Source organism: Paenibacillus sp. FSL L8-0333, assembly GCF_037965665.1.
GTDB classification, from domain to species: domain Bacteria; phylum Bacillota; class Bacilli; order Paenibacillales; family Paenibacillaceae; genus Paenibacillus_AQ; species Paenibacillus_AQ odorifer.
In genome coordinates, this window is record NZ_CP150186.1 from 634388 (window position 1) to 749730 (window position 115343).

A 115343-nucleotide genomic window follows, 5' to 3' on the forward strand; every position below is an offset into this window, starting at 1 on the left:
TACACTTCGCTGGGACTAGCTGGCAAACCTGCTCTTATTATTCCGGCCTTTTTCTGTGCAGGCGGCAACGCGTATTTTGTCTTTTTGCTCCGGCAATTTTTTATGACGATTCCGCTAGAACTCAGTGAAGCTGCCAAGATTGACGGCGCGGGTTACTTCCGTATCTACTCCCGCATCATGCTGCCGCTTATACGTCCCGCAATGATTGTTGTGGCGTTGTTCAGCTTTATTAACTGTTGGAATGAATTTTTCTATACCATGATTTATTTGAAGACTGAAGCAGATTATACGCTGCCTATGGGCTTGTATATTGTGAACGGGATGCGCATTCCGAACTATGAACAGGTCATGGCACTGGCGCTCGTCGTTACAGCTCCTTGTCTAGTATTTTTCTTGATCGGCAACAAATATTTTGTTGAGGGCATTACATTAACGGGAATCAAGGGATAAAAAGGAGGAATTCATCCAAATGACAAGTCATAAATGGCCCAGAAGAGCTTCTGTGGCGGCATTATGTGCGGCTGTTGTATTAAATGCAGGGATTGTTCCCGTATCGGCTAACTACACGACTGATTTCTATCATGAAGGCGTAGGCACCGATTACGGGCAGGCGAAGTGGAAGGATAATTCTATTGTTAAGGAAGGCGTTAATTTCAGCGATGTCACCGTCGGAGAAATGATGCAGGCGATTGAAGCTTTTGATTTTGAGGCTTTTGCAAAAGATAATTCCGATTTGCCTTGGCTTGATGCCTTGCTTGTTAACGAAGGTGTCATTCCGGATGATGTCAACGATGAAGTTAGCGCCAATACTTTGTTCAGCCGGGGAAGCGCTTTGTACATGAAGACTCAGGATAATACCAAGCTGGGTTTTGTGGGAACGGTGCATTACGCGGATACTTTGAACAAGGACACGATGTATAACATCACCCTTTCTACAGGAGACTTGGCGGAACAGAAAAATGTGCGGAAGAACTACCCGAGTCATGAGAATCAGACCTACACAAGCGGAGGCCTGGAGATTAACCAGCGGAAATTTATTTCCAGCTATAACAGTGCTGTAACGCTGCTTCAGTTGAAGAATCCTACGGCCAGTGATATAACGTTGACGATGAAGGTTAAATCACCTTTCGTCTCAGCGGCTGAGGGTGATGAGCTGGTGGGTTACAGAGTGGCTGCTCCGCTAATGATAGGCAAAGCCGGGCAAAAGGTAGTTGAAGCGATGTCCTACGTGGATGTTCATCTGAGCGGAAACGGCATGAGTCCTTCCGGAAATGAACTGTTTAGAGAGATTACAGTGCCCGCCGGTGGCTCCGTTGACCAAAAGGTAGTCATGGGTTGGCTCGCGGATGAAATACCGGGCTCAAAGCTGCATTATGAGAGCTTTAAGGCTGCTGACAGCAATGACACAGCCTTCTCTGCACAGGTGCGGGAGTACAACGAGTGGTGGGCAGAGAACATTCCATATATCGATGTTCCCGATGAGAATGTGAAGAAGGTACTTTATTATCGTTGGTGGTGTAACCGCTTTAATTTGCTGGATGCCAACATTCCGGGCAATGACTGGCAGTTCCCAATGAACATGGAGGGCGTTCTCGGCTACAACAACGGGATTACGGTCAGTGTACCTTGGGCGATGCAGGATCTGAAATGGCTGCGTGATCCTTCCTACTTGTATGGAACCTGGCTGGCTCAAGGGGAATATTCCGAGAATAAGAATTATAAAAATAATCCCGGACGTCCTAACATCTGGACCTGGGATATGATGCAGAACACGTCGCAAGTAGGCTGGGACGCTTACAAGATTTACGGTGGTGGTCAGGAAATATTGAAGAAGTTTGCTGATTTTTCTGCGACTGATGTTACCGGCACACTTGAACATTTTAAAGGCACTAATCCAAATCTTGTTTATTATAACCATGGTCCGATTACAGGTAATGACGGAGATACCGTATCCATGCACTGGAATGGCAGTGGTAACTATGCCCGCCTGGATGGTTCTTCTACTACCTACGCCAATGCAGTGGCAACAGCGAAGATGTACGAGCAGCTTGGAGATACTGCGGGTGCAGCTAAAATGAACACTGTGGCGCAGAATATTAAGAATTCAATTCTGAATGAGATGTGGTACGACAAGGCTGACTTTGATGGTGACGGTGTGGCAGATACGAATGGTACCGGCAGCTTTTTGCATAAAAAAGTTGTGGGCGGTACCGATGTATTCAACCCTTGGCGGGATAATAACATGTTTGTCTTTAACTTTGGTGTAGTACCAACTGAAGGTGAAGAAGGATATGAGGCGAAATATTTATCTCAGTTGTCTGATTACGCAGATCCGAATTATTATCCGATCTTTCCTTTCTTTACAGCGGATCAGAACAGCATTATGAAGCGGGTAGAAGATTTCAAGAATGGCAAGACGGATGCCTTCGGTACAGACCAGTTCGCATGGTGTAACTTCGGCAACTATATTAATACCGTTCGTGCCTCTCTGCGCTATTATCCTATAGATAACATCAATAGTGACGTTTACAAAACACTGTTTGATTGGGGCGCTTGGTTGCATACAGTGGAACCGGGCAATACGGACCACCTGGACTCTAATGAATTTTTCTGGCTGGAGGATTACTTCTTCGGCACACCATGGACAAAAGACAATCCTCCTAACCCTAGCGGAGATATGGTACGGGCATGGATTCACCACGATACGCTTGGCATGATGAATTACACTGTAGTTGAAGATATGGCGGGTATTCAGCCACGGACAGATGACAAGATCGAGCTATGGCCGATTAATGTCGATTACGACTATTTTGCTGTAGATAACGTGCGTTATCATGATGTTAACTTATCTATCGTATGGCAGGATCCTGCTAAATACAGTGACAATCCTCATTATCAAGGTATTCCAGCAGGTTATTCGCTCTTCATTAATGACGAACTCGTAATGACAACTAACGAAATGTCCCATCTGATTTATGATACAGCTACTGGCAAGGTGGAAAAACCTTCAGGGGATGTAACTGGGGCCGTTGGCGACAACTCGAAGACACAGGTGTTATATGAAAAAGGCAGTGCTACGACGCTTGCTGCGGCAGATCAAACATCCTTAGCCAGCAATGAGAAGACTGTCGATATGTTTAATAAAGCAGGCGTTGATATTGTTAATAACGGTACGAATCTGGCTGTTGCTTCAGGCACTACTGTTGAATCGACTTATATCAAGAGCGGTTCGAATATCCGCAACCTGGCGGACAATTCGACAATCGCATCAATTAATCATACGTCAAACACAGCTTTATTCGGTAGTTCGCCGAATTCTGTCGATACGGTTACGTTCAAATTTGATGGAGTCCAGGCTGTGGACAATGTAAAAGTCTATTTCTATAATGACCGGCTTCTGAATGGTTATGGTACACCACAGACATTTGGTGTTGAATATCAGGATGCTGATGGAAGCTGGAAACCAGTGGAGGGACAATTCCGCTATCCGGAATATATTGCTTCCAACTATAACAATGTGGAGTTCCAAAAGGTTAACACTGCAGCGATTCGCATTCATGTGACGCATCCGCTGGAACTTGCGACCGCCATCAAGGAGATTCAGATCTACAACAATAATCTGGAGGTTAAGGCGGCTGCCAATCAGGCACCAAAGGTTTATCTAGAAACACCATTGAAGGTTGAGCAAAATGTTCCTCTGACGATTATGCCGCAGATCGTTGATGATGGGTTGCCAAGTGGCAAGCTGACTTATACCTGGGAGAAGATTTCAGGTGAAGGAGAAGTAGAGGAGACAGGGCTTGATAAAGCCATGCTGCAAGCTACCTTTAAGACGACTGGTGAATACGAATACCGCCTGACTGTCAGCGATGGAGAACTGGAAACTGTCGTGAAGGTTCCAGTCACCGTATTTGTAGCTACTGCGGAACTGACAGAGATGATCGCGAAGTTTGCGGATCGGGATTCCGGCAGACTTGTCCGGAACAAGGATGATTTTACTGCGGCAACATGGCAAGAGCTGCAAGCTGCGCTGACTGCTGCCAAGGCATTGCTGGCTCAGGGAGAATATACGCTGGAAGAGATCAAGGTGGCAACGGATCAAATGCGGATGGCGGTGGATAACCTTAGATACAGAAATGCTGCCCTTTTGGCTGCCCCTAGTGCCTCATACACTTCGGCATGGGAGTCTGTGTATGGCATTAATGATGGTTATATCCCTTATACTTCAGCAAGTATTTACAATAGCGAAGCAGAAACTCAGTATGGGAACTGGAGCGGTCCCGGTGAAAGCCACTGGCTGCAACTGACCTGGAAAAAGCCCGTGACTTTGTCAGGCAGCTCCGTGTACTTCTATGATGATGAAGGCGGTGTGCAGGTACCGGGAGATTACAACTTCGAATATTGGGATAAGGATGCTGGAAAATATGTACCGGTAACGGGCTTGAGCGAGAAAGGCAAAGCAAGAAATGCATTTAACGAGGTAACCTTTGACGAGGTGAAGACGGATAAACTCCGTTTGATTCTTAATAAGCAGTCCACCAGTATTTGGACAGGCGTTAAGGAATGGCGGGCTATTTCGTCTAAGCCAGAAGGAGAAGTTCCTGCTCCCGGCGACCATGGTGCGATTGTGAGCATTGAACAGATTGCGGTGAGTACGACAGTTAACGTCGTGCCTACGCTTCCAGCTAAGGTTACAGTAACTTACGCCGATAAAACGACAGGCTTGGCAAGTGTGGTATGGGAGGGAATTCCCCTTAACAAACTCACCATTGCTACAGACTTCACTATATTTGGTAAAGTGGTGGGCACCGATATTGCTGCCAGCTGCCGCATCAGTGTGAGGTACGATAAATCTAAACTTAAAGCAGCCATTGATACAGCGGAAGATCCTTCGGTAAATGAAGAGAATTATACCGGAACGCCTGAGCAATGGGAGGCATTACGCATTGCACTAGAGGCTGCTAAAGCCACTTATGCAAATGACGGTGCTACCGATGGTGATATTAATGTGGCATATTCCAGTTTGAAAAATGCCTTTGAAGCCTTACAGCCTGTCGAAGCTCATGATGCAACGATCAGCGGAATCACAATTCCGGGCGGATCTATTGATCAGGTAGCCAAAGAAATTATTTTACCGGATACGACTACGCTTGATGAGCTGAAGGAAGGACTTACTGTTCCGGTAGGGGTTACCTTCGCTGTGTACGAACCTGATAGCATTACTCTTGCGGGAGAAATCCAAACGGGTTACAAGGTCATTGTGACAGCACTGGATAAAACAACGACCAGAACGTATACCTTAACATTGGTTTCTGTAAATCCGCCTCTCATAACGGCACCCTTGGAGGAGAAGCTTAGAGCAATAGAGACTCTGGATAAGAGCCTTTATGTAGAGGAGAGCTGGAATACTCTTGAGAAAGAGGTAGCACGTGCAGTGATGTTGCTGGAGAGTGGAACTGCCACTCAGGCAGACATAGATGAGGCATTAAGTCAGCTTAATGCGGCGGTTGCGGGCCTGAAGTTGCTTTCAGAAGCTACGCCAACACCTACGCCAACATCAACACCTGTACCGACAGCGACACCAACGCCAACGTCAACACCAAAACCAACAGAGGCACCGGGTACTTATGTGCCGGTAGCTACGGCCAAACCGTCTCCTAGCGCGTCTGCGATAGCCCCTGCTGTAAGCAGTGGTAAAATCGTGGTCCAGACGGTCATCGGAGCAGATGGAAAAGCATTGGCTGAACTCACTGCCGCAGATGTTGAAAAGGCAGCAAAGGATGCAAAGGATGGTATTCTGTCCATTGTCGTGAATCCTGCCGGAAACGCGAAACAAATTGTAATTGAGCTGCCACTGCAGTCAATGGCAGCAGCGGGGAATGTTAAATCCCTCAAGATTGATACAGGAACTGCAAGCATAATGCTGCCGGAAAGTTTCCTGAAGACTTACAAAGATGCTAAGAACGGCAAACTTAAGCTTATTGTGGGCACTGGAGATGTATCCGGATTGCCACTGTCGGTAAGCAGTCAGTTGAATGCTGGTACAATTAAAGACATCAGTCTTAGCGTAGACGGTGTGGTTATTCCGAGTGATGTTCTGAAGACATCGGGGGTCAAGCTGGCACTTCCTTATACGCTGAAGTCTGGTGAGAAAGCTCATAAAGTAGTGGTTTATTACTTGAACAGTAATCAGCAACTAGAGATCGTTAAGAACGGAAGATTTAATACAGGAACACAGATGCTTGAGTTAACTTTGCCGCAGCTTGGCAGTTATGTAGTGGTTCACTCGAATGTTTCATTCAAAGATATCGCTACAGCTAATTGGGCGTTAAACAGCATTGAAGCACTCGCAGCACGAGGTGCAATCGAAGGGATGGATGCTGAACACTTTAATCCAAATGGAAATGTAACCCGTGCAGAATTCATCAAAATATTGATGAACGCTTTTGATTTACTAGATGAGACGGCTGTAAGCACATTTACAGACGTTAAGGATGGGGCATGGTATGCCAGTCCGATTGCGAGCGCTCAAAAGCTCGGCATTGTTAAAGGCAAAGCGGATGGCAACTTTGGTGCAAGCGAGGAGATTACTCGTCAGGAAATGGCAGTCATGATTTATCGTTTGGCTCAGACGATTAATATCCCATTGACTGACGGAACAAAGGCTACTGGTGAAGCATTCTCTGATGTGAACCAGTTGTCTGCGGATGCAGCCAAAGCTGTAGAAGCGATGCGTATTAGTGGAATTATTAACGGTATGACATCCAACCAATTTGGGCCAAACGGTAAGGCTACAAGAGCGCAAGCAGCGACAGTGATCTTCCGCCTGTTTGAGCAGCTTCAATAATCGTGCAGCAATAAAAAACACAGGTGTCCTAGTCATGCCAATGACTGGTGGGGTACCTGTGTTTTTTTGCTGCTGACCGTATGTCCCGAACGCCAGCTTTATTAGTTCAAAGCTGCTAGCTCAAAGGTGCCAGCCCCAAACGCCTAACTCAAAGTTGCTGGCTCAGAGATGCCAGTGCCAAACGCCTAGAACAAGCTGGCAACCCCTAAGGCCTAACTCAAAGTTGCTAGCATAGAGATGCCAGCCTCAAACGTCTAGATCGAAGTTGCTATCTCAGAGCTGACAACTCAAAAACACCTAATCACATGCTCGTATCCCCCATGCTCTTAAAACAAACTTTGCTTCATGGTATGTCATTTGAACGCAAGAGATCGCTAACGGACCCAGTAGCCGCTAAACACAGCATTTATCGACTTTTGGCGTGCTATCGGACTCCATAGTAGCATTGGCATGAAAACCGCCCAATATGAGCCTCTTTTGATAAAATAGCTGCACTGGAGTCCGAAAATGTGCCAAAAAGGAGATAAATGAGCAAATAACGCCTCCTGAGTCCGTAAGTGCCTGAGGATGCAAGTGGTGTTATCGCGGCTAAGTCCGTAAGTGTCTGAGGATGTGTTCGGTGTTATTGTGCTAGGTCCGTAAGCTCCCCGGGGAGAGGGGGTTTTGGCGCTAACGGACCCAGTAGCCCCTAAACGTTGCATTTATCGACTTTTGGCGTACTATCGGACCCCATAGTCACTATTGGCATGAAAAACGCCCGGTTTGAGCCACTTTTGATGAGATAGCTGCACTGGAGTCCGAAACTGTTCGCAAAAGGCAATAATTGAGCAAATAACGCCTCCTGAGTCCTTAAGTGCCTGTGGATGTATTCGGTGTTATCGTCCTAGATCCGTAAGCGCCTGATGATGTGTTGGGTGTTATTGTGCGAGGTCCGTAAACCCCAAGGGATGAGTGTGATTCGGCGGTAACGGACCCAGTAGCCCCTAAACGTTGCATTTATGGACTTTTGGCGTGCTATCGGTCCTCAGAGTCGCTATTGGCATGAAAACCGCCCAATATGAGCCACTTTTGATGAAATAGCTGCACTGGAGTCCAAAACTATGCCAAAAAGGCGATAAATGAGCAAATAACGCCTCCTGAGTCCTTAAACGCCTGAGGATGTATTTGGTGTTATCGTGCCTGAGTCCATAAGCGTCTGAGGATGTATGCGGTGTTACGTGCCTGAGCCGAAAGCGTCTGAGGATATATGCGGTGTTATCGTGCCTGAGTCCATAAGCGTCTGAGGATGTACTCGGTGTTACGTGCCTGAGCCGAAGCGTCTGAGGATGTTATGCGGTGAGTCACTATTGGCATGACCCCAAGGGCTGATTGGGTTACTTACCTGCCGAACCCGGCGTATGGAGTAGTCTCGTTTCTTTCTTGTTGATCCCTTTTCAGTATAATTTTGGCGGATAGGATTTGGAGAGACGGGGGATAATTTCTAGGAAACCTAATTCTGACAGGAGTGACTACTGTGGAGGAACGGCCAGCAGGTGGAAACAGCAATACGTCTCAAAAAAACACAAAATCTGAGCAGACTCTGAGTACGTCACTGGATGAAATGATGACTTTGTTTCGAAACATATTCAAGGACGATGAAACGCTTAGAATCAGAGTGTTTAGCAACATGTTTACTGATAGTCTTCGCTTTGGGTTAGTCTATGTTGACGGAATGGTTGACAAGCATTTGATCCAGGAAGGGATTATTAAGCCTGTTATGGCTTTTGATTTTACCAAAAAGAATTGTGACAATAAAGCCGAGCTGATGGAGAACATCCGGACGCAGGTCATTAGCATTAGTGATGTGGTCGCCTCTGAAGATTTTGATGAAATGATTTATTCGATTATAGCTGGCAAGACCTTACTGCTGATAGACGGCTTTGCGGGTGTTCTGAACATTGGGGCGCAGGGTTGGGAGACGAAAGCTCTTGCGGAACCGGTGACCGAAAAAAGTGTCAAAGGTCCAAGGGAAGGATTTACGGAATCACTGTTAGTGAATCTCACCCTTATTCGTCGCAGGGTGCAAGACTCCGAGTTAAAGTTTGTTTTTATTTCACTGGGAACACGTTCCAAAACACCGATATGTATCTGTTATATGGAGAGCTTGGCATCACCGGCTATTCTCAAAGAATTACAGAATCGAATTGAACAGATTGACATAGATCTTATTCTGGACACGGCATCTCTGGCGGAATTAATTAGAGACGAACCCTATTCGCCCTTTGAGATGACAGGAAGTACAGAGCGCCCGGATGCCGTAGTCAGTAACATGATGGAGGGCAGAGTTGCCGTGCTTATAGAAGGCAGCCCGTTTGCAATGACCGTTCCCTATCTATTTGTAGAGAATTTTCAAGCCAGCTCGGATTATTACATTAACTTTTATTTTGGTTCGTTCAATCGCATGTTAAGAGTTTTTGGAGCTTTTTTGTCGATCAGTATTCCTGCTCTTTATGTAGCTTTAGTTACCTATAGCCAGGAAATGATCCCCACCATGTTGTTGCTCAGTATTTCTACAGCAAGAGTAGCAGTCCCTTTTCCTACAATAGTAGAAGCGCTATTCATGTTAACTATTTTTGAAATATTAAGAGAGGCGGGCGAGCGGATACCTACCTATATAGGGCAGGCTATCAGTATCGTAGGCGCTCTCGTGTTAGGACAAGCGGCAGTGGAGGCCAGAATAGTGAGTGCTCCAATGATTATTGTAGTCGGTTTAACAGGGATCATGACGCTACTTAATCCTAGGTTGACCGGTCCTTTAATTATCGTAAGAACATTGCTGCTGGGTGCGAGCTTTTTCCTGGGGATATACGGATATTTTCTTGGAATGCTTGGTTTAGTAGTACATTTGATGAGTTTGCGCAGCTTTGGGGTTCCATACATGCTTGAAGTAGGCTCTATCCGTCCTCAGGACATTAAAGATACAGCGATCAGGGCACCGTGGTGGCATATGTATCTGCGTCCGGCGTTGATTGGGGCACGAAATATGAGGAGAAAAGGTTCCAATAAAGTAAGGAGAAGACCATGAGCAAGCTGAAAAGGATACTTCTGATTGTTATATCCATGATGCTTCTGATTTGCAATACAGGCTGCTGGAACTACTTTGAAATTGACGATATGTCGATTGTTGCTGGGGTCGCAATTGATAAGGGGAAAAAAGACGGTCAGTTATTGGTAACGACAGAAATTGTAGATACGAAGGAAGGGTTGAAATCAAGTCAGGCTGGCTTCAAAATGATTACGCTCGCGGGCGAGACCATGTTTGATATTGTGCGGGGGATGATCTCGATTACTGGAAAAAAGTTATTTTGGAGCCATTCTAAGGCGATTATCCTCAGTGAGGAGATTGCAAGGGAGGGAGTCACCAAAGTAATTGATTGGTACAACAGGGATACGGAAACCCGATCGGATGTGTATATCTTTGTCGCTAAAGACAAACCGGCTCAAGAAATCATAAGCCTAAGCAGTTCAACTGAGAGTATTATGTCTTACGCACTTGCACAGCAGATGAGAACTGAAAAGAATGTCAGCACAGCGCCTGTTGTGGAAATCTGGGATTTCATTGACAAGCTTGAGGCTTCTGGAGAATATGCTATCGCTCCGTTAATTTATGTCCATGAACAAAATAAGATGAAGAATGCACGAGTTAGCGGAACAGCTATATTCAAAATGGATAAAATGATCGGTATGATCAGTGGCGAAGAAACGAAATACATGCTGTTTGCCAACAATCAAATCCAGGGAGGTGTGTTAATCGTAAAGGATGAAAGTGGAGAGCCTAACTTTTCGCTCGAAATTTTATCCAATCGCACAAAAATAAAACCTGTATGGGTAAATGGTAAGCTCCAAATAAAACTTAATACACTGACACATGCCGGATTGGACGAGGTCAAATCTTCGGGCGAATTCAATAGTCTGGACAGCAAGAAAACGATAGAAAGGTGGGCTGAAAAAGAACTAGAAGAGCAGATTTTCTCAGTTATTCATAAGGTTCAGAAGGATTACCATGCAGATATTTTTGGGTTTGGAGAGCTCCTTCATGAGAAAATGCCGCGGACCTGGGAGAAAATCGAGAAAAACTGGGTGAAAGAATTTTCCAACGTCGAAGTAGTAGTGAATTCCAAGGTGATTATTGAGAACAGTGCACAAACGACAAGGTCTATCAAGATTCATCAAAAATAGGTGATAATATTGGTTGTGGTGGTCATGTTTATCTATGTAGTAATTGTTTTAATTGATCCTTATGGTCTGTGGAAGCAGGGGATGAAGCGGGATTTTTATGTTTCTTCTGCATTATGTCTAATTTCATTCTGTATTGCCTTTGCATTGGCAATGAGATGGTCGATTCCTAGTCCGTCACCATTCCTTGTGTATTGGATCAAGAAGCTATTCTAGGTATTAGCCTAAAGGGAGAATAGAGTATGAATAAAGAGATCATATCAACAGGGCATGCTATTAGTATTGCTGTCTTATTTATTATGGGGACTTCAATATTTATGGGCGTACCGGGACAATCCGGTAACAGTAACTGGATCGCCGTATTGTTAGCTATGGTGCTGGTTGCCCCACTTTTGCTGATATATGCCAGACTCCACGTCCTATTACCGGGTAAGGATCTATTTGATATGTTGATTACCGTGTTTGGCGGAATCCTGGGTCGAATCATCTCCACTCTCTATATATGGTATTCCTTTCATTTGGGGGCACTAATTATTAGAAACTTTGGAGAATTCAGTCGCACAATTACCTTAACGGATACCCCTATGTTAGCACCTATGATATGTCTGGGACTATTGTGTGTTTGGGTGGTTAAGGCGGGGATTGAAGTGATGGGGAGAAGCGCTAAGCTCCTGTTGCTGTTTGCTGTATTTGTTAATTTAGTACTGATAACACTCGCCTTTTCCAGACTGGAATATCATCATTTACTTCCTCTGTTGGACAAAGGCTGGCAGCCTTTATTAAGCGACACTCTGGGTACTTTTTCTTTTCCATTTGCGGAGATTGTAATATTTCTGGGAGCATTCAGTAATTTATCGGACAAGAGCTCAATACGGAAGATATTATTTGGTAGTCTAGTAATTTCAGGGGTGATTATCATTATGGCTACTTTGCGTAACCTGTTGATGCTGGGTCCTGAAGTTCTATCCAGTTTATATTTTCCCGCTTATGTGTCTGCTGGCCGTATTAATGTAGGTGATTTTCTGACCCGAATTGAAGGTTCATCGGCAGTTGCTTTTGTAATCACTACTTTTATCAAGACAAGTTTATGTCTGTATGTAGCGAGTAGTGGGATAGCAAAAGTACTCAAGCTCAAGAGTTACCGCTCTGTTGTGCTTCAGATGGGACTACTCATGATCTATTTTGCGGATTTTGTGTACAAGGATATTATGGAAATGTACTATTTTTCTTACCATATTTATAAAATATACGCCTTTCCTTTTCAGGTGATTATTCCACTGATGTTATGGATTTGCGCTGAAATTGTTGTGAGCCGGCGTAAAAATAAACAGCTAGCGCCGCAGTCGCAGCAATAGCTCTAATAGGAGGATACAGGTGTCTCGTAAGCCTTAAAGTGGCTGGTTGCCCGTGTCTTTTTTTATTTCGTTTTATTTGATCACATTTACGCTTTTAAAGCCGCGGGAAATGTGCAAATAGCGTCCTCTGAGTCCGTAAGTTTCAGGAGAAGGCGATGATGCTATAATGATAGATACATAGATAGAGTTTACTTTTTTATTGAGAACAGGGGAGCTGATCTATCATTGAATACATATATTCTTATATATGATAGCTTTGTGCAGTTTGAGGTTACATTGGCAGCTTATTTTATGAAAACAAAGGGCGAGGTCTATACCTTAAGCTTGGAAGATAAGGCGTTAATCTCCTGTGAGGGTTTTTCTGTGAATCCATCAGTATTGGTTGAAAATGTGGACGTTAGCACCATAGATTTATTGATTATCCCTGGTGGGGAAACAGATAATTTAATAGGGCAGGAGGCTCTATTAGATTTAATCAGAAGCCTAAATCGAGCAGGAAAAGTCATCGCGGGCATTTGCGGTGGGGTATCCATTCTTAAGGCTGCCGGAGTACTGGATGGTAAGGTTTATGTGGACAATGAATCTGGGGTATCTAACGTCTTTGTCGATGGAACAATCATTACCGCTAAACCGAATGGATATGTAGACTTTGCGCTTGAAATTGGGCGAATAATGAGTATCTATAAAGATGAGGCAGATTTGCAAGAAACGATAGATTTCTTTAAACATTTTAAATCCGTCTAAGGAGTAGAAGAGGGGAAACATGTATGAACGTTAGCAATATCATTATGTCCTCTTATTGGGGTAGAGAGGTTAAACATAAATATATCACCCAAGGGTCCAAAGCGCTGGCTGTTATTTTTCCGGGTAAAAATTATTCAGCTGATCGCTCTCTGCTAGATTATGCGGCTAAAGCTGCCCGGGAGCATAATTGTGATGTTCTGCTTTTAGAATATGGTTACCAGAGTGCAAGGGTGGATTTCAAACGTGAAGAAATGAGTATTATCATTGAGGAATGTAAAGCTGTGATCGCTTCTCTTCCGGATTATAAGAGATTTCTTTTTATAAGTAAAAGCATGGGCGCTGTTATTGCAGGTAGAATAGCTGAAGAGCTAGAAATACAGAAGAAGACGTCTCATCTATATATCACCCCGTTGCCTGAGGCGGTGCCGCTGATTCAGCGGAGTCGTGGTACTGTAATCTATGGCGGCAGTGACCCCTTATTTGGTCAAGAACATTCCGGTGAAATTAGTGGGCTGAATCATTTGAAGGTGTATAGAATCGATGATGCTAATCATTCGCTGGAGGTAGGCAGTGTCAATGAGTCACTAGCTATACTGTTGGTCATCATTAATTTCTATCATGAGTTTTTCCGTGATGCTTTAAATACATAACTTTAGGAGATGATGATTGTGATTTTGGAAGCTGCGATGCTGCAAGTAAAGCCTGGTTTGACTACTGAATTTGAGCAAAGCTTCAAGGAGGCGTCAAGTTTAATCTCCTCGATAGAGGGTTATATGGGCCATGAATTACAACATTGCTTGGAGGATGATCATAAGTATCTGTTGCTGGTGAAGTGGAGAACGCTTGAAGACCACACTGTTGGTTTTAGAGAATCCAGCCAATATCAGGAATGGAAAGCACTCCTTCACCATTACTACGACCCATTTCCGGTAGTTGAGCATTTTACCCGCATTAATCTGGACTAAATGGAGGATACCGAATGAAGGCGAAGCTTGTTGGGGAAGGCAGAACAGCGGAGATCTGGCAACATGACGATCAGAGGATTCTTAAATTGTACCGGGAGGATATAGCAGAGCAACACGTCAGCCGGGAATATAAAATCAGCCGGTTTGTACATGCGCGGGGTGTTCGGACCCCTCAGCCTTTTGAGCTTATTACTGAACAGAATCGACAAGGTATCGTTTTTCAACAAATTCAGGGTCCCTCTTTACTAAAGGTGATGGGTGAGAAGCCTTGGAAAGTTACCCAATATGCCAGGCTGATGGCGGGGCTTCATTGTGATTTGCATAAGCTTGAAACTACAGAGGAAATCGGCCAGCAAAAGGATATGCTGAAAAGTCAGATCATGGTTGCCCCTATGCTGAGCGAAGAGGAAAAATCCGTCATTTTGAAGTATCTGGAGAAGCTGCCGGAAGGCACTCGTTTATGTCATGGGGATTTTCATCCCGACAATGTGCTTATGGATGAACAGCTCTGGGTGATCGACTGGATGACGGGTGTAGTGGGAGAACCTGCTGGAGATGCTGCGCGTTCCGTAGTGATGTTCAGTTTGGGAGCTATGCCTCCGGGAGCTTCTGCCTTCTCCAAATTAATGTTAGGTTTTATAAGAAAAAGATTAACTAAGGGATACATTCAAGAGTATCTCAGATTATCAGGACACACTTATGAGGACGTAGACCGCTGGATTTTGCCGATCGCGGCCGCGCGTCTGGTGGAGGGGCTTTCGCCTCCAGAGAAGGAGCTGCTGGTAAAAGAAGTTCGTAAACGTCTACACACCTTAGCCGCAGAGGTAAGCTGATCATGGCACAAAACGGAGGCGTATTCTATGACTACCTATATAGCGCTGCTGCGTGGAATTAACGTCGGCGGGAACAAAATTATTAAAATGCTGGACCTGAAGGCGATGTTTCAAGCTCTTGGATTTGCAAATGTACGAACGTATATTCAGAGCGGAAATGTCGTATTTGAGAGTGATGAAGGTTCGGTGAGCCTGCTTAGCGGAGTCATTGAACGTCAGATTCATGAGGTTTTTGGATTCGAGGTCTCTGTTATTATCCGTACCTTAGCAGAAATGGAGAACGTGATCGCTAACGATCCCTTTCAGCTGTCCGAGCCAGAGGAATTCAAAAGATGGTATGTTACTTTTTTACCAGCCGAGCCTTCAGCGGAAGCATTGGATAAACTGCGCACTTATGAGAATGGACCGGATAAAGTACGTTTTGTCGGCAGAGAGATGTATATATTATATGAGGTCAGTGTGAGCCAATCGCCACTTTTTAAAGTCCCTTTTGACAAAATACTCGGGATGCCCATTACCGCACGCAACTGGAACACGGTGAATAAGCTTGTTGCCATAGGCAAGATGGAATAACATAGTTTGGATTGAAAAGAGTACCGAAAGGCTCCACATTGTGGGGTCTTTTTTGCGTTCTGGCAGCCTCATTTATTCAGCAAACATTCAGCTTACACTCATTGAGAGTTAAGGTATGGATGAAATAATACACCTACGGAAAGCTTGGGCCGGAGTTACAGAACTGCCGGCATATAGAATGATCAAGGGATAGGAGTGAAATGGAGATGAGTTTTGCTAGAAAAATAAGCTCGGATCTTATACTGTGGCTCATTTTAATACTCGCTGCTTTTTTGTACGGTTATGGAGTTTGGAATGACCACTATGTGAATACATACTACACCACTGCCGTGGGAAGTATGCTGCAAAACTTTCATAATTTCTTCTTCGCTTCACTCGACTCTGCAGGTTCAGTCACGGTGGATAAACCACCGGTCACCTTTTGGATTCAGACTCTTAGCGCACTCATTTTCGGGCTGCATGGCTGGAGTGTAATTTTACCTCAGGCGCTTGGGGGCGTGGGCTCCGTGTTGCTCGTATACCTTCTGGTTAAACCTACCTTTGGTAAAGCAGCAGCACGTTTAGCAGCGCTGGCCATGGCAACAACTCCAGTAGCGGCGGCTGTTAGCCGGACGAATAACATTGATGCTTTGTTAGTATTCACGTTACTGTTGGCGGTTTGGTTTTTATTTAAAGGAACGAAGAGTAATAAGCTGGGCAGTCTCCTTGCCGCATTCGCTTTAATCGGTGTTGGGTTTAATGAGAAGATGCTGCAGGCTTATATGGTTTTGCCGGCTTTTTATCTCTTTTATGTCTTGGCTGCGAAAGTGAACTGGAAGCGAAAAGCTGGAGTATTAGCGGCCTCGACAGCTATATTACTCGTGGTCTCGTTATCCTGGGCAGTGATAGTGGATTCGATTCCCGCTAGTAAACGACCTTATATCGGCAGCAGCGGTACTAACTCCGTGCTCAATCTTGCCTTTGGTTATAATGGTGTCGCGCGATTGACGGGTGATCGGGGGACAGGTGGTGGCGGAGGTGGAATGCCTTCAATGAATGGTGGTGAGATGCCGAACATGAATGGCGAGATGCCAGCTATGAACGGTGAAAGACCCGCTATGAACGGGGCAGATGCTGAAAATGGTACGGATAGCGGACGTGGAGCATTTTCGGGTCGGCAAGGCATAAATTCAACCTCAGACGGTCAAAATGGCGCCGATGATGGAGGTTCACCAGGGCAACCACCCGGCGGTGGAACAGATAATCAAAACCGGCAATTTGGTGGTGAAGGTGGGGGCCAAGGACAACGCGGCGGCATGAATGGCGGCGGAGGTGGAATGTTCAATACTGGAACCGCAGGTCCACTGCGCCTGTTCCAATCAGAGCTGTCAGGTCAGGCAAGCTGGATGTTGCCTTTTGTATTGTTTGGTTGTATTGGATTATTCGCTAATCTGCGGAGAAGGAACTTTACGCAAGGGCATAAAGAAGCTCTATTCTGGTTAGCATGGCTGGTCCCGGTGATGGGATTCTTCAGTATTGCGGGATTCTTCCATCAATATTATCTGGTGATGATGGCTCCGCCGATAGCCGCGCTGGTCGGTGCAGGCTGGTCAAAGCTCTGGAGTCTGTATCGCGAGCACTCTGGTTGGCTGTCATGGCTATTGCCAGTTGCGACGCTGGTTACAGCAGTTTTTCAATGGTACATTATTCATCCTTATGACGATACGATTGGCAGGGGCTGGTCGATTGGCATTCTGGCTGCCGGTATAGTTGTTTCTTTGGTGCTGGTCGTTCTTAAAGGCAAGCAGAAGCCATTTGTTTTCTCGGCAAGTATTGTCGCTGTACTAGTATTGTTAATTGGCCCGCTCTACTGGGCAGCTACCCCAATTACTTATGGCCTGAATAGCCAAACCCCTGAAGCAGGACCAGGGAGCAGTGAGGGCAGAGGAGGAATGGGCGGCAATTCTAGCAACTTTGGGCGTAATAGCGCCACAAGTGCGAATGAGAGTCTGCTGTCCTATCTGGAGGAAAATAATACTGGGGAGCCTTATCTGTTTGCCGTATTGGATTATGGCACAGCAGCTCCTTATATCGTCGATAAGGGGGCATCGGTTGTTATTCTGAACGGTTTTTCCAATTCGGACACAGTATATACCACAGATACCCTAAAGGCGTTAGTAGAGAGTGGCAAGGTGAAATACTTCCTGCTGAGCAGCGGCGGTATGGGTGGTGGACGTGGAGGGAATTCTACGCTATCTACCTGGATTACCGACAATGGCACAGAGGTTCCAGCAGCGGATTGGGCAGGAAACGACGCTGGCAACAGCGGAACGTTATACAAAGTTACAGTTAACTAGTTCAGTGTTTTAGGATACGAAGCGTGCTAATACATTTGCAGGCACGCTTCAGCATTCAAATTAAAGGAGGAGCTGCTCATGAGTATCAACGTGCGCTATTCCATTATTATACCGATGTTTAATGAAGAGGCAGTCATTCAGGAAACGTATCGTCGTATTAAAAAAGTGATGGCAATGACGGAGGAAGTATATGAGCTGATCTTCGTGAATGACGGCAGCACAGACAACTGTGCCCAGATGATCGAGGAATATAGCTATTGGGATGAGAGTGTGAAGCTGATCGATTTGTCACGTAACTTTGGACATCAGATCGCTATTACTGCCGGAATGGACTATGCCCTTGGGGATGCAGTTGTCATTATTGATGCTGATTTGCAAGACCCGCCTGAATTGATCTTGGACATGATTGCAGAATGGAAGAAGGGGTATGAAGTTGTATATGCTAAACGGGTGAAGCGAAACGGTGAATCCTTATTCAAAAAGTGGACGGCCAGCCTGTTTTATAGAATTCTGCGTTATTCAACCGATATTTCTATCCCTGTGGATACAGGTGATTTTCGGCTCATAGATCGTAGGGTTTGCGAAGAGCTCAAACGTCTACCGGAGAAAAACCGTTTCGTACGCGGACTGGTCAGCTGGGTTGGTTTCCGTCAGAAGGCGATTGAATATGAACGGGATGAACGTCTGGCGGGGGAAACAAAATATCCACTAAAACGTATGATCAAGCTCTCTTTGGACGGAATCACCTCCTTTTCTTATAAGCCGCTGAAGCTGGCAGGATATTTGGGCGCACTGCTGTCGGCTTCTGGTTTTCTGTACCTTATGTATGTATTGTACCTGGTAATTTTTACAGACTCAGTCGTTAAGGGCTGGGCTTCGATGATTGGAATTACGCTGACCTTTAATGGCTTCGTACTCATTATGCTAGGAATACTAGGTGAGTATATCGGCCGGATTTATGATGAAACTAAGGGACGTCCGCTTTATATTGTCCAAGAGTTCTATGAAGGTAAGGGGCAGCAAAAGAATGTTCGTGAGCACCCTGTGACCCATCTCCGTAAATAAACTGCAAGGGAGGGATTCCTGATGAAGATTAGAAAAGCTGTCATTCCCGCCGCGGGCTTAGGCACTCGTTTCCTGCCTGCAACTAAGGCTCAGCCAAAAGAAATGCTGCCCATTGTGGATAAACCAGCGATTCAATATATCGTAGAGGAAGCCGTTCGGTCTGGTATTGAAAGTATTATCATCGTGACCGGCCGTAATAAGAAGTCGATTGAAGATCATTTTGATAAATCGGTGGAGCTGGAGCAGACGCTTTTGGAAAAAGGGAAAGAGGATCTACTTCGTGAAGTCCAGCTAATCAGTGAGCTAGCGAGCATCCATTACATTAGGCAAAAAGAGCCGCTGGGACTGGGCCATGCCATCCTTTGTGCGGAACAATTTATCGGTGATGAACCTTTTGCTGTTCTGCTTGGTGACGATATCATGGTCTCGGAGGACCCGGCGCTGCTGCAGATGATGAGATTGTATGAGCAAGAGGAGCAGACCATCGTCGGTGTGCAGCAGGTGCCACGGCAGGAGGTTAACAAATATGGGATTATCTCCTCCAGCGGCTCACTAAATGGAGTTCATGAAGTAAAAGGATTGGTAGAGAAGCCCTCGCCTGAAACAGCTCCTTCAGAGTACGCCATTATGGGGCGATACATTTTGGAGCCTACGATATTCTCAGTACTGGCTAACCTCGAACGTGGGGCGGGCGGTGAATATCAACTGACGGATGCTTTGCACGAGGTATGCCGGCAAGAAGGATTGCTGGCGCTGGATTTAATCGGCAAACGTTATGATATTGGTGATAAATTTGGTTACATTAAAGCCACGCTGGAGGTAGGTTTGATGCGGGAGGATTTGCGCCCATTATTGGTTCCGTATTTGCAGGAGCTGGCTGCTAGTCTTAAGGGAAGAGAAAAAGAAGTGGACTCCTTGCATCGGAGTATACACAGTTGAGGGAGAGGAACTGTTTCAAACGATCATAACATCGGCTTCGGCGGTGGCATGAGGTTTTGAAGCAGTTTTTTTGCGTGTGGTGTTCAAAGGGCAGGTGAGGGACGAGCAAATAGGTGTACTTTATACAATTAAAAGTATGGGGGGACAGCTGCAAATCGATTTAGTTGCACTTGATACATCTATATCTTCACATCTTAGCTATAATGCTCATTTAGCCTGTTTTTAGTTGCATAAAATACACTTAAAACAGCCGTGTGGGTGTTATTGTTTGAAATAGCTGCATCAAGTGCAGTTATTTTTAAATCTCGTAACTTGGTTCTCCTTGGTGACGAAAAAATCCGGAAGACCGATTCCTAAGAATCATCCTCCGGATTATGATTTGAGTACTGAAGATTAAGCTTTCAACACATCATGATCAACGTAACGCGCGCCATTTAACTCGCTAATTACATTAATAGCTACCTTCGCACCATCGCCTGCGGTAATAATGGCATGTACACTTACTCCAGCAACAGTACCAGCAGCCCAAATACCTGCGATATTCGTTTTGCCTTCAGCATCAACGGCTACTACAGTTTTGATTCTTGGCTCTGTACCATCCTTAGTCTCTACGCCAGCTTTGGCAGCTAGATCTGTAAGGGCGCCTGTGGCAAGAATAACATGTTTTGCTTCATAGATAATTCCATCTTCAGTTTCAATGACAAAACCATTGCCGCTGGAGGTGAGGTTGATAGCCTGCTCGGAAACCAGCTCAGCGCCAAATTTAACGGCTTGCTTATGCCCGGTTTCGACCAGCTCAGGACCACCTACTTCGGAAATTCCATAAAAGTTCTCAAACCAACCTCTGCGGGTCATGCCCTTATCGTTGTCGATTAGCAGCGTTTTTTTGCCCGCCTTGGCGGCGAACAGGGCTGCGCTTGCACCGGCAGGACCGGCGCCAATTACGGCGATTTCGTACATGTATTTACCTCCTAAAAGTTTTGTGGAGCGATGCTCCTTAGAATGGACTACATAGCAAAACTGGCAACGAAAGCATACGCTTGGTTTTGTGGAGCAAAACTCGCTTCGAAAGCATACGCTTAAGTTTTGTGGAGCGATGCTCCAGTTCCTCTTAATTATAACGGTTGTTACTCTTCCTTGGCTAATCCTTCCTCGCAAGGCAGGCTAACCGTAAACGTTGTCCCCTCGCCGACGGTGCTATTTACACTAATCTTGCCGTGATGCGCCTCGACAATAGATTTTGTAATGGAGAGACCCAAACCTGATCCGCCGTATTTACGTGTGCGAGAGGAGTCACTGCGGTAGAATCGATCAAAGATATGTGGGAGATGCTCTCCGGGAATTCCGTAGCCATTATCCCGCACGCTTAATAGAGCTTGATTTCCTTCCGCTTGTAAAGAAAGATGAATGCTCCCTGTCGCGGCATCGGTATGCTGAACTGCATTGTGGAACAGATTCAGAATCACCTGCTTGAGCTTATAGGGATCATATTTACCACGGATGCCATAGGAGATATCAAAAGTAACTTTACGTTGATCTGCGAGCAAAAGCAGATGCGGCTTCATTTCGTGAATTACCTCGCTGAGAATCAGGTCAGTCATCTGCAGCTGTGGAGCTCCATCCATTCGAGCGAGCAGTAGCAGATCCTCGACCAGCTTATTGATCCGTTTCGATTCACCATGCATGCTTCGCAACGAGTTATATAACTGTTCTTTATTATCGGCGGCGCCCCGCAGCAAGACCTCAAGAAAACCGTGTATTGAGGTAAGCGGAGTTCTAAGCTCATGAGAAGCATCGGCAGCGAACCTGCGCATCTGCTCCTTGGCCTCCCGTTCATTATGAAAGGATATTTCGAGACGTTCGAGCATACCATTGAATGAATGAGCAAGCTTGTCGATCTCGGCCTGTCCTTGGTCAACTGGAAACCGAATGTCCAAATTACCGGCATTAATGATCTCAGCCGATTCTCCCATATTAGAAAGAGGAACTAACGTCTTTCGCAGGGCCGGCAAGTATAGGAATAATCCAGTCAATAAAGCAATCACTGACAAACCTGCGTAGATCAGCAGCTGCTGCATAATCACATCCGTTAATGGCCCCGTGCTCACACTCATTTGCAGCAGCAATCTAGTATTTCCAGGCCTATAAAGATTCATGAATATGGCTAGATGTTCAGTGCCGTCTTCAGCTTGGATGAGCTTGTAATTTCCTGTTGCCCTATCTGTGGTGTGAATCAGCAGCGCATCGTATTGCTCATTGGTCAGCCTGGGTGCTGCTATATCTGAGAGGGTTAATTGCTGTAAATCCCTGAAGGTGCCATCCGAGCTGTACATGGCGAGAGTTGTATGGGCATCAAGCAGAAGCGGGCGCCGGTTCTCGCCAGTTCGCAGCCCACTTGGCATTTTATTCATGTCTTCTCTTTCCAACGGGAAATTGCTGTTAAACTCATTGTTTGTGTCATTTATACCTGTGGTGTCCTCGTCATAGGAATTAAAAAAGTTAAAAAACATCTCACGGGGGACAGAACGTATTTGCGCTTCCATAGACTCCGCTCTATTGCTGTATATAAAATCTCGCATAAGGATATATTGTAAAACTCCAATTAGCAGCAGCAATCCTGATAGAATGAGCAACGATGTGGCAAGCAGCTGTTTACGCAGGGAACGTGGTGCAGGTAGTCTGCGAAGCCATCTGAAGATGGGAGTGCTCATAGATCCACCCGGTAGCCTGCGCCCCGCAGGGTACGGATAATACGGTGCTCCTTATCTCCGAGCTTCTCACGAAGCGAACGGATATAGACCTCAACGATATTTTCCTCACCGCCAAAATCATAGCCCCACACTTTATCAAGAATCATAGGCTTGCTGAGTACAAGGCCGTGATTGATAACGAGATACTGCAATAACTCGTATTCCGTAGGGGAGAGCTCAAGTACTTCTTCCCTGAAGCGAATTTCCTTTCGCCGGCTGTCAATTCGGAAAGGACCGCAGCGGACCTCACCTAGCAGCCCCGGAAACTGATTCCGCAGCCGCGCTTGGATCCGCGCTAGTAATTCATCAAAGCTGAAGGGCTTGACCATATAGTCGTCAGCACCAATAGATAGTCCTTTTACGCGATCATCCACTTCGTCTTTTGCAGTAAGCATGATGACAGCTACCTCTGTCTCTTCTGAGCGCAGATAGTGACATACCTCGAATCCATCCATACCCGGCATCATAACATCCAGGATAGCTACATGGGGCTTGAATTCAGCTGCAATCGAAATGGCGCTTAGCCCGTCCGACGCGGTTCGTACTTCAAAACCTTCGTTAAGGAGACCCAGCTCCAGGAACTGTAATATATGAGGCTCATCATCTACGAGCAGAAGTCGAACTCCTTGTACTGCTTTCATCATAGGTTCCTCCAAATCGGTGATAGATAGCTTCATTATGCCATATCCGGTTGAATGTTTGCTGAAGACCGGAGGATACTTTTTCTAGAATAAATGAGCGAATTTCTTTCACATGGCTTTAAATTGGTTAATCTAGTTATAAGGAATATTAACGTGTTTAATGACAAACAGGGTTAAAAATTCCGGATTTTCGGAATTGCGATAAAGGGTTTTGACGAAGAATATAGAACACTTTACAATAAGGATAATCTCCTGATTCAGGCTCTTGATTTTGGAGAATGCTCTCCCTATTTTAGGTTAGATCATCCGAACGTGTAAAATTTCCTTCCTCGTTTTTTCAACTTTGTCATCTTCCTATCAAGGCTCATTTCTTTCTGGTGTATTTCTTTTCTAATTCACTTCTTTCTGGAATTCTGTTCATTCATCCTAGGTTTGCTGAACTTTATATTACCCATAAGTCAAGGGAGGCTTTTCCATGAAGAAAAAAGAAATGGTAGCCATGCTATTGGCTGGAGGCCAAGGCAAAAGATTGAAAGGTTTAACCAAATCGCTTGCCAAGCCCGCTGTCTATTTTGGGGGCACTTATCGGATTATCGACTTTCCTTTAAGTAACTGCTCCAATTCGGGTATTGATACTGTCGGTGTATTGACACAGTATGAGCCACTTATACTACATTCTTACATCGGAGTAGGCAGTGATTGGGATTTGAACCGTAAGAATGGTGGAGTATTCGTATTGCCACCGCATGAACGTGAGAATGGAAGCAGCTGGTATCGGGGAACAGCCGATGCGATTTATCGAAATCTTAAATTTGTAGATCAGTTCGACCCCGAGCATGTCCTTATTCTATCCGGTGATCACATTTATAAAATGGATTATCATGCTATGCTGCAATACCACAAGGAGAGAAACGCAGATTGCACGATTTCTGTGATTGACGTTCCGCTGGAGGAAGCAAGTCGATTTGGAATCTTAAATACGGAGGACGATCTGAAAATTTACGAATTTGAGGAAAAGCCTGCACAGCCAAAAAGCACGCTAGCTTCTATGGGTGTGTACATCTTTAAATGGGAAATTCTCCGCAAGCATTTACTGGAGGACGGAGAGAATATAGGATCATCTCACGATTTTGGTAAAGATATCATTCCTTTGATGCTGGAAGACGGGAACTCTTTATTTGCGTACCCTTTTGAAGGGTATTGGAGAGACGTCGGTACGGTAGCCAGCCTGTGGGAAGCGAATATGGATTTACTGAGCGATAATCCACCGCTTAATCTAAATGATCCCAGCTGGCGCATATTTACACGCAATCCGAATCAACCTGCCCAATATGTCGCACCTGGGGCGAAAGTGTCAGGATGCATTATTAATGAAGGCTGCATTGTGCATGGTGAAGTGAAGCACTCGGTTCTTTTTTATGGCGTAGAAGTAGGTGAAGGCAGTGTGATTACGGACTCCGTAATTATGCCTAAGGTTAAGATTGGTAAGAACGTACGCATTCATAAAGCGATTATTAGTGAGAATACGGTAATCGACGATTATATGGAAATAGGCATCGAGCGGGAGAACGAGAACGAAATTCTGCTGATCGACAATAAAAGCAAGAAACGTAAATCAGCTGTGGCCAAAACCATATAATCAAGCTAAAACGCCTTCGGCGTCCTTCTAGGGACGGTAAGCGTTTATGCGAGATTTATAAGGATAAAGTATATAGTGAAACTTATACTTTCTTATAAATTATAAGAGGACGGTGGATTCCGATGAAGCAACTCATGGGTGTAATTAATCTGGATCATGAACTCGATAAACTAAATGAACTCACTTATTTCCGCTGTGGTGCAGCCGTACCTTTTGCCAGTCGTTATCGGTTGATAGATTTTGTGCTTTCCAATATGATGCGTGCGGATCTGGAGAGCGTGGGCCTGTTTGTTCGCCGTAAATACCGTTCTTTAATGGACCATTTGGGTGACGGGAAATCTTGGGATATGAATCGCAAGCATGGGGGACTATTTATTTTGCCTCCGGACTGGAATGATCCCACCGATACTTCTCTTGGCGACCTTCAGCATTATCATAATAATCTGGATCTTTTTAAACGGGGATCTGCTAAATATATTGTGTTTTCCGGCAGCCAGCATATTAATACTATCGATCTCCAGGACTTGTACAGCTATCATTTGGAGAAGGGTGCCGACGTTACAGTAGTATACAAAAAAATAGAGCAATTGCAGCCAGAACATGAGTTATGCCAGCGTATTGAAGTGGACGAAGAGAATAATGTGACCAATATCCATCATGAGAAGGATCATCCCAATTTATATCTCGATATCTTCATTATGGAGAAAAAACTGTTCCTGGAGCAGGTGGAACATTGCATTGCACATGGTGAGAGTTATTTTTTCCGTGATGTGATTCAGAAAAACCGCCATAAATTCAAAATCGCTGCTTATGAATATCATGGCTATCATGCCGTAATTAATTCATTGGAAAGCTATTATAAGAATAGTCTGGAGCTGCTTCAGCAGGAGAATTACTTTAGTCTGTTCAAAGAAAGTCCCGTGCAGACGAAGATTAAATATGAGGCTCCTACCCGATATTTAGAAAGCGCAAATGTCAGCAATTCACTGGTGGCTAACGGCTGCATTATAGCTGGAACGGTGGAGAACAGCGTGATCTTTCGTGGGGTTCAGGTACGTAAAGGAGCGAAGATCATCAACTCTGTTATTATGCAGAAGTGCATTATAGAGGAAGATGCTGTTATTGAGAATGTGATCATGGATAAGGACGTACATTTAAGTAAGAATCGAATTCTCGTCGGGGATAGTAAACGTCCATTTGTGATCGCCAAGAGCAGCAAAATATAAACCAACTGGATTAGATGAAACGAAACAGTATAACCTATCTGATCTACAGGCATAGTCTAATGCATCCCTAAAAAAAGCTTTTGTCAGGAGGAACCTGCTGTTGTTTAACGATAAAGAAACTTTCAAACAGGTGTTTCGCGAGACGCTCATCAGTAAATTGGGCAAACCTTTGGAGGAAGCCTCGAATGCTGATGTCTATAAAATATTAGGCAACATGATTCGCGAGAATGCCGGGAAAAATTGGGCGGATACCAATCAAAAGTACAAGACGGATAAGGATAAGCAGGTATACTATTTTTCTATGGAGTTTCTGATCGGAAGACTTCTGGGGAACAATCTGCTGAATATGGGCGTGCTGGAGGTCGTGCGTGAGGGATTGGCCGATCTTGGTTTCTCGCTGCAGGATATTGAGGAGGTAGAAGCCGACGCTGGGCTTGGCAATGGAGGACTTGGACGTCTAGCTGCTTGTTTCTTGGATTCACTGGCCTCCCTGCAATATGCGGGGCATGGTTGCGGTATACGTTATAAATACGGCTTGTTCGAGCAGAAAATCGTTGACGGGTATCAGGTGGAACTGCCCGATTACTGGCTGCAAAATGATAATGTATGGGAAGTGCGTCGTGAAGACAAGCAGGTAGAAGTAAGGTTCTGGGGCGTGATTGAGACTCGCGAGGAGAACGGGCGGCTTATCTTTGAGCATAGTCAATATGAGGCCGTTCGTGCAGTTCCGTATGATGTGCCTATCATTGGTGCAGATCGGCGGCATGTGAATACACTGCGCAACTGGAGTGCGGAGTCCATCACTCAGCCAGCGAGAACATTTGGCTCTTTTGCGGGTTCAGACTATCATAAATTCCTGGAATATAAGCGTTCCGTAGAATCCATCTCGGAGTTTCTGTATCCGGATGATTCACAATACGAAGGCAAGCTGTTGCGGTTGAAGCAGCAATACTTCCTCTGCAGTGCTGGCCTGCAAAGTATTCTGCGAACCTTTGGAAAGCTTGGACTCCCTATACAATCGCTGCCCGACAAGGTTGCACTTCATATCAATGATACACATCCGACGCTTGTAATCCCTGAATTGCTGCGGATTCTGATGGATGTACATGGATTAGGATGGGATGAGGCGTGGAGTATTACAACTCGTATGGTGTCCTATACTAATCATACGATCTTGAGCGAAGCGCTGGAGAAATGGCCTATTCAAATGGTCAGGGACTTGCTTCCACGTATTTTTCTTATTATTGAAGAGATCAATGCCCGCTTCTGCGGCGAGCTGATGAGCCGTTATCCCGGTGATCAGGACCGGATTTCACAGATGGCGATTATTCATGACGATCAGGTTCGCATGGCCCATCTGGCGATTGTGGCGAGCCATAGTGTCAATGGGGTAGCGGCGCTGCATACAGAAATATTGATGAAACGCGAAATGCGGCTCTTTAATGAAATGTACCCGCACCGCTTCAATAATAAGACGAATGGGATTACTCACCGGCGTTGGCTGATGCATGCCAATCCGGATCTGGCTAACCTAATCAATCAATCGATAGGAACCCGCTGGATGAGCCATCCGCAAGAGATGATTGGCTTGATTAAATATTGTGAGGATGCTTCCTTCCAAGAACAAGTGGCCAGCATTAAACGGCGGAATAAGCTCAAGTTGGCTGAATACATCTACAGCAAGCATTCGGTACATGTAGACCCCGACTCTATTTTTGATGTTCAGGTGAAGCGCCTGCATGCTTATAAGCGGCAGCTGCTTAATATTTTGCATATTCTGCATATGTACAACCAAATCAAAGATAATCCTTCGATGGATATGGTACCGCGCACGTTTATATTCGGAGCAAAGGCGGCACCAAGCTATCATTTGGCGAAACGAATTATCAAGCTGATCAATACTGTGGCAGAGGCTGTCAACAAAGATCCGGATGTTAGAGGCAAGATTCGTATCTTTTTCCTTGAGAATTATTCAGTATCTTTGGCCGAGAAAATCATTCCTGCTGCGGATATTAGTGAACAGATCTCTACTGCGAGTAAAGAGGCCTCCGGCACGGGGAATATGAAGTTTATGATGAACGGTGCATTGACCGTAGGTACGATGGACGGCGCTAACGTGGAAATGCATGAGATGGTAGGGGACAACAATATGTTCCTGTTCGGTCTTCGTGCTGAGCAGGTAATGGATTATTATCAGCATGGCGGCTATCACGCACGTGATATCTACAATGGGGATAGTCGTGTGAAGGAAGTATTGGATCAGTTGGTTAATCCGGGACCTATATGCTGTCATGGTGCGGAGTTTGAGACCATTTTCCATTCTCTTTTGGATAATAACGATGAATTCTTTGTGCTTAAGGATTTCGCAAGTTATGTCGAGACTCATGTCGAGATTGACCGGGCATACCGCAACCGTCAGGAATGGCTGAAGAAGTCTATTATAAATATTGGTCATTCCGGTAAATTCTCTAGCGATAATACGATTAGCCGCTACGCCGCGGAGATTTGGAATATCAGTCCGGTACGGCTATAGGCTCAACAAGATTAGGCTGTCTTATAAGTAGGAGATTCCTACAAATGAGACAGCCTATTTCTTATGCTTTATAAGGCAGAGCTGCTTTAGATAACTTCCGATACCAGGGCAGCGAACCGCTCCAGGAACCGGCGTTCCTCATCATCAAAACGATCTTTCAGCGGACTGTCGATATCGAGTACGCCAAGCAAACGATCATCCTTGATCAGCGGGACAACAATTTCGCTGTTTGAAGCTGCGTCACAGGCGATATGTCCGGGGAATGCATGGACATCTCCAACTACTAGCGTGCGTCGTTCCGCAGCAGCCGTTCCGCAGACTCCACGAGACAACGGGATGCGGATGCAGGCAGGAAGACCTTGGAAAGGTCCGAGCACAAGCTCCTTGCCATCAAATAAATAAAAACCGGCCCAATTCGTATCCGGCATAGCGTGTTTAAGCAGTGCCGAAGCATTGGCCAGGTTGGCCGTAGCACTTGGTTCGTCCTTTACTAATGCTTCTAGTTGGATTAGAACCGCTTCAAACTGCTCGTTGCGTGTTCCATCGTAAGGCATAGCTTGAAACATGAAGCATCACCTTCCTGTACTTTAAATTCAAATATGAACTCATAACTGTAATTATCAACATAGTACAGCTAGACATGATACGTCAAGCGACAATACCAATCTGTAACAATATGGAATGTTCCTTGAAGTCCATGAAATGCGCAACAGCCACAATAATGTTTCCGAGGATCGGTCAGAGGGTAATGCTAGTATAAATACCGAAGGCTATATAGCCGGAAGAGGTGGAATATGCGCGCTGATGTACAGAACTTGTTCATAGGAATTCATATGCTTTATTGTGCACGGGATAAAGATGTGACGATCTCAGAGATGCTGCTCGGACTTGAAGATCTGGGGTATCGTGTAGGAGAACGCGAAGTGAAACAGGAATTGGAAAAGCTGACACTGGACAACTTTCTGACTGCCCATACCGAAGGGTACAGTATTACGGGGACTGGAATTGAAGAGTTCAAGGATATTCGAGCCAAACTTCAGGTGTTATGCAGTGAAGTTATTCATGAAGCGGAATGAAATCATTGTAGTTAAGTTTAATAAAAAGCGTCTGTATTAAGGGAGTGTATGCCCCCTGATGCAGACGTCTTTTTATGTTAACGCGTAGAATTTGTTCTTTTCAATGTTAAAGAATTTAGAACTTTTATCTTAAGGATATACTCTTGAATGATGTATAATTGATAAGTTGAAGGGGGGCAGAGACTTGTATATCTGCAATGGAGTGATACCCACACTGGTCGGCAGTAGATTGAAGCTGTGCGCTATGACTACTGAGCATGCTTCAGCATTATATCAGATCTGGTCTCATCCAGAGGTCACCCGCTGGCTGGGGGCTCCAGCATTATCCTCTATAGAAGAGACTAAGCAACTGATTGCTTTTTTATCACAGATGGCTCAGGAAGAGGAGAGTTTGCGCTGGAGTATTGTAGGACCCGAAGGTGAAGTTATAGGGAGCTGCGGTTATAACTATTGGCAGTTGCAGGGAGCTTACCGCGGGGAAATTGGCTGCGATCTGGCGCCTGCCTTTTGGGGACTTGGATATATGAAAGAAGCGCTTGGTTTAGTGCTCGACTTCGGCTTTAATAGGATGGGGCTGAATCGGATAGAAGCGCTGTGTCATCCTGATAATAATCGTGCGGAGAGGCTGGTTCAAACGCTCGGCTTTCAGAAGGAAGGTATACTGCGTCAATATCGCCAGACACCTTCCGGCTTTCAGGATGTGACCCTACATGCGCTTCTACGTGGGGAATGGGAATGATTTTATTACATAAAGAGAGGGTTTGGAACATTGAAGTCAACAGGGGATTTAGAACGTAAATTAATACTGATAGGGGTGCTGCTAGCTACCTTTCTAGCTGCGATTGAAGGAACGGTAACAGGACCAGCGGGTCCAGCTATCGTAGGTGAATTTCAGGGAATGCAGTGGCTTAGCTGGATATTCACTTCTTATTTGCTGGCAATGGCTATTACTACTCCTATATTCGGCAAAATCAGTGATCTCTTTGGACGCAAGCCGGTGTTCATGTGGGGAGCAGCTGTTTTTTTATTAGGCTCGTTATTATGCGGTATTTCGCAAAGTATGGAGCAGCTGATCCTATTCCGGGCAATACAGGGGATTGGCGCGGGTGCGCTCATTCCAATGACCTTTACCATCATCGGGGATATTTACAGTATCGAGGAGAGAGCGAAGACACAAGGATTACTTAGCTCTGTATGGGGGATTTCCTCTTTGGTAGGTCCTCTTCTTGGGGGATATGTAGTAGATTACCTAAGCTGGCGCTGGGTATTTGTTTTTAATCTGCCATTCGGTTTATTAGCAATGGTATTTATTGCCCGCTATCTGAAGGAAGAGAAGGTACGTCGGAAAGCACAAATTGATGTGGCAGGGGTGCTGCTGTTCGCTGCTGGTATGGGCGCATTGCTCTTCGGTCTCTCCACAGGTGGACAGAATCTGGAGTGGACATCCCCACTGCTAATCGCAACTCTAAGTGTGGCTGTTATCCTGCTAGTCTTATTTTTCTTTGTGGAGCGTCGTGCTCCTGAACCTATGTTGCCGCTGGGTCTATTCTCGAACCGCAACATAGCGGTGTCTACTGGCGCTAACCTGCTGGTAAGCACATTAATTATTGGGCTTTCTACGTATGTGCCATTATGGGTGCAGGGTGTATCCGGAAAAAGCGCCGCCATCTCAGGTTTGCTACTGGCGCCGATGTCGGTAGGCTGGATGTTTGGTTCGATCGCCGGAGGGCGGATGATTCTAAAAGCGGGTTCGCGTCGAACCGCAATGCTTGGATTGATTATGATCGCTGCCGGGGCTATTGGCCTGGCTTTCTTAACAGGGGAGTCTTCACAGCTGCTGCTTTTATGCTTGATGCTGGTCTGTGGAGTTGGCTTTGGGTATTCTTCTACAGTCTTTACGATTATTGCGCAGTCCTCTGTTGCGTATGAGCAACGGGGAGCATCTACAGCGCTTAATGCGTTCACGCGTTCTTTAGGACAGACTGTTGGGGTGGCTATTTTTGGTTCCTGGCTGAACTTGAATATTGATAAGCTGTTAAGAAAACAACCGGATTCGAACATCTCAGGGGATGATATTAATAAGCTGCTTGGATCGCATGCAGGAACTAACCTGTCTGGGGAAGTATCAAATAGTCTGCGTGATGCCCTTGAAGGTGGTCTTCATTCATTATTTATCGTAATGGCAGTTTTCGCTGTTTTGTCGCTGATAATATCCTGGGGTTTGCGCAAGGGTGTGCCTTCAGTAGAGGATGCTACATCGTCCTTGAAAAAGGCATAACTTATTAGGTAGATAGCGTGTTAAAGTGGTTGAACCATACGAATTGACTCTTGGAGTGGCGTACGGAGTGACACATAGAATGACGCATGGAGAGACACATGGACTAACGGACGGAGTAGCACATGGAATCACGCACGGAATAACGGACGGTGGCACGCCAGATTGATGTAACCTCTAGAGTAGAGAGTCGATGGAAGCAGTGGATAGACGCGTTTAGTTGTATTTCGTACAACTATAATCCTGCTGGTAACTTTTTCAATGGATATAGCTGTATTTAGTACACCTATTTTCTTGATTTACTCGCCTAGGGGTGGTTTGTCTGGTTTTTAATTGTACAGAATACACTTAAAGTTAGAATGAGCGGATTTGCATACGAAATAGCTGTATAGAATGCAGTTATTCCCTAAGTTACTGCTCAGGTTCATCAAGATCCGGCGCTGAAAATATAGCGAGTTACATCAAAAGTGAATTTTACCGAGAGCGATAGTAACGGTCAGCTGAAAGGGACGCCCAATCGGAAGCGTGCTCGCCAAGTCCAATCGGAAGCATGCTTGCAAGTCCTGCCGAATAAGGATGACTATGATCCGAGGGTTGCCAAAAGCGGACCTCAAAGTCCGTCTTCGGCATCGACTTACCGATCATCTGCTCAAGTAAGCCGGCGCAGAACAAAAAAACCAATAGGCGATTCTCAAATAAATCGGAGAATCGCCTATTGGTTTTCTTTTTACCATTAACAGAAATCAAGAATAGCTTGTCTGTAACACATAAATAAGCGACTCTTACTTACGGGGAAGAGGGGACAGCTTCTCAGCTTGTAGACCCATCTTTTTGAGTAGAACAATCATTTGTTCCTTCTCATCATCATTCAGACCGCTGAAAGCAAGATGCAGGCGTTCTGAATATTTCGGATACATCTCATTCATGAGACGTTCACCTTCCGTAGTCAGCTCCGCAAAAATCACGCGGCGGTCGCTCGGACAAGGCTTACGCTGCAAATAGCCGCGTTCCTCAAGCTTATCGATTACGTAAGTAACGTTGCCGCTTTGCAGCAGCAGCTTGGCGCCAATTTGTTGAATGGGTTGTGGTCCCTTATAGTACAACACTTCCATAACGGCAAAGGCAGTCGGATTAAAACCTTCAATTTTGCTGCCGGTAACAGCATGTTCATTAATGCTCTTAAAAGACTTGGCAAATACCCGGTACAAATGTAGTGTTAATTGCGTATCACGTTCGTAAGATTGTATCATGCTTCTCCACCCTCTATCGTTAATCATGTGTGAACTCATCGCACAGTTTGCAATCAATAGTCATTAGTGCACGGGTTACCTGTGCAACGAACCTTGAGATAACCTTAGAATACGTGAAAGAGCGAATGAAGAACATGTGATTTGTCACAATGAGCACACTTTTAATTATTAAAAATCAAACAATTTTTTAAATACGGTAAAAACGAAGGTTTTTTTGATTTCAGTCTTTGAAAGGATAAGAATTTCAGCCTTAGGTTCAAGCGCTATTTACGCCTCCAGACGGATGATTGATGTTCTCCAATATTTTACTATTACTTCATCGAGAAATAGTAACGGGGAGTGAAGTAAGATGGAGGAACAGCTGGCTCATGATTCAAAAGAAGGAAAGCTGACGGCGAATAAGCCCTTTATGCTGCTTATTGCCGCACAGCTTGTATCGAATGTGGGAGACTGGTTGCATATACTAGCGCTACTGACAATGGTAGGTTTTAAATGGAATGCTACACCGTGGGAAATTACGGCTATATCTTTATGTATGGCTGTGCCGTTGCTCTTGGGAGGGCCGTTTGCAGGTTATTTAAGTGATCGTTTTAACCGCAAGGCGCTGATGATTGGTTCCGATCTAGCTCGTGCCGGAATCGTTGTTTGTTTGGTATTTGCAGGTTCTCTCTGGCAGGTATATGTCCTGTTGGTAGCTAAAGGGATCATGGATGTACTCTTTTCACCAGCCAAAAGCGGAAAGCTCAAGGAGCTTGTCCCTGCGGCCCAGATGGATAAAGCCATGGCGCTTAGCTCATCTATTGAACAAATAACTAAAATTGTAGGTCCTGCTCTCGGTGGACTGCTGGTTGCCGCATTTGGTATTGCTGCTTGTTATGTGATTGACTCGGCTACCTTCATTTTATCGGCGGTCATCTTAATAGGACTGCCGCGTACGGCTTCACTGAAGAAAGATGCAGCAGAGGATAGCACAGGGGAGAATGGTGCTCGGAAGTCTTTTCGCCAAGAAATGTCGGCGGGTCTGCAGGTGATCGTGGGAATGCCTGTAGTGCTTTGCGGGATTGCTATGCTGGTGCTAGTGCTGCTAATGCTGCAAATTGGTGATTCGCAGATTGTAACGTTATTCCGGGAAATTCCGGGTGTGAACGGAGATCTGCTGGGTTGGTGTGTGGCAGCCAGTGGTCTTGGCACCTTACTGTCAGCCCTGCTTGTAAGCCGTATAGGCAGTGGTAAACATACGCTCGTCTTCATGGGATTGGGAGCTGTAATTATGGGGGTTGTTTTCTCAAGTGCAGGAATTGTAACTGCCCACGGTCAGGCTGGACTCTGGATGAACATCGCTTTGTTTGGTTCTTTTATGTTTGCTGGTGTGGGAGCAGGCCTTGCGTTTATTCCCTTCAATTCTATGCTGCAACAGCGGACCCCTGCGGAATACACGGGCCGTGTATTTGGAACTATAGGCAGTCTAACAAGTGCGGCTGTTATCTTAGGACCTGTAGCCGGTGGGGCTTTAGTTACAGCGTCAGGACCTGTCCCGGCGTTCATTCTCTCTGGTACGCTTACAGCCCTGCTTGGAGTGTTGCTGTTAATGCTGCGTGGTAAAATCGAGCGGAGAGATGAAGCGGCAATTAAACGTGAGGAAGGAATTTCAGCAACAAATAACCTAGAGCTTCTCGGACAGACCTCTCTTTAATGGGAGGTTTCTTTTTAAATATAAGAGTAGTTCTCGTAGCTGTGAAAAAATCAGTATGCTTCCTTGGAGAAAGTATATATAGTACGATTAGAGAAGCTATCTTTCTGGATTGGAATTTCGATAATAATATTTATAAGAAATATTTAGGAGTTGGCGAATATGGAGAATGTAGAAATAACAGGGGATACCGAGAGCGACGAAGAGATTGTACTCGATGTTGAGATCGATGAAGCAGGCTATGAAGCAGGTGCCCCATGCATATTCGATATTTCATTTCAGGTGCGGCGTGGACAGCTGCTCGGACTGATCGGACCAAATGGTGCGGGAAAAAGTACTACAATCAAAACATTGCTCGGTTTGCTTAAGAATACCAAAGCTAAGGTCTCCTTTAATGGAGTTAATAAGTCCTATGCTTATGTACCGGAGCAGCCAGTGTTTTATGAGGATCTGACCTTATGGGAGCACTTAGATTTGGCTGCTGCTGCTTATGGACTAAAATATGAGCAGTTTCAAGAAACGGCGGAGAGATTACTGAAGCAGTTCGGTATGAATCATGTCCGTGATGATCTTCCAGCTGGCTTCTCTAAGGGTATGAAACAGAAAATGATGCTGATGCTGGGCTTTTTGGTACAGCCGGATGTTTATATTGTGGACGAGCCTTTTATCGGCTTGGATCCTCGGGCCACTAAAGATTTCCTGCGACTGCTGGAAGCGGAGCGGCAGCGCGGAGCTGGTGTATTAATGTCTACGCATGTATTGGATACTGCTGAGAAAATTTGCGATGATTTTGTGTTGATCTCGGGTGGCAGGGTTGCCGCTGCAGGAACGCTTGAAGATATACGTGATTATGCTGGGCTGCCGGAGGCGTCGTTGTTTGATTGCTTCGACGAACTGACATGAGTAAGCAGAAGCAGCGAGGGTTTGCTTTTCCTACCTCCAAAAAGCTATTCTGGCGGCGATTATTTTCTCATTGGCGTGAGCAATCTGCTATTATTCGTACGGCAGCCGATTGGACTGTGCTGTTATATATACTGATTCCCGGAGGATTTCTGGGAGGACGGTTATATTACGGGTTCTGGAATGAGGCACTGCCAGCTTGGAGTGCAGATTTGCCGTTTATGTTGATTCCTTCATTATTAGTGCTCCTGCTCTGTAGAGGTGGACTGGTGCTATTATTGCAGGAAGGGGATCTATTATTTCTAAGACAACGGCAGCGATGGATAAATACGATCATGTTTCGCGGGTTGCTGTACAGCCTGATCGTAACATCGTTGAAGTTCTGTGTAGCTTTTGTGCTGTTATTACCTTTCCTGGTTCGGGGATATGGAATGCTGTCATCCGAGGTATGGGCGCTGTTCGCTCTGACTCTGGCATGTAGCTGGTGCGTTAAATTACTTGGGCATATTGTAAAAGTACAAAAGCAAGGATGGCGGCGCTGGCTGTGGCTGATTCTGGCCATCTCCGTTCCCTGTGGAATTTATTTCCGTGCAGCTGCGTTTTGGAACAACCGTCCAGTTTTTATGCTGCTGATTGCAGCACTCTTTGCAGTCGTAGCGGTAATCGCTCTTCAGCGGCGTATAGTGATGCGTGGGACATTCATGAACGATGTGCGTGAAGATTATAAGCAGCGGATGAAAATAGCGGCCCTATTGCTCCGCGGTGTACTGGATAAGCCGCGTCCGACCCGCCATAAGCCGTGGATTTTCCGGAAATCACAGCCTTTGCTAAAATCAAAAACTGCCGAGAGCCGTTTCTCTGCGGCAGCGATTAAGGCACTTGTACGGAATCCGGCCCATTTAAAGCTCTACTTATCGTTTACTGCTGTGTCCCTTCTAGCGATATTTATCATTCCATCAGGGTTCAAATGGCTGGGCTTTATAGTTTTAGTTTCCCTCATGACCAATTGGCTGTTGTCGTTCTGGTCGTTATTCGTGGGAGATGATTACATCGGAATTCTGCCGTTTACGAAAGAACAAAAAGCCGAAGCGGGGCTGCGTGCGGTCCCTATCTTACTGTTTCCTTTTTCAATCATTTGTTCTGCGCTGATCTGTATCTCCTTATATGGATGGTTTGGGATTATCCTGTTCATCCCGCTAGGTTATATCGTTGCACTGTTTAGCTCTAGAATATTTGGAACATTTCGCTTAGCGAAATAAAGATATAAATAGAACGGAAGAGTGCCCCATAAGCCGTAAAAAGGCTGCTGGGGCACTCTTCTTTTTTTGTCTTGATTCGATCTATTGCACGCACGTACGTATGAGGTACCTAGCTAGCCTATCGGACACAGCTGCCCCTAAACATACTATTTTTCCACTTTTGGGATGCTAACGGACTCCATAGTTGCTATTGCCATGAAAAACACCATATATGAGCCTCATTATAAGGAATAGCGTCGTTGGAGTCCGAAACCCTGCCAATAAGGTGAAAAATACGCAAATAACGTCATCTGGGTCCGAAGCCGCAGTAGCTGATTAGGCAGACGCTCCACATAGCTAACGAACCCAAAACAGAGGAGCGATTCTCTAATTAATGAGAGAATCGCGCGGTCCGCCATTTTCAAAGCAGTAAGCTGCTTGGAGGATATTCACGTTGCACTAGAGATTATCCCAGTCGAATGTCAGCGGCGTGTTTGCCTGCTGTATATCCTGTTGAGAAGGCCGCTGTTATATTGTAGCCTCCTGTATAGCCATGGATATCGAGTACCTCGCCGCAGAAGAATAACCCCGGCATAAGCTTCGATTCCATTCTTTTGGGATCGATCTCCTTCAGATTTACCCCACCGCCGGTAACAAAGGCCTCGGATAGGGAACGGGTGCCATGCACATAAACTGGCATGCGTTTCAAAATCCCAGCCAATAGAAGCAATCCATTCTTGGAGACGTGATGACCGGTTGTATCCCCATCTAATTCAGCTTTAGTCAGCAAGAGGGGGATGAGACGTTCTGGCAACAGTCCTTTCAGCGAATTGCGGATCGCTTTCTTTGGTTCCTGATCCAGCTTATCCTGCAACATAGATTCTACTTCCTGTGCGTTCAGATCAGGGAAGAGATCGATGGACATCTCCACCGTATCTGTGCCGGATTTACGTTGGACTTGTCTCAGAAATTGGCTGCACCGCAGTGCAATGGGTCCTGATAATCCAAAATGGGTGAATATCATATCCCCTCGATGAGAGATGACTTTCTTTCCTTTAGGATTCCACACAGTAAGGACCACATCACGTAACGACAGACCTTGCAGCTCGCCGGACTTAATCCATTCTTCCCGTGAAAGAATCGGCACCTCTGTCGGGAACAGCTCGGTGATCGTGTGCCCTGCGGCTTCTGCCCAAGGGTAACCATCTCCCGTGGAGCCGGTCTGTGGTACGGACTTGCCTCCGGTAGCGATGATAACAGCAGTGCAGGCGATCGTCTTGCCCGAGCTCAGTTGGACTCCCTTAACAGCCCCTTCGTTATAGATTATTCTTGAGACGGGACTGTCGGTCATAATCTGTACGCCTAGACTCCGTACTTTGCTAATTAAGGCAGAGACGACACTAGAGGCCTTATCGGAAACGGGAAACATCCGCCCGTTATCTTCTTCTTTTAATGCAATGCCTAAACCTTCAAAAAAGGCGATGATATCCTGATTATTAAAATGGTCGAAGGCACTATACAAAAAACGCCCGTTTCCTGGAATATGGGCGATTAGCTCGTCTCTTTCCTTGACGTTGGTAACATTGCAGCGTCCGCCACCAGATATTCCGAGCTTTCGGCCTAGCTTTGCTCCCTTGTCGATTAGCAGAACGGATGCCCCGTGTTCTGCAGCGGCCACGCTTGCCATTAGACCCGAAGGGCCGCCCCCAATGACGATCACATCGTAATTGCTCATGAAATTTAACTCCTTTACATGTTAAGACACGGAAGCCTATTCCGCGGGTATTCCTAACGGAATCATACCATTCTGATTCACATGTAACCAGTCTTGTCCAATCATTAGGTGATTATCGTTGTCAGGAGAGTAATCCTGTGCTTTAATCTAAGCATGTAGGGTAATTTGTCCATTTTGGGGTGTGATTGTAATTATTGGTGCGGTTAAGGATATCTTATTGCAAATATCGGCAGCATGCTCCTTTCTTTTTCTTTTTCAATGGTGGGTGGACCGTAGATTTGTGACACGGAAAAAGGGGAAGCTTCCAAATGATCAGACCTTTTTGATTTTGGCGTGTACGTTTAGTCTTATCCTGTGCTCTCTTCTTTCGACAACTTTGTTTGGTGTAGCCTATTTAAATTTAGGATTAATCCCTGCGTATATTGGTATTTTATATGGAACTACCCGTTCGGGCATTTTGCTGTCCATTTTTTTGCTTATCTGCAATGTAATCATCGCGGAGCCTACAGGAATCAGTAATGTGATATTGAATTCAGGGATTTTATTATATCCGCTACTGTTTGGACTGGCCAAACCTTTTAAGAAAGGTACAGTAGTTGAGAAGATCGGTATGTTATGGATGATTCTTTGTCCAAGCATGCTATTTATTGCGTTAGTCCCTATTATAGGCGGGAAAAATATATATGAATCTAATTCCGTGCAAGCATTTCTGATTACGGTATATCTGTTTTTCACCATCGCTTTAGGTGGTATTTTTGTATATTATGTTGAGATGGTTAGAAGTAGATTGCAGGATAAAGTACAGATGGAGAATATCAGTGAAAGTTTCCAGTGGGAGTCCGAGAAGCTGCAGCAGATTACCAATGTAGTCCCTCTGAGTATTATGTCTCTGGATGAACACGGAGTTGTAACTGACCTTAACGATTGCATGTTAGGAATGATGCGGGCTCATTATCCCAATTTGCGAAAAGAGGATATTATTGACGAACCGGTAAAAAAGTTTTTTCACAGCTCAGTGGATACACAGGCATATATGCGGGTAAGTGATAATATCCGCTCTAAACGGCGTTCCAGTGAAAAAATGATTCATGAGTCGCGCATCTATCAGATTTATTCAGCGCCGTTAATGCATAAGAGCTCAGGGGTAACAAGTGGTGCTGTAATTATTGTGCAGGATATGACCAATGAGGAAAAACTACGTGTAGAGCTCGATCATGTGGAACGTTTGAGCTTGGTCGGGCAGATGGCTGCTGGAATTACCCATGAGATTCGTAATCCTATGGCGGTAGTTCGGGGTTTTTTGCAGCTGATGAGAGAAAAGAGTGCTCAAGAATTGGATTCTTATTATCAGATTGTGATGGAAGAGCTGGACCGCGCTAATAGTATTATTAATGATTTTTTATCCTTGGCACAGAGCCGGGTTTCTGATAAAGAGAAGGTGCTGCTGCACCATATTATAGAAGAAGTTAGTCCATTGCTGTGGGCTGATGCTAATCTTCGCGGTCAAAGTGTTGAACTGAAGCTGAGCCCATCACTGCATGAATTAGAGCTGAATGTCCGGGAAATCAAGCAGCTCATACTCAATTTAGGACGCAACGGCATGGAGGCTATGGGACCTAAGGGGGTGCTGACGCTGGAAACACGCAGTACTCATGATAAAGTGGAGTTGATTGTCACCGATAGCGGCGTTGGTATGTCAGAAAGTCAACGTGAGAAGCTGTTTCTTCCCTTTTTTACGACGAAAATCCAGGGAACAGGTCTAGGCTTATCCTTGTGCCTAAGTATTGTGGAGCGGCATAACGGTAAAATAAATGTAGAGTCTGTAGAAGGAGAGGGGACGGTATTTACGATCTCCTTCCCATTGGATAAGGAGGAACCCAGCGGGGTTCGCTCTTAGATTGAATCACCCTCTACAGCATCTCTTGCTTTCACAGAGTATGAATGTATAATAAAGTTAGTAAGTACTGCTGTAATATTATCTGACAAACAGTTGAAAAGTGAAGGAGAGTGCAGAGAAATGTCCATGTCTTTTAATCAATATATGAGAGATTCAATTCAGCCTATGCGTGATGACCTGACAAGTATCGGGTTTCAGGAGCTTATGACTCCAGAAGAGGTGGAAGCTACTCTTCCAACCGCAAAAGGAACATCGCTTGTAGTCGTAAATTCGGTCTGTGGTTGTGCTGCTGGACAATGTCGTCCAGGTGTAGCTCAGGCTTTGCAAAATGAAATCACTCCGGATCACTTGTTCACAGTGTTTGCAGGTCAAGAGAAAGAAGCTACTGCTAAAGCACGTGAATATTTTGCTCCTTATCCGCCATCCTCACCTTCCATCGCACTGATGAAGGATGGAGAACTCGTTCACTTTATTGAACGTCATGGCGTAGAAGATCGTTCGGCTGCTGAAATTGCTGCTGAATTGAAAGAGGTCTTCAATCGTTTGTGCCAGTAAAAACAGTTATTCCATATAATCTCGCATCAGCCGGCAAATCGGCTGCATGCGGGATTTTTCAAAATATAAGAGCAATAATGGGATAGAATATGCTTAGAAGCATGAGCTTCGTTTGGGTGGATATTTTGATGGATATGGAACCATTTCTGATGGAACGAGGTGTGTTTGGTGAGTTTACAGAAGGAAATTATTGCGGATCTTGGCGTGAAGCCAACGATTGATGTAGAGGTTGAGGCACGCAAACGGGTTGATTTCTTAAAGTCGTACGTGCTGAACGCAGGGGCTAAAGGATTATTGATCGCCATTAGTGGTGGAGTGGACAGTGCGGTAGCCGCGGGTCTTTGTAAACAGGCTACGGACGAGCTGTCGGCAGAAAAAGGCACAGAGTATATGACGCTTGGAGTATTCCAGCCTTATGGGGTTCAGGAAGATATCGAGCACAGCTATGATGTTGCCAAAGCTTTTAATCTGACTCATACTGTGGAGACCAACATTGAGGAAGCTGTAAATGAAATTGCCCTTGAAGTTGAGCATGGTCTGAAATCAATAGGCCAACACCGCCATATGACGCATCAAGGCAAAGGAAATGTTAAAGCCAGAACACGTATGGTTATGCAATATGCACTCGCTTTTGAGAACAATCTGATTGTAGTAGGAACGGATCATGCTTCTGAAGCAATTACCGGCTTCTACACGAAGTGGGGCGATGGCGCTGTAGATATTACACCACTATCCACACTTAATAAACGTCAGGTACGTCAGCTGGCTGCACATATTGGTGTGCCTGCGGATATTGTCACAAAAGCACCTACGGCGGGCTTATGGCCGGGTCAGACGGATGAAACCGAGCTGGGCATTACTTATGACGATAACAGCGACTATCTGGAAGGTAAACAGGTTAATCCTGAGGTAGCTGAGAAGCTTGAGAATTATTACCGGAGAACGGCACATAAGCGTAATGTTATTCCGGGGATTTAGAATAGGTTGAACTAGAAATCGCCACGGGTCTGCGTAGCAGCAGAGCTCGTGGCGGTTTTTGTGAGTTGGATAGCTGGATAGACAAAGAAGAATAATTATTCTGTAAGCGTAAGTGTCTGATCGATAAAATTAGTTGTCGCAGCAATCGCGAGCTCTAATTGCGGAGTCGTGCCAGCAAAAGGATGCACAGTGTTGAACGTATGATTACCCTCAGGAACCTGCACCCAGCTAATATCTGGCCGAAGTTTGATGAGATGCTCAGACCCTTGGCGGAGATGTACTCCATCTTGACTGCCTTGAATAAGAACAACTGGGAAGGACGCTTTCTGTATGCGTTCAAGGATGTTATAGCGTTCTTTGTTGTTCTCCATATCTTCTAAAATTACAGCATCCAGCGGCATTTGTTGGCCAGTACGTCCATTAAGGACATAGGTTCTTCCTGTTTCCTTCATCTGCTGCTTTTGTTCTTCCGTCAGCAAATCGAGTTTCGTAACCCCGTTCCAGGAGATTACTCCGCTGATCTCATTGGGATGATCAAGCGTGTAGACCAAACAAATTCCCCCTCCGAGACTGTGGCCGAGAAGGAATAAGGGCAGGCTGCCGAATTTCGGGTGTTGGCTAAGATAGGACAACAGGATTTCCATGTCCTTTAAGCTGCGGCGATAGGTGTTGCGGGCGAACTTCTCAAGCTCAGTGAAATGCAGCAGATCTTCCCCGATGCCAGCATGAGAGAAGTTAAAAGTAATTACTTCATGCTCTTGGCTGAGAGTTGTGGCTATGTAAGGAAACATTCCCCAATCTTTAAAACCTTTGTAGCCATGGGCTATAACTATAACGCTTTTGGCTTTGCCTTGGGCTGGGAAGTGTGAGCAGCGGAGAACAGCTCCGTCTCCGGCAGGTATTTCAAAATTACGATGATTCATAGGGTAATCCCCTCTCCATATATAAAAATGAAGTAAATCAGCTAGTCTATCGTGAAGTCGCTGGATAGTCTTATTAGACTTAAAGTGCATTTTCTTTTAAGATAGCAGAAAGAATCTTGCAGGACTATTACTTTTAATAATACTTCATATGATTGATCATACCATTATTGAAGCAAAATGGGATACACGTCCATAAGGAGCGTGAAGTGTTGATTTACGGAATCGGACATGATGTGTTAGAAATTGAACGAATCTCAGAGGTAATAAATAGAGGACTGGGTAAGAAATTTAACCAGCGGGTCTTAACAGAGCAAGAATATCAACTTGCTGAAGAGCGAAGCGGGAGGTTGGCTGAGTTCGTAGCCGGGCGTTTTGCTGCCAAGGAAGCAGTTGTGAAGGCTTTAGGCTGTGGCATCGGCAATGTAGTTGGGTTTCAGGATATTGAGATATTGCCTGATGTTAAAGGAAAACCAGAGGTAACTTTATCGTGTGAAGCCTGGAGCAGACTAAATCTTCCAGATAGACAGAAGTACACCATTCATCTTACGATAACACATGGCCGTGATTTGGCTTCGGCTTTTGCCGTCGTGGAAGGGCTAGGTTCATAAATTGAACCATGATTATAGAAAGGCAAGGAGCGTTATAATGACACAACAAGATCTACAAGTTCAAGACGAACAGGAGCTGCGGGAGGCTAAGCAATATTTCAGCTATCATTTGCTGGAGTGGTATCAAGGGCAGAAACGGGATTTGCCTTGGCGTCGGCACCGCAATCCTTATTATATTTGGATTTCTGAAATAATGCTGCAGCAGACAAGGGTGGATACGGTAATCCCGTATTTCAATCGGTTTATCGAAAGGTTTCCTACCGTGGAGTCGCTCGCCGATGCACCAGAAGAGGACGTGCTTAAGTGCTGGGAAGGCTTAGGTTATTATTCTCGTGCCCGCAATATACAGCATGCGGCCAAACAGGTCAAAGAGCTGTATGGCGGGCAGGTGCCGAATGATCGCGAGGCTGTGTTCAGTTTAAAGGGAGTGGGACCTTATACGGCAGGGGCTATCCTTAGCATTGCGTTCAATCGGCCGGAGCCAGCGGTCGACGGCAATGTGATGCGGGTGTTGTCCCGATACTTCCTGATAGAGGATGATATCGCCAAGGGACCCACCCGCGTAAAAATGGAGCACCTGGCAGCTGAACTGATCCCGGAGGGGGAAGCGGCATCCTTTAATCAGGCCCTGATGGAGCTCGGGGCGCTCGTATGCACTCCTAAGTCACCGCGCTGTTTAACCTGCCCGGTGATGGAGCATTGCGCCGCGCGCCTGGCGGGCTGCGAGACCTCGCTGCCCGTCAAGACCAAGGCCAAGCCGCCGCGCCCTGAGGAGCGGCTGGCGGCCTTAATCGAGGGCCGCGGTGCCCACGCGGGCCAAGTGCTCATCCGGCAGCGGCCACAAAGCGGGCTGTTAGCCCGCATGTGGGAGCTGCCGCACTGGCCGGCGCCGCCTGTGGAAGGCGGCGCCAAAGGCGCGCGGCTGCCGGAAGCAGCGGCGCTGGACCGGCTGCGCCGGTCACTGCGGGAGGCCGGGATCTCTGCCCGGCCTGAAAAGCACTGGATGGCTGCTGAGCATATCTTCAGCCATATCGTGTGGACGCTGCAGGTGTACCGCTGCAGCGTAGAGGACGCCCTTCCGCTGCCGATAGCGGCAGAAGGACGGGTGGTGTACAACGCGGAAGCGGACTTGTTCTCAGGGATCGACAGCAGCATGCCTATCGAGAGATTTGAGGACGGGAACGCTAGTCCAGAGGACGGCGGAGCAGTGCGCTGGATCAGCCGCGAAGACATGGCTAACTATGCGTTCCCTAACGTTTTTCTGAAGCTACTGAACCTTTATTTTGATGAGCAGGAAGAGCGGGCGAAGCTAGAGAAGTAGGGGATTCGCCATGTTCTGTTGCTAAACTACTAAATGTACAAAACCTGAGTTTGATGTATGCACCTAAGCATGGTCGTATGCACCTAAGCATGGTTGTATGCACCTAAACATGGTCGTATGCACCTAAGCATGGTCGTATGCACCTAAGTATGGTTGTATGCTCTTAAGTATGGTTGTATGCACCTAAGTATGGTCGTATGCACCTAAGTAGGGTCGTATGCACCTAAGTAGGGTCGTATGCACCTAAGCATGGTCGTATGCACCTAAGTATGGTTGTATGCACCTAAGTATGGTTGTATGCTCTTAAGTATGGTTGTATGCACCTAAGTAGGGTTGTATGCACCTAAGTAGGGGCGTATGCACCAAAGTATGGTCGTATGCACCAAAGTACGGTCGTATGCTTCAGTCTCTTCGTAGCAAATATTTGTTTATTTGGCTTAGACTAGTTCAGTCTTGTTCCAACTAAATTCTTCTGGTGTTCCTATGGCTACGAGAGTGAGTGAAATTTAATTAGGGAATTCTTCCCTAAAAAAAGGTCGATTTGGCTTGTAATTGATCACTTTAGGGAAAACCTCCCTAATAATTGGGCGAATATCGGTTTTTTGCCCATAAAGGATGATTTTTAGGGAGTATTTCCCTAATTACATGTGTTTATGGAGCCTATCGCAGAATTTTAGGGAGTTATTCCCTAATCTATTGCTCAGCGACTCCAAAAGCAGATTTTCATAAGCCGAGTATAGATTTATTGCGATTTATTCCGATCTATTCCGATCCAGTGTATCCATTTAAGCGACGCAAGCGGCGTGAAATGCGGTGTCTGGGAGGATCTCAATCAATCTCTGTCTTTATCTTTATCTTTATCTTTATCTTTATCTTTATATCTCTCTCTATCCAACCTAAACAAAGAAGGTATCCCATAGCCAATTCGGCTCTGAGATACCTTCTTTTTTAGTTCCATAGCTTAAGCCAAATGTAATTTCTTATTTTGCGCTTTCGTAACGTTTGCCAACTTCTTCCCAGTTTACTACGTTCCAGAACGCTTTGATGTAATCAGGGCGTTTGTTTTGGTAGTTCAGGTAGTAAGCGTGCTCCCATACATCAAGTCCGAGGATTGGAGTAGCGCCTTCGCTGATTGGGTTGTCTTGGTTAGGTGTGCTTGTTACTGCCAGTTTGCCATCTTTAACAACTAGCCAAGCCCAGCCGCTGCCGAAACGAGTAGTTGCTGCTGCTGCGAAATCTTCTTTGAATTTTTCGAATCCGCCCAGTTCCTTATCGATAGCTTCAGCCAATGCACCAGTTGGTGCGCCGCCGCCGTTTGGTCCGATAACTTCCCAGAACAGGGTGTGGTTAGCGTGTCCGCCACCATTGTTGCGAACAGCAGTACGGATAGCTTCAGGTACAGCGTTCAGATCTGTAAGAAGCTCTTCAATGCTTTTGCTTTGCAATTCAGGTGCTTTTTCCAAAGCTGCATTCAGATTAGTTACATATGTGTTATGGTGTCTGTCATGGTGAATTTCCATCGTCAATGCGTCGATGTGTGGTTCGAGTGCGTTGTTCGGATAAGGAAGTGCCGGTAATTGAAATGCCATGGAAAAATCCCTCCTGAGTTATATTAGAATTTTGTTATAGATAAAGAATTCTGGCGAACTAACGTCAAAATCCTTTATTGTAAATATGTACTATAGGGTATTCGCCCGATAGGATACCTTAATTAAACCGTATCTAGACCAATAATGCAACACTAAACAAACATAAATGTTTATAAAGTATAATTGGAGAGGGAAAGGGTTTTACAATTGTATTTGGAATGTTAAAATAAATAGTCCCCAATCCTATAGACATATATCCTTATAAATACCCATTTAATGAAGAAATGAACCCCATCTAAAATGTAAACGCTTGATATTAAGCGCTTTCAAAAGAAAAATGATGATATCACGAGAAAAGTGTGCTTTAATAGATTTAAAAGCAGGTATTCCTCGGTATTTGATGCTTTTTTTTATTTTCTCTATGTTAAGGGAACCCCTTCATTTTGTTAAATTCATAAGCCATAGACAAGGGAGATTTTAAAGAATGCACGTTCGTTCCTTTCAATTAAGCGACGTTAGCCCTGTGACTGATTTGCTGCAAACCGCATTATCGGAAGAGTGTTTCGAGAACACTATCGAGCCTTTCTCCAGGCAGCTTTCATGGGATTCAGATCTCATTGTAGTTGCGGAAGATGAAGAAGAAATTGTTGGAGCACTGATTGGTACGATTGAGAAAAACCACGGTTGTTATTTCCGGATTGCTGTACATCCTGATTATCGCCGCAGAGGAGTCGGCAGAAGTCTGGTATCGGCTATGGAATCCAGGTTTCAAGCTCGTAAAGTCAGTGGTATCTATGTAGCCGTCGATGAGCATAATTCTTTTGCTTTGCCATTGTATGAAGCTATGGGATATAGCGAGAATCAAATCTTCAAATCTGTCCGGAAGCTGAGCATTGTTGGGTAATTTTGATCACTCAGCTGCGAAAGCGGAAACATTTTCTAGAAAAAAGAACTATAGCTGACGATATAGTCTGTTTCATTCATACTCGAGCGTATTTCCCAGAAGTCCATTGCTAATGGCTGGGAGATATGCTTTTTTATTGTTATAATATCTGCAAGTATAATCTTCAATTATTGAGAACAAGAGGTGACATATTGAATCAGGAGCCCCAAGTAGATTACACGAGAAATAGGAAACAAAGACATAGATCCTCCAGATCCAAGACTACCCTGGGCGGTCGTTTGGTCTCGGAAATGAAGGATTGGCTGCTTACAGCTGTGATTGTTTTTGCTGTGATGTCTGTTCTTAATGTTTTTGTGTTCAATATATCAACAGTTAAAGGTCAGTCTATGCAGCCAACACTCTGGGAAGGAGAAAGGCTCTTCATTAATAAAATTTCATTGCTGTTCGTAAATCCAAAACATGGTGATGTTGTCATTCTTCATGATCCAAGTACCGGTCCTAGTCATAAGGAGTATTTAGTGAAGCGAGTGATTGGCATACCTGGAGATATCATAGAGGTACGGAATCATCAGTTATACGTAAATGGAAAAATAGTGAATGAGCCCTATATCGATACTGAGATTGAAGATCCGGATTTTGCAGCGTTAACCGTAGAAGGTGGCAATTATTTTGTAATGGGCGATAACCGTCATGCATCAGCCAGCAAGGACAGCCGTTACTTCGGCTCTATTTCACAGGATATGATTGTCGGCAGGGCTGATTATATATGGTGGCCTCTGTCAAAACTGAATAGATTATAAGAAAGTCAGCGAAGATATGAAAGGAGAAGGCGGAAATGACCAATACATTTCAGTCATCGTATGCTCCCCCGCCTTCCAAGTGGGCACAGCTTAAAGCAGAGATTCAGGAGGCTGCGACATCACTCGGTATTGATGATATCGGGTTTACAACAGCAGAACCTTTTTTATATTTAAAAAATATACTGCAAGACCATCGGGACAAAGGATATGAATCTGGCTTCGAGGAACCCGATCTGGATAAAAGGACAGTTCCAGCATTGTCTTCTGGAGACAAGCCGTTATCTATTATTTCGATTGCAGTAGCTTATCCATCTAAAATGGAGAAACCTCCTAAATCTGAGCCGGGTGCACGTAGGGGCATCCTCGCCCGGGCATCTTGGGGCAGGGATTATCACCATGTGCTGAGGGAAGCCTTAAGTAAGCTAGAGGAATTTATTCACGAGCGTGTACCGGAGGCTGTGCTGGAAAGCATGGTGGACACCGGTGTTCTAGTAGATAGAGCGGTAGCGGAAAGAGCGGGAATAGGCTTTAGCGGCAAAAATTGTTCTATCATCTCGCCCAAATGGGGATCATGGATTTATCTTGGGGAAATGGTTACGAACATTCCTTTTGCTCCGGATGAACCTGTTGAAGAAGGCTGCGGGGAGTGTACCAAGTGTATTGATGCTTGTCCGACCGGAGCGCTGGTGGGTCCGGGGCAGCTTAACGCACAGGCTTGTATTTCTTTTTTGACGCAGACTAAAGGGTTCCTTAGCGAGGAGTATATGACCAAGATCGGCAACCGTCTATACGGCTGTGATACTTGCCAGATTGTATGTCCCAAGAATAGAGGTAAGAACTGGAATCATCGCCCTCAGATGCAACCTGATCCTGAAATCGTGAAGCCGCTGCTGCTGCCGATTCTGGATCTTAGCAATCGTGAGTTCAAAGAGAGATTCGGCAATAGCTCAGCAGCCTGGAGAGGCAAAAAGCCGATGCAGCGAAATGCGATCATTGCCCTAGGCAATTTCAAGGAAGCCGGGGCTGTGCCAAAGCTATCAGAAATTGTTCTGAAAGAGCCGCGGCCAGAGATGCGGGGCACTGCTGCTTGGGCGCTTGGACGTATTGGCGGTGATGAGGCTCTAGCGGCTGTAGAAGCGGGTTTAGAGCGCGAGGAGGATGACACGGTGAGGGAAATGCTAAGCCGGGCGCAGGATGTGCTCCTTACCGGGAAGAAGGCACGGGAGGACAGTGATATTAATGGAGGAAAAAGTTCATAGACAGGTTGCATATTGCCAATTGCTGTCCAGTTCCTGAAATGCTATGATAGATTCGCGTGCCATATGGCGATGCAGACAATAGAGTGTAGAGGTGGGCTTTAGATGAGTATCGCATTACCTATTATTACATTGGTCGTAGGTCTCATCGGTGGTTTTTTCATCGGTGTATATTATCTGCGCAAACAAATGACAAACATGCAGAATGATCCTGAAATGCTGCAAAAGGTTGCAAAGCAAATGGGTTATAACCTGAACGGGAAGCAAATGCAGCGTGCCCAGCAAATGATGAAGACTCAGGGACAGCCAGGTGCGCGCCCAGGAGCAGCTAAAGGGAATAAACGTAGAAGTAAGTAACCGGGTCCGGATAACATGTATACGGGTGCGGAAGGGGGAGACATCATGGGGAACATCAAGGAATATGTGAACGGTAAAGTTGCAGAGAACCGTGAGCAAATCGAGTATCACGTTGAGAAAATATTAGAATTAATCGGTGAAGATACCGGCCGCGAGGGACTGCTGGAAACACCGGCACGTGTTACGCGGATGTACGAGGAGATATTCGGCGGTTATTCGATAGATCCCCGCGAGGCGCTCGGCGTTACTTTTGATGAGTCTCATGAAGAGCTAGTGATCGTTAAGGATATCGTCTATTACAGCCAATGTGAACACCACATGGCTCCTTTCTTTGGTAAAGTGCATATAGGATACATTCCGAGCGGACGTATTGCTGGCCTCAGCAAATTAGCTCGGCTTGTTGAAGCAGTAAGCCGGCGTCTACAGGTTCAAGAGCGCATTACGGCGCAAATTGCTGATATTATGACGGAGGTGTTAGTACCCCACGGTGTTATGGTTGTTGTGGAGGGAGAGCATCTGTGTATGTGTGCACGCGGAGTGAAGAAGCCAGGCAGCAAAACGGTAACTATGGCTACTAGAGGGGTCTTCCGTGAGGATGCCGCCGCTCGTGCGGAGTTTCTAAGCTTGATTAAGGAATAAATATCGGGGTGCATACCTCGAAATTGAAAGGACCCATCGTTCACGTAATGTGAATGATGGGTCCTTTTTGGTCAGGGTGTGGGAATAAGAGTGATGTTCACTGTGAATTGAAATAATATCAAAAGGGCTTCCAGGCCAGTTTACTGGCAGCAGCATAACGTTCTGAGACGTAAGGCCAGTTAACGACCTTCCACCAATCCTCAATATAATCGGCCCGATTATTCTGATGTTTAAGGTAATAAGCATGCTCCCATACATCCAGAGCCAGTAACGGAACCACGTCCCATTGTGACAGGTTCTGATGTTTCTCCGCAGTCAAAATCTCCAGTCTATGACTGCGTGGACTCCAGACGAGAATAGCCCAGCCGCCACCTTCAACCTTATTCGCAGCTTCTGTGAACTGTTTCTTGAAGTTGTCATAGCTGCCGAAGCTTTGTTCAATGGCTTCCAGTAAGGCTCCAGTTGGACGCCCGCCACCTTGAGGTGACATTACGTTCCAGAAGATTGTATGGAGATAGTGGCCAGCCCCATTAAAGGCTAGCTCCCGTTCCCAATGCTTAACAAGATCGAAATCTCCTTTCTTGCGAGCCTCGGCTAGCTTGTTCTCCGCTTTGTTTAGTCCATCTACATAACTTTGATGGTGTTTATCATGATGAATCCGCATGGTTTTCTCATCGATGTATGGTTCCAGCGCATTATAAGCATAAGGCAATGGAGGCAGTGTATGCCCGCCAATTGGCACAGCACTCATTTCACGAATATCAAGGATAGTATCTGTAGAAGGAATAAGTCCCTCATTCCGCGTGACATTGTCCTCTTCTGTTCTTACGACATTGTCGGCTGCTGTATAATCTCTCATAATTTGCGTGAGCTGTCCGGGCGAGCTCAAAGTGTGTAGTACGGCAAGGAAATACTCTGATTCACGAATAATATGCAGGATCACAGTGGTAGCAAGGGGGACGGCTTTGACGGCTGCGCTACTTTCCATGATGGCAAAAAGCTGCCGAACAAATTCTTGGGATTGGGTACAGGAGATGTGCAGCAGCTTTTCCGTTTCCGCAGTGAGTTCAGCCTGACTTGGTGGAGAAGCAGAGAGGGCAGAATTCAATAACTGTTGAGCGGCCATCTCTGTGGCACCGAAGACCACCGCCCATTCATCCAGCAGTTTAACATAGGGTTCCTCCAGGTTAGGTACGATTGCTTTGATAACCTCGGTATGCTCTTTCTCTTGTGTTTTCCAGAATACGATTTCTTCTAAAATACGTACTGGCAGCATCGGCCCGTATACATATAACATTCCAAGAAAACCTCCCGTGATATGTCTTCATCAGTCCATTATATGTGTGCTCATGATAGCTTATGAAGAGCATAAGAACGCGATAATAATATCGTTGACAACCGTTTGATATGGTGAAATAATACAGGAAAATAAAGGCAATGATACCGAAAGGTACAACCTCGCGAAAAGGAGGGTGTACCTTTTTTTGTCGTGTGGACCGATTAATGAAATCCTTTGGGGTAGTAGAAAAACTTTGAGAAATGAGATGAGGGTATGAACAAGCTTGAGAAGAAACAATTTTATAATCAGCTGTTAAAATTAGCGGTACCGATATCCCTCCAAAGTCTAGTCATGGCGGTGCTGTATTTAGTAGATCAATTGATGGTAGGGCAGCTTGGGGGTGTAGCCGAAAGAGCATCACACCATTACTGGGATTAAGTCTTGGAATTGGCCTGATATTGTCGGGTTCATTTACGATAGTTGTTTTTTTCAACCCTCGGCTATGCCTGTCTATTTTTACAACGGATAGAGAAGTGTTGGAGAAGGGGTACATTTTTCTAAAAATCGTTGCCCTCAGTTATATTCCAACGATGTTGACGATGCTCTATTCGGCGGTTCTACGAAGTTCAGGACATGTAAAGTATCCAATGGGTGTGAGCATAGCTGCTGTAGGACTGAATATTATTTTAAACTATGCGCTTATTTTTGGGCATTGGGGGTTTCCAGAGCTTGGACTTGCAGGTGCGGCATATGCAACGTTAATCTCACGTATAGTCGAAAGTACCTTGATCATCGGAGCTGTGTATCGCGGGAAACTGCCGGGTGCCGGAGGAATTAAGGAGCTGAGTTCGTTTTCGAAAGCGCTGTGTATACCTTTTTTAAGAACGATAGCGCCTATTGTTTTAACGGAATTGGTTTGGGTTTTAGGTGAAGCTTGTTATTCCGTAATATATAGCCGTATGGGCACAGCAGAGATGACCGCTATGACAGTGACCTTTCCGCTGCAGGGGTTGACGATTGGACTTCTGGCTGGGCTTTCTGGTGCAGCTGGGATTATGGTCGGACATAAGCTGGGAGAGAATAATAATGCAGGTGCTTTTCAGTATGCTCGTTTTTTTGTTCGAATAGGAGTAGGGATTTCATTGCTGCTTGGTGTTCTTATTGCTGTTCTAGCCCCGCTCTACGTCTCAGCCTTTAACTTAACAGTGGAAGAACGCCGAATGGCCACTTCTGTTATCTGCTTTTTTGCTCTTTTTTTATGGATAAAGGTGGGCAATATGATGATTGCGGGAGGGATTCTGCAGAGTGGTGGCGATAGTAAGTTCGTCTTTATTATGGAAGCCTCCACAACTTGGTTGCTTGGGGTGCCTCTAGGGCTACTGTTATCATGGGGATGGAAACAGCCTCTTCCCTGGGTATACTTCTTTCTGTCCCTGGAAGAGGCTGTTCGATTGGTTATAGGTTACGTGCGTTTTCGCCGTGGTAAATGGTTGAAGCAACTGACCCATCAGGGGACAGAGGCGGATTGTAGTGCTTAACTAGTTACTTGCCATCGCCGGCTGATTGCCATTGTAGGTTTTGGCTAGTTGAACATTTCCTAAGAAAGCAGAGACTCGCCGCAAATACTCACGCGGGTGCTCACGGAATAGCAATTCATGATGGCTGCCCTCTACGACCCAGGAATCTGAGAACGGATTGCTTTGGTTCGCGGCCAGCTTTTCTGCAATAGGATAAGGAGCTTTATCATCTTCGGTTCCATGCATGAGTAGAATAGGGAAAGGATAATCTTCGGATTTGACCTTCGCATAAGGAATTTGATTCAGCCCCGTACCGTTCAGAACTGGGAACAGCATTTCCATAATCGCCAGGGAAGGCTGGCGGGGCAGATCAATATTTTGCTTAATATTATGATACAGCGTATCTGGCTCTAACAAAAAGGTGCTGTCCAGAATCATCGCGTCAATGTCCTCTGATACTAATCCTGTTTGCAGTGCTGTGCCTGCTCCCATGGAGAAGCCCCATACAACTAACTCCTCAGCTCCACGTTCCTTAGCAAAATCAATAGCGCCTAGAAGCTGCTGGGATTCTTTTTTACCCCCGGTTGCAATATCCTTGTTGCCTTGGGCAGCAAAGCCGTAATCAAACATCACGACATTGAAATTCAGACTGTGTGCATAGTGAGCGAGATCGTACATAGGTACCCAAGATTCTTCACGGTTGGCGCCATAGCCATGGCTGAACACGATCGTTTTGGTAGCCCCTTCGGAGGGAATATACCAGCCGCTCATCATTCGACTGCCGTCTTTAGCTGGAAACGTCACATCCTCGTATGCGAGACCTTTGGCCTGCATGGGATTGGAATACAGAGGTGCGACCGTTGGATTAGATAATACCCAGGCGATATAGCCATGAAGTGAGACAAAGCAGAAGGCTAAAAAGAAAAAAATAGATAATAGCAGTGCAACGATAATATGCTTCACACGAATCATCCGCAGCGATAGCCGGGACGAACTGCCTTGTTTAGGTAGTTTAGGTCGACGGGAGACGGTTGTGCCGGTTTGGCGAGTTGCCAGATCCATATGGTCCCCTCCTAAGAATGATGTGAGTACTAGTGCCTAGAAGAATTTGTAAAAATGATTCTAAAGCATCAGTAGATAATTTAATATGTTAATCGTATGAAAAAGCCCTTACAAAGTCAATGAATTAGACGCTTTTGTAATGTAACTGTAAAGTGCAGCCCAACCTTTTCCGGCACATTTTTGGCACAACTACGGAGGAGTGAATATACTGGACTTTCCATAGAGTTTTGCACTAAGATAGAGTTAGTTATAATGTAACCGAGTTTCATTTGATGAAACACGAGGGGGAGATTGTCATGGAGGACCGAAAGCTTACAGTGCGTGCGGTAGAACGTGCGCTTGATATATTGCTTTGTTTTACGCAGGACAGAGATTTAGGGTTGACGGAGATCGCTTCAAAGATTGATTTACATAAAAGTACCGTCCATCGGCTGCTGGCAACCTTGGAGGAAAAGGGCTTCCTCATTCGTAATCCGGCCACTGAGAAATACAGCCTGGGTATACGAATTTGGGAATTGTCTACGCATTTGCCTGCTTTTGATGAGTCGGCCGCGGTATTATTGCCGTCAATGGAACGGCTGCGGGATCGGCTAGGGGAGACCGTTAGTTTATACTTACGCGACGGCATAGAACGTGTGCGGATTCAGGCGGTTCAGAGTCAGCAGGCCATACGGCGAGTGGCGCAGATCGGTGCGAGATTGCCTTTATCTGTGGGCGCATCAAGTAAAGTGCTGGCAGCCTATGCTCCTCCAGAGGTGCTGAAAGAATTGCTGGAGAGTTCGGGGTGGCCGGACTACGTTGAGAAGGATGTCTATCAAGAGCAGCTTAATGACATTATCCGGCTCGGATATGCCACCAGTTTCGAGGAACGCGAGCCCGGCGCGGCCGCGGTGGCGGTGCCTGTTACGGGGCGCAGTGGAAATGTGATCGCGGCGTTATCACTGTCAGGTCCAGTAAGTCGCCTATCAAGGGATACGTTAGTGGAATATGCCGCGGTACTGAAGGAAGCGGCTAGTGAAATGGGCATGATGATTCCTTAATTCGCTGGCTGAGACATATAAGAAACTAAGCAGCGATCTCTCCGTTACTGGAGGATCGCTGTTTTGATGTTTGGGGGAGGGACTTAGCCGATTGTGGGTAAAGTGGCAGGAAACGATGGGTAACTGAGGGGGAATTGATGGCCTGATGAGTGACTGATGAGTAACTGACGAGTAACTGATGAGTAACTGATGGATAAATTGATGGCTGACTGATGGGTAACTGACGGTCTGACGGGTAACTGATGGGATGATAGATGCGTAACTGACGGCTAATCAACAGCTAACTGATGACTAACTAACGGCTAACGGCTCCCCACCTTGCGTTTGTATGGTGAGCTTCAGTGAATATACGTACCTTTGGGAGCCTCAGTAACTCGTAATGCTGAGGCACGAGCGTTTGAACCCAGGGCCTAGATAGGCAGAGGGACGGAGGGGCGGGAGGGTAGAGAAACCACCACGAACCCACGAACCCACGAGCCAATGAACCCACGAGCCAATGAACCTACGAGCCAACGAGCCAACGAGCCAACGAACTCACGAGCCAACGAACTCACGAACCCACGAACCTACGAGCCAACGAACCCACGAACCCACGAACCCACGAGCCAATGAACCCACGAACTCACGAGCCAACGAACTTACGAGCCAATGAACCCACGAACTCACGAGCCAACGAACTCACGAACCCACGAGCCAATGAACTCACGAACCCACGAGTCAATGAACCCACGAACCAATGAACTCATGAACTCACGAACTCACGAACCCATGAACCCACGAACCCACGAGCCAACGAACCCACGAGCCAATGAACTCACGAACCCACGAGTCAATGAACCCACGAACCAATGAACTCATGAACTCATGAACTCACGAACTCACGAGTCAACGAACCCACGAGCCAATGAACCAACGAACTCACGAACCCACGAACCCACGAACCCACGAACCCACGAACCCACGTATCTCATAACTCGTACACAAGTAATCTCGGGTTGTTATTTAGATCTTCCCTGAGGCTTCCGGACTCAGAAGACGCTATTTGCCCATTTAAAGCCTTTTGGGCATAGTTTCGGACCCCAGTGCAGCTATTCGACCCAAACGGGAACCTTTAGCGCGTTTTTCATGCCAATAGCGACTATGGAGTCCGATCGCACGCCAAAAGTCGGATAATCGAGCGTATAGGGTCATCTGGGTCCGATAGCGCTGAATCCTAAGCGTCCCTTGAGGCGTGCGGACTCAGGGGACGCTATTTGCGAATTTAAAGCCATTTTGGCAGAGTTTCGGACCCCATTGCAGCTATTGAACCCAAACGAGCACCTTTAGCGTGTTTTTTATGCCAATAGCGACTATGGAGTCCGATAGCACGCCAAAAATCGGATAATCGAGCGAATAGAGTCATCTGAGTCCGATCATGCGGAATCCTAGGCGTCCCTTGAGGCGTGCGGACTCTGGGGACGCTATTTGCGAATTTAAAGCCATTTTGGCGTAGTTTCGGACCCCAGTGCAGCTATTCGACCCAAACGGAAACATTCAGCGTGTTTTTATGCCAATAGCGACTATGGAGTCCGATCCCACGCCAAAAGTTGGATAATCGAGCGAATAGAGTCATCTGAGTCCGATCATGCTGAATCCTAGGCGTCCCCTGAGGCGTGCGGACTCAGGGGACACTATTTGCGAATTTAAGGCCATTTTGCCGTAGTTTCGGACCCCAGTGCAGCTATTCGACCCAAACGGAAACATTCAGCGTGTTTTTATGCCAATAGCGACTATGGAGTCCGATCGCACGCCAAAAGTCGTGAATTTGTTCATTTAGAGTCATCTGAGTCCGAACTCGCTGGAATCCTAGGCGTCCCCTGAGGCTCACGCAACAATAGTGAACGTCCAACAGTCAGAGGCACCCCACCCGCCACAAATTGGCTGCTGGAACCACCCCATAAAAAAGGGACTGCTCACAGCCACTCATGGCCGTGAAACAGTCCCTTTTTAAGTTACTTTAAACCTATTCTACCGACACCGCGGAAGAGTCTGTAGCATCTGCCAGCATCTGGCGAAGAACAGTCTGCAGGATACCGCCGTTGCGATAGTAATCAATATCGACTGTACTGTCGAGTCGTGCAATGACAGGGAAATCGAATTGTGTGCCGTCTTCACGGGTAGCAGTGACAGTTAGCTCTTGACTTGGTGCCACGTTGTTATCGAGACCAGTAATGTTGAAGGTCTCGCGTCCGGTCAGTCCCAAGCTGCTCCAGCCGTGGCCTTCTTGGAATTGAAGTGGAAGCACGCCCATACCGACCAGATTGCTGCGGTGAATCCGCTCAAAGCTCTCAGCGATAACTGCTTTAACGCCAAGCAGAAGCGTACCCTTAGCTGCCCAGTCACGTGAGCTTCCTGTACCGTACTCCTTACCAGCGATGACGATCAGATTTTGTCCAGCATCCTGATAGAGCATGGAAGCATCATAGATGGACATAACTTCGTCGCTTGGCAAGAAGGTAGTAACGCCGCCTTCCGTACCAGGAGCTACTGCGTTACGAATCCGAATGTTAGCGAACGTACCGCGCATCATGACTTCGTGGTTTCCGCGGCGGGAGCCGTAGGAGTTGAAGTCTGCACGTTCTACACCATGATCGCGCAAATATTCGCCAGCAGGACCAGAGGTAGAGATATTACCCGCTGGTGAGATATGGTCGGTTGTCACGGAATCAGCAAGCAGCGCTAGAACGCGTGCATCTTTGATATCCTTGATGTCTCCCAGACCGTCTGCCAGATGTTCGAAGAATGGCGGATTCTGGATGTACGTGGAATTATCATCCCACTCATACAGCTCGCCTTGCGGAACAGGAATCGAATTCCAACGTTCGTTAGCGGTGAATACATTTTCGTATTTGCTACGGAACATCTCCGGACTAAGGGAGAGACCAATGGCTTCACGAATTTCAGCAGTAGTTGGCCAGATATCTTTCAGGAATACTGGCTCACCTTGTGGATCAAATCCAAGTGGCTCAGTCTGCAAATCGATATTTACTGTACCAGCCAGTGCGTAAGCAACTACGAGCGGCGGTGAGGCCAAGTAGTTAGCTTTTACCTGAGCATGTACGCGGCCTTCAAAGTTCCGGTTACCGGAGATGACTGCGGCTACGGTCATGTCATTGTCAGTAATGGCTTGACTAACTTCTTCAGGCAATGGACCGGAGTTACCGATACAAGTGGCACAGCCATAACCAGCCAAGTAGAAGCCTAATGCTTCGAGTGGCTTCAGCAAGTCTGCTTTTTGCAGGTATTCAGTAACCACCAAGGATCCTGGAGTCAAGCTGCTCTTAACGTAAGCCGGTTTGGTCAGACCACGTTCCACAGCTTTTTTCGCCAAAAGACCTGCTCCAAGCATAACGCTAGGGTTAGAAGTATTCGTACAGCTAGTAATAGCTGCGATTACGACTGCACCTGTGCTGAGCTTGCTAGTGGTATCGTTTTTGTGCTGTACTTCTACGACTTGAGCGATTTTCTCATCGCTGAGACCATAACCGCCTTTGTCTACAGGTGTACGGATAATACCTTCGAAATTTTCCTTCATATGCGTAAGTTCGATCCGGTCTTGCGGACGTTTAGGTCCAGCCAAGCTAGGAACGACAGAAGCTAAGTCAAGCTCAATCACATCGCTGAATTCAGGGTCTGGCGTATCCGAGGTACGGAACATCCCTTGTGCTTTGTAATAAGATTCAACCAACGCCACCAGATCATCCGGACGTCCAGTGCTGCGAAGATAAGCGAGTGTCTCGTCATCTACAGGGAAGAAACCGATAGTTGCTCCGTATTCTGGCGCCATGTTGGCAACAGTTGCCCGGTCAGCCAGACTGATGTTAGCAAGGCCGGGTCCGTAGAATTCGACGAATTTGCCGACTACGCCCTTTTTACGCAACATTTCAGTTACTGTCAGTGCCAAATCCGTTGCTGTAGCCCCTTCGATAAGGCTGCCTGTAAGCTTGAAGCCCACTACATCAGGTGTAACAAAATAGAGCGGTTGTCCAAGCATTCCTGCTTCAGCCTCAATACCGCCTACACCCCAGCCCACAACACCAAGACCATTGATCATCGTGGTATGGGAGTCCGTTCCTACAAGGGAATCTGGATAAACGACAGTTTCACCATCGATAGTTTTGGTAGTGGCAACGGAAGCTAAATACTCTAGATTTACCTGGTGCACGATACCTGTTGCTGGTGGAACTGCACGGAAGTTGTTAAAAGCTGTCTGTGCCCAACGAAGGAAACGGTAACGCTCCTCGTTGCGTTCGAACTCAACGTTCATATTGTATTCCAAGGCGTCTGCTGTACCGAAAGCATCAACCATGACAGAGTGGTCAATTACAAGGTCAACCGGGACAAGCGGATTGATCTGTTTAGGATCTCCTCCGGCTTTTTTTACAGTATCACGCATAGCTGCGAGATCCACGACTACCGGAACTCCGGTGAAATCCTGAAGCACGATACGAGCAGGGATAAATGGAATTTCTTTATTACGGTCAATGTCACCTGACCAATCGGCCAGTTGTTTCACATGTTCTTCAGTAATTGCCCGTCCGTCAAACTGACGAACAGCAGCCTCTAGTAGGACTTTGATCGAAAAAGGCAGGGAAGAAATAGAGCCCAATCCTTGTTCCTCAAGGGACTTCAGATCATAATAGCGATAAGATTTGCCGCCTGATTCCAGGGTCCGAGCCAATGAAAAATGATCCTTGCTTGGCATATATGCGCCTCCTTGTTTCGTCTAATGAAACCCAATTTCAAATTGCTTCTAGCTTAATTATAACGGTTACAAAGTGGGGAGTAAAGTTTTTTTTCCTACATCTAAAGCCCGAATTATGCCTGAGAAAATGCCAAGCTACCCTTCCATTGTTATATTGTATCGTTTCGGGATATTCTTTTTACCTCAAAAAGAGCCATTAAAAGGAGATAATACGAAGGAATTCACCGGAATCTTTGGTTTTACTTATTTATTAGGGGAAATGCACACTGAATTTCTCTTCCTCAGTTATTAGGTGATATGGTCCTCGTTGTCGATGTTTGATTGAGATGTCGTACTTGGGGTTAGAGTTTTTGCTTGAAACATCCTTAACTATTCAACCGATCTGTATAGCGGCCTGTTTCCTTTCATATACATAGAACAGCAGTTAAAAGGGAAAGAAGGGGCGCGAGTATAATGGAACAACAGTGGAAGCAAAGTCTTTATGTATATGTTGATCAAGTGAATAAGGCCAGGGTGGAGCCTAAGTCATCATCGCATACCGTTTCCGTGTCCGTTAAGGATCCGCGTTTTCTGGTAGAACAAGGGGAGCGTTCAAGACGTCTTGCTGAGTGGTATAAAGAACGTGGGATAACTCCTTTGCGCGGAGAGACAGGGGTTAAGACTTTGCGGACCGTCCGGCAGACTCCGACCGAGGTAGTAGCAGAGGTTACACTGCATAGTGCGCTTTATTATGAAAAAGGCGGCGTTAACCACCGCGAGGATATTATCGAGCTGGAGCGGCTGACCTTTGTACGGGACGGTGGGGGCTGGGAGATTGCTGGTGTGGAACGAAGTGTCCCTGAAAGAAATACGGTTCATCGGGCAGAGGTAGAGCTATCGGGCAGACTATCCAAATGGGGAGAGGCTTTGCCGGCACCGCTGCCATCACAGCCCCTGCTTAACCGGAATGTTCTCGGAGAAATTGCCGGTTCAAGAGAGGTTCGTTATAACCGTGAAGAAGCTGTGGCGTATGCCGACCGCTGGTGGAAAGACGGCAATCCGGAGTTCGAAACCTTCGAGGTGGACTGCACAAATTATGTCTCCCAATGTCTCTTTGCAGGGGGAGCACCTATCAACTATACTGGTAAAAGAGAAACGGGCTGGTGGTACAAAGGTTACCAAGGCAAACAAGAATGGTGGAGCTATAGCTGGGCTGTATCAGACAGTCTGCAACGCTATTTGAGCGGAAGTCGGAGCAGTGGCTTGCGTGCGGAAGTCATGGAGCGGCCGGAGCAATTGATGCTGGGCGATATCATTCAATATGACTGGGATGGCAACGGGCAGTATCAGCACAGCACAATCGTCACAGCTTTTGATGCAGGAGGCATGCCGCTTGTGAATGCACGTACCGTTAGCAGCCGTCATCGCTATTGGGACTATCGTGATTCCTACGCATGGACTGATCAAACGAAATACCGTTTTTTTCATATTAACGACTACTTATAGTACAGAAAGAGGTTAAGGGAATGGGGAACGCAAAACTAACCGTAGGGCTGGTGTACGGGGGCAAATCAGGAGAACATGAGGTATCGCTACAGACGGCTTTTGCCGTGATGAACTCATTTGATTATGATAAATATGAGATTATACCTTTTTACATTTCAAAACAGGGATTGTGGAAGGTTGGAGAGAAGTTATCAGCGCCTTACAGCCAAGTGGAGCAGCTCAAGCTTGCAGAAGCGACCGAAGATATGGGCACAGCCCTGAACGTGGTATTTAGTGGGTTATCCGGTGCGGACAAAACAGTGGACGTAATGTTCCCGCTGCTGCACGGCACGTATGGTGAGGACGGAACGATTCAAGGGTTGTTCGAAATGGCGAATATTCCTTACATCGGTGCTGGTGTTCTTGCCTCTTCGGCAGGTATGGATAAGGTTGTCATGAAGAAGCTGTTCGCTGATGCCGGCCTGGATCAATGCGAGTATTGTTATTTCAACATCAGCGCTTGGAAAAGAAAACGTCATGAGTTGATTGTTGGTGTAGAGGATAAACTGGGATATCCGGTATTCGTGAAGCCTGCCAATCTAGGCTCAAGTGTAGGTATTTCTAAGGCTGCTGATAAGGATAGTCTTGTAAAAGCAATTGATTTTGCTTTCCGTTATGACACCAAAGTTATTATTGAGGAGTTTGTGGATGCGCGTGAGGTAGAGGTTGGCGTGCTTGGAAATGATGAACCAGAAGCCTCTGTTCCGGGTGAAATCGTTTCTTCTGGTGAATATTATGATTACGCAGCCAAATATACGGACGGCAAATCGCAAATGATGATTCCTGCACCAGTGGATTCTGAAGTGGCCGATCGTTTGCGGGAGTCCGCGATAGTTGCTTTTCGAGCGATTGAGGGCAGTGGAATTACCCGGGCAGACTTCTTCTTGCGAAAATCGGATGGTAAAATTCTAATTAACGAACTGAACACGATGCCTGGTTTCACTCCTTACAGCATGTATCCGCTATTGTGGCGTGAGACGGGTGTATCTTATAGAGCTCTGTTAGACCGAATGATTGAGTTAGCCTTGGAGCGCTATAATTTTAAACAAGGTCTTAAGTACGACAATGAGTAATAGAAGCTATAGCGGGAATATCCCGACTGGAAGGAGAGAAGAACATGGGTTTTCAAACAGAATTCAACTCCGTCTGCAAATTCAAGAGTGAACAAGAGCTGTACGAGCTGCTGGAATATGGGCGCACCAAAATGGTGAAACAAGGCTTTCGTGTGTATCCAACAGGTCAGAAGGTTATTGCTTACACCCCTGAGAACGTAGCTGTAGCCATTGTCAAAATTTCAGCCTCGATTGCAGAGATTAATTTTCAAGGACATGAGGTTACCGCGGTAGAGATGGAGCTTGTGCGTAAGCTGAATGAAGAAGAGTCCAGAGTGCAGACGGCTTTGGCTGAGGAAATGTTTTTTGGAGCACAGGGATGATTGTCCGCTTCGGATATGTAGCGATGTCCACCGTTATCAAAGACTGCTCCCCATCTAAGACAATGACGATGGCCTCTTTTAAGAAGCTGGATGACCGTGAAGCGGCACTTCGGCGTTTGGAGAACATCGCTAGAATGAATCTGCATAATACACTGCGGTTGATGAAGCATAATGTGGCCTCGGACATCATGGTGTACCGCCTCACTTCCAAAATCATTCCTCTGGCGACGCATCCGGATTTGCAGGACTGGAATCCGTTTGCGGCGCTCGCCGAGGAATTTGCGGAAGTGGGCCAATATGTGAAAAAGCACGGGCTGCGTGTTTCTTTTCATCCAGATCACTTTACAGTACTTAGTACACCCCGTCCGGAGGTGCTGATAAACTCCGTACGGGATTTGCAGTACCATGTGGACATGCTGGTTGCTATGGGGCTTCCTGCCATGGCGAAGAACAATATCCATATTGGCGGAGCTTATGGGGACAAGCCTGTAGCGGCGAAGCGATTCGAGGAGCATTTCCGCGCGCTGCCGGCAGCGCTGCAGGAGCGTATAACGCTGGAGAATGACGATAAGACATTTACAGCTCCGGAGACACTGGCAGTCAGTCAGAGCGTAGGATTACCGATGGTGCTGGATATTCACCACCAATGGGTGAATAATGAAGGAGAGCTCCCTTGGGAGCTGTGGCCTGACATTTTGCAGACATGGCGAAGCGAGCTAGCACAGAAGGACGTTCCTTCTGGAGAGCTTTTGCCGCCTAAGATTCATGTATCCAGTCCGCGCAGCCCGTCTGATCCGCGCAGCCATGCGGATGGCGTGGAACCTGCGCCTTTGCTGGCTTTTCTGAAACGTATTGCCGCAGATACGCCTGCTGTCGATGTTATGATTGAGGCGAAACTAAAAGATGGCGCGTTATTTGGATTGATGGAGGCTATGAAGGAGCTGGCTGAGGCTGGTAACGGAATTTCCTTATTAAATGGGGCAAGCGTGAATATTGAACCTTAAACAATGAAAATAAGGAGATAGGTCCCGAATACGGGTCCTATCATGACTTGATATGTAACTTGAAATAGGGTACGTTGAATGAAACTTTAATCGCTTATCGTCTTTATATGGACCTAGGGCATTTATGCTCGCAGGTGAGAATTGGGTCCTCTTTTGGCGGAAGTTTGGGAACTTGGGGAACGTTTTGACGTATTGCACGGTATTGTGAATAGGATTGCTTTAGAATTAAAGCCATTGGCGATTATGTTCAAGAAAGTGGAGTGAAGATATGAGTCCTTTAAATCCAGAGGGTAAGAATGAACGTGAACCCTATGTAGTAACAAGCAAGGGACATACGGCGGTGGCCATTAATGCGGCTGCCAAAGCAGGAGAATGGATAAAGAGCAGACAGGGTCTCGTGAAGGAGCTGAATACAAAGACTTCAGCACAAGATCTGGTTACGGAAGTTGATAAAGGCGTTGAGCAAATGATTCGCAGGCTGATCCTGACACATTTTCCCGACCATGCCATTCTCGGGGAAGAAGGGGTTTCCCCGGGAGCAGCAGCGGCTACCGCTGCATTGGAAGAAGCTCGTGAGCATGAATATTTGTGGATTGTAGATCCTGTAGATGGTACGACTAATTTCGTACACGGATTTCCTTTTTACTGTGTCTCCATAGCATTGGTGATTCGCGGTGAACTAACAGTAGGCGTTATTTATGATCCGACTCGTGATGAAATGTTCGTCGCTGAAAAAGGAAAGGGAGCTTACATGCACGGTGTTCCTACCTCGGTTTCTACGGAGACTGATTTTGGGGACAGCCTGATCGCTATGGGCTTTCCGCCGGATCGTGAGTTTGCACAACCTGTGAATATGGCCGGACTGCAAAGTATTCTTCCGCAGATTCGTGGTATTCGTGCCGGAGGCGCGGCTGCTCTACATTTAGCTTATGTGGCGGCAGGCCGGGTAGATGGCTATTGGGAAGTGGGCTTAAGCCCTTGGGATTGTGCAGCAGGAGTACTGCTTGTACTTGAATCAGGAGGCAAGATTACGGATACCCTAGGACGTTCATATGATATTGGTACACGCCATGTAGTAGCAAGTAATGGCCACATTCACGAATATTTGGTTTCGTCACTGAAGAATGCTGAAGCAACAGGATATAAGCTTTAGGGAGGACGATACAGCATGAGTGAGAAGGATGATTTGGAACGCAAGCTGAGCGAAATGTTGGTAGATGGTGAGATGGAACAAGGCGATCGTACGGCTAAAGAAATCCGGGAAATCTCACCTAAATATGAAATTCGTATTCAGACTACGCTCGATCCTATTGTGGAAGAAACATTGCGTTATCGTAAGATTGGATATGAGCTGGATGACCGGTATGATAAATATCTGGAGCGTGCAGGGCAGAAGTTAGAGTCAGATGAAGATTCAGACAAATAATAGCCAGTGATTTGCGAGGGGCGGTTTCCTGAATATAGGAGGCCGCTCTTTTGCGTTGCTACCCTGGGATGGTAGAATGGAATTAGAACAATTTGGGAGGGATACGATGCTAGGCAATTGGAAAAAAATTTGGGCAGCTGGCATAAGCAGCCTGCTTTTGTTATCTGCGCTGATTAGCGTAGGAGCAGGCACGGCAAATGCGGCTGACACGACTGCAATACAAGACTCTGGGCAGGATGTCTTTCGCATCGTAGCTCTAGGTGATTCCATTACTGCTGGCTACGAGCCAGGAATGACGGACGTGAATACCAAGCCATACGGCTATGCGGAGAGATTGCTTGAGCAGGGCTGGTATCATGGCAGAAGTGCACTTACTAATTATGGTATCCTAGGCCTGACTACGGCCGGATTACGTAATTACACAGGAGCAATCAAGGATGGTTCAGTGATTACTGCTGAAGGAGTTCAGGCAGGTCTCCCAGATCCACGAATAGAGCAGTTCGTGAAGCTAACTCCGCAGATCGCAGCAGAGCTTAAGGAAGCTGATCTGATTACCATTACGATTGGTGGGAATGATGTAAGCAGTCTGTTCTTGCAGTTCAAGGAGCTGACGGATGCGGATTTCCAAACACAGCTGGACCAGCGGTTAGCGGATTATCAAACAAATGTGAAGGCAGTGCTGGAGAATATTCGTGCGGTAAGTCCGCAAGCGACGATTATACTGGCCGATCAATATCAACCTGCCCCTAAGGTCGCGCTTGGTCAAATGTACAACAGACTAATGACGGCAGCGGGCAAATTTACGGAAGCAGCGGATAGTGTAGCTGCAAGCGTAAATCAAGAGGGAGCGAAGGTGCTTGTAGCTCATGTTGCGGCAAAGTTTGCCGGGGTAGAAGGCTCGCTGACACATATTATTGGAGCAGGGCAAACTGATTTTCACCCAACGCAGCTTGGATATGAGACTATTGCTAAGGTTTTCGCGGAGTTACAATGGGGAGAGTATCGTGTTCCTACTGTAGCTACAATGGCTACTGCATCGGTACCGATGTCGATTGTAGTGAAGGGCGTGGAGTTGAATACACCCAATAAGCCTATCCTTAAAAATGGGCAGAATTTTTTGGCGCTGAAAGATATTCTAAATGCCGTGGGCGCAAGCGGGAAGTGGGATAACAAAACCTCCAGCGCTACCATCGTGTATGGCGGAAGAACCGTTGTGATCACCATTGGCTCGAAATTTATTAAGGTGAATGGAGAGAACGTGGCTATTGATACTCCAGCTTTTCTGCAAAAGGTAGGTAAGGAGGACAAAACCTACTTACCCCTTGCCGCTTTGGCGACAGGACTTGGATTCGATGTTAATTACAGCAGCAAACTGCGAACTGCTTTCATAAATCCATAAAGCTGCATACTATACATCATAAGAAATTAAATTAAGCCCGTAAGGAAAAGGTGGATGGAATATTGTCTAGTTCAAAATATAATGCTGAATATATCATCACCATGGATGATATAGTGCGGGAGGGTCATCCCGTACTTCGTACCGTAGCACAACCAGTGGAGCTTCCATTACAGGCGGAAGATCGTGAGGCTTTGCAATGTATGCTTCAATTTCTGAAGAACAGTCAGGACCCGGAGATTTCCGAAGAATATAAGCTGCGCTCTGGCGTAGGTCTGTCGGCGAATCAAATCGGACTGGAGAAGCGTATGTTCGCGATGTATCTTACAGACGAGAGAGGGCGCGCTGTAGAGCATGCTTGGGTTAATCCTAAGATCATAAGCCACTCCTTGTCTATGGTGTACTTACCAGAAAGCGAGGGCTGTCTGTCCGTTGATCGTCCCGTGCATGGCTTTGTACCTCGGTATGAAACCGTGAAGGTGAAGGGTTATGATCTGGAAGGCAAGGAGGTTGTCCTTAAATTTAAGGGCTACCAAGCTATCATCATCCAGCATGAAATAGACCATCTCGATGGGATTATGTTCTATGACCGAATTAACAAGGAGAATCCGTTTAAGCTGCCTCAGGGTGTGGAGATCCGGAACTTATATGAGTAGGAGAGTAACTCCAAATTAAAAAGCGGGCGACCTTACAGCGTAAAGCTGATGGTCGCTTTTTTTTACCTATCGGCAAGATTATGATATTTCAAATATTTTACAAATCAATCGAAAGGATGTACCCTTACAATTAATGGATTTAAATTAGTAATAAGAGGAGGGCGTTAAATGAACTGGAGCAGAATGCCAATTAGAGGATTCGCCAACGAATATAATGATGATGTTAAAAAGATTGATGAGCAGATTTTGAGTCTGATTCAGGAACGTAAAGCTATAACAGGCAAGAAACGATTATCCCCTGATAGTAAGCTACTTGAGGAATGGGTAACTAGATTCGAGATGAACACTACTCAGATTGTGCAGCATTTGCACCTTATGAATGAAACTGTACCCAGAAGACAATATTGGGAAGAGCCTGGTTTATTGCTGGGAGTGCTTCCGATTGTAAAGCGGACGGTCGTTGAAGAATGTGAATATATACTTACGCATGCTATGCAGTATGAAGCCTTCAGCATAGTTACTGTGGAAATCAAATATTTAAAAGAAGCTGTAGGACATATTCATCTTCGAACGGCTTTAACGCTTGAAGTGGCGGGTGAGAATGAATATGAAGTGCAGCCGCATGGTGGTCATGGAGGTGGAGCGCATACACAAATGCAATTCTTGGTCGCCCCAACGCTGCCGGAGCATCTGGAGGGTGTAGAGTTTTCGCTGGTACCCGGGAGCGAGCAAATGTTAAGACCATTAATGACTGAGATTACGTTGGACAAGCAGGTGGATTTTACATGAGAGCAGTAGAATATTTGGACTTCTAAACGCTGTTAGCGGATGAAATCCGTAGATAAAGTGTATTTGAGCTTTTTGCGGTGTGAGCTACAGAGTTATTAGGGAAAAACTCCCTGAAAATAACCTATATTCTCTGTAAATGAACAGAATTAGGGATTTTCTCCCTAAAAAACGGGGTAAGTTCTTTATTTTCCACTAAATTAGCTAAATTATAGGGAGGATTTCCCCAATTATTAGTTTAATGACCTGAAATCCCTGAATTTATGGTACAACTTCCCTAATTATCTATCGAAGCTCCCTAACCCTTGTACTTAACACAGAGAAGGTCCGGCGATACCTGTTACGCAGCATATAGAAATTGACGCTTGAGATCGGCTGGCTTAAGCTTGCCACAAGCTACAGATGCAGACCGTGGATGAGTAAAAATGCAGAGCAGCGATCCTCAATACAGGAGAAACGCTGCTCTTTTAACATTTGCGGTTTATGGGACTGGGACAGCCCCTTAATCTATTCAGCTTTTTTAGCTTATAGAGCACTGCGTTTCAAAACAATCTTATTTCTCAGCCGCCATAGCGCGGAAGGATTCTTCAGCTGCGATAAGTGTAGCATCGATATCTGCATCAGTATGTGCTGTGGTCAGGAACCAAGCTTCGTATTTCGAAGGGGCAAGGTTAATGCCACGATTCAGCATATGAAGGAAGAAGCTGGCGAACAATTCGCCGTCTGTATCCTGAGCCTCGTCATAATTCGTAACCGGATGGTTACAGAAATGAGTGGAAAACGAACCACGGATGCGGTTGATTGTCAGTGGAATGCCATGACGGTCGGCAGATGCTTGAAGTCCATCGGCAAGCCGGATTGCAAGCCGATCCATTTCTTCGTATACACCCTCTGCACTCAGAACCTCTAAACAAGCAATCCCTGCAGAGATAGACGCAGGATTGCCTGCCATTGTGCCGGCTTGATATGCCGGTCCAAGTGGAGCTACCTGTTCCATAATATGCTTGCGGCCGCCGTAAGCGCCGATAGGCAGGCCGCCACCGATGATTTTGCCAAGTGCAGTAAGGTCAGGAGTGATGTCCTCATGGTTATCCAGCCCTGCATAGGTTTGTGTAGAACCATAGTGGAAGCGGAAGGCAGTAATGACTTCGTCATAAATAACAAGGGAGCCATTATCGTGAGCCAGCTTGCAAAGTCCTTCGAGGAAACCAGGCTTAGGCATCACCATGCCGAAATTTCCTACAATCGGTTCAACCATAACAGCTGCGACATCTTCGCCCCATTTCTCCAGCGCCTCTTTCAGGCTGTCCAGATCATTAAAAGGAACGGTGATTACTTCCTGGGCGATACTGCTTGGAACACCGGCACTGTCTGGAATGCCAAGTGTAGAAGGTCCGGATCCTGCTGCTACGAGCACCAGATCGGAGTGGCCGTGGTAACAGCCGGCGAATTTTACGATTTTGCTGCGTTTTGTATAGGCACGGGCTACACGAATCGTTGTCATAACCGCTTCGGTTCCGGAATTGACGAAACGTACTTTATCCATAGATGGAATGGCTTCTTTTAGCATTTTAGCAAGTTTGATTTCGAGCTGGGTTGGGGTTCCGTAAAGAACACCATTTTCTGCTGCTGTAGTAATTGCTTTGGTAATATGAGGGTGGGCATGGCCGGTAATGATCGGTCCATAGGCTTGGAGATAATCGATATATTCATTGCCGTCTTCATCCCAGAAGTGAGATCCACTGGCGCGTTTCATAAATACGGGTGCTCCGCCGCCAACGGCTTTGAAGGAGCGGGAAGGGCTATTTACACCTCCAACGATATGCTGGAGGGCTTCGTGATAAAGTTGTTCAGATGTGGAACGATTCATAATGTGATCATCCTTTCGATTGTTGGTGCTCAAGGGAACGGGCGAACAACGGTGTTTTCCGTTGTCCGCCCGTATTATACCAAGTCACTGCTTTGTGTACATGTGAACTTTGCTTGTCAGGCCCTTAATTGGTCCCGCCAGAACTGCTATTGGAGGTGTTCTCCGATGTAGGGGTTGGTGTTGGCTCAGGACCATTTAGGGTATCCTGTATAAATTCTTTTAGCTTCTTTTCGCTACGAATTCCAATAACCTGTGATCCGTCACTTGTAGTTTCCTCGGTGAGCAGATCCATTGGCGGAATTTGCTCGCTGCCACCCATACTGCTATTATACCCTACGCTTGCCAGCTTCCACATATCATTAACTGACATATTGGTTTCAATATAAGGCGTAACCTGCGACAGGATATTTGGCAGCTTGACGATGGAGGTGGTGCTGATCAGCTTATCAGCCACAGCCTTGAGAAAACCGCGTTGGCGCTCGGTTCGAGTGAAATCGGAGGTAGCGTCATGCCGAAAGCGAACATATTGTAGCGCCATGTTGCCGTCAAGATGCTGGTATCCTTTTTTCAGATCAATATCATATTCCGGACCGTCTGCAACGGTTTTGTAGACCATATCTTTTTCGACTTCATAATCCACACCCCCAACGGCATCAACCAGCTTGATGAATCCTTGGAAGTCCGTGTAGACATAATATTGAATTGGGATACCGAGCAGATCGCTGACGGTCTGCATCGCAGTATTAGGTCCATAAATAATCGCTGTATTAATACGCTTCTCGCCATGATCCGGAATCGGAACGTACGTATCTCTCAGTATTGAAAATACACTGATTTTCTTCTTCACAGGGTCAAGAGAAGCGACGAGCATTGTATCTGAACGGGGGATTTCCCCTTTCTTCACACCTCGGGCATCCACACCCATTAATAGGATATTGACCGGCTCTGTACCTTCCCATTTAGGAGGCTCAGGGGTGTCAACATCAACGGTCTCTGCATTTTGAAAAGGTGAATCTTCAGTATTCGACATGCTACCAAGCTCATTGTAAATGGTTGTAATGTAGAAAATGGCCCCACCGATAATAAGGAGGAGTATAATGGCCAGCGTCCAAAGCAGCGGTTTCTTTTTTGACTTACCAGTCTTTGCGTGCCTTTTCTTTCTAGGTGGCATTTCTCGTTCTTCCTTTCGCATTCACGTTGACTACATTATAATTTCTTTTGGGGATACGTGCAATTTAGGAATAATTCCCCAATCTTAAGAAGGAGTGGATCTATCTTGAACGAAGTAGCTATTGGACAAAAAGTACCCAATTTCACCCTTCCCTCTTCCAATGGGCATGAGGTTAGTTTGAGTGATTACTTGGGCCGAAAGGTCATCTTATATTTTTATCCTAAAAATATGACACCAGCCTGCACGCAGGAGGCCTGCGAATTCCGTGACGCTTTTGATCAAATCACGGCGGTGGGTGCGGTTGTTCTGGGCATTAGTCCGGACTCTTTGACATCACACGCTAAATTTACAGAGAAGCATAGTCTGCCCTTTCCACTGCTGTCTGATGAGGATCATAAGGTAAGTGAAATGTTCGGCGTATGGCAGCTTAAGAAACTTTACGGCAAAGAGTTTATGGGGATTGTGCGATCTACTTTTCTGATTGATGAGCAGGGGATATTAGTGGAAGAATGGCGGAAGGTACGGGTAAAAGGGCATGTCGCAAACACGATAGCAGGAATAAGCAAATCATAAATTTTACTAATTACTTTTTATAGATGTCTATTACATTTTTAACAGCTTATATAAGGTGTTGTCATGATATAGTTTCCTCATAATTGCTTCAAATTTGGAGCAAGAAGAGGTGGTGGAGTGATAATGCTGCATATTGGGCTTGATATCGGATCAACTACTGCTAAATTAGTTGTCATAGAGCGGGACATCATTGTTTATCAAGACTATGTAAGACATTATAGCGATATTAAAAAAGCGGCCCTCTCTCTTCTGTCTGATGTACGCGACAGATTTCCAGAGAGGGGAGCTAGGCTTACTGTAAGCGGTTCCTCGGGCTTGTCATTATCCAAATTAGGTGGAGTTCCCTTTATTCAGGAGGTGATTGCCTGCACGAAGGCGATCAGTGCGCTGATCCCGGAATGCGACACGGCGATTGAACTGGGTGGAGAGGACGCTAAGATAATATATCTTCGGGGCGGCATTGAGCAGCGTATGAATACAGCCTGCGCGGGCGGAACGGGAGCGTTCATCGATCAGATGGCAGCGCTGCTGCAGACCGATCCGGCAGGCTTAAATGTTTTGGCGGAGAAGCATGAGCGAATCTATCCCATAGCTTCACGCTGTGGTGTATTTGCCAAAAGCGATGTACAGCCGCTGCTTAATGAAGGAGCACGCCGGGAGGATGTGGCGGCTTCGATCTTCCAGAGTATCGTTAATCAGACGATTAGCGGTCTTGCTTGTGGACGTCCGATTCGTGGACGGGTGGCTTTTCTTGGCGGCCCGCTGACCTTCCTGCCTGCCTTGCGGCAGCATTTTGCGGAAACGCTGGAGCTGGCGGAGGAGGATATCCTGTTCCCGGAACGCTCACAGTATTTCGTGGCGATTGGAGCTGCACTCTCCGAAGCTGATCCAGTCGTGTTGCCACTTTCAAGCTGGATCACGCGAATTGCGGCGGTTGATTTTACTGCGGATCGAGCTGCGGATGCTGAATTGCCGCCGCTTTTTGAGAATGCCGCTGAGCTTGCGCAATTTCGGCTTCGTCACGGCAAAGCCTCTGCAGCGAGATCAGATTTAGCTTTATATCGTGGACCTTGTTATCTAGGGATTGATGCCGGCTCAACCACAACTAAACTCGTGTTAACCGGTTCGGCTGACGAAATTCTCTATACCTTTTATGGCAGCAACAAAGGTAACCCGCTGCATTCGGTCAGCGATGCACTGAAGGAGATCTACCGGGTTCTGCCTGAAGGCTGCCACATTGCAGGCTCATATGTGACAGGGTACGGTGAGGGGTTAATCAAGGCCGCTCTGCGGACGGATGGCGGAGAAGTAGAGACTGTTGCACACTACAAGGCAGCTTCCAAGTTCATGCCAGAAGTAGATTTCATACTGGATATCGGTGGTCAGGACATGAAGTGCATTAAGATCCGTGGCGGTGCTATCGACAGCCTTATGCTCAATGAAGCCTGTTCAGCGGGGTGTGGCTCTTTTCTGGAGAGCTTTGCCTCTGCCCTGGGACTTGGCATCGAGGAATTTGCTAAGACTGCACTCGAAGCGACTCAGCCTGTTAATTTGGGCTCGCGCTGCACGGTATTTATGAACTCTAAGGTTAAGCAGGTTCAGAAGGAGGGCGCGTCATTAGCGGATTTATCGGCGGGTCTTGCCTACTCTGTGATCAAGAATGCTCTGCAAAAGGTAATTAAAATCCGCAATCCGGAGGACTTAGGGCGAAATATCATCGTTCAGGGCGGTACCTTCTATAATGAAGCTGTATTGCGTGCCTTTGAGTCCTTGACGGGGCGAACGGTGATTAGACCGGATATAGCTGGCGTAATGGGGGCTTACGGCTGTGCACTGATTGCGCGTGAGCAAGCCGGGGTTAACGGATCCAGTACGCTGCTTGGACCAGAGGAGCTTGCCAGCTTTAAATATGAGGTTTCTTCAGGCCGCTGTGGCCGCTGTGGGAATAACTGTGCGCTGACGATCAGTCGTTTTCCGGATAAGAGCTTTTATGTGACCGGCAATCGCTGCGAACGTGGCGCAGGAGTCAAAAAAGAGAAAAATGTCCTGCCGAATCTGATGCAGTATAAATATGAACGGTTTTTTGAGTACGAGAGTTTACCGGAAACAGGGGCATGGCGGGGGACCGTCGGGATTCCGCGTACCATGAATATGTTTGAGAATTACCCGTTCTGGCACACCTTTTTCACCAAACTTGGCTATCGGGTGATTCTCTCCCCTAAATCCAGCAAGAAGCTTTTCGAAAGCGGAATGGATACAATTCCTTCAGAATCGATATGTTATCCTGCGAAGATGGCACATGGACATGTGCAAAGCCTGATCGGTAAAGGTGTCGATTTTATTTTTTATCCAGCGGTGGTGTATGAGAAAAAAGAAGATGAAGCCGCGGATAATCACTTCAATTGTCCAGTGGTCGCCTCGTACCCCGAAGTCATTCGCAACAATATGGATGGGTTAAAGGACAATGGAATCAAGCTTGTCAGTCCATTCCTGACCTTTGATGATATTTCTGCGCTGACCAAAGGACTGGTGAAGACATTTACCAGCATTCCGCGAGATGAGATTACGTCCGCGGTGCAGGCGGGACTTACAGAGGCTGATAACGCCAAAAGTGATGTGCGTACTAAAGGTGAGGAGACCCTTGTGTATCTAGCTGATACTGGAACCAAAGGAATCCTGCTCTGCGGGCACCCTTATCATGCCGATCCTGAGATTAATCACGGGATAGCGGATATGATAACCGGGATGGGACTCGCCGTGCTGACAGAAGATTCTGTCTGCCATCTGGACCACAGCGAAGGAGATGTGGCTGTTGTGAATCAGTGGACCTACCATGCCCGGATGTACCGTGCAGCCCGCCTTGCTGCAGTCCGCTCGGATCTGGAGCTTGTTCAATTGACTTCCTTCGGCTGTGGGATCGATGCGATCACTTGTGATGCCGTACAGGATATTATGGAAAGACATAACAAGGTATATACATTGATCAAAATCGATGAGATCAGCAATCTTGGTGCAGCGCGCATTCGGCTTCGTTCATTGCTGGCGGCAATGCGTGAGCGTGAAAAAGGTAAGGTAGTGCCGCAAAAGCCGCCAAAAGTGCAGGCTAATGTGTTATTTACGAAGGAAATGAAAGAGACCTATACCATCCTTGCACCACAGATGTCGCCTATTCATTTTGAATTGTTTGAGCAGGTTTTTCGCGATGCCGGGTACCGTCTGAAGATACTTGAAACTACCGGACCCGAAGAGACAGAAGAAGGTCTGAGATATGTTAATAATGATGCGTGTTATCCGGCAATTGTGACGATTGGCCAGATTCTGTCGGCGCTGAAGAGTGGGGAATATGATCCGGATCGTACTGCTGTGATTATGTCACAAACGGGTGGCGGCTGCCGGGCTACGAATTATATTTCTTTGCTCCGCAAAGCCTTAAAGGATTCAGACCTTGAACAAATTCCGGTGATTTCACTTAATGCTTCGGGGATGGAGAATCAGCCGGGTTTCCGCATCAGTCTTAAGCTGGCGAATCGGTTGATAGCTGCCGCTTGTTATGGTGATCTTATGATGCGGATGTTAAATCACTTTAGGCCGCATGAGGTTGTTCCAGGAAGTGCGGAAGTTCTATTCCGCAAAGGGATGGAGCGTTGCAAGGCAAGCTTATCCAACTTTTCATTCCGAGAATACAAACGCCTGATTCGTGAGATTGTTGCAGAGTTCTGCAAGCTGCCCGTTACGGGTATTGCTAAACCAAGAGTGGGCATTGTCGGTGAGATCCTGATCAAATTCCATCCGGATGCCAATAACCGCATTATAGAGATGATCGAGGCAGAGGGCGGGGAGGCGGTAATGCCGGACTTCCTGGATTTCATTTTCTATTGTGTATATAATCCGATCTACAAAGCTGAGCAATTCGGCAAAAGCAAACGGCTCGGCTATATCAATCCCATGCTGATCTCTTATCTGGAAATTTACCGTAAGCCGATTAAGGTTGCCCTTGAGGATGCGGGGTTAGCTAAAGGACGGGAGAATATTTATGGTCTTGCCGAGAAGGCCAGCCGACTGGTGTCCGTAGGAAATCAGATGGGTGAGGGCTGGTTTTTAACCGCAGAAATGATGGATTTGTTGGATAATGGAGTGAACAACATCGCCTGTATTCAACCGTTCGCGTGCCTGCCCAACCATATCACCGGGCGTGGGATGATTAAAGGTCTTAAGGAATTATATCCGGGTGCAAATATCGTGGCGATTGACTATGATGCTGGAGTCAGCGTAGTCAACCAAGCGAATCGGATCAAGCTGATGATGTCAATTGCCAGCAGCCAGGAAGAGACTAAGCCATCTAATTTAAAACTGCCGGATAAGCCTCAGCAGCAGACTTTACCTGAAAGTTCATACAGCTTAACCTGAGCATTGTTCAGACGAAAAAGCGGACCAAGGATCTACCTTGGTTCGCTTTTTTATGCTTTGTGCACTTATGTATGATTTTCATGTTTTTCCTGCAATATAAAATTACCTTTCAGAAAGTTACAGCAAATTATTGACCGAAATTTAGTTAAGGTGTAAAATAGTACGCATGCGAACTATTAGATGATCTAACTAATTAATTCTTTGGAGGTGAAGATTTGGAAGATAAGGAGCAGCAATTAGATGATATTTTCTCCTCTTTTCGCCGGATTAGCCATGCATTCCAGCAGTTGCTGTGGAAGGATGCCGAAGAGCTGGACATCACACCAACACAGTTAATGGTTCTCCGCAAAATATCTGCAAATCCCGATATTGGCATTACAGATCTTGCCGAGCTATTACATTTGGGGAACAGTGCAGCGAGCGGCGTAGTGGACCGGATGGTGAAAGCCGATTTGATCACAAGACAGCGCTCTGAGGTAGATCGGCGTATATACAACTTGGCGATTACTGAAAAGGGCAGAGAGATCAGGGAAAGAAGTAAACAATCGCTCAGAAGACACTTACTTCCACTATCCAATATACCTGCCAAGGATGCAGGTGAATTACTTAGGATTCATAACGAAATCATTCAGATCTTAGAGCAGGGGAGAGACAAATAGAATTTATGAGTACAATTACAGGTAACGCTGCAGCGGCAACTAAGGGAATACGTAGAGGACCGATTATTGCAGCGCTCTTAATAGGTGCGTTTGTCGCACTTTTGAACCAAACACTTCTTAATGTGGCATTGCCGAGCATAATGGACGATCTAAAAATCGCTACGAATACGGCACAGTGGCTAACAACGGGATTTATGCTCGTGAACGGTGTGCTGATACCGATTAGTGCATTTCTGGTGGAAAAGTTTACGACCCGCCAGCTATTCATCACCGCGATGTCACTTTTTTCGTTAGGCACACTTGTCTGTGGAATCGGAACAGGCTTTGAAATGATCATGGTCGGCAGAGTCATACAGGCGGTTGGCGCAGGGATTTTGATGCCGTTAATGAATATTGTGTTTCTTCGTATCTTCCCAATTGAAGAGCGGGGGAAAGCGATGGGGCTAATGGCGGTAGCCATGATTTTTGCTCCAGCTGTAGGTCCAACGTTGTCAGGCTGGGTAGTTCAGAACTATTCTTGGCGCGTATTGTTCTTTATCGTTCTTCCGCTGGCCATTCTTTCTACCTTGCTAGGTATGAAAACAATGCAAAATGTAGGGCAAACAACCTCTCCGAAGCTGGATAAAACGGGTGTTATCCTGTCTACCATTGGTTTTGGGGGATTGTTGTACGGCTTCAGTGATGCTGGAACCGATGGTTGGGGAAGTGCAACAGTCATCACCTGCCTCATTGTGGGTGTGATTGCACTGGCTTTATTCGTATGGAGAGAGCTTAAGGCTGAGACACCACTGCTTGAGTTCCGGATTTTCAGATACAATATGTATTCACTCACTACATTAATCAATATCATCATTACGATGGCTTTATATTCGGGTATGATTTTGCTGCCGATTTATTTGCAGACGATCCGTGGTTTTACACCAATGGAGTCCGGTCTTATGCTGTTGCCGGGAGCCATTCTAATGGGAATTATGTCTCCAATCACGGGGATTATATTTGATAAAATCGGGGCAAGATGGCTGTCTGTGGTAGGCCTGATTATTACAGTAATTACGACTTGGCAATTCAGCCAGCTTACAGACAGTACGACGTATACGCATATGATTATTACTTACACGGTTCGGATGTTAGGCATGTCGATGTTATCGATGCCGATTGTAACGGCTGGACTTAACCAGCTGCCACAGCGTTTAAGCTCGCATGGTACAGCAATGTCGAATACGTTGCGGACGGTCGGGGGCGCGCTGGGAATGGCGTTGTTCGTCAGTCTAATGACCAATAAGACGAAGAGCACAATCACTGATACGCTTATGAGCGGAACGGTTTCGTTAAACGATAAAGCAGCCATGCTTAAGCTTACGCAAGAGGCTACAATTAGCGGGGTTACGCATGCCTTTAACATTGCTACCTGGATCACTGTAATTGCTTTGGTATTGGCTTTCTTTATTAAAAAGACTTCACCGCAGCCAGACTTCCTGAAGACGGAAGAGGTGCAGCCACAGCAGGACAATCAATAAAAAGCTGGGCAAAAAAAGAATGAAGAAAAAGAGCGTCCTACGAACCGTTATGGTTCCGTAGGGCGCTTCTTTTTGTTGTGCTGCTATTAGTTAGCTGGAGACACAGCTGCAGGATCGCTCCAACGTTTCAGATGTGGCAGCTGCTCCGCGAGAAGTTTACGGGCAACATTCTCGTCCATTCCTTCTTCGACCATATAGCCTGTACAAATGTCAGCCATTTCTTGCAACGTGATGTTAGGCTGTTTGAATGCACCATTCTCATAGCAGTACACGCAGTAATCTTCGATCTTGTTGCCATCCTGGTCCGTTCCAAGCAATTCCGCCGTAGGCATTGGCATCCCACAGCTTTGACAAATTTTAAGATCTCCTTGCTCTACATGTTCATGTCCCATATTTAACACTCCTTTAAAGGTATGCAAGCTCTCGAGCGCCCGCTTTAAGTTCAGTATAGAACAATAAACCTGACGGCATTCCGTCAGGTTTATTGTTAGGTTGTATATTTTGCTGCTATGCCTGCTGCAAGCTGCCCCAGCTTTTGCCGAATATGCGGTGGCTCTAAGACCTCTACATGCATCCCGAAGCTTAGCAGGAAACCATATAGCCATCCATCCTCAGGATAGTTGATGGTAACCTTGTAACCTCCATTACCGTCGGGCAGTAGCTCGGTAGAATCAAACCGCTCTTCCGCTAGATGTTTGCTTTCAGCCTTAAACTGCAAAACGATGGGTGTTGCTGTTGTTACGGTTGATCTCTGATACTCGTTGCTCCAAGGCAGCTCGCTTGCATCTACATCTTTTGCAATAAAAACTTGGGTATTCTTAACGAGCTCTTTCATGCGCAACAGCTTAAATAGACGGAAATCCTGACGATTCAGACAAAATCCATATAAGTACCAGGCTTGCCCCTTCAGCACTAAAGTATAGGGCTCTACCGAACGCTGGCTTGTCTGACCCGCAGCATCTACATAATCAAAGTTTACGGTCACGCTTTCCTCAAGTGCTTCTTTTAGAGTGGCAAGCTTCTCTTCCAAAATACGTTGAAGACCCCATGGGGAGAAGTCGATGATGAGCTGAGTCGTTTTGCTGCGGAAGGCGGCGGATTGGGAGGGCGGGATTACGCTGCTGATCTTTTCCATGAGCAGCGTATGTTCATTTCCTCCATAAGACGAGACGCTCTGCAGAGCCGTGAAAATATCCGCTAGCTCACGATCCGTCAAGACATTGCGGTCCAGCCGGTATCCTTCCATAAGCCCGATCCCACCGTTAGCTCCCTGATAGGTGACGATAGGAATTCCGGCTCCATTAATGCTTTCAATATCACGATAAATCGTGCGCACAGATACCTCGAACATATCGGCTAGCTCCTTCGCCTGAATTAGGCGGCGGTTCATTAGCAGGATAACGATAGAGAGCAATCGATCTATTTTCAAAAGACAATTCCTTCTTTCCCGGAGATTTCCGTGAAGTAATGCTGTATTTCATCTTAGCAAATCCTTGAAAATAAAGCATTGTCATAAATAAATGATTCGATTAATATCTAATTAGATATATGTATAAATAGATGAAATGAGGTTTATTTTATGAATAATCACTCAGCTGTTGCGATGTTTAGGAGTCATAAGGGATATTCACGATTGTTCACAGCCGGCTTGATCAATGGAATTGGTGATCGTTTTACTAGCGTTGCAGTACTGGCGCTGGTTCTGCAGTTGACGGGATCAGGCATGGCGGTGGGGATTTCGTTAGGTGTGAGACTGCTTCCTTATTTATTTCTGGCCCCGCTTGGAGGCATACTTGGCAGTAAAATTCCACTCAAATATATCATGATAGCTACAGATATGCTGAGGGTCCCAGTAGCCTTAGCCTTTTTATGGGTGGATGGGGAGGAGAACCTGTGGTTGTTATATATGGCAAGTTTTTTGCTGGCAGCGGGCGAAGCCATTTACAGCCCTGTTCGTAAGTCCACTATCCCTTTGCTCGTCACCAAAGATTCTCTGCTGACCGTCAACGGACTAGAGCAGTTAATGAGCGGCTGCGTGCTGATCCTTGGGGCGTTCAGTGGAGGGGTGGTGTCGATGTGGTTTGGTTCGGAGGCAGCGTTCATTATGAATGCAGTGTCTTTTTTGATTGCGGCGATGTTAATTTACGGTATCGATTTTCCACAACATACGGAAATGGCGACGGTGGCTAAGAAGGCTACATATTCTCCTGAGGGGGACTTAGAAAAATCTGCTGAAGAAGCAAAATACGGTCGGCTGCGTGCTCTGGGAATGGTAATTGGCGGGAGCCTAACGCTGCAGGTCATTTTCGGTTATGAGCTGTTGGTGCCGTTGTTAAATGGTCTGGATAATGTACTGATCAGTGTATATGCGATACAGGTATTTCACACGGGCGATATTGGAGTAGGGGCATTTTATGCGGCGCTTGGTGTCGGTCTTAGCCTTAGTTTTTTTATCTCACGTTATTTAAAAAAGGGACTGCTGATTGTAGCCATCGGAGGGCTTTTACTTGAAGGTGTATTATTGATGGGCATCAGTGTCAGCAATCATTTTGCGGCAGCATTTATGTTATATATTCTGCTGTCATTTGCCGGGGGGACGGGGAATGCCTGTCTGGATACGCTTGTTATGCGGGAAACGCCATCTGCTATGCAGTCCTTTATGTTTGGACTTCTGTCTGCAGTAGGAAATACGCTGCTGGGGTTATCTATGCTGTTCGCCGGGTGGCTATTAGAAGGGGTGGAACCAAGAATGGTAGGGTTTGCTGGGGGAGCGGGATTTGCCGCAGTTGCGCTTTTGCTTGCAGGATATGCGGGGGTACGCAGCAAGAAAAAACGTACTTAAAAAGGGCGGTGGCTTCACCGTCCCTTGGAAGTTTTTTTGACCTGAGTCTGTAGCTTTATGGCAGCTTTGCGCGGGAACAGGCGGATGCTTATCTTTTTGCGGTAACGATACAGGATTACAAGGGCAGCTATAGCTACACAGCCGGAGATAATCCATAGTGCATATAACTCGAATAAATGGAAAATACCCATCCACTGCGGACCAAATACCCGTCCTATGCCAAGAAACAGCACTACCCAGAATAATGCTCCACTATAAGCGTAGAGGGCGAATTTACGGAAGGGCAGCGCAACTATACCAGCAAAATAGCCGGTGAAGTGACGAACGCCTGGAATAAAATATCCGATGGAAATAAGGATGCTGCCGTATTTCTCGAACCATTTTTGCGTTTTATCCAGCTTGGCAGGGGAGAACAGCAACCACTTGCCGTATCGCTGGATGAAGGGCATTCCGGCTTTTAATCCGACAAAATAGGTGAGGGTCATCCCGGCGGTGGTCCCTGCAAACGCCACTAGAATCAGCGTTATGAAATCAAGTCTTCCCGTATAGGAAAGGAAACCTGCAAAAGCCATGGTAGTTTCTCCGGGAAACGGCAAGGCAACGAATTCGAGCAGCAATCCAAAAAACAATACGCTATATCCATATTTGCTGAATAATTCTTGTATAAAGTTCAGCATTTCCATAAGATTCTCACTCTCCAAGGGGCAGTTGCCTTATTCTATTTTGAAGCTTGTCTTCATACAATCTACCAAATGGCTTTTGAGCCAATAGAATGCTGGAGGTAGAGAAGATGAAAGGTAACAAAAACACTCACGGCCGCCGAAACTTCATACGCGGATTGCTTGTTATGGTTGTAATCGTCATCGTAATGCTGGGATGGAACGCAGGGGAGAGTGTAGATTCTTGGATGAATCGTTCATTACAGTCCGCAAGTGCGGAGTCTGTCTCTGTTAAGAATAATCTCCCGTTAGTGGCGATGCAAGAATTTCCTCCTAAAGCAGAGTCCATTGTGACTGCTTCTCCAGAAGTTAAATTGAATTCCAGTACGGCACAAGTATCCAAGGTGTCAACAACATATTCGGCAATCACAGCCGCAAAGAAAGCTTCAAAAACAGTCTATATTACATTTGACGACGGACCGAGTGACAATACCTTCAACGTTCTTGAAATTTTACAGCAGCAAGGTGTGAAGGCGACCTTTTTTGTCCTTGGTAATCAAGCGAAAAGCCATCCAGAGCTAATTAATGCCATATGGGAACAAGGACATGCTATTGGCAATCATACCTATAATCATAATTACCATGATTTATATAGTGGATTCACTGAATTTTGGAGCCAGATTAAAAAGACCGAAGAAATTATTCGGGGCATTACAGGGGTTCGCCCACAACTTATCCGCGCCCCGGGCGGAACCTTTGATCACTTTGATAATACCTACTTCAATTTGTTGAAGCAAGCCGGTTATATCGTTACGGATTGGACGGTGGACAGCGGGGATTCCAAACGCAAAGGGGTACCTGCGTCAGAAATCTTAAAAGAGTCAACCGCGGATCTGAAGTCCTCTCGGGTTATTCTGCTGCTGCATGATGGCGGCGGCCATCAGGAGAGTGTTAAAGCACTGCCTGATATTATTGCGCGTTATAAGGCTGCTGGATACAGCTTTGGCCTTTTAGATGAGACGGTGGAGCCTGTACAATTCAGAGTCTCCTCAAAAGCCAATAGCTTGGGCAGAGTGAAACCTTCAGAAGCTTGGATCACCTCGAATATCATACCGAATGCAGAGCTGTTTGCGCCCGGCAAACCTCTGGTGCTGGAGGTTGGAAAGCTGGAGACGAAGCTGGCGCCAGGTGAATATACTCTGCAAAAAGGAAAATATATGGTGCCACTTCGCGCTGTGATCGAACGGCTGGGAGGGCAGATTAGCTGGGATGCGGGCAGTCGCAGTGGAAGGATTGCCTGGAACGGCAAAGATATCATCGCGGATGTGGCGAACAAGGAACTCCTTTTAAATCTTCCTGATCATGTTCAAAAGATAAACGGTGCCAGTGTGGAGATGATTGGCGGTTCTATCTGGGTATCGCTGCGTGAGCTGCTGGAGACAGCCGATCATCCTCCTTTAAATATAAGCGTGACGGAAGGTGAGCGCCGGGTAATAGCCTTCTGAGATTTAGCGCTCAGGCAGTTTTTTTAAAAGAAAAAAACAATGTCTGGGCACCCTTTTTCATGGGAAGAATAGATAGTAATAAGTTCCTCAGCTGGGAACAAGTCTAGACCCAAAGGAAGGGTGTTCGTTCCATTGTCCTCTTCAAAAAAAGTAGAGCACAAATTAAATAACAAGACTGAAAGAGTTAGAAGCTTCTCCTATCCGCGTAGCCGTAGTGCATTGGCTGAATGGTTGCGGGTGCTGACTGTGGCTGGAATTATAGGTGTTTTATATGCATGGCGCGGAGGCGCATCACTCTTATTTCTGCTGATCGCTGTAGGCGTTATCATGGTTGGCGGACTTATCGTTCAACTTTCAGGTCCACGGGCGATAAAGATTGAACGTACAATCACTCCTGTAAGACCGATAGCTGGAAATACACTGCTTGTGAAGGTGCGGGTGAATTTCTCTTCCCGGCTTCCACTGCCATGGCTGACTATCGCTGATTTTTGGGGGGACAGAGGACATCACAAGCTACTGTTTCCGGGATTCAGACGCTCTTTTGAATACACCTACATTCTTGAGAATATGCCACGCGGACATCATCATTTGCAGGGCTGTAGAGTAACCTGGGGAGATTTGCCCGGCTGGTTCACAGGCCGATCTGAGCCTGCTGAAGAGCATAGCATTAAAGTGCTGCCAGCCCCCCTATATTATGGCGGAGCAGTACCGGACAGCGGCTTTATTAGCGGTGATTCGCTCTATTCCAGAAGGGGAAGAAACAGCAATGATGAGACCATGGAATCGCGGGAATATGAGCCCGGTGATCCACTTAGCCGAATCCATTGGAAGAACAGTGCCCGGCTAGGGAATCTGCAGAGCAAAGTTCCAGAGCGTGAAAAGGCAGAAATGAGCTGTATCGTGTTGGCTAATGATCCCAAAAGCTATGAGATTCCAGCCAATGCACTTACACCTCGTGGCAGTCGGGAAGAGCAGCCACCGGTATTTGAGAAGGCGGTGTCAACGGCGATGGGGCTGATGCTCTTTGCTGAGCAGTCAGGTGCTTATGTCCAGTTATTCAGCGGAGGCTGGCCAGAAGGAATGGCTAGGCATGAAGGACTGGGCAAAATCCCAGGGAGAGTGCTGGATATTCTAACTGATATTTCTCCGAATGGAACAAGAACCCTGTCCGAGCTGTTGGAGGATGCTTCTAGAGGCTGGATTCCGGGAATGACCGTTGCTATAGTGACCGGAAGATTAGAGGAACAATCCGCTAAGGTTATCGCTAAATTCTTAGTGCAAGGTGTAAAAGTTGAGCTCTATTATGCTTGGGATCAGCCAGCTCCGGTGCCTGCGGAGGTAACGCTGCAGGAGATCCGCCAGCCTGTGCGGGGAACGGTTGGGGATAGTCTGGGTCGTCTGGGAGCACGGATGTTTTGTCTGGATGATGCATTGCCAGCTTACAGGCTCAGGGAGGTAGAGTACCATGAATCATCCGGAAAACCAACGCTACGGTAAGCGGATACCGGGTGACACAAGCTTCTCTATGAATGGGCAAAGTGGGAAGGAACCAAAGCAGCTCCATTTGGAAAAACTAGAGAGCAGTCATGCCGGTAAACAGAGAAAGATACCTCTGTATTATCGCATGCTGTTCTCTTTGGCTATTTTGGGGCTGTTTTTAGAATGGCTGCTCCCTTTATATAGAACGACTTCATTGGAAGATACTGCTAGATTGCTGCAGATTCTGATGATTTCTGCTGCCGTGCTGTTGATGTGGGGAATCCTTCAGATTCCCGGATGGCTATTGCTAAGTATCCAATGTTTGATGATCGGCACGGCTTGGCTATATCTATGCAGTGAGAGCGTAGGGACAGGATGGTTGGGCATTTATGCAGTAGAAATTCCAAATGATCTGATTTTGCTCTTTTCAGGGCATGTTTCTCAGCTTAGCGAGATCAGCAGACTTTTGATTTTGATTGTTGGCTGGGGGCTGCTGGTATCTTCGGTGCAGCAGCTTGCACTTTTCAGAGGAAGCACGCTGCTGTTTACAGCGGTGACCCTCATTTATCTATTGGTTCTGGATATTGGCTTTGGCGTTAATACGACAACGGATGTTGTAATATCAGTGGGGCTTATTGTATGGATGCAAGCAATGAGTGGTTTGCTCCGTCTGCGGGAACGGGTGGGCAGCATTCACCTGCCGTATGCCCGATGGGGAGTTTTGGCATTAGCGGCTGCCATATTCGTAATGATGACAGCATGGTTCGGTGGGCAGGTATATGAAGTACGACCGCCTAACCAAACTACACTCCAGTCAACCTTTGAAAAGCTGCAGGAATGGGCTTCGGGCCATATGCCGGAAGATAATGAGGCTATACCTGCAGGAACAACAGGGTATAGTACAAATGATGGAGAACTGGGTGCTCCATTGTCACGCAATACCGAGCCAGTCTTCACAGCATTGACCAGCCTGCGTACCTATTGGCGCGGGGAGAGCATTGCCTATTATGACGGACGCCGTTGGATCAGAGGTGGTGAGGAATTTACTCCGCTTAACTTGTCCAGCCTGCCTCAGATTCCGGCGACGGTAACTACTACTAATGGTGGACGGACTTTACAACAGCGGATACAATTTGCCAGCCCTTCTTCCGGAGGAATTCCTGTATTCAATGCGGGCACCATAACGGATGTTGAGACAGTTCAACTATCTAATGGCAGCCAGCTTGGTTATGTTCTGGCGAATAAGGACAGGGATACCTTTCGTCTGCCAGATTCGGCGGGTTCAACTCGGATCACTGAGTATATAGTTGATTCTATACTTCCCGAGAGTAATCCAGTACTGCTGCGCGGGTTGGGTGATGCTGATCCTCAAGAAATAAAGAACAAATATTTGCAGCTGTCTGATTTATTACCTGAGCGAGTGAAAGCTCTGGCAGAGAAGCTCACAGCTTCCTCGGATAACCGATATGACTCCGCAACCGCCATTCGGGATTATTTGCAAAACGGGTATTCTTACACGCTGGATACCATGGTTCCGCCAGCTGGCGCTGATTTTGTGGATCATTTCCTGTTTGAGACCAAGCAAGGTTATTGTGTGCATTTTGCAACAGCGATGACCGTATTGCTGCGAAGCACAGGCATTCCAGCGCGGTATGTTCAAGGGTACGGACCTGGAACCCAGCAGGAGGAAGCCATGCCGGCGAAGTATTTAGTCACCCAAGGGGATGCGCATGCTTGGGTAGAGGTTTATTTTGCCGGCGCAGGTTGGGTTCCTTTCGATCCGACGCCGGGGCCTGCGCTTGCGGCTGGATTCCCCGCGCCGGCACGGCCTGCGGCAGCGGCGCTCGCGCCGCAAGCAACGCGCAGCGCGGAACTACCCGTCCTGCCGCTGGCGGGCGGACCCTTTTCAGCGCCGCTGACTGCCGCGGCGCTGCTTCCCGCCGCCGCTTGGCGCTGGCGGCGCAGTCTGGCTCTGCTGCTGGCCGCGTGTCGCGGCAGCAGCTTGAGCCGTGAGAGGCAGCTGCGCGCGGCCTCTCTGGCTTGGCACGGGCTGGCGGAGCGGTTTGGACCGCCGCCGCCCGGCGTTACTGGCAGGGAGTATGTGGACTCCCTGCGGATTTACGATGCCGGACTATACGTGGCCGTCCGGCAGTTCGTCCGCCAGTGGGAGACCCTGGCGTACGCGCCAGCTTTGGCATCCACAGCCGTGATCTCTGCCCGCGGCAATTCCTTAAAATCCGCTCCCGACCTTGGCGGCGAACCTGCGGCTTCTGATGCGAACGCGTTTATTCGCGAATGTCTGATCATTACCTTCCGTTTAACATAAACGGGCAAGAACGCTTAGATCCGCTATCTAATTTATGCCATAGCAAGGAAGGTTCTGCATGAAGTTTTATCACTCTCTGATTATGAGAGGCGTGTCCTCCTTTCCTTGACGATGAGAATTAACCATGAGTATAATGAATCCAATAATCAAGGGAGGCACGTAATGAACAAGCCAAATGAAATTATCGTCGTTCTCGATTTTGGAGGACAATACAACCAACTTATCGCGCGCAGAATTCGGGACCTGGGAGTATACAGCGAACTTTTGCCGTACAATACGCCAGTTGACAAGATTAAAGCACTTTCGCCTAAAGGAATTGTCTTCTCCGGCGGACCTAGCAGTGTATACGCTGAAGATGCACCACACGTAGATCCGGCTATTTATGATCTAGGAGTGCCGATCTTCGGTATTTGTTATGGTATGCAGCTGATGGCTCATCAGCTTGATGGTAAAGTAGAACGTTCAGCTAAACGGGAATATGGTAAAGCTGATGTTGACTTTGCAGAAGGAACTGCTTTAGTTGCAGGATTGGAGAACCGCCAGACTGTATGGATGAGCCACGGTGACCATGTAGTTGAGCTTCCAACAGGCTTCAAGCTGGATGCAGGTACAGAAAGTGCTCCAATTGCAGCAATGAGCAATGCGGAGCGCAAATTGTTCGCTGTGCAATTCCACCCAGAAGTACGTCACTCCGTTCAAGGTAACGAGATGATCTCGAACTTCTTATACCAAGTTTGTGGTTGCGACGGCAAATGGACAATGGAATCGTTTATCGATGAAGCCGTTCAAGATATTCGCAATCAAGTCGGAGATAAAAAAGTACTCTGCGCTCTTAGTGGCGGAGTGGATTCTTCCGTTGTGGCTATGCTTATCCACCGTGCAATTGGAGATCAATTGACTTGTATGTTTATTGACCACGGTCTTCTGCGTAAAGGTGAAGCAGAAAGCGTTATGGAGACTTTCGTAGGCAAATTCGATATTCATGTAGTGAAAATCGATGCACGCGATCGCTTCATGAGCAAACTTGCAGGTGTTGAAGACCCTGAGCAAAAACGTAAAATCATTGGTAACGAGTTTATCTACTGCTTCGACGAAGAGTCAGCTAAGCTCGGAGATTTTTCATTCCTTGCACAAGGTACGCTTTATACGGATATCGTTGAGAGTGGAACAGCTACAGCGCAAACCATTAAATCCCACCACAATGTGGGCGGTCTGCCAGAAGATATGAAATTCAGCTTGATCGAGCCGCTAAACACCTTGTTTAAGGATGAAGTTCGTAAACTCGGTGAAGAGCTGGGCATGCCACGTGCGATCGTATGGCGTCAGCCTTTCCCAGGTCCAGGTCTTGCTATTCGTGTCTTGGGTGAAGTAACAGAGGACAAGCTTACCATCGTTCGTGATTCTGACTACATTCTGCAAGAAGAAATTGCTAAAGCAGGATTAGACCGTGAAATTTGGCAATACTTCACTGCACTTCCTAACATGAAGAGTGTCGGAGTTATGGGTGATGCTCGTACGTATTCCTACACAGTAGGTGTCCGCGCAGTAACTTCCATCGATGGCATGACCGCTGACTGGGCACGTATCCCATGGGATGTTCTTGAAAAAATCTCTGTACGTATTGTCAACGAAGTTGAGAACGTAAACCGTGTAGTGTATGACATTACTTCGAAACCACCTGCAACGATTGAGTGGGAATAGCATATAGCAATAAGAAACCTGCAGCTCCTTATTTATTAAGGGACTGCAGGTTTTTTTATTAACCGTGAAGCTTGTGACGGACCCTATATAGCAACTATAGAGAATGTGATAAACTGGAAAAAATAAACTTACAGGAGCCAGTAGAATGGGATTCTCACTTATTGGAACACTAATAGCTATGGTTATTCTTGCCCCAAGTTTGCTGATAATTAAGTTTCCGCCCGATCATGTTCCCAGCGGTTTAAAAGATGCCGGTATCGTCTATACCCTTTTGGAGAGAGTAGGGCAGTTGGGGGGTATAGCCATTCTTGTGATTTCAAAGGATAACTTCGAAAATGTAGAATTCGGGATCTGGGCTGGACTTATCTTTGTGTTTATCACGATTTATTACGGTTTATGGATTCGTTATATGGTTAAGGGACAGCAATTCAGATTATTATGGGCTCCATTATTGTTTCTTCCGATTCCCATGGCAGTTCTCCCTGTTTGTGCATTTGGATTTGCGGCTATATGGGGCAGATCTTTTTGGTTAGGTATTGCAGTGATTTGTTTAGCTATAGGGCATTTTGCTAATTCTTGGCATAGCTATCAGTATTCCAAAGACCAATAAGCTAGGGCATGTTGAAACTGTTTTATAGGGAAAAATACCCATTTAATAAGGCTTTTGATAGTTAATAAGCTGCATGATTTAATGGATTTTGGGGTTGGAGTTAAAGATAAAAATGTATGAATTACGAACAATAGAAAAAATAAAGTCGAAAATGTTCGCTTTTTTCATTGACAACTTATGTGATGTCCCCCTAAAATGATAAAGCACAACAACATAATTCTTTCGTATATTTCCGGGAATAGGCCTGGAAGTTTCTACGAGGTCACCGTAATGACCTGGCTACGATTAAGAAGAGCTGAGCAACCCGTATTAGCCTGAATCTAGGGCTATAGTCATGGGTGCTACTCTTTTTTTCGAGCCGGTGTCGATCAGATACCGGCTTTTTGTTGCTGTCAGCCACAACATACCTTAGGGGGAGAACAATTTGAATCGGTTTTTCAAGTTGAAAGAGAACGGCACTACAGTACGTACAGAGATAATGGCCGGCTTGACTACGTTCATGGCTATGGCTTACATCCTGTCGGTTAATCCGAGCACATTAACAGCATTTGGCCGCATCGATATGGGCTGGTACTCTGTATTTCTAGCGACTGCGCTGGCAGCAGGTATTTTCACCATTGCAATGGGCGTGTTTATAAACTTTCCAGTAGCATTGGCACCAGGTATGGGACTTAATGCATACTTTGCTTCCGTAATTTTGTCTTCTGCAACCTCAGAACATCCATTCACTTGGCAAATGGGTCTGACTGCAGTATTTATTTCCGGTTTGATCTTCATCCTGCTCACGGTTACCCGAGTGCGGCAGATCTTACTGACAGCCATTCCTGACAGCTTGAAGCATGCCATTACCGTAGGTATCGGGATGTTCATTACAATCCTTGGGCTTAAGAACAGTGGTTTGATGACGATTGGTGTCGAAGCTGGTAAAGATATTTCCGCCAATACATTCACAGACGTCCTATCCTTTGAAACAATTATTCATATGGGTAGTCTAGAGAACACTGATGTACAATTGGTAATTATCGGATTGCTTCTTATTTCCATCCTGATGGTACTGCAAGTTAAAGGTGCGATTTTATTCGGTATCTTGGGTACAACCCTCGCGGGTATACTGATGGGTGTAGTTGATTTTGGCTCATTGTCCAGTCCGACAACCCCTTGGGTGCCTGACCTGACGCAATTGAACTTTTTCGAATTTGACTGGGATGGTATCCTGCACACCGGTATTGTTTCAGCAATCGCAACATTCACTTTTGTAGAATTGTTCGATACATTTGGTACACTTGTAGGTACTGCTCAACGCGCTGGTATTATGGACAACCCTGAAGAAGGTAACAAACGTGTAGGTAATGCAATGTTTGTCGATGCCATTGCTGTAGCTGGTGGTGCGGCATTGGGTACTTCCACTACTACTGCTTTTGTAGAAAGCGCGGCAGGTGTTGCTGAAGGTGGACGTACAGGTCTTACAGCTGTAACAACGGGTGTGTGCTTCTTGCTTGCGTTATTCCTTGCACCAATAGTGGCTCTGATCCCTGGATCTGCTACAGCCGCAGCATTGATTGTCGTAGGCGTGCTCATGGCACAATCGATTCGCGAAATTGATTTTCAAGATATGGTTGTTGCGATTCCAGCGTTCCTTACTCTAGTAATCATGCCTTTCACTTATAATATTGCTAATGGTATTTCCTTTGGTATCGTAACTTATGTAATCCTTGCTTGTGTAGCTAACCTTGCTGGCAAGAAAAAATACGATATTCACTGGATGATGTGGGTACTTGCTATTCTGATTATTCTCCGTTATGTATTTCTTGGTAGTGCGGGCTAACTCATATATAGCATACAGATGTGCATTCAAAGGCTCCTTCATAACTGAGGGGGCCCTTTTTTTTATATTTTTGTTGGCACTTAACCGTTCAGGTTAGTCTATGTTTCTAGCTTTTCATCATCTATGATTTAGATTATATTGTTGAAGAGGTGATGTTCAGGACGAGGCAGCCTTGGTGTTAGAGTCCAATTTGTTACCCACCTTGATCCTGATCTCTGTTTATTTTGTACTGAAAATACTTCAAACCCCTAGGTGGTCCTATGGTCTTACCATTTTGTTAGTTCTCTCGCTTTATGCATATAGAATGGCCTGTTTTTTTTGCTCCGGCATTTGCTTTAGCCACTACGATTCTTCTATTCTATATAAGAGTCTATATAAGAGCCTTGAAGCTTAGGCGATCCTATGGAATGGAGTATTGTGGATGGAAGGGTTTGCGATCCAGATAAGGTAAACATGCCCTATATTTATATGCTCTTTTATGAGAAAATCAATCCAAATGATTTCTTAGCAACGGTGAAACACACTAATTCGGGAGCTGTTTTTCAGAAGGTATATGCTTTTGGCTGGACTAAGATGAATATAGGACGAGGTGAGGTTGGGACGATGATCAAGAGTACACGTGCGGCCGTAATGACTGTATTGATGCTGTTATTGTTTGTGCTTCCTGTAACAAGCATTTATGCAGAGGGGAATCTATTGCAGAACCCTGGCTTTGAGGAGGGGGGAGATGATGCGCCTTCTAACTGGACTAAGGATATGTGGATTTCAGGAGACAACTCAGGCCTACTTTCAATCCAATCGGAGGAAGTTCATTCCGGCAGCAAGGCGGCAGTCATTGAGAATATCGAACCCAATCATTTGAAATGGGTGCAGACGATTGAGGCTACGCCGAATAGTTATTATAGAATCTCTGGATGGATCAAAGTAGTAAGTACAGCAGGCGAGGGAATAGGCGCCAACATTCTTGCCGTTGGAGTAGGCGGGGGGTATCCCAGCGTAACTGATACGGCAGGTAAATGGCAGTATCTTGAATATATCGGCCAGACAGGACCGGAGCAGAAGTCATTTGGCATAGGCGCAAGTCTGGGCGGCTACTCTAGCTTAATTCAAGGTAAGGCTTATTTTGATGATTTTGCTGTAGAAAAATTAGACGCGGCTCCCGAAGGGGCTAACGTCATTTCGCTGGATAGTGCAGCGGTTAGTCCAGATGCAGGCGACAAAAAGGCAGACACTCCACATAAAGTATCTCCAACTAAGATGTTGCTGATCTCAGCGCTGTTTAGTGTGTTTTTTGCAGTGCTTTATACTAAAGCATTCCGTAGTGAGAAGCTTATGAAGCAGCCTGAGAATATTTATTCCAAATGGCTGAGTATTGCCATCGGAGTTGCTTTTATCCTGAGGGTGTGGATTGGTCTTACCGCGCAAGGATATCAGAATGATATGAATACCTTTATTTCTTGGGGACAGCGTATGGTGGATTTAGGTCCAGGCAAATTTTATGAAGAAGGTTATTTTGCCGATTATCCTCCAGGCTATTTGTACATATTGTACGTGCTTAGCGCCATACGTGGCGTTTTAGGATTCACTCAGGGCTCAGGTGGAGAGAATTTACTCTTCAAGCTCCCTGCGATTCTTTCTGATTTGGTGCTCGGCTACTTCATTTATCAAATGTCACGCAAAAAACTCGGCACAGGAATTGCTTTCGGCTTGATGTTGTTGTTTCTGTTTAATCCTGCGGTACTTATTAATTCAGCGGCTTGGGGACAAGCAGATTCGTTCTTTTTGATCTTCCTGCTGCTCAGTATCCACGGCGCTGCGAACAAAAAGTTTGTTCGCTCCGCAATTTTGTTTGCCTTAGCGACGCTAATTAAACCGCAAGCGTTGATATTCACGCCGGTATTGTTGTTTGCTTTTTATCATCACCGCGCTTGGAAGCAGCTTGGATTCGGAGCTTTGTATGGATTAGGGATCTTCGGATTGCTTGCGGCACCATTTTTCTGGAATAACGGAGGTCTGGTAGGGATTATTGATCTTTACAAGAGTACGTTATCTTCCTATCCGTATTCTTCAGTGAATGCATTTAATCTGTATGCACTGACTGATCCGATGTGGTCATCCCTTGATCTAACCTGGCTTGGCATTCCATACCGTGTATGGGGCTTCATATTTATTTTAGTGGCTGTAGCTGTTGCGGCATTTTATTCCTTTAAAAAGGATCGCTTGGACCTGACCAAATCCTATTTTATCGGCATGGTGCTTATAGTAGTGGTCTTTGTGCTTGGCACCAAAATGCATGAACGTTATATGTTCCCTGCTCTTATTCTTTGTTTGTTTACTTATATAGAAAGTCGGGACCGCCGCTTTTTATCGCTATTTCTCGGATTCAGCTTAACGCAATACATCAATGTGGCGTACACCTTATCCCACCTGAATGCAGATGTTAGCCCGGGTGCAGACGGAATCGTATTAGTGACTGCTATAGCTAATCTAGCATTACTGCTTTATATGCTGAATATCGGTTACGATGTGTATGTCCGCAAGGGTATAAAACCTCTTCCAGCACCAATTACACTGGAAGAACAATATGAAGAAGATTTGAGAGTTGTCGGGCAAATTAAACCGCATCAGAAGGGAGGGCGATCTAACGATGAAGTTTAAGCGTATAGATTGGATATGCCTAATAGCTATTACGGCCGTTTACGCAGCGCTTGCTTTATATAATCTTGGCTCTACTAAATCTCCAGAGACCTTATGGGAGCCTGCTGCCAGTGGTGAAAGCTTCTATGTAGATTTGGGGCAGAGTAAACCATTGGAACGGGTCAATATCTTTGGTGGCGTAGGCACGGGGAAGTTCAAGCTGGAATTCAGCGACAATCCTGAGGTCTGGAGCAGTCCGATGGATGTCAGTGAGGATGTCGGGAATGTCTTCATCTGGAAAAGCCAACCCCTGAACGTTACTGCGAGATATGTGAAGTTTACAGTTACCTCTCCAGGGTTCACTTTGAACGAAATGGCTTTTTATGAGCAGGGGGGGGGAAGAAAACCTCTTCCTATTGCCGGTGTGACACCGGATGCTAACGCAGTTCCTAAAAGAGGAGCAGCGGCCAATCTTTTTGACGAGCAGTCGCTCATTCCGGAATATTCTAACTTTATGAATAGCACTTATTTTGACGAGATCTATCATGCGCGAACAGCTTATGAATATACACACGGGATTGTGCCTTACGAGAATACGCATCCACCGCTTGGTAAGTTGTTAATTGCCATAGGGATGGAGCTGTTCGGGGTCAATCCATTCGGCTGGCGTATTATCGGAACCTTGTTCGGAGTTGCCATGTTACCTCTCATATATGTAATGGCGCTGCGTTTGTTTAAGAAAAGCAAATACGCCGCCCTCGCGGCAGGATTGTTTGCACTGGATTTCATGCATTTCACACAGACAAGAATCTCCACGATTGACGTATACGGAGTATTCTTCATTATGTTGATGTTCTATTTCATGCAGCGGTATTACACAATGAATTTCTACAAGCAGCCTTTGAGAAAAACATTAATTCCGTTATTCTGGTCTGGCTTATTCTTCGGAATCGGCGTAGCTTCGAAATGGATTGTGCTCTATGGAGGAGCAGGGCTGGCCATTATGCTGGCTATCTCCCTTTTTGAACGCTACAGAGAATACCAAGCCTCCGGACGCCTGCTGGCCGAGGGGAAGATTAAAGACAAGGAATTGCTGGGCACCTGTCGTGAAGCGGTAGATTCTTTTTGGAAAAAGACTATTATTACGTTGGCTAGTTGTATCGGGTTCTTTGTAATTATTCCAGTAATTATTTATAGCTTATCTTTTGTGCCAGGGTTATCTGCATCAGCAGAGGGCTTCACTATAAAAGGTTTGATTGATTCCCAAAAGAATATGTACAACTACCACAGTCAGCTTGTAGCTACACATCCCTTTGCTTCCTCATGGTGGCAATGGCCGTTTATGAAGAGACCGGTCTGGTTCTTTAGCGGCGGTGAAGGTTTGCCGGAAGGTCAGGTCAGCAGTATAGTGACTATGGGGAATCCTCTTATCTGGTGGACGGGTATTTTTGCGATGCTGGCAACGCTGTGGATTACGCTGAAACGTAAAGATAAGAACCTCTACATGATCTGGATCGCCTTCTTCTCGCAATATGTTCCGTGGATGCTTGTCCCAAGAGAAACATTTATTTACCATTATTTTGCTATGGTACCATTTATGATTCTTGGTATTGTATATATAATGAAGTTGCTGGATAGTAAATTCCCTGAGGCCCGTTACGTACAGTATGTCTATGTAGCCGTTGCTTTGCTGCTCTTTATCGCTTTCTACCCGGTACTGTCAGGGATGCAGGTGAGTGGAGATTACGTAAAGGATATGCTGCGTTGGTTCCCTACTTGGGTTTTCTAGGATTTAATAAAAATCTATAAAATAAGTTTATGCATGCAGCGTTATTATGAAGTGTAGATGGATGTAACGCTCCAAAAAGCTTGTAGGAGGAATAAAGGTGAAAGCCAGATATAGTGTGATTGTACCCATGTTCAATGAGGAGCAAGTAATTAGCCATACTTATGAACGTTTGAAAAAAGTAATGGACGAGTGCGGCGATACTTATGAGCTGGTCTTCGTCAATGACGGCAGTCGTGATCGTTCCGCCCAGATGATTCGGGAGATCTGTGAACGAGACGAGCATGTCAAGCTGATTGACTTCTCGCGTAATTTCGGACATCAGGTAGCGATTACAGCTGGCATGGACTATGCCGAAGGTCAAGCGGTTGTTGTTATTGACGCTGATCTTCAGGATCCTCCGGAGGTCATTTTGCAAATGATCGAGAAGTGGAAAGAGGGCTATGATGTTGTATATGCGAAACGCCTGAAGCGCCACGGAGAAACGATGTTCAAAAAGGTCACCGCGAAGCTCTTTTACCGCCTGCTCAGCAGTATGACAAGTGTGGATATTCCTACGGATACAGGCGATTTCCGACTTATTGACCGTAAGGTATGTGATGTCCTGCGGGGACTTAAAGAAAAGAACCGCTATGTCCGAGGTTTGGTGAGCTGGGTTGGCTTCAAGCAGACTATGGTGGAATATGAACGGGAAGAACGTTTTGCCGGAGAAACCAAATATCCGCTGAAGAAAATGATTCGTTTTGCGTTAGATGGCATCACCTCTTTTTCACATAAGCCGCTTAAGATTGCTACGTATATTGGATTCTTCCTTTCATTCTCTAGCTTTCTCTATTTATTTTTCGTCTTGTTTCAAAAGATATTTTTCACCTCCTGGACGGTTCCGGGCTGGGCTTCCATTGTAGGCGTCAATCTGCTCTTTAACGGTATCGTTCTGATGCTGTTAGGTGTGATTGGGGAGTATATCGGACGGATTTATGACGAGTCTAAAGATAGACCGCTATACATTGTTAGTGAGACTAAAGGCTACCAGAACGAAGAACAACTGGACCGCCGGAAGGACCACAATGATGTCAGATAAGAACTTGCGTGCTGCATTCATACAGTTCCTTAAATTTAATGCCGTAGGTTTGCTCAATACGCTTATTGATTTTGTGATTTTCACATTGTTGAATTCACTAGGGATGGTATACGCATTGGCGCAGGTGATCTCCTATAGTGCAGGTACGGCGAATAGCTTTATTTTGAATAAAAAAGTAACCTTTCGTGATCGCAACCGGGGGAATAAAGAAGGCTTCGACCGCGTGCAGCTGGTCAAGTTTATCGTGCTGAATCTGGTAGTGCTCGGAATATCACTGCTGCTAATGCATCTGTTGACAGACAGACTAGGTATTCAAGTCTTGATCTCCAAGGTGCTGGTTACCTTTATCACGGTGATCATCAATTTCTTTGGAAGTCGTAAATGGGTATTTTAAACATTAATTTCAGGCAGAAGGAGTTGCTATGCTTAAAGGCAAGTAGCTGTTTCTGCTTGATTTGTATATAACCATAGAAACAATATACGGAGGTGAATAACATTGCGTAAATTCTCCTATCTACTCATACTGGCTGGGATACTTATCATGTTATATCCGACAGCTAACGAATGGTACAACGACAGGCAGCAGGAGAAGTTATTAGAAACGGCTGAACTAAGCACTGCCGATAGTACTCCCCAGCCAGATTTGAAGAGCAGGTATGCTGAAGTTACTCAGCTGTTAGCAGAGGAATCGGTTCTGGATGCTCAGGCACAGTCCCAACCCCAAGAGACAGAAAAGCCTGAACCGGAGATTGAGGTCGGTGGCAAAGTAATCGCACTAATTGAAATCGGTAAGATTGATTTGAAGCTGCCTGTATTAGAAGGGGCTACAAAAGCTAATATGAAACATGCTGCAGCCCATATGAAAGAAACGGCACCCCTTGGAGAGATCGGGAATGCTGCAATCGCGGCGCATCGGGCTAGAACTACGGGTCGTTTGTTTAACAGATTGAATGAGGTTGTTGTGGGGGATGTTATCACGGTAAAGACTAGTGATCAGGTGTTTAACTATGAGGTATACGATATTTCTGTTGTAGATCCGAGTGATGTCTCCGTTCTTGACGGGAATGACAAGGATAAGATTCTTACTCTGATTACATGTGATCCGCTAGTGAATCCAACGCATCGGCTGATTGTTCATGCTAAATTAACAAAATGAGAATAGTGAATGACAAGAAAACACAAATACCGGGAGATATTTATAAAATAATGGGTAATCTAGTAAATTAGGTCTTGTTCACAACTATAAATATGATAGTATTATACTATGAAAGCTAAACACGATAACGGCAAACCTTCCGAAAGGTAGGGACGCAAAGCTAAAGGGCCTTTTCCCGAAAGGATGGCAGCCAGCTACCGAATGAAGAGGCTTTTTTTGTTTGTTTCAAATGGATTCTATCAACTATATCTAGTAAAGCTAGAACAGATAGAGCTTATACGATAACGGCAAACCTATCGAAAGGTAGGGACGCAAAGCTAAAGGGCCTTCCCGAAAGGATGGCAGCCAGCTACCGAAAGGAGTTTTATCCGTGAAAAAGGTTTATTTTATGCTGGTGGCGTTGTTCGTCCTAATGACTTCAGTTCCGGTAAGTACAGCTCAAGCTGCAAGTGCAGATGCCAGCTGGTTGATTACATCCAAAGTGGCTCAAGGTGTTATTGGTATTAACTATGATATTCCGAAAGATAAAAGAATCAAACTCATGATCACCAAAGATAACAGCAGCTATACTTATAACTTGTATGCTTCTGGACAAGCTGAGGACTTCCCTTTGCAACAAGGAAATGGGACTTATAAGGTTTCTGTTCTGGAGAACACAACCGGTAATAAATACAAAGCGTTATATTCCGAAGTAGTAGACGTAACCATGAGTGACTCGAATTCCGTATATTTGGGCTCCGTACAGAATGTGAAATGGAGTTCTTCTGATAAAGCGATTGTCAAAGCTAAACAATTAGTACAAGGTAAAACAACAGACGAAGAGAAAGTTAAAGCGATCTATAACTATGTAGTTGCGAATGTACAATATGACTACTCTCTTGCTAATAGTGTAACTACTGATTATATTCCAAGCATCGATAAGACATTGACTACTAAAAAAGGGATTTGCTATGATTACGCTTCTCTTTTTGCCGCAATGCTGCGGAGTGTAGATGTTCCTGCTAAGTTGGTAATGGGGAATACAAGCTACGTTACGCAATATCATGCCTGGAACGAAGTATTGCTTAATGGGAAGTGGGTTACCATTGATACTACAGTGGATGCAGGACTTGCAAAGAGTGATAAGAAAACCGATTTAATTAAAGCCTCAAGCAAATATACTGCGGCAAAATACTATTAAATTCGTCGCTATAAACATAACTCTATTAAATAAACAACTAGCTTAATTATTAAGCTAGTTGTTTATTTTTATATTAGGGGTTGCTTTTCTATTAATAGTTGGGGTATTATAGGTAAGCGTTGTTAGACAGCGTACAGGCGATACAAACGAGGCTGATAAAAAGCTTCGAAAAATAAAGCTTGCATTTCTGAAAACAACATGATATATTATAAGAGTTGCTGCTGAGACATTAAGCGGCGTCAACGAGAACTTGATCTTTGAAAACTGAACAACGAGTGAGTAGGAAATCACGCAAGTGAAATCCAAAATTAGAGAATTAATTTTCTCGTCAGATGTTTCAAAATGAGCATATCGCTCTTTTCAATACTAATTGGAGAGTTTGATCCTGGCTCAGGACGAACGCTGGCGGCGTGCCTAATACATGCAAGTCGAGCGGAGTTACTTTGAAAGCTTGCTTTCAAAGTAACTTAGCGGCGGACGGGTGAGTAACACGTAGGCAACCTGCCCTTCAGACTGGGATAACTACCGGAAACGGTAGCTAATACCGGATAATTTCTTTTTTCTCCTGAGAGAAGAATGAAAGACGGAGCAATCTGTCACTGAGGGATGGGCCTGCGGCGCATTAGCTAGTTGGTGGGGTAACGGCCCACCAAGGCGACGATGCGTAGCCGACCTGAGAGGGTGAACGGCCACACTGGGACTGAGACACGGCCCAGACTCCTACGGGAGGCAGCAGTAGGGAATCTTCCGCAATGGGCGAAAGCCTGACGGAGCAACGCCGCGTGAGTGATGAAGGTTTTCGGATCGTAAAGCTCTGTTGCCAGGGAAGAACGTCCGGTAGAGTAACTGCTATCGGAGTGACGGTACCTGAGAAGAAAGCCCCGGCTAACTACGTGCCAGCAGCCGCGGTAATACGTAGGGGGCAAGCGTTGTCCGGAATTATTGGGCGTAAAGCGCGCGCAGGCGGCTATTTAAGTCTGGTGTTTAAACCTTGGGCTCAACCTGAGGTCGCACTGGAAACTGGGTGGCTTGAGTACAGAAGAGGAAAGTGGAATTCCACGTGTAGCGGTGAAATGCGTAGATATGTGGAGGAACACCAGTGGCGAAGGCGACTTTCTGGGCTGTAACTGACGCTGAGGCGCGAAAGCGTGGGGAGCAAACAGGATTAGATACCCTGGTAGTCCACGCCGTAAACGATGAGTGCTAGGTGTTAGGGGTTTCGATACCCTTGGTGCCGAAGTTAACACAGTAAGCACTCCGCCTGGGGAGTACGGTCGCAAGACTGAAACTCAAAGGAATTGACGGGGACCCGCACAAGCAGTGGAGTATGTGGTTTAATTCGAAGCAACGCGAAGAACCTTACCAGGTCTTGACATCCCTCTGAATCTGCTAGAGATAGCAGCGGCCTTCGGGACAGAGGAGACAGGTGGTGCATGGTTGTCGTCAGCTCGTGTCGTGAGATGTTGGGTTAAGTCCCGCAACGAGCGCAACCCTTAACTTTAGTTGCCAGCAGGTAATGCTGGGCACTCTAGAGTGACTGCCGGTGACAAACCGGAGGAAGGTGGGGATGACGTCAAATCATCATGCCCCTTATGACCTGGGCTACACACGTACTACAATGGCCGGTACAACGGGAAGCGAAGCCGCGAGGTGGAGCCAATCCCATCAAAGCCGGTCTCAGTTCGGATTGCAGGCTGCAACTCGCCTGCATGAAGTCGGAATTGCTAGTAATCGCGGATCAGCATGCCGCGGTGAATACGTTCCCGGGTCTTGTACACACCGCCCGTCACACCACGAGAGTTTACAACACCCGAAGTCGGTGGGGTAACCCGCAAGGGAGCCAGCCGCCGAAGGTGGGGTAGATGATTGGGGTGAAGTCGTAACAAGGTAGCCGTATCGGAAGGTGCGGCTGGATCACCTCCTTTCTATGGAGAATCGTTCTCTGCAATGAGAACATTCAAATCGGAAGCTCAGCTTCCAAAACTCAGGTTTAGGCCTGTTACTCACTCGTTGCTCAGTTTTGAGAGTTTAAGCTCTCAAGTAAGACTTGATCCTTGAAAACTGGATACCGAAACGAATTTGCGTTTTAGAACATCTTTTAGCAACTTGTGCAAACAAGTAAATGTTATTAGTGAGATGATTCCAAAAGAGAATGTCATCGTATGATATTTTCCTGCGGAAAAATCAAGGTTAAGCTAATAAGAGCACACGGAGGATGCCTAGGCGCCAGGAGCCGACGAAGGACGTGGCGAACAACGAAACTGCCTCGGGGAGCTGTAAGCAAGCTTTGATCCGGGGGTGTCCGAATGGGGAAACCCAGCTGTGGTAATTCGCAGTTACTCATACCTGAATACATAGGGTGTGTAGAGGCAGACCAGGGGAACTGAAACATCTAAGTACCCTGAGGAAGAGAAAACAATAGTGATTCCGTCAGTAGCGGCGAGCGAACGCGGAACAGCCTAAACCTAAGAGCTTGCTCTTAGGGGTTGTGGGACGTCTCACATGGAGTTACAAAGGAATATGGTAGGTGAAGAGGTCTGGAAAGGCCCGCGATAGAGGTAAAAGCCCTGTAACCTAAACTGTGTTCTCTCCGAGACGGATCCCGAGTAGTGCGGGGCACGTGAAACCCCGTATGAATCCAGCAGGACCATCTGCTAAGGCTAAATACTACCTGGCGACCGATAGTGAAACAGTACCGTGAGGGAAAGGTGAAAAGCACCCCGGAAGGGGAGTGAAATAGAACCTGAAACCGTGTGCTTACAAAAAGTCAGAGCCCGATCTATGGGTGATGGCGTGCCTTTTGTAGAATGAACCGGCGAGTTACGTTTAACATGCAAGGTTAAGCCGAGAAGGTGGAGCCGCAGCGAAAGCGAGTCTGAATAGGGCGAATTAGTATGTGGACGTAGACCCGAAACCGTGTGATCTACCCCTGTCCAGGGTGAAGGTGCGGTAACACGCACTGGAGGCCCGAACCCACGTACGTTGAAAAGTGCGGGGATGAGGTGGGGGTAGCGGAGAAATTCCAATCGAACTCGGAGATAGCTGGTTCTCCCCGAAATAGCTTTAGGGCTAGCCTCGGTATAAGAGTAGTGGAGGTAGAGCACTGATTGGGTGCGGGGTCCGCAAGGATTACCAAGCTCAGTCAAACTCCGAATGCCATATACTTATTGCCGGGAGTCAGACAGTGAGTGCTAAGATCCATTGTCAAAAGGGAAACAGCCCAGACCATCAGCTAAGGTCCCCAAGTGTGTGTTAAGTGGGAAAGGATGTGGAGTTGCACAGACAACCAGGATGTTGGCTTAGAAGCAGCCACCATTGAAAGAGTGCGTAATAGCTCACTGGTCGAGTGACTCTGCGCCGAAAATGTAACGGGGCTAAACACACCACCGAAGCTATGGCTAGATACTATGTATCTGGGGTAGGGGAGCGTTGTGTAGGGGTTGAAGGTGTACTGAAAAGAGCGCTGGACACTACACAAGTGAGAATGCCGGTATGAGTAACGAAAAGATCAGTGAGAATCTGATCCGCCGAAAGCCCAAGGTTTCCTGAGGAAGGCTCGTCCGCTCAGGGTAAGTCGGGACCTAAGGCGAGGCCGAAAGGCGTAGTCGAAGGACAACAGTTTGAAATTACTGTACCACCGTAATCCGCTATGAGCGATGGGGTGACGCAGGAGGGTAGTGACGCGGACTGATGGATGTCCGTCTAAGCAGTGAGGCTGATGTGTAGGCAAATCCGCACATCGTTAAGGCTGGGCTGTGATGGGGAGCGAAAATTATAGTAGCGAAGGTCATGATCTCACACTGCCAAGAAAAGCCTCTAGCCAGGAGAAGGTGCCCGTACCGCAAACCGACACAGGTAGGCGAGAAGAGAATTCTAAGGCGCGCGGAAGAACTCTCGTTAAGGAACTCGGCAAAATGACCCCGTAACTTCGGGAGAAGGGGTGCCCCGGTAGTGTGAATAGCACGAGGGGGCCGCAGTGAAAAGGCCCAAGCGACTGTTTAGCAAAAACACAGGTCTGTGCGAAGCCGCAAGGCGAAGTATACGGGCTGACGCCTGCCCGGTGCTGGAAGGTTAAGGGGAGTGGTTAGGGGTAACCCGAAGCTATGAACCGAAGCCCCAGTAAACGGCGGCCGTAACTATAACGGTCCTAAGGTAGCGAAATTCCTTGTCAGGTAAATTCTGACCCGCACGAATGGCGTAACGACTTGGGCGCTGTCTCAACGAGAGATCCGGTGAAATTTTAATACCTGTGAAGATGCAGGTTACCCGCGACAAGACGGAAAGACCCCATGGAGCTTTACTGCAGCTTGATATTGAATTTGGGTACGATCTGTACAGGATAGGTGGGAGCCGTAGAAATCGGAGCGCAAGCTTCGGTGGAGGCGCCGTTGGGATACCACCCTGATCGTATCTAGGTTCTAACCTAGTGCCCTTATCGGGTACGGGGACCGTGTCAGGCGGGCAGTTTGACTGGGGCGGTCGCCTCCTAAAGAGTAACGGAGGCGTTCCAAGGTTCCCTCAGAATGGTTGGAAATCATTCGCAGAGTGCAAAGGCATAAGGGAGCTTGACTGCGAGACCTACAAGTCGAGCAGGGACGAAAGTCGGACTTAGTGATCCGGTGGTACCGCATGGAAGGGCCATCGCTCAACGGATAAAAGCTACCCTGGGGATAACAGGCTTATCTCCCCCAAGAGTCCACATCGACGGGGAGGTTTGGCACCTCGATGTCGGCTCATCGCATCCTGGGGCTGAAGTAGGTCCCAAGGGTTGGGCTGTTCGCCCATTAAAGCGGTACGCGAGCTGGGTTCAGAACGTCGTGAGACAGTTCGGTCCCTATCTGTCGTGGGCGCAGGAAATTTGAGAGGAGCTGTCCTTAGTACGAGAGGACCGGGATGGACGTACCGCTGGTGCACCAGTTGTTCCGCCAGGAGCATGGCTGGGTAGCTACGTACGGACGGGATAAGCGCTGAAAGCATCTAAGCGTGAAGCCCCCCTCAAGATGAGATTTCCCAATTAGTAAGACCCCTTGAAGACGACGAGGTAGATAGGTTGGAGGTGGAAGTGCAGCAATGCATGGAGCTGACCAATACTAATCGGTCGAGGGCTTATCCTATACTTAGAATGCAGATTCGTTTCGGATTCAGTTTTCAGGCATCAAGCCTGAAATACGCTTAGAAATTCATTGTCACTTCTGGTGATGAACCGAATTTCACGCGGCAGCGTCTGTTTCACAGACGCATGTTTGGTGGCGATAGCGGAGGGGTTCCACGCGTACCCATCCCGAACACGACCGTTAAGCCCTCCAGCGCCGATGGTACTTGGACCGAAGGGTCCTGGGAGAGTAGGACGTTGCCAAGCACACGAAGCCATTGTTGATTTATCAACAATGGCTTTTTTGTTCCCTTTATCGCTTAATTTAAATAATGTGGATAAGTTATGGGGAATTAACGAAATTATAAAAGTTACTAACATGTGGATGAAATAATAAAATATATTCAAAAATGAAAGTAGTCCCCAATTTATGTGGATAGAGCAGTGGTATATGTGGATACTTCAAGTAAATGCAAGGATATTTTGCATGGCAGGAGGATAAACAATGGACAACAGTAGCAATCTTGTGTGGATAGAAGATTTTTCTGTACATGCGAGCGACACGGATTATCGTTCGCAGGGTAAGTTATCCTTTATTCTGGATATCATGCAATGTGCGGCAGACTTCGCAGTGGGTAATTTGGGGATAAGTGTGGAAGAGATTCTGAATGCAGGAATGGGCTGGATGATGATTACGTTAGATCTTGATTTTAAGCGTATTCCCCGCCCAAATGATGTGCTTAGCGTACATACCTGGAGTAAAGGCACTAAAGGGGCACTGTGGCAACGGGATTATCGTATTTTCGATGCAGATCATATAGAAATCGCCACAGCACGATCCATATGGGCTTTAGTAGATATTGAGAAGAGAAAGATACTTAGACCGAATGCCCTTCCAGTTCAGGTTAAGCACTATAATGGCGATTCAGTAGGCGATATGCCTGTTAAGGTAACGATCCCTTCTGATATTACTATGGAAGAAGCTTATCGGTATCAGGTAAGATATAGTGGGCTGGATAGCAACGGACATTTGAATAATGCCCGATACGGGGATTTATGTTGTGATGCGCTCACTTTAGCGGAATGGGATAATGCAGAGTTCACACGCTTCCGGATTACTTATCTACAAGAAGCTAAGTTTGGGGATGAACTGACTATTTTACGTTCAGCTGTAACGGATGATGGTATATATGTACGCGGTCAGAATAGTGATACTGTGTATTTTGAAGCATGTATAGCGTTAAAAAGTGTCAAATAGTACGAATAAGTAAGTAATTTATAAATATGGAATATTATTATAAAAGCGATTTCTCCGAACATCAATCGGGGCAATCGCTTTTTTTATTGAAAACGGATGATGTTTCTAACATATTTGGAAAATTTTTTTGAGCCTGTCACAATTAAAGGGATCACATTCGTTATATAGTTGTAGTCAATAACAAGGAGGTGATTCTTTGGAACGTCGCAGCCCCGGGGTCCAAGTGAATCAAACAATAATTGAAGAGGCTATCGATCAGGTTCTTGCGGGTAACCGCGAAGCCTATAGAACTATAATACAAGCCTATGAAAGAAAGATTTATACGTATTGCTATTATATTTTGAGAAGTCATGAAGAAGCAGAGGATGCTGTGCAAGATATATTTGTAAAAGTGTATCAGGAACTCAGACGTTATGAGAAACGAGTCTCTTTTAGTGCATGGTTGTATAAAGTGGCCTATCATCATTGTCTGGATCAGGTTCGCAAACGCAAGCGAAGAAACCGTCTGTTGTCGCTATATAAAGAGCAGCAGCCCAAAGCCTATTATAATCCTAACGATGAGGAGCCATTGCAGAAGTTATTTATGGATGACCTGACAGCCGAAGAGAGCAATCTCCTGATTCTTAAGGTGGTTGAGCAGTACAGCTTTGAAGAAATGGGTCAGATTATGGATTGTAATTCAGCTACTTTACGCAAGAAATTTGAACGTCTACGCAAAAAGTTAGTCCGGCAAAGAATGAATGAAGGAGGCAGCCCTCATGGAGAAATGGCAAGATCGAACTGAAAGTCAGAAGATGGAGCACATTCGTCAAACATTCCAAAATCATGAAATGCCGGTAGACAGTTTCAGCGATTCAATTATGAAGCGAATAGGAGACGAGGGAATGGAAAAACGAGCGTCAAGAAAGAATGGAAATAAGTTTCTGAAAAAATCATTGGTGGCTGCCTCGGCAGCAGCAGTGTTGGGTGCGGGGATAATCGGTAGCGGATTTGTATCCCCGGTCATGGCTGAAACATTGAAGCAGATTCCTGTTGTAGGAAGTATTTTTAAGGGGATTGACGATAAAGGTCTAAATGCTGCTGAGGAAAAAGGATTATCTACTGCCCCTAACCAAAGCGTTACCCATGATGGAGTGACCTTAAAGGTTACCGATGCCTATTATGACGGCTCGCGGTTGGCTTTTGCGATTGAACGGGAAGGCATTGATAATGATAAGATGATGGCTGAGATGATTATTGAACCGATTGAGTTCGATCCATCGCTAACAGAACAACATGCGAAAGTGACAATGAACCAGTCCGAAAAAGGGTTGTTGGGTTCAGCAGAAGTGAAATTGCCGAATGGGAAAAAACTGGAGAGCCAAATGTCATCTTTTGGTGATGTTGAGGGAAAAAAGAATGCTATTTTATACGATTACAGAAATCTAAATAATATAGAGGCTTTGGGGGATGAATTTGAATTAAGCATCAGTGTGCCGGTTACACAAATTGCAGAGCCTTTTGTAATCAAGGTGCCGGTGAAAAAAGTAACGGAAGGAATTATCAAGCTTGATCTGAACCAAACAAAAGAGGCAGAAGAATTCAGTTATACGATTACCAAGCTGGAATTAACTCCAGCCACAAGCAGATTACAGCTCAGCGAAGAAGGTAAAGCGCCAACTGTGAAAGAAAAGGATGGATACACAACCTCTGAAATGTTCTATGAAATTGTTGATGAACTAGGCAATGCGTTCTCATCGGGTGGGTCATTTAACTTGCCAGCTATAGTCTATCCTTTGGTAGACAAAGATTTCATTCCGTTCGCGCAAACACCAAAGACAATTACAGTTAAGCCGTTTACTTACTCCATTGATGAAAACCATAAAGCATTAAGGGATGAAGAAGGAAAACAAGTTAAACATTATTATCCGGAGCTTGAACAAACGATTCAGGTGGAGCAAAAGTAACTATTAATTCCATAAGCAAAAAGAAGCCCGTGTCTGCATAGCAGATACGGGCTTTTTGTTAAAAATGAGAATTTATAAGCTACAAAACTATAATATCTTTATATTTCTAAGAGTAACGGTTGTCATCTATAAAAGACGACAACGTAGTCTTTTCTTGTAAAAAATCTAACGGAATGTAGATTTCACTCACCGAGTTTTCGTTATCTGGTCCAAGGTACAATTCACCATAATATTCCAATTCAAATGAAATGGACATCCTGTATTCTGTTTTCGGCAGCCAGATTCCGTAGATATATTTATAGGTAGAAGGGATACCACAAGAGCGGCCTTTATGGATGAATTTCAGATAACGTATGGGTGGTAAGATCTGAAGGGGGAAAGTCTGATTGTGGTCTGCTTTTATAGGACTAAGTTCGCAGGCACACATGATCGAAAACCCATTACTCTCATAGTCATCTGGCCAGAAGCCAAGCTGATAATATTTTTCAGGCTGTATTCTATCCGATATAGTGGCTACCTTATTGAAAAGCAAAGGCCAAGTATCAGAAATGACGGAGAAATCATGGTCTACTTTAACTACAGGTCCTTGAAGTATAATTTCCCCGAAATCAACGAGCTGGGGGGAGAGATCACTATCAGAAAGGAATTGAAGTAGATCCTGTTCATATAGTCTAGAGAGCAAAGGGAGTTTCGTTTCAGTAAGTCTTTTTCGAACAAGAGAGGGAGTCGTGTGCAGCATTCTTTTGAAGGCACGGGTAAAGGTCTCATAGTTACTAAAGTTATAGTCTAATGAGATGTCCTGGAGTGAGCGCTCTGGCATTCTATGAATGTCCAAGGCTGCTTCAGTGATTTTGCGTCTGGCTATATAGTCGCCGGGTGCTATCCCAGTGACTGCTTGAAATAGACGGGTGAAATGATAAAGGGAGTATCCCATTTCTTTGGAGAGGACAGCTACAGGAAGAAACGTGGTTAAGCGATCCTCAATGAGATCTAAGGCTTGAATGATTAGTTGGCGATTGTTCAAGAGATGTCCTCCCATAACAGTTAATAGAAATGGTGTCTAGCACGATTACTTCAATTATTTGCTGTCCAGTCGCCCCAAGCAGCAGCCCAATCGGGAACAGTCACTTCCATTACGCGATCTGCACTAGGAAAATAGGCTTTGATGTCGAGAACCGGTGTACCCGGATAGGCATCAAGCCCGGCCACCTCTACTATTCCAGAGTCTACATCGACAGACAGGATTGCTGCTACACTTAGCCCAATCGGATTAGGGCGAATAGGGGAACGGGAAGCGAATACTCCAGTTAAGGTCGCATCATAAGGAGGCTGAATCTGTGTAGTCTGGCGGAAATGATCATCTGCAAACTCATGCAGCCACCAAAGCACTTGGCAATGACTAAACTGAGATAAACCTTTAAGCGCCGGTCTGAATTCCGGGTTGATTTCAAGCCGCAAATTTTGTGCTGTACCTCTAACCCATCCTATAGGTACTATATTATAGCTTTCTTGTTCATACATTGACTATGACTCCTTTCGGGTATCAGATATGATCTAGTGTATAACAGAGGCATACGGTAAAGCCTGACGATATTTGCTAACATTCATTTAATGCTATAATGAAATTTGATGTGGAAAGGGGAGCATTATGAAGACACTAGTACTGGCGGAGAAGCCGTCTGTTGCACGCGAGATTGCACGGGTCATGGGATGTAATAATAAACAGAAGAGTTATATTGAAGGTCCAAAATATGTGGTTACCTGGGCGCTTGGTCATTTGGTCGGCCTGGCAGAGCCTGAGGATTATAATAAAAAGTTTGCAACTTGGGCCTTGGAGGATCTGCCGATTTTGCCGGAGAAGACCAAGCTGAAGGTGCTGCGGGAGACCAACCAGCAATACAAGGCTGTCCAGCATCTAATGAAACGTCAGGACATTGAGGAGCTTATTGTTGCTACAGATGCTGCCCGTGAAGGGGAGCTGCTGGCTCGCTGGATTATGAATATGGCAGGGTGGAAGAAGCCATTCCGGCGGTTATGGATATCCTCGCAGACTGATAAGGCAATTAAAGAGGGATTTGCAAAACTCCATCCGGGTCGGGAATTTGATCGGTTGTATGAATCTGCACGTTGCCGCGCAGAGGCGGATTGGATGATTGGACTGAATGTCACGAGAGCTTTGACCTGTAAGTTCGGTTCGCCGCTCTCAGCGGGACGGGTACAAACGCCGACATTAGGGATGATTATGGATCGTGAACAGGAGATTACGGGTTTCCGTTCCGTCGATTTTGAGACGCTGACTGCTGATTTTGGGGATTTCCAAGCGGCATGGCGGGCCAGTAACGGTGATGGTCGGATATTCGAAAAGGATAAGACAGCCAGCTTAAAGGATAAGCTTACAGGACGCAGCGGCCGTATTATTAAGGTACAGAAGAGTGAGAAAAGTGAACCTCATCCACTGGCTTATGATCTGACTGAACTGCAGCGTGATGCGAACCGGAAGTTCGGCTTCTCCGCGAAGCAGACCTCCAGTGTGCTGCAGCGGTTATATGAGCAGCATAAACTTGTCACATACCCGCGTACGGACAGTCGTTACTTAACTTCAGATATGACGGGCACACTCAAGGAAAGACTGGATAGTGTTGCGGTCGGTCCATATGCAGCGTTAGCACGTCCATTGCTGCGCAAGCAGCTGCCGATTACGAAACGAATCGTGGATGATAGTAAAGTCAGTGATCACCATGCTATTATTCCTACAGAACAGACCGTATTGTTAAATGGTCTGAGTACTGAGGAACGTAAGTTGTATGATCTGATTGTGCGGCGTTTTATAAGCTTGTTCTATCCGCCAGCTCGTTATGATGCGGTAGCTGTAACCGTCAATGTAGAAGGCGAAAATTTTCATGTCAAAGGGACGACGGTTAAAGATGCCGGTTGGCGCGAAGTATACGGCGGAGATATGAGTAGTGATGACGAGGAGGAATCTGCGGACGAGCCGGCAGCGGGCAGTGTAAAGCTGCCTGAGCTGCGCGAAGGGGCTGCTGTCACGATTAGCCGCTGTATGGTGCGTACTGGCCGAACGCAGCCAGCGAAGCGTTATAATGAAGCTTCGCTGTTGACGCAAATGGAGAAACACGGCCTCGGAACCCCGGCTACCCGCGCGGATATTATTGAGAAGCTGGTAAGCTCCGATACGATTGAGCGGCAAGGTAATCTCCTGCATCCGACAGGAAAAGGTAAGCAGTTAATCGAGCTGGTATCCACTCAGCTACGTACCCCGGATCTAACCGCACGTTGGGAAGCTGAGCTGGAGAAAATAGCGCGTGGTCAAGGCAAACCGGAGCTCTTTTTACAAGGTATCCGCAGTATGGCACAGGAATTGGTAACAGGTGTGAAAACTAGCGGAGCAGAATATAAGCCGCATAATGTCTCTAACAGCCATTGTCCGGAATGCGGTACAAGACTACTCGAGAAGAAGAGCAAACGAGGGAAGCTGCTGGTATGTCCTGCAGATAACTGTGGTTACACCCGTGCAGGTGAGAAAAGACTATCGAATCGCCGCTGCCCACAGTGCCATAAGAAAATGGAGCTTAAAGAGGGTAAAGCAGGCATGTTCGTACAATGTCTAGGCTGTGGAATCACAGAGACCTTAGATAAGGATCACAAGCATGTTAATAAACGTGAACAGCAAAAGCTGGTGCAGCAATACAGTAAGCAGGAAAGCATTGGTTCTAACCTTGGGGAACTGCTGAAAGCAGCGCTTGAAGGACAAAAGAAGGATAAGTAGTAGGAATCATCGGATGGTTAGCTTCAATTAAAACGAATGATTAGAATAATGAAGGCTGCTGAGTGTGCTCAGTAGTCTTTTTTCTATCCTAGTAAGTTTATGTGGTCTACGGATAGGCTTTGAATTAAAATGGTAAGCAAATGAGTGGAGCAGGTGATTAGGTGGCAGCTGAGCAGCAGGCGAATCCGTTGAAAGCGGCAGATCGCCCACAGGGGCAAGGAAGCAGCAGGTTTTTCTTTTTGGTTATTGTATTTATGTTTTGGTTCTCTTCTTATATTTATGTGCCGGTGCTTTCACCATATGTTGAGCATTTGGGATCATCGTATTTTATGGTGGGTATGGTGCTTGGGATATATGGGTTAATGCAGATCCTATTCCGTATACCCATTGGCATCGGTTCAGATTATTTAAATAGGCGGCGGCCGTTTATCTATCTGGGATTGATTGCGAGTGGAGTCAGCTGTTTTCTTTTTATGTGGGGAGCACAGCCGGGTTGGGCGTTGGCAGCACGTGCGGTATCCGGGATAGCAGCATCGGCATGGGTTGTGTACTCTGTGATGTTCGCAGGATATTTTCCAAAAGAGGAAGCTGGAAAAGCGATGGGCATGCTGCAATTTACTACAGTAATCGCCCAATTGACCAGCATGATGATCAGCGGCTATATGGTAGAGCATTGGGGCTGGAATGCCCCCTTCCTGATTGGTGGAATTGTAGCTATTGCGGCACTAATTCTTGCGCTTCGGTTACCGGAACAAAAGCAGGAAAAACGGCAAAATGCCATACAGATCAAGGAGCTGGCTGGTGTCGTAAAGGAACCTTTGCTGGTAAAAGTCTCACTGTTGTCTGTGCTGGCACACTGTGTGCTATTTATAACGATGTTCGGATATACTCCGAACCAGGCGCTGAATATCGGAGCAAGCAAAGAAAGCTTGGGCTGGCTAACACTCGCTTTTATGATTCCGCATGCCATCGCAACGCTCTACGGCTCACGTCTGTTTGGAGGGCTGCTGGGTGATAGAGGGAAGCTTATGCTAGGCTTTGCGGGAAGCGCACTGTTTACGCTGCTCATTCCCTCTATGTCAACGTTAGCGGCACTTTGTCTGACTCAGGTGGGGAATGGTTTTATGCAGGGACTTATTTTTCCGCTGCTGTTGAGTAAATCGGTATCAGAAATAGATCCCTTTAAACGGGCTACAGCTATGGGTTTCTATCAGGCCGTTTATGCGATAGGGATGTCAGCAGGGCCATTTGTAGCAGGTTGGATGAGCTCTGTATATGGCTTGACCGGAGGATTCTGGTTAGGTGGGATTGCGGCGGCGTTGGCTACAATCTTATCCTGGGTATGGATGAAGGATACGAAGCAGAAGCAGCTAAAAGAAACTTAATAGACTTGGCAGAGCGTGTAAGGATGATTGGTTTTTTGTGCAAAAGGGGAATATAATAGAGATAGGAAGCAAGGAGGAGGAGCCCGGGAGAATGGTCAAGGTTGTAATGTTGTGGTTTGTGGTAATTAATATTATCGGGTATGTAGTGATGTCCGAGGACAAGAACAAAGCCCGCAAAAGGCGGGAACGTGTACCTGAGAAAACACTTTTTCTGCTGGCAGCCATGGGCGGCGCACTAGGTGTGCTGATTGCCATGTACCGTAAGCGCCACAAGACGCGTCATACATCCTTCAGGATCGGAATTCCGCTTCTGCTGCTGCTGAATATCTTTTTGTACAGCTATTTTTTAAGATAATAGTCTTTAGGATTACAAACTAGAAAAAGAGGTGGCGTACATGTTATTCTCTAAAATTTTGCTAGCCTATGACGGTTCAAAGGCTTCTAATCAAGCATTGGAGCGCGCAATTGAACTCGCTAAAGTCACACCAGGTTCTATATTGCATGTCGTACACGCATTTGAATTCCCAAGATTTTTTATCGGAGAAGCTCTTGCACCTCTACCAGCTTCAGTAAATAAAGAATATTATGATTTGGCAGTGCAGACTACCGAAGAAGTGAAGGGACGCCTTGAGGCTGAAGGCCTGAATGCTGAGGTTGAGCTTTTACAAGGATCTCCTGCGGAAGTGATTTTGAAATATGCTAAGGAAAATGCTATAGACATCATAGTTATCGGCAGCCGCGGGCTTGGCGGTATACGTGAATTTGTTCTGGGCAGTGTCAGCCATAATGTAGTACAAAGCGCTCGTATTCCAGTGCTGGTTGTAAAATAATATAGAGTTCAAAGGGACGCTGATAGCGTTCCTTTTTTTCAATTTAAGGAAGTATAGGTCGTATTCTGGAGCTTAAACAACATAGAGTGTTAGAGCTAGGAGTGTACGGAAAGAAGTCTTTCTTGACAAAATAAAAGGTTGTTGAGAATTTAAATTCGTCCAAAAGCGAACATTTATTATGGTGTTTTTACCAATGTTCGTGTTTGAGTTGACATCATGTGTAGGGGATTGTTAAACTGATGTCATGAAGAGCTCGTATAAAACCGGGAATATGGCCCGGAAGTTTCTACCCGGGAACCGTAAATTACCGGACTACGAGGAAATAGGATGCTAGAATGCGATAGTTCAGTCCAGATAATGGAGTGATGCATTGTGCAGCTTTCCGCGCTTAATGCCAGTTTGGTGAGAGGCAAGCGGGAGTGTTTTTTCCTAATTCCTTTACTAGTCCGATCCTCCCGCAGCAAAATGCGTCTGGACATCGGGCTTTTTTAATATAAGGAATAAGTTACACGTAATATATCAACCTTATATTATTAAGGAAAACGATAGTCATCCCTGAAGGACGAGAATGTAGTCTCTGCTTGTTCGGATTTACAAGATAAAGATATCTCATACTAGTGATTGGAAGGTAGGTCGAATCATGTCTGTGCAGGTAGCTGTCATCATGGGTAGTAAGTCGGATTGGGATACGATGGAGCACGCTTGTAGGGTGCTGGAAGAGCTGGGATTGTCTTATGAGAAGAAGGTAGTATCCGCGCACCGTACACCGGACTTGATGTTCCGCTATGCGGAGGAAGCCGCAGGCCGCGGCATTCGCGTGATTATTGCAGGAGCAGGCGGCGCCGCGCATTTGCCGGGTATGGTGGCTGCAAAGACAATCCTGCCAGTGATTGGAGTGCCCGTGCAGTCGAAAGCACTTAATGGGCTGGATTCGCTGCTCTCCATCGTGCAGATGCCTGGAGGCATACCGGTAGCAACGGTAGCTATTGGTAAGGCAGGCGCTGTAAATGCAGGCCTGCTGGCCGCACAGATCATCGGAGCGTTCGACCCTGAAGTGCAGCAGCGTGTGCAGCTGCGTCGGGATGCGATCCGCGATGAAGTATTGGAAAGCAGCGACAGCTTATGAGACCGGAGGAGCTGAAGCTGCAGGAGGCTGGCGGCGCAGCTTCGCCAGCCGCACAAGCGTCCGGTGCGGACACCGTCCGGACGCTGCTGCCCGGCTCGACCGTCGGCGTGCTCGGCGGCGGGCAGCTCGGGCGCATGATGGCGCTGGCCGGCAGCGCCATGGGGTACCGCTTCGTGGCGCTGGATCCTGCGCCGGATGCGCCTAGCGGTCAAGTTACGCCGCAGATCACGGCGGCGTATAACGACCGGGACGCGGCGCGGGAGCTGGCCCGCCGCGCGGACGTCATCACGTACGAGTTCGAGAACGTCGACGCGGGCGTAGCCGCGCTGCTGGCGGAAGAATCGTACGTGCCGCAGGGCAGCGCGCTGCTGTATACCACGCAGCATCGGCTGCGCGAAAAAGCCGCCATCGAGGCAG

Annotated in this window: 88 protein-coding genes, 3 rRNA genes, 1 pseudogene and 4 riboswitches (2 of these 96 running past the window's edge); of the genes and pseudogenes, 74 read left to right on the plus strand and 18 right to left on the minus strand. The window is 46.3% G+C overall.

The window, feature by feature from the left end:
- The 14 genes from NYE72_RS02825 to galU form a co-directional block, all read left to right on the plus strand.
- A protein-coding gene (locus NYE72_RS02825) for a carbohydrate ABC transporter permease (RefSeq protein WP_081382617.1) crosses the window boundary here: on the plus strand, positions 1–450 show its 3' portion. The gene continues 429 nt to the left of window position 1, outside the view; only the last 450 of its 879 coding nucleotides appear in the window; the start codon falls outside the window, past its left edge; it ends in the stop codon at positions 448–450.
- A 19-nt stretch (positions 451–469) separates the two neighbouring features.
- Entirely contained in the window at positions 470–6847 is a 6378-nt protein-coding gene (locus NYE72_RS02830; RefSeq protein WP_339211248.1) for an S-layer homology domain-containing protein, read from the plus strand.
- Positions 6848–8360: 1513 nt separating this feature from the next.
- Complete coding sequence (locus NYE72_RS02835; RefSeq protein ID WP_339211250.1) at positions 8361–9911, plus strand: spore germination protein; 1551 nt, start codon at positions 8361–8363, stop codon at positions 9909–9911.
- Entirely contained in the window at positions 9908–11065 is a 1158-nt protein-coding gene (locus NYE72_RS02840) for a Ger(x)C family spore germination protein (protein WP_036676759.1), read from the plus strand. Before NYE72_RS02835 ends, NYE72_RS02840 begins: the two co-directional genes overlap by 4 nt.
- A gap of 24 nt (positions 11066–11089) precedes the next feature.
- A complete protein-coding gene (locus NYE72_RS02845; protein WP_143760483.1) occupies positions 11090–11278 on the plus strand; it encodes a hypothetical protein in 189 nt (62 codons plus the stop codon).
- Between the two features lie 26 nt (positions 11279–11304).
- Positions 11305–12417, plus strand: a complete 1113-nt coding sequence (locus NYE72_RS02850; protein WP_036676761.1) for an endospore germination permease — start codon at positions 11305–11307, stop codon at positions 12415–12417.
- Between the two features lie 225 nt (positions 12418–12642).
- On the plus strand, positions 12643–13161 hold the full coding sequence (locus tag NYE72_RS02855; RefSeq protein WP_038568581.1) for a DJ-1/PfpI family protein: 519 nt from the start codon (positions 12643–12645) through the stop codon (positions 13159–13161).
- A gap of 23 nt (positions 13162–13184) precedes the next feature.
- Positions 13185–13811, plus strand: a complete 627-nt coding sequence (locus NYE72_RS02860; protein ID WP_036676765.1) for an alpha/beta hydrolase — start codon at positions 13185–13187, stop codon at positions 13809–13811.
- Between the two features lie 18 nt (positions 13812–13829).
- Entirely contained in the window at positions 13830–14126 is a 297-nt protein-coding gene (locus NYE72_RS02865; protein WP_036676767.1) for an antibiotic biosynthesis monooxygenase, read from the plus strand.
- A gap of 14 nt (positions 14127–14140) precedes the next feature.
- Positions 14141–14959: an aminoglycoside phosphotransferase family protein gene (locus tag NYE72_RS02870; protein WP_038568584.1), complete on the plus strand. Its 819-nt coding sequence runs from the start codon at positions 14141–14143 to the stop codon at positions 14957–14959.
- Positions 14960–14986: 27 nt separating this feature from the next.
- Positions 14987–15532 (plus strand): DUF1697 domain-containing protein, encoded by a 546-nt coding sequence (locus NYE72_RS02875; RefSeq protein ID WP_036676770.1) that lies wholly within the window; start codon positions 14987–14989, stop codon positions 15530–15532.
- 206 nt (positions 15533–15738) lie between these two features.
- Positions 15739–17868: a glycosyltransferase family 39 protein gene (locus NYE72_RS02880; protein ID WP_339211252.1), complete on the plus strand. Its 2130-nt coding sequence runs from the start codon at positions 15739–15741 to the stop codon at positions 17866–17868.
- A gap of 78 nt (positions 17869–17946) precedes the next feature.
- Positions 17947–18933, plus strand: a complete 987-nt coding sequence (locus NYE72_RS02885; protein WP_036676773.1) for a glycosyltransferase family 2 protein — start codon at positions 17947–17949, stop codon at positions 18931–18933.
- Positions 18934–18951: 18 nt separating this feature from the next.
- Positions 18952–19872: a UTP--glucose-1-phosphate uridylyltransferase GalU gene (gene galU / locus NYE72_RS02890; protein WP_217904440.1), complete on the plus strand. Its 921-nt coding sequence runs from the start codon at positions 18952–18954 to the stop codon at positions 19870–19872.
- 393 nt (positions 19873–20265) lie between these two features.
- Here galU and NYE72_RS02895 read toward each other — a convergent pair whose 3' ends face one another.
- The 3 genes from NYE72_RS02895 to NYE72_RS02905 form a co-directional block, all read right to left on the minus strand.
- Positions 20266–20832 carry an FAD-dependent oxidoreductase gene (locus NYE72_RS02895; RefSeq protein ID WP_036676776.1) on the minus strand — a complete coding sequence of 189 codons (567 nt, stop codon included), beginning with the start codon at positions 20830–20832 and terminating at the stop codon, positions 20266–20268.
- Between the two features lie 167 nt (positions 20833–20999).
- Positions 21000–22583, minus strand: a complete 1584-nt coding sequence (locus NYE72_RS02900) for a HAMP domain-containing sensor histidine kinase (RefSeq protein WP_339211254.1) — start codon at positions 22581–22583, stop codon at positions 21000–21002.
- Positions 22580–23263 (minus strand): response regulator transcription factor, encoded by a 684-nt coding sequence (locus NYE72_RS02905; protein WP_038568592.1) that lies wholly within the window; start codon positions 23261–23263, stop codon positions 22580–22582. Before NYE72_RS02905 ends, NYE72_RS02900 begins: the two co-directional genes overlap by 4 nt.
- 475 nt (positions 23264–23738) lie before the next feature.
- On the opposite strand from NYE72_RS02905, the gene NYE72_RS02910 reads away from it, so the two are divergent.
- From NYE72_RS02910 to NYE72_RS02920, 3 genes are all read left to right on the plus strand, one after another.
- On the plus strand, positions 23739–24902 hold the full coding sequence (locus tag NYE72_RS02910) for a glucose-1-phosphate adenylyltransferase (protein WP_038568594.1): 1164 nt from the start codon (positions 23739–23741) through the stop codon (positions 24900–24902).
- Positions 24903–25024: 122 nt separating this feature from the next.
- Positions 25025–26128 carry a glucose-1-phosphate adenylyltransferase subunit GlgD gene (gene glgD / locus NYE72_RS02915; protein ID WP_036676786.1) on the plus strand — a complete coding sequence of 368 codons (1104 nt, stop codon included), beginning with the start codon at positions 25025–25027 and terminating at the stop codon, positions 26126–26128.
- A gap of 100 nt (positions 26129–26228) precedes the next feature.
- Entirely contained in the window at positions 26229–28661 is a 2433-nt protein-coding gene (locus NYE72_RS02920) for a glycogen/starch/alpha-glucan phosphorylase (RefSeq protein ID WP_038568597.1), read from the plus strand.
- Between the two features lie 86 nt (positions 28662–28747).
- Here the strand turns inward: NYE72_RS02920 and NYE72_RS02925 are convergent, their stop codons facing one another.
- Entirely contained in the window at positions 28748–29227 is a 480-nt protein-coding gene (locus NYE72_RS02925; protein WP_036676791.1) for a GAF domain-containing protein, read from the minus strand.
- Between the two features lie 228 nt (positions 29228–29455).
- On the opposite strand from NYE72_RS02925, the gene NYE72_RS02930 reads away from it, so the two are divergent.
- The 3 genes from NYE72_RS02930 to NYE72_RS02940 all read left to right on the plus strand — a co-directional run bounded on the left by NYE72_RS02930 (position 29456) and on the right by NYE72_RS02940 (position 32015).
- Complete coding sequence (locus NYE72_RS02930; protein ID WP_036676794.1) at positions 29456–29737, plus strand: hypothetical protein; 282 nt, start codon at positions 29456–29458, stop codon at positions 29735–29737.
- A 184-nt stretch (positions 29738–29921) separates the two neighbouring features.
- Positions 29922–30476 (plus strand): GNAT family protein, encoded by a 555-nt coding sequence (locus NYE72_RS02935; RefSeq protein WP_036676796.1) that lies wholly within the window; start codon positions 29922–29924, stop codon positions 30474–30476.
- Positions 30477–30506: 30 nt separating this feature from the next.
- A complete protein-coding gene (locus NYE72_RS02940; protein ID WP_076101386.1) occupies positions 30507–32015 on the plus strand; it encodes an MDR family MFS transporter in 1509 nt (502 codons plus the stop codon).
- A 779-nt stretch (positions 32016–32794) separates the two neighbouring features.
- Here the strand turns inward: NYE72_RS02940 and NYE72_RS02945 are convergent.
- Positions 32795–33262: a MarR family transcriptional regulator gene (locus NYE72_RS02945; protein ID WP_036676802.1), complete on the minus strand. Its 468-nt coding sequence runs from the start codon at positions 33260–33262 to the stop codon at positions 32795–32797.
- Positions 33263–33611: 349 nt separating this feature from the next.
- Between NYE72_RS02945 and NYE72_RS02950 the strand changes: the two genes are divergently transcribed.
- The 3 genes from NYE72_RS02950 (at position 33612) to NYE72_RS02960 (ending at position 37111) form a co-directional block, all read left to right on the plus strand.
- Positions 33612–34955 carry an MFS transporter gene (locus NYE72_RS02950; protein ID WP_076101388.1) on the plus strand — a complete coding sequence of 448 codons (1344 nt, stop codon included), beginning with the start codon at positions 33612–33614 and terminating at the stop codon, positions 34953–34955.
- A 159-nt stretch (positions 34956–35114) separates the two neighbouring features.
- Positions 35115–35855 (plus strand): ABC transporter ATP-binding protein, encoded by a 741-nt coding sequence (locus NYE72_RS02955; RefSeq protein ID WP_036676805.1) that lies wholly within the window; start codon positions 35115–35117, stop codon positions 35853–35855.
- On the plus strand, positions 35834–37111 hold the full coding sequence (locus tag NYE72_RS02960; protein WP_143766907.1) for an ABC transporter permease: 1278 nt from the start codon (positions 35834–35836) through the stop codon (positions 37109–37111). Before NYE72_RS02955 ends, NYE72_RS02960 begins: the two co-directional genes overlap by 22 nt.
- Before the next feature lie 445 nt (positions 37112–37556).
- Here NYE72_RS02960 and NYE72_RS02965 read toward each other — a convergent pair whose 3' ends face one another.
- The gene (locus NYE72_RS02965) at positions 37557–38825 is read right to left on the minus strand and encodes an NAD(P)/FAD-dependent oxidoreductase (RefSeq protein WP_036676810.1); all 1269 of its coding nucleotides are present in this window, start codon (positions 38823–38825) and stop codon (positions 37557–37559) included.
- A gap of 280 nt (positions 38826–39105) precedes the next feature.
- Between NYE72_RS02965 and NYE72_RS02970 the strand changes: the two genes are divergently transcribed.
- From NYE72_RS02970 to nadE, 3 genes are all read left to right on the plus strand, one after another.
- Positions 39106–40722: an ATP-binding protein gene (locus tag NYE72_RS02970; RefSeq protein ID WP_081394564.1), complete on the plus strand. Its 1617-nt coding sequence runs from the start codon at positions 39106–39108 to the stop codon at positions 40720–40722.
- Between the two features lie 120 nt (positions 40723–40842).
- Entirely contained in the window at positions 40843–41277 is a 435-nt protein-coding gene (locus tag NYE72_RS02975; protein WP_036676813.1) for a BrxA/BrxB family bacilliredoxin, read from the plus strand.
- A gap of 168 nt (positions 41278–41445) precedes the next feature.
- Complete coding sequence (nadE, locus tag NYE72_RS02980; RefSeq protein ID WP_036676815.1) at positions 41446–42255, plus strand: ammonia-dependent NAD(+) synthetase; 810 nt, start codon at positions 41446–41448, stop codon at positions 42253–42255.
- 95 nt (positions 42256–42350) lie between these two features.
- Here nadE and NYE72_RS02985 read toward each other — a convergent pair whose 3' ends face one another.
- Positions 42351–43178, minus strand: coding sequence for an alpha/beta fold hydrolase (locus NYE72_RS02985; protein WP_036676817.1), 828 nt, complete (start codon positions 43176–43178; stop codon positions 42351–42353).
- A 209-nt stretch (positions 43179–43387) separates the two neighbouring features.
- Between NYE72_RS02985 and acpS the strand changes: the two genes are divergently transcribed.
- A complete protein-coding gene (acpS, locus tag NYE72_RS02990) occupies positions 43388–43786 on the plus strand; it encodes a holo-ACP synthase (RefSeq protein ID WP_076101391.1) in 399 nt (132 codons plus the stop codon).
- A gap of 37 nt (positions 43787–43823) precedes the next feature.
- Positions 43824–45107, plus strand: coding sequence for an A/G-specific adenine glycosylase (gene mutY / locus NYE72_RS02995; RefSeq protein WP_339211257.1), 1284 nt, complete (start codon positions 43824–43826; stop codon positions 45105–45107).
- Between the two features lie 980 nt (positions 45108–46087).
- On the opposite strand, the gene NYE72_RS03000 is transcribed toward mutY, so the two are convergent.
- Complete coding sequence (locus NYE72_RS03000) at positions 46088–46696, minus strand: superoxide dismutase (RefSeq protein ID WP_036676820.1); 609 nt, start codon at positions 46694–46696, stop codon at positions 46088–46090.
- Between the two features lie 484 nt (positions 46697–47180).
- Between NYE72_RS03000 and NYE72_RS03005 the strand changes: the two genes are divergently transcribed.
- The 5 genes and pseudogenes from NYE72_RS03005 to folE all read left to right on the plus strand — a co-directional run bounded on the left by NYE72_RS03005 (position 47181) and on the right by folE (position 50652).
- Entirely contained in the window at positions 47181–47600 is a 420-nt protein-coding gene (locus NYE72_RS03005; protein ID WP_036676822.1) for a GNAT family N-acetyltransferase, read from the plus strand.
- A gap of 191 nt (positions 47601–47791) precedes the next feature.
- Positions 47792–48400, plus strand: a complete 609-nt coding sequence (gene lepB / locus NYE72_RS03010; RefSeq protein ID WP_036676825.1) for a signal peptidase I — start codon at positions 47792–47794, stop codon at positions 48398–48400.
- Positions 48401–48435: 35 nt separating this feature from the next.
- Positions 48436–49590: pseudogene (queG, locus tag NYE72_RS03015) on the plus strand (tRNA epoxyqueuosine(34) reductase QueG); the annotation flags it as partial.
- 171 nt (positions 49591–49761) lie between these two features.
- Positions 49762–50013, plus strand: coding sequence for a YneF family protein (locus NYE72_RS03020; protein ID WP_036676828.1), 252 nt, complete (start codon positions 49762–49764; stop codon positions 50011–50013).
- Positions 50014–50058: 45 nt separating this feature from the next.
- Entirely contained in the window at positions 50059–50652 is a 594-nt protein-coding gene (gene folE / locus NYE72_RS03025) for a GTP cyclohydrolase I FolE (RefSeq protein WP_076101398.1), read from the plus strand.
- Between the two features lie 118 nt (positions 50653–50770).
- Here folE and NYE72_RS03030 read toward each other — a convergent pair whose 3' ends face one another.
- A complete protein-coding gene (locus NYE72_RS03030; protein ID WP_076101400.1) occupies positions 50771–51949 on the minus strand; it encodes a Fe-Mn family superoxide dismutase in 1179 nt (392 codons plus the stop codon).
- A gap of 255 nt (positions 51950–52204) precedes the next feature.
- Here NYE72_RS03030 and NYE72_RS03035 point away from each other — a divergent pair, with 255 nt between their 5' ends.
- Positions 52205–52369 (plus strand): hypothetical protein, encoded by a 165-nt coding sequence (locus tag NYE72_RS03035; protein ID WP_254924687.1) that lies wholly within the window; start codon positions 52205–52207, stop codon positions 52367–52369.
- Between the two features lie 20 nt (positions 52370–52389).
- Positions 52390–53469 carry an MATE family efflux transporter gene (locus NYE72_RS03040; protein ID WP_339211260.1) on the plus strand — a complete coding sequence of 360 codons (1080 nt, stop codon included), beginning with the start codon at positions 52390–52392 and terminating at the stop codon, positions 53467–53469.
- Here NYE72_RS03040 and NYE72_RS03045 read toward each other — a convergent pair whose 3' ends face one another.
- On the minus strand, positions 53470–54510 hold the full coding sequence (locus NYE72_RS03045; RefSeq protein WP_139329954.1) for an alpha/beta hydrolase: 1041 nt from the start codon (positions 54508–54510) through the stop codon (positions 53470–53472).
- Between the two features lie 296 nt (positions 54511–54806).
- Here NYE72_RS03045 and NYE72_RS03050 point away from each other — a divergent pair, with 296 nt between their 5' ends.
- Positions 54807–55550, plus strand: coding sequence for an IclR family transcriptional regulator (locus NYE72_RS03050; RefSeq protein WP_036676839.1), 744 nt, complete (start codon positions 54807–54809; stop codon positions 55548–55550).
- A 2002-nt stretch (positions 55551–57552) separates the two neighbouring features.
- On the opposite strand, the gene acnA is transcribed toward NYE72_RS03050, so the two are convergent.
- A complete protein-coding gene (gene acnA / locus NYE72_RS03055; protein WP_038568617.1) occupies positions 57553–60294 on the minus strand; it encodes an aconitate hydratase AcnA in 2742 nt (913 codons plus the stop codon).
- Positions 60295–60744: 450 nt separating this feature from the next.
- On the opposite strand from acnA, the gene NYE72_RS03060 reads away from it, so the two are divergent.
- The 9 genes from NYE72_RS03060 to NYE72_RS03100 all read left to right on the plus strand — a co-directional run bounded on the left by NYE72_RS03060 (position 60745) and on the right by NYE72_RS03100 (position 68524).
- Positions 60745–61779 (plus strand): amidase domain-containing protein, encoded by a 1035-nt coding sequence (locus NYE72_RS03060; protein ID WP_036679850.1) that lies wholly within the window; start codon positions 60745–60747, stop codon positions 61777–61779.
- Between the two features lie 20 nt (positions 61780–61799).
- Positions 61800–62891, plus strand: a complete 1092-nt coding sequence (locus NYE72_RS03065; RefSeq protein ID WP_038568619.1) for a D-alanine--D-alanine ligase — start codon at positions 61800–61802, stop codon at positions 62889–62891.
- 44 nt (positions 62892–62935) lie between these two features.
- Positions 62936–63253, plus strand: coding sequence for a hypothetical protein (locus NYE72_RS03070; protein ID WP_036679853.1), 318 nt, complete (start codon positions 62936–62938; stop codon positions 63251–63253).
- Positions 63250–64257 carry a UV DNA damage repair endonuclease UvsE gene (gene uvsE / locus NYE72_RS03075; protein ID WP_036679855.1) on the plus strand — a complete coding sequence of 336 codons (1008 nt, stop codon included), beginning with the start codon at positions 63250–63252 and terminating at the stop codon, positions 64255–64257. Before NYE72_RS03070 ends, uvsE begins: the two co-directional genes overlap by 4 nt.
- Positions 64258–64525: 268 nt before the next feature.
- Positions 64526–65410, plus strand: coding sequence for an inositol monophosphatase family protein (locus NYE72_RS03080; RefSeq protein WP_036679857.1), 885 nt, complete (start codon positions 64526–64528; stop codon positions 65408–65410).
- A gap of 15 nt (positions 65411–65425) precedes the next feature.
- Entirely contained in the window at positions 65426–65683 is a 258-nt protein-coding gene (locus NYE72_RS03085) for a hypothetical protein (RefSeq protein WP_036679858.1), read from the plus strand.
- Positions 65684–65789: 106 nt separating this feature from the next.
- Positions 65790–67082: a stalk domain-containing protein gene (locus NYE72_RS03090; protein ID WP_076106079.1), complete on the plus strand. Its 1293-nt coding sequence runs from the start codon at positions 65790–65792 to the stop codon at positions 67080–67082.
- A gap of 101 nt (positions 67083–67183) precedes the next feature.
- Positions 67184–67735 carry a peptide deformylase gene (gene def / locus NYE72_RS03095; RefSeq protein WP_036679906.1) on the plus strand — a complete coding sequence of 184 codons (552 nt, stop codon included), beginning with the start codon at positions 67184–67186 and terminating at the stop codon, positions 67733–67735.
- A gap of 168 nt (positions 67736–67903) precedes the next feature.
- Positions 67904–68524 (plus strand): hypothetical protein, encoded by a 621-nt coding sequence (locus tag NYE72_RS03100; RefSeq protein ID WP_076148024.1) that lies wholly within the window; start codon positions 67904–67906, stop codon positions 68522–68524.
- Between the two features lie 550 nt (positions 68525–69074).
- On the opposite strand, the gene NYE72_RS03105 is transcribed toward NYE72_RS03100, so the two are convergent.
- A complete protein-coding gene (locus tag NYE72_RS03105; protein WP_339211262.1) occupies positions 69075–70391 on the minus strand; it encodes a glutamate-1-semialdehyde 2,1-aminomutase in 1317 nt (438 codons plus the stop codon).
- Positions 70392–70515: 124 nt separating this feature from the next.
- Positions 70516–71562: an LCP family protein gene (locus NYE72_RS03110; protein WP_036679863.1), complete on the minus strand. Its 1047-nt coding sequence runs from the start codon at positions 71560–71562 to the stop codon at positions 70516–70518.
- Positions 71563–71667: 105 nt separating this feature from the next.
- On the opposite strand from NYE72_RS03110, the gene bcp reads away from it, so the two are divergent.
- The 4 genes from bcp (at position 71668) to NYE72_RS03130 (ending at position 78718) form a co-directional block, all read left to right on the plus strand.
- Positions 71668–72135 (plus strand): thioredoxin-dependent thiol peroxidase, encoded by a 468-nt coding sequence (bcp, locus tag NYE72_RS03115; RefSeq protein WP_339211264.1) that lies wholly within the window; start codon positions 71668–71670, stop codon positions 72133–72135.
- A 123-nt stretch (positions 72136–72258) separates the two neighbouring features.
- Positions 72259–76542, plus strand: a complete 4284-nt coding sequence (locus tag NYE72_RS03120) for an acyl-CoA dehydratase activase-related protein (RefSeq protein WP_339212048.1) — start codon at positions 72259–72261, stop codon at positions 76540–76542.
- Positions 76543–76757: 215 nt separating this feature from the next.
- Entirely contained in the window at positions 76758–77201 is a 444-nt protein-coding gene (locus tag NYE72_RS03125; RefSeq protein WP_036679864.1) for a MarR family transcriptional regulator, read from the plus strand.
- A gap of 5 nt (positions 77202–77206) precedes the next feature.
- Complete coding sequence (locus NYE72_RS03130) at positions 77207–78718, plus strand: DHA2 family efflux MFS transporter permease subunit (RefSeq protein ID WP_036679866.1); 1512 nt, start codon at positions 77207–77209, stop codon at positions 78716–78718.
- Positions 78719–78804: 86 nt separating this feature from the next.
- Here the strand turns inward: NYE72_RS03130 and NYE72_RS03135 are convergent, their stop codons facing one another.
- On the minus strand, positions 78805–79110 hold the full coding sequence (locus NYE72_RS03135) for a zinc ribbon domain-containing protein (protein WP_051491091.1): 306 nt from the start codon (positions 79108–79110) through the stop codon (positions 78805–78807).
- Positions 79111–79205: 95 nt separating this feature from the next.
- On the minus strand, positions 79206–80147 hold the full coding sequence (locus tag NYE72_RS03140; RefSeq protein WP_036679868.1) for a YafY family protein: 942 nt from the start codon (positions 80145–80147) through the stop codon (positions 79206–79208).
- A 150-nt stretch (positions 80148–80297) separates the two neighbouring features.
- Here NYE72_RS03140 and NYE72_RS03145 point away from each other — a divergent pair, with 150 nt between their 5' ends.
- A complete protein-coding gene (locus NYE72_RS03145) occupies positions 80298–81560 on the plus strand; it encodes an MFS transporter (protein ID WP_036679869.1) in 1263 nt (420 codons plus the stop codon).
- Positions 81561–81574: 14 nt separating this feature from the next.
- Here NYE72_RS03145 and NYE72_RS03150 read toward each other — a convergent pair whose 3' ends face one another.
- Positions 81575–82243, minus strand: coding sequence for a DedA family protein (locus NYE72_RS03150; protein WP_036679870.1), 669 nt, complete (start codon positions 82241–82243; stop codon positions 81575–81577).
- Between the two features lie 107 nt (positions 82244–82350).
- On the opposite strand from NYE72_RS03150, the gene NYE72_RS03155 reads away from it, so the two are divergent.
- The 18 genes from NYE72_RS03155 to NYE72_RS03240 all read left to right on the plus strand — a co-directional run bounded on the left by NYE72_RS03155 (position 82351) and on the right by NYE72_RS03240 (position 107801).
- On the plus strand, positions 82351–83724 hold the full coding sequence (locus NYE72_RS03155) for a polysaccharide deacetylase (RefSeq protein ID WP_036679871.1): 1374 nt from the start codon (positions 82351–82353) through the stop codon (positions 83722–83724).
- A gap of 132 nt (positions 83725–83856) precedes the next feature.
- The gene (locus NYE72_RS03160; protein WP_076316494.1) at positions 83857–85221 is read left to right on the plus strand and encodes a DUF58 domain-containing protein; all 1365 of its coding nucleotides are present in this window, start codon (positions 83857–83859) and stop codon (positions 85219–85221) included.
- Positions 85190–87529, plus strand: coding sequence for a transglutaminase domain-containing protein (locus NYE72_RS03165; RefSeq protein WP_339211267.1), 2340 nt, complete (start codon positions 85190–85192; stop codon positions 87527–87529). The genes NYE72_RS03160 and NYE72_RS03165 overlap by 32 nt, the downstream gene beginning before the upstream one ends.
- Positions 87530–87691: 162 nt before the next feature.
- A complete protein-coding gene (guaA, locus tag NYE72_RS03170; protein ID WP_036679874.1) occupies positions 87692–89230 on the plus strand; it encodes a glutamine-hydrolyzing GMP synthase in 1539 nt (512 codons plus the stop codon).
- Between the two features lie 145 nt (positions 89231–89375).
- Positions 89376–89840 carry a hypothetical protein gene (locus NYE72_RS03175; RefSeq protein WP_038568636.1) on the plus strand — a complete coding sequence of 155 codons (465 nt, stop codon included), beginning with the start codon at positions 89376–89378 and terminating at the stop codon, positions 89838–89840.
- Between the two features lie 202 nt (positions 89841–90042).
- A riboswitch (purine riboswitch) is annotated at positions 90043–90142 on the plus strand.
- A gap of 122 nt (positions 90143–90264) precedes the next feature.
- On the plus strand, positions 90265–91665 hold the full coding sequence (locus NYE72_RS03180) for an NCS2 family permease (protein ID WP_036679893.1): 1401 nt from the start codon (positions 90265–90267) through the stop codon (positions 91663–91665).
- A gap of 402 nt (positions 91666–92067) precedes the next feature.
- Complete coding sequence (locus tag NYE72_RS03185) at positions 92068–94323, plus strand: glycosyltransferase 87 family protein (RefSeq protein WP_339211270.1); 2256 nt, start codon at positions 92068–92070, stop codon at positions 94321–94323.
- The gene (locus NYE72_RS03190) at positions 94313–96091 is read left to right on the plus strand and encodes a phospholipid carrier-dependent glycosyltransferase (RefSeq protein WP_038568641.1); all 1779 of its coding nucleotides are present in this window, start codon (positions 94313–94315) and stop codon (positions 96089–96091) included. Before NYE72_RS03185 ends, NYE72_RS03190 begins: the two co-directional genes overlap by 11 nt.
- A gap of 97 nt (positions 96092–96188) precedes the next feature.
- A complete protein-coding gene (locus tag NYE72_RS03195) occupies positions 96189–97169 on the plus strand; it encodes a glycosyltransferase family 2 protein (protein ID WP_038568643.1) in 981 nt (326 codons plus the stop codon).
- Entirely contained in the window at positions 97156–97563 is a 408-nt protein-coding gene (locus tag NYE72_RS03200; protein WP_036679899.1) for a GtrA family protein, read from the plus strand. The genes NYE72_RS03195 and NYE72_RS03200 overlap by 14 nt, the downstream gene beginning before the upstream one ends.
- 102 nt (positions 97564–97665) lie before the next feature.
- Entirely contained in the window at positions 97666–98325 is a 660-nt protein-coding gene (locus tag NYE72_RS03205; RefSeq protein WP_254924609.1) for a class D sortase, read from the plus strand.
- A 119-nt stretch (positions 98326–98444) separates the two neighbouring features.
- A riboswitch (cyclic di-GMP riboswitch) is annotated at positions 98445–98527 on the plus strand.
- Between the two features lie 74 nt (positions 98528–98601).
- Positions 98602–98682: riboswitch (cyclic di-GMP riboswitch) on the plus strand.
- A 13-nt stretch (positions 98683–98695) separates the two neighbouring features.
- Positions 98696–99505: a transglutaminase-like domain-containing protein gene (locus NYE72_RS03210; RefSeq protein ID WP_038568647.1), complete on the plus strand. Its 810-nt coding sequence runs from the start codon at positions 98696–98698 to the stop codon at positions 99503–99505.
- A gap of 367 nt (positions 99506–99872) precedes the next feature.
- Positions 99873–101430, plus strand: a 16S ribosomal RNA gene (locus NYE72_RS03215).
- Between the two features lie 263 nt (positions 101431–101693).
- Positions 101694–104619, plus strand: a 23S ribosomal RNA gene (locus NYE72_RS03220).
- Positions 104620–104747: 128 nt separating this feature from the next.
- A 5S ribosomal RNA gene (gene rrf / locus NYE72_RS03225) occupies positions 104748–104864 on the plus strand.
- The 16S, 23S and 5S rRNA genes sit together here, the layout of an rRNA operon.
- 238 nt (positions 104865–105102) lie before the next feature.
- Entirely contained in the window at positions 105103–105855 is a 753-nt protein-coding gene (locus NYE72_RS03230; RefSeq protein WP_076148044.1) for an acyl-ACP thioesterase domain-containing protein, read from the plus strand.
- A 196-nt stretch (positions 105856–106051) separates the two neighbouring features.
- Positions 106052–106639, plus strand: coding sequence for an RNA polymerase sigma factor (locus NYE72_RS03235; protein ID WP_076128449.1), 588 nt, complete (start codon positions 106052–106054; stop codon positions 106637–106639).
- Complete coding sequence (locus NYE72_RS03240) at positions 106614–107801, plus strand: DUF4179 domain-containing protein (RefSeq protein WP_076128451.1); 1188 nt, start codon at positions 106614–106616, stop codon at positions 107799–107801. Before NYE72_RS03235 ends, NYE72_RS03240 begins: the two co-directional genes overlap by 26 nt.
- 106 nt (positions 107802–107907) lie before the next feature.
- Here NYE72_RS03240 and NYE72_RS03245 read toward each other — a convergent pair whose 3' ends face one another.
- Together NYE72_RS03245 and tsaA are read right to left on the minus strand one after the other, a co-directional pair.
- Entirely contained in the window at positions 107908–108825 is a 918-nt protein-coding gene (locus NYE72_RS03245; protein WP_339211274.1) for an AraC family transcriptional regulator, read from the minus strand.
- 50 nt (positions 108826–108875) lie between these two features.
- Complete coding sequence (gene tsaA / locus NYE72_RS03250; RefSeq protein ID WP_036680929.1) at positions 108876–109322, minus strand: tRNA (N6-threonylcarbamoyladenosine(37)-N6)-methyltransferase TrmO; 447 nt, start codon at positions 109320–109322, stop codon at positions 108876–108878.
- Between the two features lie 127 nt (positions 109323–109449).
- On the opposite strand from tsaA, the gene NYE72_RS03255 reads away from it, so the two are divergent.
- From NYE72_RS03255 to purK, 6 genes are all read left to right on the plus strand, one after another.
- Positions 109450–111585 carry a DNA topoisomerase 3 gene (locus tag NYE72_RS03255; protein ID WP_036680927.1) on the plus strand — a complete coding sequence of 712 codons (2136 nt, stop codon included), beginning with the start codon at positions 109450–109452 and terminating at the stop codon, positions 111583–111585.
- 161 nt (positions 111586–111746) lie between these two features.
- Entirely contained in the window at positions 111747–112970 is a 1224-nt protein-coding gene (locus NYE72_RS03260) for an MFS transporter (RefSeq protein ID WP_051491163.1), read from the plus strand.
- Positions 112971–113061: 91 nt separating this feature from the next.
- A complete protein-coding gene (locus NYE72_RS03265) occupies positions 113062–113325 on the plus strand; it encodes a DUF1294 domain-containing protein (protein ID WP_036680925.1) in 264 nt (87 codons plus the stop codon).
- 40 nt (positions 113326–113365) lie between these two features.
- Positions 113366–113800, plus strand: coding sequence for a universal stress protein (locus NYE72_RS03270; protein ID WP_036680923.1), 435 nt, complete (start codon positions 113366–113368; stop codon positions 113798–113800).
- 233 nt (positions 113801–114033) lie between these two features.
- A riboswitch (purine riboswitch) is annotated at positions 114034–114135 on the plus strand.
- Positions 114136–114440: 305 nt separating this feature from the next.
- Positions 114441–114926: a 5-(carboxyamino)imidazole ribonucleotide mutase gene (gene purE, locus NYE72_RS03275; protein ID WP_038568659.1), complete on the plus strand. Its 486-nt coding sequence runs from the start codon at positions 114441–114443 to the stop codon at positions 114924–114926.
- Positions 114923–115343, plus strand: partial view of a 5-(carboxyamino)imidazole ribonucleotide synthase gene (purK, locus tag NYE72_RS03280; protein WP_051491162.1) — the start only. Its footprint extends 812 nt past the window's final position; the window shows 421 of its 1233 coding nt (coding positions 1–421); the start codon lies at positions 114923–114925; the stop codon falls past the right edge of the window. The genes purE and purK overlap by 4 nt, the downstream gene beginning before the upstream one ends.

Bases quoted from the DNA above. Each gene is read 5' to 3' on its own strand.
- NYE72_RS03130 (WP_036679866.1), top strand. From the start codon at position 77,207: ATGAGTACAATTACAGGTAACGCTGCAGCGGCAACTAAGGGAATACGT.
- NYE72_RS03270 (WP_036680923.1), top strand. From the start codon at position 113,366: ATGTTATTCTCTAAAATTTTGCTAGCCTATGACGGTTCAAAGGCTTCT.
- NYE72_RS02975 (WP_036676813.1), top strand. From the start codon at position 40,843: ATGTCCATGTCTTTTAATCAATATATGAGAGATTCAATTCAGCCTATG.
- NYE72_RS03190 (WP_038568641.1), top strand. From the start codon at position 94,313: ATGAAGTTTAAGCGTATAGATTGGATATGCCTAATAGCTATTACGGCC.
- NYE72_RS02880 (WP_339211252.1), top strand. From the start codon at position 15,739: ATGAGTTTTGCTAGAAAAATAAGCTCGGATCTTATACTGTGGCTCATT.
- NYE72_RS03005 (WP_036676822.1), top strand. From the start codon at position 47,181: ATGCACGTTCGTTCCTTTCAATTAAGCGACGTTAGCCCTGTGACTGAT.
- NYE72_RS03050 (WP_036676839.1), top strand. From the start codon at position 54,807: ATGGAGGACCGAAAGCTTACAGTGCGTGCGGTAGAACGTGCGCTTGAT.
- NYE72_RS03070 (WP_036679853.1), top strand. From the start codon at position 62,936: ATGGGTTTTCAAACAGAATTCAACTCCGTCTGCAAATTCAAGAGTGAA.
- NYE72_RS02870 (WP_038568584.1), top strand. From the start codon at position 14,141: ATGAAGGCGAAGCTTGTTGGGGAAGGCAGAACAGCGGAGATCTGGCAA.
- NYE72_RS02900 (WP_339211254.1), bottom strand. From the start codon at position 22,583: ATGAGCACTCCCATCTTCAGATGGCTTCGCAGACTACCTGCACCACGT.
- NYE72_RS03175 (WP_038568636.1), top strand. From the start codon at position 89,376: ATGGGATTCTCACTTATTGGAACACTAATAGCTATGGTTATTCTTGCC.
- NYE72_RS02925 (WP_036676791.1), bottom strand. From the start codon at position 29,227: ATGTTTCAAGCTATGCCTTACGATGGAACACGCAACGAGCAGTTTGAA.
- NYE72_RS03135 (WP_051491091.1), bottom strand. From the start codon at position 79,110: ATGGGACATGAACATGTAGAGCAAGGAGATCTTAAAATTTGTCAAAGC.
- NYE72_RS03240 (WP_076128451.1), top strand. From the start codon at position 106,614: ATGGAGAAATGGCAAGATCGAACTGAAAGTCAGAAGATGGAGCACATT.
- glgD (WP_036676786.1), top strand. From the start codon at position 25,025: ATGAAGCAACTCATGGGTGTAATTAATCTGGATCATGAACTCGATAAA.
- NYE72_RS03110 (WP_036679863.1), bottom strand. From the start codon at position 71,562: ATGCCACCTAGAAAGAAAAGGCACGCAAAGACTGGTAAGTCAAAAAAG.
- NYE72_RS02985 (WP_036676817.1), bottom strand. From the start codon at position 43,178: ATGAATCATCGTAATTTTGAAATACCTGCCGGAGACGGAGCTGTTCTC.
- NYE72_RS03165 (WP_339211267.1), top strand. From the start codon at position 85,190: ATGAATCATCCGGAAAACCAACGCTACGGTAAGCGGATACCGGGTGAC.
- NYE72_RS03035 (WP_254924687.1), top strand. From the start codon at position 52,205: ATGAACAAGCTTGAGAAGAAACAATTTTATAATCAGCTGTTAAAATTA.
- def (WP_036679906.1), top strand. From the start codon at position 67,184: ATGGATGATATAGTGCGGGAGGGTCATCCCGTACTTCGTACCGTAGCA.
- NYE72_RS03100 (WP_076148024.1), top strand. From the start codon at position 67,904: ATGAACTGGAGCAGAATGCCAATTAGAGGATTCGCCAACGAATATAAT.
- NYE72_RS03080 (WP_036679857.1), top strand. From the start codon at position 64,526: ATGAGTCCTTTAAATCCAGAGGGTAAGAATGAACGTGAACCCTATGTA.
- NYE72_RS03020 (WP_036676828.1), top strand. From the start codon at position 49,762: ATGAGTATCGCATTACCTATTATTACATTGGTCGTAGGTCTCATCGGT.
- NYE72_RS02845 (WP_143760483.1), top strand. From the start codon at position 11,090: ATGTTTATCTATGTAGTAATTGTTTTAATTGATCCTTATGGTCTGTGG.
- NYE72_RS02930 (WP_036676794.1), top strand. From the start codon at position 29,456: ATGCGCGCTGATGTACAGAACTTGTTCATAGGAATTCATATGCTTTAT.
- NYE72_RS02955 (WP_036676805.1), top strand. From the start codon at position 35,115: ATGGAGAATGTAGAAATAACAGGGGATACCGAGAGCGACGAAGAGATT.
- NYE72_RS02965 (WP_036676810.1), bottom strand. From the start codon at position 38,825: ATGAGCAATTACGATGTGATCGTCATTGGGGGCGGCCCTTCGGGTCTA.
- NYE72_RS02895 (WP_036676776.1), bottom strand. From the start codon at position 20,832: ATGTACGAAATCGCCGTAATTGGCGCCGGTCCTGCCGGTGCAAGCGCA.
- purE (WP_038568659.1), top strand. From the start codon at position 114,441: ATGTCTGTGCAGGTAGCTGTCATCATGGGTAGTAAGTCGGATTGGGAT.
- NYE72_RS03000 (WP_036676820.1), bottom strand. From the start codon at position 46,696: ATGGCATTTCAATTACCGGCACTTCCTTATCCGAACAACGCACTCGAA.
- NYE72_RS02850 (WP_036676761.1), top strand. From the start codon at position 11,305: ATGAATAAAGAGATCATATCAACAGGGCATGCTATTAGTATTGCTGTC.
- NYE72_RS02910 (WP_038568594.1), top strand. From the start codon at position 23,739: ATGAAGAAAAAAGAAATGGTAGCCATGCTATTGGCTGGAGGCCAAGGC.
- NYE72_RS03150 (WP_036679870.1), bottom strand. From the start codon at position 82,243: ATGGAAATGCTGAACTTTATACAAGAATTATTCAGCAAATATGGATAT.
- uvsE (WP_036679855.1), top strand. From the start codon at position 63,250: ATGATTGTCCGCTTCGGATATGTAGCGATGTCCACCGTTATCAAAGAC.
- NYE72_RS03230 (WP_076148044.1), top strand. From the start codon at position 105,103: ATGGACAACAGTAGCAATCTTGTGTGGATAGAAGATTTTTCTGTACAT.
- guaA (WP_036679874.1), top strand. From the start codon at position 87,692: ATGAACAAGCCAAATGAAATTATCGTCGTTCTCGATTTTGGAGGACAA.
- NYE72_RS03145 (WP_036679869.1), top strand. From the start codon at position 80,298: ATGAATAATCACTCAGCTGTTGCGATGTTTAGGAGTCATAAGGGATAT.
- NYE72_RS03200 (WP_036679899.1), top strand. From the start codon at position 97,156: ATGATGTCAGATAAGAACTTGCGTGCTGCATTCATACAGTTCCTTAAA.
- NYE72_RS03105 (WP_339211262.1), bottom strand. From the start codon at position 70,391: ATGAATCGTTCCACATCTGAACAACTTTATCACGAAGCCCTCCAGCAT.
- NYE72_RS02840 (WP_036676759.1), top strand. From the start codon at position 9,908: ATGAGCAAGCTGAAAAGGATACTTCTGATTGTTATATCCATGATGCTT.
- NYE72_RS02875 (WP_036676770.1), top strand. From the start codon at position 14,987: ATGACTACCTATATAGCGCTGCTGCGTGGAATTAACGTCGGCGGGAAC.
- folE (WP_076101398.1), top strand. From the start codon at position 50,059: ATGGGGAACATCAAGGAATATGTGAACGGTAAAGTTGCAGAGAACCGT.
- NYE72_RS03045 (WP_139329954.1), bottom strand. From the start codon at position 54,510: ATGGATCTGGCAACTCGCCAAACCGGCACAACCGTCTCCCGTCGACCT.
- NYE72_RS02860 (WP_036676765.1), top strand. From the start codon at position 13,185: ATGAACGTTAGCAATATCATTATGTCCTCTTATTGGGGTAGAGAGGTT.
- NYE72_RS03030 (WP_076101400.1), bottom strand. From the start codon at position 51,949: ATGTTATATGTATACGGGCCGATGCTGCCAGTACGTATTTTAGAAGAA.
- NYE72_RS02950 (WP_076101388.1), top strand. From the start codon at position 33,612: ATGGAGGAACAGCTGGCTCATGATTCAAAAGAAGGAAAGCTGACGGCG.
- NYE72_RS03120 (WP_339212048.1), top strand. From the start codon at position 72,259: ATGCTGCATATTGGGCTTGATATCGGATCAACTACTGCTAAATTAGTT.
- NYE72_RS03090 (WP_076106079.1), top strand. From the start codon at position 65,790: ATGCTAGGCAATTGGAAAAAAATTTGGGCAGCTGGCATAAGCAGCCTG.
- NYE72_RS03065 (WP_038568619.1), top strand. From the start codon at position 61,800: ATGGGGAACGCAAAACTAACCGTAGGGCTGGTGTACGGGGGCAAATCA.
- NYE72_RS02885 (WP_036676773.1), top strand. From the start codon at position 17,947: ATGAGTATCAACGTGCGCTATTCCATTATTATACCGATGTTTAATGAA.
- NYE72_RS03185 (WP_339211270.1), top strand. From the start codon at position 92,068: ATGGAATGGAGTATTGTGGATGGAAGGGTTTGCGATCCAGATAAGGTA.
- tsaA (WP_036680929.1), bottom strand. From the start codon at position 109,322: ATGTATGAACAAGAAAGCTATAATATAGTACCTATAGGATGGGTTAGA.
- NYE72_RS02945 (WP_036676802.1), bottom strand. From the start codon at position 33,262: ATGATACAATCTTACGAACGTGATACGCAATTAACACTACATTTGTAC.
- acnA (WP_038568617.1), bottom strand. From the start codon at position 60,294: ATGCCAAGCAAGGATCATTTTTCATTGGCTCGGACCCTGGAATCAGGC.
- NYE72_RS03255 (WP_036680927.1), top strand. From the start codon at position 109,450: ATGAAGACACTAGTACTGGCGGAGAAGCCGTCTGTTGCACGCGAGATT.
- NYE72_RS02830 (WP_339211248.1), top strand. From the start codon at position 470: ATGACAAGTCATAAATGGCCCAGAAGAGCTTCTGTGGCGGCATTATGT.
- NYE72_RS03265 (WP_036680925.1), top strand. From the start codon at position 113,062: ATGGTCAAGGTTGTAATGTTGTGGTTTGTGGTAATTAATATTATCGGG.
- NYE72_RS03155 (WP_036679871.1), top strand. From the start codon at position 82,351: ATGAAAGGTAACAAAAACACTCACGGCCGCCGAAACTTCATACGCGGA.
- NYE72_RS03085 (WP_036679858.1), top strand. From the start codon at position 65,426: ATGAGTGAGAAGGATGATTTGGAACGCAAGCTGAGCGAAATGTTGGTA.
- NYE72_RS02905 (WP_038568592.1), bottom strand. From the start codon at position 23,263: ATGAAAGCAGTACAAGGAGTTCGACTTCTGCTCGTAGATGATGAGCCT.
- mutY (WP_339211257.1), top strand. From the start codon at position 43,824: ATGACACAACAAGATCTACAAGTTCAAGACGAACAGGAGCTGCGGGAG.